The 115,343-nt window shown below is 57.7% G+C and carries 105 protein-coding genes and 8 tRNA genes (2 of these 113 only partly in view); 69 read left to right on the plus strand and 44 right to left on the minus strand.

What is annotated here, in order from left to right:
* The 3 genes from kdpD to EBL_RS12980 all read left to right on the plus strand — a co-directional run.
* Positions 1-1,783 carry the 3' portion of a two-component system sensor histidine kinase KdpD gene (gene kdpD, locus EBL_RS12970; protein ID WP_002439293.1) on the plus strand. The gene continues 902 nt to the left of window position 1, outside the view, so 1,783 of the gene's 2,685 nt are visible here — the last part of the coding sequence; its start codon lies beyond the left edge, outside the window; its stop codon occupies positions 1,781-1,783.
* Positions 1,780-2,454 (plus strand): two-component system response regulator KdpE, encoded by a 675-nt coding sequence (kdpE, locus tag EBL_RS12975; RefSeq protein ID WP_002439290.1) that lies wholly within the window; start codon positions 1,780-1,782, stop codon positions 2,452-2,454. Before kdpD ends, kdpE begins: the two co-directional genes overlap by 4 nt.
* Before the next feature lie 87 nt (positions 2,455-2,541).
* On the plus strand, positions 2,542-2,970 hold the full coding sequence (locus EBL_RS12980) for an EamA family transporter (protein ID WP_002439288.1): 429 nt from the start codon (positions 2,542-2,544) through the stop codon (positions 2,968-2,970).
* A 139-nt stretch (positions 2,971-3,109) separates the two neighbouring features.
* On the opposite strand, the gene pgm is transcribed toward EBL_RS12980, so the two are convergent.
* Positions 3,110-4,753 carry a phosphoglucomutase (alpha-D-glucose-1,6-bisphosphate-dependent) gene (gene pgm, locus EBL_RS12985; RefSeq protein WP_002439286.1) on the minus strand — a complete coding sequence of 548 codons (1,644 nt, stop codon included), beginning with the start codon at positions 4,751-4,753 and terminating at the stop codon, positions 3,110-3,112.
* A gap of 31 nt (positions 4,754-4,784) precedes the next feature.
* Positions 4,785-5,342, minus strand: a complete 558-nt coding sequence (gene seqA, locus EBL_RS12990; protein ID WP_002439284.1) for a replication initiation negative regulator SeqA — start codon at positions 5,340-5,342, stop codon at positions 4,785-4,787.
* A gap of 279 nt (positions 5,343-5,621) precedes the next feature.
* Here seqA and ybfF point away from each other — a divergent pair, with 279 nt between their 5' ends.
* The 4 genes from ybfF (at position 5,622) to fur (ending at position 8,266) form a co-directional block, all read left to right on the plus strand.
* Entirely contained in the window at positions 5,622-6,401 is a 780-nt protein-coding gene (ybfF, locus tag EBL_RS12995; protein WP_002439283.1) for an esterase, read from the plus strand.
* Positions 6,402-6,533: 132 nt separating this feature from the next.
* Positions 6,534-6,830: a LexA regulated protein gene (gene ybfE / locus EBL_RS13000; RefSeq protein ID WP_034920006.1), complete on the plus strand. Its 297-nt coding sequence runs from the start codon at positions 6,534-6,536 to the stop codon at positions 6,828-6,830.
* Between the two features lie 156 nt (positions 6,831-6,986).
* Positions 6,987-7,517, plus strand: coding sequence for a flavodoxin FldA (fldA, locus tag EBL_RS13005; protein WP_002439279.1), 531 nt, complete (start codon positions 6,987-6,989; stop codon positions 7,515-7,517).
* 299 nt (positions 7,518-7,816) lie between these two features.
* Complete coding sequence (fur, locus tag EBL_RS13010; RefSeq protein ID WP_002439278.1) at positions 7,817-8,266, plus strand: ferric iron uptake transcriptional regulator; 450 nt, start codon at positions 7,817-7,819, stop codon at positions 8,264-8,266.
* 84 nt (positions 8,267-8,350) lie between these two features.
* On the opposite strand, the gene EBL_RS13015 is transcribed toward fur, so the two are convergent.
* The 6 genes from EBL_RS13015 to nagE all read right to left on the minus strand — a co-directional run bounded on the left by EBL_RS13015 (position 8,351) and on the right by nagE (position 18,152).
* On the minus strand, positions 8,351-11,002 hold the full coding sequence (locus EBL_RS13015) for a beta-N-acetylhexosaminidase (RefSeq protein WP_002439276.1): 2,652 nt from the start codon (positions 11,000-11,002) through the stop codon (positions 8,351-8,353).
* A 17-nt stretch (positions 11,003-11,019) separates the two neighbouring features.
* On the minus strand, positions 11,020-11,355 hold the full coding sequence (locus EBL_RS13020) for a ChiQ/YbfN family lipoprotein (protein WP_002439274.1): 336 nt from the start codon (positions 11,353-11,355) through the stop codon (positions 11,020-11,022).
* Positions 11,356-11,401: 46 nt separating this feature from the next.
* On the minus strand, positions 11,402-12,802 hold the full coding sequence (gene chiP, locus EBL_RS13025; protein ID WP_002439273.1) for a chitoporin ChiP: 1,401 nt from the start codon (positions 12,800-12,802) through the stop codon (positions 11,402-11,404).
* Between the two features lie 461 nt (positions 12,803-13,263).
* Positions 13,264-14,931, minus strand: a complete 1,668-nt coding sequence (gene glnS, locus EBL_RS13030) for a glutamine--tRNA ligase (protein ID WP_002439271.1) — start codon at positions 14,929-14,931, stop codon at positions 13,264-13,266.
* A 172-nt stretch (positions 14,932-15,103) separates the two neighbouring features.
* Entirely contained in the window at positions 15,104-15,853 is a 750-nt protein-coding gene (gene phoC, locus EBL_RS13035; protein ID WP_002439269.1) for an acid phosphatase PhoC, read from the minus strand.
* A gap of 268 nt (positions 15,854-16,121) precedes the next feature.
* Positions 16,122-18,152, minus strand: coding sequence for an N-acetylglucosamine-specific PTS transporter subunit IIBC (gene nagE / locus EBL_RS13040; protein ID WP_002439264.1), 2,031 nt, complete (start codon positions 18,150-18,152; stop codon positions 16,122-16,124).
* 323 nt (positions 18,153-18,475) lie between these two features.
* Between nagE and nagB the strand changes: the two genes are divergently transcribed.
* From nagB to EBL_RS13105, 13 genes are all read left to right on the plus strand, one after another.
* The gene (gene nagB, locus EBL_RS13045) at positions 18,476-19,276 is read left to right on the plus strand and encodes a glucosamine-6-phosphate deaminase (protein ID WP_002439262.1); all 801 of its coding nucleotides are present in this window, start codon (positions 18,476-18,478) and stop codon (positions 19,274-19,276) included.
* Positions 19,277-19,300: 24 nt separating this feature from the next.
* On the plus strand, positions 19,301-20,449 hold the full coding sequence (gene nagA, locus EBL_RS13050; RefSeq protein ID WP_002439261.1) for an N-acetylglucosamine-6-phosphate deacetylase: 1,149 nt from the start codon (positions 19,301-19,303) through the stop codon (positions 20,447-20,449).
* A gap of 7 nt (positions 20,450-20,456) precedes the next feature.
* The gene (nagC, locus tag EBL_RS13055; protein ID WP_002439259.1) at positions 20,457-21,677 is read left to right on the plus strand and encodes a DNA-binding transcriptional regulator NagC; all 1,221 of its coding nucleotides are present in this window, start codon (positions 20,457-20,459) and stop codon (positions 21,675-21,677) included.
* A 61-nt stretch (positions 21,678-21,738) separates the two neighbouring features.
* A complete protein-coding gene (locus tag EBL_RS13060; protein WP_002439257.1) occupies positions 21,739-22,491 on the plus strand; it encodes an HAD-IIA family hydrolase in 753 nt (250 codons plus the stop codon).
* A gap of 274 nt (positions 22,492-22,765) precedes the next feature.
* A complete protein-coding gene (asnB, locus tag EBL_RS13065) occupies positions 22,766-24,436 on the plus strand; it encodes an asparagine synthase B (RefSeq protein ID WP_002439255.1) in 1,671 nt (556 codons plus the stop codon).
* Positions 24,437-24,665: 229 nt separating this feature from the next.
* Positions 24,666-24,742, plus strand: a tRNA-Met gene (locus EBL_RS13070).
* Between the two features lie 8 nt (positions 24,743-24,750).
* Positions 24,751-24,835: transfer RNA gene (locus tag EBL_RS13075), tRNA-Leu, on the plus strand.
* A 23-nt stretch (positions 24,836-24,858) separates the two neighbouring features.
* Positions 24,859-24,933: transfer RNA gene (locus EBL_RS13080), tRNA-Gln, on the plus strand.
* Positions 24,934-24,972: 39 nt separating this feature from the next.
* Positions 24,973-25,047 (plus strand) — tRNA-Gln (locus EBL_RS13085).
* Between the two features lie 29 nt (positions 25,048-25,076).
* Positions 25,077-25,153: transfer RNA gene (locus EBL_RS13090), tRNA-Met, on the plus strand.
* Positions 25,154-25,199: 46 nt separating this feature from the next.
* Positions 25,200-25,274, plus strand: a tRNA-Gln gene (locus EBL_RS13095).
* A gap of 58 nt (positions 25,275-25,332) precedes the next feature.
* Positions 25,333-25,407 (plus strand) — tRNA-Gln (locus EBL_RS13100).
* A gap of 36 nt (positions 25,408-25,443) precedes the next feature.
* A tRNA-Gln gene (locus EBL_RS13105) sits at positions 25,444-25,518 on the plus strand.
* A gap of 90 nt (positions 25,519-25,608) precedes the next feature.
* Here the strand turns inward: EBL_RS13105 and ubiF are convergent.
* A complete protein-coding gene (gene ubiF, locus EBL_RS13110; RefSeq protein ID WP_002439240.1) occupies positions 25,609-26,787 on the minus strand; it encodes a 3-demethoxyubiquinol 3-hydroxylase in 1,179 nt (392 codons plus the stop codon).
* Positions 26,788-26,933: 146 nt separating this feature from the next.
* On the opposite strand from ubiF, the gene miaB reads away from it, so the two are divergent.
* The 9 genes from miaB (at position 26,934) to EBL_RS13155 (ending at position 36,300) form a co-directional block, all read left to right on the plus strand.
* Positions 26,934-28,358 carry a tRNA (N6-isopentenyl adenosine(37)-C2)-methylthiotransferase MiaB gene (miaB, locus tag EBL_RS13115; RefSeq protein ID WP_002439237.1) on the plus strand — a complete coding sequence of 475 codons (1,425 nt, stop codon included), beginning with the start codon at positions 26,934-26,936 and terminating at the stop codon, positions 28,356-28,358.
* A gap of 224 nt (positions 28,359-28,582) precedes the next feature.
* Positions 28,583-29,641, plus strand: coding sequence for a PhoH family protein (locus EBL_RS13120; RefSeq protein ID WP_002439235.1), 1,059 nt, complete (start codon positions 28,583-28,585; stop codon positions 29,639-29,641).
* Positions 29,638-30,105 carry an rRNA maturation RNase YbeY gene (ybeY, locus tag EBL_RS13125; RefSeq protein WP_002439233.1) on the plus strand — a complete coding sequence of 156 codons (468 nt, stop codon included), beginning with the start codon at positions 29,638-29,640 and terminating at the stop codon, positions 30,103-30,105. The genes EBL_RS13120 and ybeY overlap by 4 nt, the downstream gene beginning before the upstream one ends.
* A 104-nt stretch (positions 30,106-30,209) precedes the next feature.
* The gene (gene corC / locus EBL_RS13130; protein WP_002439231.1) at positions 30,210-31,088 is read left to right on the plus strand and encodes a CNNM family magnesium/cobalt transport protein CorC; all 879 of its coding nucleotides are present in this window, start codon (positions 30,210-30,212) and stop codon (positions 31,086-31,088) included.
* Positions 31,089-31,094: 6 nt separating this feature from the next.
* Positions 31,095-32,630: an apolipoprotein N-acyltransferase gene (gene lnt, locus EBL_RS13135; protein ID WP_002439230.1), complete on the plus strand. Its 1,536-nt coding sequence runs from the start codon at positions 31,095-31,097 to the stop codon at positions 32,628-32,630.
* 436 nt (positions 32,631-33,066) lie between these two features.
* Entirely contained in the window at positions 33,067-33,972 is a 906-nt protein-coding gene (locus EBL_RS13140; protein WP_002439228.1) for an amino acid ABC transporter substrate-binding protein, read from the plus strand.
* 187 nt (positions 33,973-34,159) lie between these two features.
* The gene (locus EBL_RS13145; protein WP_002439226.1) at positions 34,160-34,900 is read left to right on the plus strand and encodes an amino acid ABC transporter permease; all 741 of its coding nucleotides are present in this window, start codon (positions 34,160-34,162) and stop codon (positions 34,898-34,900) included.
* Positions 34,901-35,578, plus strand: coding sequence for a glutamate/aspartate ABC transporter permease GltK (gene gltK / locus EBL_RS13150; RefSeq protein ID WP_002439224.1), 678 nt, complete (start codon positions 34,901-34,903; stop codon positions 35,576-35,578). It begins immediately after the preceding gene.
* The gene (locus EBL_RS13155) at positions 35,575-36,300 is read left to right on the plus strand and encodes an amino acid ABC transporter ATP-binding protein (protein WP_002439222.1); all 726 of its coding nucleotides are present in this window, start codon (positions 35,575-35,577) and stop codon (positions 36,298-36,300) included. Before gltK ends, EBL_RS13155 begins: the two co-directional genes overlap by 4 nt.
* A gap of 39 nt (positions 36,301-36,339) precedes the next feature.
* On the opposite strand, the gene EBL_RS13160 is transcribed toward EBL_RS13155, so the two are convergent.
* Positions 36,340-36,822 carry a zinc ribbon-containing protein gene (locus tag EBL_RS13160; RefSeq protein WP_002439220.1) on the minus strand — a complete coding sequence of 161 codons (483 nt, stop codon included), beginning with the start codon at positions 36,820-36,822 and terminating at the stop codon, positions 36,340-36,342.
* A 242-nt stretch (positions 36,823-37,064) separates the two neighbouring features.
* Here EBL_RS13160 and leuS point away from each other — a divergent pair, with 242 nt between their 5' ends.
* From leuS to nadD, 4 genes are read left to right on the plus strand one after another with little or no spacing between them, the layout of a single operon-like run.
* Positions 37,065-39,647 carry a leucine--tRNA ligase gene (leuS, locus tag EBL_RS13165; RefSeq protein WP_002439218.1) on the plus strand — a complete coding sequence of 861 codons (2,583 nt, stop codon included), beginning with the start codon at positions 37,065-37,067 and terminating at the stop codon, positions 39,645-39,647.
* A gap of 14 nt (positions 39,648-39,661) precedes the next feature.
* Positions 39,662-40,267 (plus strand): LPS assembly lipoprotein LptE, encoded by a 606-nt coding sequence (gene lptE / locus EBL_RS13170; RefSeq protein WP_002439216.1) that lies wholly within the window; start codon positions 39,662-39,664, stop codon positions 40,265-40,267.
* Positions 40,264-41,295: a DNA polymerase III subunit delta gene (holA, locus tag EBL_RS13175; RefSeq protein ID WP_002439215.1), complete on the plus strand. Its 1,032-nt coding sequence runs from the start codon at positions 40,264-40,266 to the stop codon at positions 41,293-41,295. Before lptE ends, holA begins: the two co-directional genes overlap by 4 nt.
* Positions 41,288-41,941 carry a nicotinate-nucleotide adenylyltransferase gene (gene nadD, locus EBL_RS13180; protein ID WP_002439213.1) on the plus strand — a complete coding sequence of 218 codons (654 nt, stop codon included), beginning with the start codon at positions 41,288-41,290 and terminating at the stop codon, positions 41,939-41,941. The genes holA and nadD overlap by 8 nt, the downstream gene beginning before the upstream one ends.
* On the opposite strand, the gene cobD is transcribed toward nadD, so the two are convergent.
* Entirely contained in the window at positions 41,916-43,010 is a 1,095-nt protein-coding gene (gene cobD, locus EBL_RS13185) for a threonine-phosphate decarboxylase CobD (RefSeq protein ID WP_002439211.1), read from the minus strand. The two genes, nadD and cobD, sit on opposite strands and share 26 nt — an antisense overlap.
* 69 nt (positions 43,011-43,079) lie before the next feature.
* On the opposite strand from cobD, the gene EBL_RS13190 reads away from it, so the two are divergent.
* The 10 genes from EBL_RS13190 (at position 43,080) to lipA (ending at position 52,673) form a co-directional block, all read left to right on the plus strand.
* Positions 43,080-43,700 (plus strand): adenosylcobalamin/alpha-ribazole phosphatase, encoded by a 621-nt coding sequence (locus EBL_RS13190; protein ID WP_002439210.1) that lies wholly within the window; start codon positions 43,080-43,082, stop codon positions 43,698-43,700.
* A gap of 257 nt (positions 43,701-43,957) precedes the next feature.
* A complete protein-coding gene (rsfS, locus tag EBL_RS13195) occupies positions 43,958-44,275 on the plus strand; it encodes a ribosome silencing factor (RefSeq protein ID WP_002439207.1) in 318 nt (105 codons plus the stop codon).
* Between the two features lie 3 nt (positions 44,276-44,278).
* Positions 44,279-44,749: a 23S rRNA (pseudouridine(1915)-N(3))-methyltransferase RlmH gene (gene rlmH, locus EBL_RS13200; protein WP_002439205.1), complete on the plus strand. Its 471-nt coding sequence runs from the start codon at positions 44,279-44,281 to the stop codon at positions 44,747-44,749.
* A 23-nt stretch (positions 44,750-44,772) separates the two neighbouring features.
* Positions 44,773-46,674 (plus strand): peptidoglycan DD-transpeptidase MrdA, encoded by a 1,902-nt coding sequence (gene mrdA, locus EBL_RS13205; protein WP_002439203.1) that lies wholly within the window; start codon positions 44,773-44,775, stop codon positions 46,672-46,674.
* Positions 46,675-46,676: 2 nt separating this feature from the next.
* The gene (gene mrdB, locus EBL_RS13210; protein WP_002439200.1) at positions 46,677-47,789 is read left to right on the plus strand and encodes a peptidoglycan glycosyltransferase MrdB; all 1,113 of its coding nucleotides are present in this window, start codon (positions 46,677-46,679) and stop codon (positions 47,787-47,789) included.
* A 10-nt stretch (positions 47,790-47,799) separates the two neighbouring features.
* Positions 47,800-48,915, plus strand: coding sequence for an endolytic peptidoglycan transglycosylase RlpA (rlpA, locus tag EBL_RS13215; protein WP_002439198.1), 1,116 nt, complete (start codon positions 47,800-47,802; stop codon positions 48,913-48,915).
* 143 nt (positions 48,916-49,058) lie between these two features.
* Positions 49,059-50,270 carry a D-alanyl-D-alanine carboxypeptidase DacA gene (gene dacA / locus EBL_RS13220; RefSeq protein WP_002439196.1) on the plus strand — a complete coding sequence of 404 codons (1,212 nt, stop codon included), beginning with the start codon at positions 49,059-49,061 and terminating at the stop codon, positions 50,268-50,270.
* 103 nt (positions 50,271-50,373) lie between these two features.
* Positions 50,374-50,637, plus strand: coding sequence for a DUF493 family protein YbeD (gene ybeD / locus EBL_RS13225; RefSeq protein ID WP_002439194.1), 264 nt, complete (start codon positions 50,374-50,376; stop codon positions 50,635-50,637).
* A gap of 81 nt (positions 50,638-50,718) precedes the next feature.
* Positions 50,719-51,372 carry a lipoyl(octanoyl) transferase LipB gene (lipB, locus tag EBL_RS13230; protein ID WP_002439193.1) on the plus strand — a complete coding sequence of 218 codons (654 nt, stop codon included), beginning with the start codon at positions 50,719-50,721 and terminating at the stop codon, positions 51,370-51,372.
* Between the two features lie 335 nt (positions 51,373-51,707).
* Positions 51,708-52,673: a lipoyl synthase gene (lipA, locus tag EBL_RS13235; protein ID WP_002439192.1), complete on the plus strand. Its 966-nt coding sequence runs from the start codon at positions 51,708-51,710 to the stop codon at positions 52,671-52,673.
* Between the two features lie 86 nt (positions 52,674-52,759).
* Here lipA and tatE read toward each other — a convergent pair whose 3' ends face one another.
* Both tatE and EBL_RS13245 read right to left on the minus strand, forming a co-directional pair.
* Positions 52,760-52,963, minus strand: a complete 204-nt coding sequence (gene tatE / locus EBL_RS13240) for a twin-arginine translocase subunit TatE (RefSeq protein WP_002439191.1) — start codon at positions 52,961-52,963, stop codon at positions 52,760-52,762.
* Positions 52,964-53,067: 104 nt separating this feature from the next.
* The gene (locus tag EBL_RS13245) at positions 53,068-53,874 is read right to left on the minus strand and encodes a deaminated glutathione amidase (protein ID WP_002439190.1); all 807 of its coding nucleotides are present in this window, start codon (positions 53,872-53,874) and stop codon (positions 53,068-53,070) included.
* A 101-nt stretch (positions 53,875-53,975) separates the two neighbouring features.
* On the opposite strand from EBL_RS13245, the gene crcB reads away from it, so the two are divergent.
* Positions 53,976-54,359, plus strand: coding sequence for a fluoride efflux transporter CrcB (crcB, locus tag EBL_RS13250; protein WP_002439188.1), 384 nt, complete (start codon positions 53,976-53,978; stop codon positions 54,357-54,359).
* 240 nt (positions 54,360-54,599) lie between these two features.
* Here crcB and cspE read toward each other — a convergent pair whose 3' ends face one another.
* Together cspE and pagP are read right to left on the minus strand one after the other, a co-directional pair.
* Positions 54,600-54,809, minus strand: a complete 210-nt coding sequence (gene cspE / locus EBL_RS13255) for a transcription antiterminator/RNA stability regulator CspE (RefSeq protein ID WP_002439184.1) — start codon at positions 54,807-54,809, stop codon at positions 54,600-54,602.
* A gap of 186 nt (positions 54,810-54,995) precedes the next feature.
* Complete coding sequence (gene pagP / locus EBL_RS13260) at positions 54,996-55,574, minus strand: lipid IV(A) palmitoyltransferase PagP (protein WP_002439145.1); 579 nt, start codon at positions 55,572-55,574, stop codon at positions 54,996-54,998.
* 547 nt (positions 55,575-56,121) lie between these two features.
* Between pagP and dcuC the strand changes: the two genes are divergently transcribed.
* The 3 genes from dcuC (at position 56,122) to EBL_RS13275 (ending at position 58,682) form a co-directional block, all read left to right on the plus strand.
* Positions 56,122-57,489 carry an anaerobic C4-dicarboxylate transporter DcuC gene (gene dcuC / locus EBL_RS13265; RefSeq protein ID WP_002439144.1) on the plus strand — a complete coding sequence of 456 codons (1,368 nt, stop codon included), beginning with the start codon at positions 56,122-56,124 and terminating at the stop codon, positions 57,487-57,489.
* A 132-nt stretch (positions 57,490-57,621) separates the two neighbouring features.
* Positions 57,622-58,407 carry a ribonuclease I gene (rna, locus tag EBL_RS13270; RefSeq protein WP_373278348.1) on the plus strand — a complete coding sequence of 262 codons (786 nt, stop codon included), beginning with the start codon at positions 57,622-57,624 and terminating at the stop codon, positions 58,405-58,407.
* An 86-nt stretch (positions 58,408-58,493) separates the two neighbouring features.
* Positions 58,494-58,682 carry a hypothetical protein gene (locus tag EBL_RS13275; RefSeq protein WP_002439139.1) on the plus strand — a complete coding sequence of 63 codons (189 nt, stop codon included), beginning with the start codon at positions 58,494-58,496 and terminating at the stop codon, positions 58,680-58,682.
* Between the two features lie 10 nt (positions 58,683-58,692).
* Here the strand turns inward: EBL_RS13275 and lldD are convergent, their stop codons facing one another.
* The 3 genes from lldD to lldP are packed head-to-tail and all read right to left on the minus strand — an operon-like array spanning position 58,693 to position 62,269.
* On the minus strand, positions 58,693-59,835 hold the full coding sequence (gene lldD / locus EBL_RS13280) for an FMN-dependent L-lactate dehydrogenase LldD (RefSeq protein WP_002439137.1): 1,143 nt from the start codon (positions 59,833-59,835) through the stop codon (positions 58,693-58,695).
* Positions 59,836-59,837: 2 nt separating this feature from the next.
* On the minus strand, positions 59,838-60,620 hold the full coding sequence (gene lldR / locus EBL_RS13285; RefSeq protein ID WP_002439136.1) for a transcriptional regulator LldR: 783 nt from the start codon (positions 60,618-60,620) through the stop codon (positions 59,838-59,840).
* On the minus strand, positions 60,617-62,269 hold the full coding sequence (lldP, locus tag EBL_RS13290; protein WP_002439135.1) for an L-lactate permease: 1,653 nt from the start codon (positions 62,267-62,269) through the stop codon (positions 60,617-60,619). The genes lldR and lldP overlap by 4 nt, the downstream gene beginning before the upstream one ends.
* A gap of 648 nt (positions 62,270-62,917) precedes the next feature.
* Here lldP and fdnG point away from each other — a divergent pair.
* The 5 genes from fdnG to EBL_RS13320 all read left to right on the plus strand — a co-directional run bounded on the left by fdnG (position 62,918) and on the right by EBL_RS13320 (position 69,776).
* A complete protein-coding gene (fdnG, locus tag EBL_RS13300) occupies positions 62,918-65,965 on the plus strand; it encodes a formate dehydrogenase-N subunit alpha (protein WP_002439133.1) in 3,048 nt (1,015 codons plus the stop codon).
* A gap of 12 nt (positions 65,966-65,977) precedes the next feature.
* Positions 65,978-66,865 (plus strand): formate dehydrogenase subunit beta, encoded by an 888-nt coding sequence (gene fdxH, locus EBL_RS13305; RefSeq protein WP_002439131.1) that lies wholly within the window; start codon positions 65,978-65,980, stop codon positions 66,863-66,865.
* Positions 66,858-67,502: a formate dehydrogenase-N subunit gamma gene (gene fdnI, locus EBL_RS13310; protein WP_002439129.1), complete on the plus strand. Its 645-nt coding sequence runs from the start codon at positions 66,858-66,860 to the stop codon at positions 67,500-67,502. The genes fdxH and fdnI overlap by 8 nt, the downstream gene beginning before the upstream one ends.
* Positions 67,503-67,651: 149 nt before the next feature.
* On the plus strand, positions 67,652-67,906 hold the full coding sequence (locus EBL_RS13315; protein ID WP_002439128.1) for a DUF1158 domain-containing protein: 255 nt from the start codon (positions 67,652-67,654) through the stop codon (positions 67,904-67,906).
* 784 nt (positions 67,907-68,690) lie between these two features.
* On the plus strand, positions 68,691-69,776 hold the full coding sequence (locus EBL_RS13320) for a porin (RefSeq protein ID WP_002439127.1): 1,086 nt from the start codon (positions 68,691-68,693) through the stop codon (positions 69,774-69,776).
* Positions 69,777-69,845: 69 nt separating this feature from the next.
* On the opposite strand, the gene tauD is transcribed toward EBL_RS13320, so the two are convergent.
* From tauD to tauA, 4 genes are read right to left on the minus strand one after another with little or no spacing between them, the layout of a single operon-like run.
* Positions 69,846-70,709, minus strand: coding sequence for a taurine dioxygenase (tauD, locus tag EBL_RS13325; RefSeq protein ID WP_002439125.1), 864 nt, complete (start codon positions 70,707-70,709; stop codon positions 69,846-69,848).
* On the minus strand, positions 70,706-71,539 hold the full coding sequence (tauC, locus tag EBL_RS13330; RefSeq protein WP_002439123.1) for a taurine ABC transporter permease TauC: 834 nt from the start codon (positions 71,537-71,539) through the stop codon (positions 70,706-70,708). The genes tauD and tauC overlap by 4 nt, the downstream gene beginning before the upstream one ends.
* Entirely contained in the window at positions 71,536-72,303 is a 768-nt protein-coding gene (gene tauB, locus EBL_RS13335) for a taurine ABC transporter ATP-binding subunit (RefSeq protein WP_002439122.1), read from the minus strand. Before tauB ends, tauC begins: the two co-directional genes overlap by 4 nt.
* A gap of 12 nt (positions 72,304-72,315) precedes the next feature.
* A complete protein-coding gene (gene tauA / locus EBL_RS13340; protein WP_002439121.1) occupies positions 72,316-73,296 on the minus strand; it encodes a taurine ABC transporter substrate-binding protein in 981 nt (326 codons plus the stop codon).
* Between the two features lie 54 nt (positions 73,297-73,350).
* On the opposite strand from tauA, the gene EBL_RS20625 reads away from it, so the two are divergent.
* Positions 73,351-73,644: a hypothetical protein gene (locus tag EBL_RS20625; RefSeq protein WP_126298269.1), complete on the plus strand. Its 294-nt coding sequence runs from the start codon at positions 73,351-73,353 to the stop codon at positions 73,642-73,644.
* Positions 73,645-73,651: 7 nt separating this feature from the next.
* On the plus strand, positions 73,652-75,019 hold the full coding sequence (locus EBL_RS13345) for an efflux transporter outer membrane subunit (RefSeq protein WP_002439120.1): 1,368 nt from the start codon (positions 73,652-73,654) through the stop codon (positions 75,017-75,019).
* Between the two features lie 12 nt (positions 75,020-75,031).
* Here the strand turns inward: EBL_RS13345 and EBL_RS13350 are convergent, their stop codons facing one another.
* Together EBL_RS13350 and EBL_RS13355 are read right to left on the minus strand one after the other, a co-directional pair.
* Positions 75,032-75,946, minus strand: coding sequence for a LysR family transcriptional regulator (locus EBL_RS13350; protein WP_002439119.1), 915 nt, complete (start codon positions 75,944-75,946; stop codon positions 75,032-75,034).
* Between the two features lie 122 nt (positions 75,947-76,068).
* Positions 76,069-77,025 (minus strand): AEC family transporter, encoded by a 957-nt coding sequence (locus EBL_RS13355; RefSeq protein WP_002439118.1) that lies wholly within the window; start codon positions 77,023-77,025, stop codon positions 76,069-76,071.
* A 363-nt stretch (positions 77,026-77,388) separates the two neighbouring features.
* Here EBL_RS13355 and EBL_RS13360 point away from each other — a divergent pair, with 363 nt between their 5' ends.
* The 4 genes from EBL_RS13360 to EBL_RS13375 all read left to right on the plus strand — a co-directional run bounded on the left by EBL_RS13360 (position 77,389) and on the right by EBL_RS13375 (position 81,013).
* On the plus strand, positions 77,389-78,297 hold the full coding sequence (locus EBL_RS13360; RefSeq protein WP_002439116.1) for an EamA family transporter: 909 nt from the start codon (positions 77,389-77,391) through the stop codon (positions 78,295-78,297).
* 97 nt (positions 78,298-78,394) lie between these two features.
* Complete coding sequence (locus EBL_RS13365; RefSeq protein ID WP_373278345.1) at positions 78,395-79,216, plus strand: oxygenase MpaB family protein; 822 nt, start codon at positions 78,395-78,397, stop codon at positions 79,214-79,216.
* 31 nt (positions 79,217-79,247) lie between these two features.
* Positions 79,248-80,321 carry an NAD(P)H-dependent flavin oxidoreductase gene (locus EBL_RS13370; RefSeq protein ID WP_002439112.1) on the plus strand — a complete coding sequence of 358 codons (1,074 nt, stop codon included), beginning with the start codon at positions 79,248-79,250 and terminating at the stop codon, positions 80,319-80,321.
* Positions 80,322-80,689: 368 nt separating this feature from the next.
* Complete coding sequence (locus tag EBL_RS13375) at positions 80,690-81,013, plus strand: hypothetical protein (RefSeq protein WP_002439111.1); 324 nt, start codon at positions 80,690-80,692, stop codon at positions 81,011-81,013.
* A gap of 70 nt (positions 81,014-81,083) precedes the next feature.
* Here the strand turns inward: EBL_RS13375 and EBL_RS13380 are convergent, their stop codons facing one another.
* Together EBL_RS13380 and EBL_RS13385 are read right to left on the minus strand one after the other, a co-directional pair.
* Positions 81,084-81,572: a hypothetical protein gene (locus EBL_RS13380; protein WP_002439109.1), complete on the minus strand. Its 489-nt coding sequence runs from the start codon at positions 81,570-81,572 to the stop codon at positions 81,084-81,086.
* Positions 81,569-82,204, minus strand: coding sequence for a winged helix-turn-helix domain-containing protein (locus EBL_RS13385; RefSeq protein WP_162138166.1), 636 nt, complete (start codon positions 82,202-82,204; stop codon positions 81,569-81,571). The genes EBL_RS13380 and EBL_RS13385 overlap by 4 nt, the downstream gene beginning before the upstream one ends.
* A 1,026-nt stretch (positions 82,205-83,230) precedes the next feature.
* Here EBL_RS13385 and EBL_RS13390 point away from each other — a divergent pair.
* From EBL_RS13390 to ppx, 5 genes are all read left to right on the plus strand, one after another.
* Positions 83,231-84,553, plus strand: a complete 1,323-nt coding sequence (locus EBL_RS13390) for an MFS transporter (RefSeq protein ID WP_002439106.1) — start codon at positions 83,231-83,233, stop codon at positions 84,551-84,553.
* Positions 84,543-85,505 (plus strand): 2-hydroxyacid dehydrogenase, encoded by a 963-nt coding sequence (locus EBL_RS13395; RefSeq protein ID WP_002439104.1) that lies wholly within the window; start codon positions 84,543-84,545, stop codon positions 85,503-85,505. The genes EBL_RS13390 and EBL_RS13395 overlap by 11 nt, the downstream gene beginning before the upstream one ends.
* Positions 85,506-85,679: 174 nt before the next feature.
* Complete coding sequence (gene rnk / locus EBL_RS13400; RefSeq protein WP_002439102.1) at positions 85,680-86,090, plus strand: nucleoside diphosphate kinase regulator; 411 nt, start codon at positions 85,680-85,682, stop codon at positions 86,088-86,090.
* A 159-nt stretch (positions 86,091-86,249) separates the two neighbouring features.
* Positions 86,250-88,310: a polyphosphate kinase 1 gene (gene ppk1, locus EBL_RS13405; protein ID WP_002439100.1), complete on the plus strand. Its 2,061-nt coding sequence runs from the start codon at positions 86,250-86,252 to the stop codon at positions 88,308-88,310.
* Between the two features lie 3 nt (positions 88,311-88,313).
* Positions 88,314-89,822, plus strand: a complete 1,509-nt coding sequence (ppx, locus tag EBL_RS13410; protein ID WP_002439098.1) for an exopolyphosphatase — start codon at positions 88,314-88,316, stop codon at positions 89,820-89,822.
* 30 nt (positions 89,823-89,852) lie between these two features.
* On the opposite strand, the gene EBL_RS13415 is transcribed toward ppx, so the two are convergent.
* Positions 89,853-90,593: an NADPH-dependent oxidoreductase gene (locus tag EBL_RS13415; protein WP_002439096.1), complete on the minus strand. Its 741-nt coding sequence runs from the start codon at positions 90,591-90,593 to the stop codon at positions 89,853-89,855.
* 327 nt (positions 90,594-90,920) lie between these two features.
* Here EBL_RS13415 and EBL_RS13420 point away from each other — a divergent pair, with 327 nt between their 5' ends.
* The 3 genes from EBL_RS13420 to EBL_RS13430 are packed head-to-tail and all read left to right on the plus strand — an operon-like array spanning position 90,921 to position 95,865.
* Entirely contained in the window at positions 90,921-91,988 is a 1,068-nt protein-coding gene (locus EBL_RS13420) for an HlyD family secretion protein (RefSeq protein ID WP_002439094.1), read from the plus strand.
* Positions 91,985-94,741 carry a ribosome-associated ATPase/putative transporter RbbA gene (rbbA, locus tag EBL_RS13425; RefSeq protein ID WP_002439092.1) on the plus strand — a complete coding sequence of 919 codons (2,757 nt, stop codon included), beginning with the start codon at positions 91,985-91,987 and terminating at the stop codon, positions 94,739-94,741. Before EBL_RS13420 ends, rbbA begins: the two co-directional genes overlap by 4 nt.
* Positions 94,741-95,865 (plus strand): ABC transporter permease, encoded by a 1,125-nt coding sequence (locus tag EBL_RS13430; RefSeq protein ID WP_002439091.1) that lies wholly within the window; start codon positions 94,741-94,743, stop codon positions 95,863-95,865. The genes rbbA and EBL_RS13430 overlap by 1 nt, the downstream gene beginning before the upstream one ends.
* 13 nt (positions 95,866-95,878) lie before the next feature.
* Here the strand turns inward: EBL_RS13430 and EBL_RS20630 are convergent, their stop codons facing one another.
* From EBL_RS20630 to EBL_RS13495, 13 genes are all read right to left on the minus strand, one after another.
* A complete protein-coding gene (locus EBL_RS20630) occupies positions 95,879-95,971 on the minus strand; it encodes a YoaK family small membrane protein (protein WP_034919991.1) in 93 nt (30 codons plus the stop codon).
* Between the two features lie 122 nt (positions 95,972-96,093).
* Complete coding sequence (locus EBL_RS13440) at positions 96,094-96,900, minus strand: DUF4198 domain-containing protein (RefSeq protein ID WP_002439089.1); 807 nt, start codon at positions 96,898-96,900, stop codon at positions 96,094-96,096.
* 146 nt (positions 96,901-97,046) lie between these two features.
* Complete coding sequence (locus EBL_RS13445) at positions 97,047-97,940, minus strand: alpha/beta hydrolase (RefSeq protein ID WP_002439087.1); 894 nt, start codon at positions 97,938-97,940, stop codon at positions 97,047-97,049.
* Positions 97,941-98,050: 110 nt separating this feature from the next.
* A complete protein-coding gene (locus tag EBL_RS13450) occupies positions 98,051-98,494 on the minus strand; it encodes a MarR family winged helix-turn-helix transcriptional regulator (protein WP_002439085.1) in 444 nt (147 codons plus the stop codon).
* 13 nt (positions 98,495-98,507) lie between these two features.
* Positions 98,508-99,263, minus strand: coding sequence for a maleate cis-trans isomerase family protein (locus EBL_RS13455; protein ID WP_002439084.1), 756 nt, complete (start codon positions 99,261-99,263; stop codon positions 98,508-98,510).
* Complete coding sequence (locus EBL_RS13460; protein WP_002439083.1) at positions 99,263-100,291, minus strand: carbon-nitrogen hydrolase family protein; 1,029 nt, start codon at positions 100,289-100,291, stop codon at positions 99,263-99,265. The genes EBL_RS13455 and EBL_RS13460 overlap by 1 nt, the downstream gene beginning before the upstream one ends.
* Before the next feature lie 10 nt (positions 100,292-100,301).
* Positions 100,302-101,213: a fumarylacetoacetate hydrolase family protein gene (locus EBL_RS13465; RefSeq protein ID WP_002439082.1), complete on the minus strand. Its 912-nt coding sequence runs from the start codon at positions 101,211-101,213 to the stop codon at positions 100,302-100,304.
* Positions 101,213-102,343 carry a cupin domain-containing protein gene (locus EBL_RS13470; RefSeq protein WP_002439081.1) on the minus strand — a complete coding sequence of 377 codons (1,131 nt, stop codon included), beginning with the start codon at positions 102,341-102,343 and terminating at the stop codon, positions 101,213-101,215. The genes EBL_RS13465 and EBL_RS13470 overlap by 1 nt, the downstream gene beginning before the upstream one ends.
* Complete coding sequence (locus EBL_RS13475; RefSeq protein ID WP_002439080.1) at positions 102,340-104,637, minus strand: bifunctional salicylyl-CoA 5-hydroxylase/oxidoreductase; 2,298 nt, start codon at positions 104,635-104,637, stop codon at positions 102,340-102,342. Before EBL_RS13475 ends, EBL_RS13470 begins: the two co-directional genes overlap by 4 nt.
* On the minus strand, positions 104,634-105,059 hold the full coding sequence (locus tag EBL_RS13480) for an acyl-CoA thioesterase (RefSeq protein WP_002439079.1): 426 nt from the start codon (positions 105,057-105,059) through the stop codon (positions 104,634-104,636). The genes EBL_RS13475 and EBL_RS13480 overlap by 4 nt, the downstream gene beginning before the upstream one ends.
* A 10-nt stretch (positions 105,060-105,069) precedes the next feature.
* On the minus strand, positions 105,070-106,560 hold the full coding sequence (locus EBL_RS13485) for an indolepyruvate oxidoreductase subunit beta family protein (RefSeq protein WP_002439077.1): 1,491 nt from the start codon (positions 106,558-106,560) through the stop codon (positions 105,070-105,072).
* 12 nt (positions 106,561-106,572) lie between these two features.
* Positions 106,573-108,780: a thiamine pyrophosphate-dependent enzyme gene (locus EBL_RS13490; protein WP_002439075.1), complete on the minus strand. Its 2,208-nt coding sequence runs from the start codon at positions 108,778-108,780 to the stop codon at positions 106,573-106,575.
* Between the two features lie 189 nt (positions 108,781-108,969).
* Entirely contained in the window at positions 108,970-110,256 is a 1,287-nt protein-coding gene (locus EBL_RS13495) for an MFS transporter (RefSeq protein WP_002439074.1), read from the minus strand.
* 339 nt (positions 110,257-110,595) lie between these two features.
* Between EBL_RS13495 and EBL_RS13500 the strand changes: the two genes are divergently transcribed.
* Positions 110,596-111,603, plus strand: a complete 1,008-nt coding sequence (locus tag EBL_RS13500; protein ID WP_002439072.1) for an AraC family transcriptional regulator — start codon at positions 110,596-110,598, stop codon at positions 111,601-111,603.
* A gap of 13 nt (positions 111,604-111,616) precedes the next feature.
* On the opposite strand, the gene EBL_RS13505 is transcribed toward EBL_RS13500, so the two are convergent.
* Entirely contained in the window at positions 111,617-112,402 is a 786-nt protein-coding gene (locus EBL_RS13505) for a cyclase family protein (RefSeq protein WP_002439070.1), read from the minus strand.
* Between the two features lie 123 nt (positions 112,403-112,525).
* Positions 112,526-113,002 (minus strand): MarR family winged helix-turn-helix transcriptional regulator, encoded by a 477-nt coding sequence (locus tag EBL_RS13510; RefSeq protein ID WP_002439069.1) that lies wholly within the window; start codon positions 113,000-113,002, stop codon positions 112,526-112,528.
* A 195-nt stretch (positions 113,003-113,197) separates the two neighbouring features.
* Here EBL_RS13510 and EBL_RS13515 point away from each other — a divergent pair, with 195 nt between their 5' ends.
* Together EBL_RS13515 and EBL_RS13520 are read left to right on the plus strand one after the other, a co-directional pair.
* Positions 113,198-114,349, plus strand: coding sequence for an LLM class flavin-dependent oxidoreductase (locus EBL_RS13515; RefSeq protein WP_002439067.1), 1,152 nt, complete (start codon positions 113,198-113,200; stop codon positions 114,347-114,349).
* The gene (locus EBL_RS13520) at positions 114,346-114,843 is read left to right on the plus strand and encodes a flavin reductase family protein (RefSeq protein ID WP_002439065.1); all 498 of its coding nucleotides are present in this window, start codon (positions 114,346-114,348) and stop codon (positions 114,841-114,843) included. Before EBL_RS13515 ends, EBL_RS13520 begins: the two co-directional genes overlap by 4 nt.
* A 32-nt stretch (positions 114,844-114,875) precedes the next feature.
* On the opposite strand, the gene EBL_RS13525 is transcribed toward EBL_RS13520, so the two are convergent.
* A complete protein-coding gene (locus tag EBL_RS13525) occupies positions 114,876-115,214 on the minus strand; it encodes a DUF1869 domain-containing protein (RefSeq protein ID WP_002439064.1) in 339 nt (112 codons plus the stop codon).
* Positions 115,215-115,227: 13 nt separating this feature from the next.
* Positions 115,228-115,343, minus strand: the 3' portion of a protein-coding gene (locus EBL_RS13530; protein ID WP_002439063.1) for a TehB family protein. 214 nt of this gene lie beyond the right edge of the window; only the last 116 of its 330 coding nucleotides appear in the window; its start codon lies off the right edge, out of view; it ends in the stop codon at positions 115,228-115,230.

The following is a 115,343-nucleotide window of genomic DNA, read 5'->3' on the forward strand; positions in this document are numbered from 1 at the left end:
CATTCTCAACGCCCTGAGACTGGCCCAGGAGCTGGGGGCCCAGACCGCAACCCTCTCAGATCCCAGCGAGGAAAAGGCGCTGGTGCGCTATGCCCGGGACCACAACCTCGGCAAAATGATTACTGGCCGCCGCACCCTGCACCGCTGGTGGCCGCGCCCCCCGTTTGCCGATCGCCTGGCCCGGCTGGCGCCGGATCTGGACATTATGGTGGTGGCCGTTGACGAAAAAGCCCCCGCAGACCCCCGTAAAACGCCGGATAACCGTCCGTTTGGCGAAAAATGGCGGGTACAGATCCAGGGGTGCCTGGTGGCTGTGGCCCTGTGCGCCCTGATTACGCTGTTCGCCCGCCAGTTTATGATGGGGTTTGACGCCGCCAACCTGGTGATGATCTACCTGCTGGGGGTGGTGGTAGTGGCCCTGTTTTACGGGCGCTGGCCTTCGGTGCTGGCAACCGTGATTAACGTGCTGAGTTTCGATCTGTTCTTTATTGCCCCCCACGGCACCCTCGCCGTGTCGGATGTCCAGTACCTGCTGACATTCAGCGTGATGCTGGTGGTGGGGCTGACCATCGGTAATCTGACTGCCGGGGTGCGCTACCAGGCGCGCATCGCCCGCTACCGGGAGCAGCGCACCCGCCACCTGTATGAAATGTCCCGGGCCCTGGCCACCACCCGCTCAGTGCGGGATATTGCCGCCACCAGCGAGCACTTTCTCGGTAACAGTTTCCGGGCCCGCTGCCAGGTGCTGACCCCGGACGAGCACGGCAAACTCACCGCCCTGACCGCCCCGGACAGCGACCCCTTCTGGGATGATGCCATTGCCCGCTGGAGCTTTGATAAAGGCCTGCCGGCCGGGGCCGGAACCGACACCCTGCCGGGGATGCCCTGGCGGGTTCTTCCCCTGAGCACCCCCAGCCAGACCCTGGGCCTGGTGGTGATTGAGCCGGAGAATCTGCGCCAGCTCATGGTGCCCGAACAGCAGCGCCTGCTGGAGACCTTCACCCTGCTGTGCGCCACCGCCCTGGAGCGCCAGCTGCTGGCCACCAGCGAAGAGCAGGCACGGATCGCCAGCGAGCGGGAGCAGATTCGTAATGCCCTGCTTTCGGCCCTCTCCCACGATCTGCGCACCCCGCTTACGGTGCTGTTCGGCCAGGCCGAGATCCTGACCCTGGACCTGGCCTGTGCCGGCTCACCCCACGCCCGGCAGGCCAGCGAAATTCGCGAATATATTCTCAACACCACCCGGCTGGTGAATAACCTGCTGGATATGGCGCGCATCCAGTCCGGGGGGTTTAACCTGCATAAAGAGTGGCTGACCCTTGAAGAGGTGGTCGGCAGCGCCCTGAAAACCCTGGAGCCGCTGGCGGCCGGGCACCCCGTCACCCTGGATATTCCCGACCCGCTCGCCCTGATCCAGGTCGACGGCCCGCTGTTTGAACGGGTGCTGATCAACCTGCTGGAGAACGCCATCAAATATGCCGGACCCGGCGCACACATTAGCCTTCACGCCCGCTGCCCGCAGGCTATGCTGGAAGTGGACATCCGCGATAACGGCCCCGGAATCCCCTCCGGGCAGGAGCAGACTATTTTTGATAAGTTCGCCCGCGGCAGTAAGGAGTCCGCCATCCCGGGCGTGGGGCTTGGCCTGGCCATTTGCCGGGCGATAATGGATGTGCACGGCGGTACAATTACCGCAGAGAACGCCCCCGAAGGCGGGGCGGTCTTTCATCTCCGGGTGCCCCAGCCCCCGGCCCCGGAACTGGATGAAAATGAGGTTATGTGACCAGCATACTGATTGTTGAAGATGAAAAAGCCATTGTCCGTTTCCTGCGTACCGCGCTGGAGAGCGACGGGCTGCGCGTCTATGACGCCGACACCCTGCAACGGGGGCTGACGGAAGCGGCCACCCGCCAGCCAGCCCTGACCATTCTTGACCTCGGCCTGCCGGACGGCGACGGTATCGATTTTATCCGCGAGGTGCGCCAGTGGTCCCCGATGCCGGTGATTGTGCTCTCTGCCCGCAGCGACGAGCAGGATAAAATTGCCGCCCTGGATGCCGGGGCAGACGACTACCTCAGTAAGCCGTTTGGGATTGGTGAGCTCCAGGCCCGGGTGCGTGTGGCCCTGCGCCGCCAGGCCACCGGCGTTGCCGGACCCACCTTCAGCTTTGGGGATATTCAGGTTGATCTCGCCGCCCACCGTATCACCCGGGGAGAGGCCGATATCCACCTGACCCCGATTGAGTTTCGCCTGCTGGCAGTGCTGCTTAATAACGCCGGAAAAGTGCTGACCCAGCGCCAGTTACTCAACCAGGTCTGGGGGCCAAACGCCGTTGAGCACAGCCACTATTTGCGTATTTATATGGGCCACCTGCGCCAGAAACTGGAGCAGGATCCGGCCCGCCCGCGCCACCTGCTGACAGAAACCGGCATCGGCTATCGTTTTATGCTCTGAGCCGCCGCCGGGTGCCCGGTAATTGGCTTTTCACCTCCGGGGAGTAGAATAACTCCCCTTCTTACTCTTAACGGATGGACAGACACAATGAGCGCCTGGCTACTCTATGCGCTGCTCTCTGCCGCCAGTGCGGCACTGGTGGCGATTTGCGGCAAAATCGGGCTTCAGCATCTGGATGCCAACACCGCCACGGCTGTGCGCGCGGTGGTGATGGCCCTGTTTCTGGTGGGTGTGGTGGTGGTCCAGGGGAAGGTCAGCCTGGTAAGCCAGGTCCTTGCGGATCGCAAGGCGCTGCTGTGGATTGTCTGTAGCGGGGTCGCCGGGGCGCTTTCCTGGCTGTTCTACTTTATGGCGATTAAAGCGGGGCCGGTCTCCCGGGTGGCCCCCATCGACAAGCTGAGCGTGGTGTTTTCCGTGGTGCTGGCGGTTATTTTGTTCGGGGAGAGGCTCTCCCTGGTGGCCGGGGCGGGTGTGGCGCTGATTGCCGCGGGTGCCCTGCTGGTCGCACTGGGCTGAGCCTCAAAGGCGTTGTTAACCGGCCACAGGCTATGCTCAGGGCAAGCGAACCCATGAGATAACGCGCCTCACCGCCACATATAAAGCAAAAAGGAACGCCGGGGCGTTCCTTTTTATTATCCGTCAGTCAGCGCTGCGCTTATCTGGCGTTTTTCAGCACTTCGCTGACAATCTCAACCGCTTCTTTTTCGATCTGCTTACGGTGCTCATCACCGAGGAAGCTCTCGCAGTAAATCTTGTACGCGTCTTCCGTGCCTGACGGACGGGCGGCAAACCAGCCGTTGTCGGTCATCACTTTCAGGCCGCCGATAGAGGCACCGTTACCCGGGGCCGCCGTCAGGCGTGCGGTGATCGGGTCACCGGCCAGGGTGCTGGCGCTGACCATCTCCGGGGAGAGCTTAGACAGCGCCGCTTTCTGTGCAGAGGTGGCAGATGCCTGTAAACGGTTGTAGCTCGGCGCACCGAAACGCGCGGCCAGCTCGTCGTAATGCTGCTGCGGGTTCTTACCGGTCACGGCAGTAATCTCCGCCGCCAGCAGGCACATGATGATGCCGTCTTTATCGGTAGACCACGGGGTGCCATTAAAGCGCAGGAAGGATGCCCCGGCGCTCTCTTCACCACCGAAACCGAAGCTGCCGTCGAACAGGCCGTCCACAAACCATTTAAAGCCCACCGGCACTTCAACCAGCTTACGGCCCAGGTCGTTAACTACCCGGTCAATCATCGCAGAAGAGACCAGGGTTTTGCCCACGGCAACATCACTGCCCCACTGAGGACGATGCCGGAACAGATAGTTGATCGCCACCGCCAGGTAGTGGTTCGGGTTCATCAGCCCCGCCGGGGTGACGATACCGTGACGGTCGTAGTCCGGGTCATTGGCGAAGGCCAGATCGAACTTGTCGCGCAGCGCCAGCAGGCCCGCCATGGCGCACTCGGAAGAGCAGTCCATGCGGATAGCCCCGTCTTTGTCCAGGTGCATAAAGCGGAAGGTCTGATCAACCTGATCGTTTACGATGGTCAGATCCAGCTTGTAGAACTCAGCAATGCGTTTCCAGTATTCAATACCGGAGCCGCCTAACGGATCGACACCCAGTTTCAGCCCGGCTTTCTGGATAGCTTTCATATCCACAATATCCGCCAGACCTTCGATATACGGCTGTACCAGATCCACTTCTTTTACGTGACCACTGGCCAGGGCCTGGGCCAGCGGCAGGCGTTTCACGCCCTTGAGACCATCGGCCAGCAGCGCATTCGCGCGCTCTTCGATAACTTTGGTAACGTTGGTATCCGCAGGCCCACCGTTTGGCGGGTTGTATTTGATACCGCCATCTTCCGGCGGGTTATGGGACGGGGTAATGACGATACCGTCCGCCTGCGGGCCCGCTTTCTGGTTGTGAACCAGAATCGCGTTTGATACGGCAGGGGTCGGCGTAAAGCCGTTATCCTGCTGGACTATCACATCCACACCGTTGGCCGCCAACACTTCCAGTACGGAAATGAAGGCCGGTTCAGAGAGTGCGTGAGTATCCTTTCCCACATAGCACGGGCCGGTAATGCCGTTCTTCGCGCGGTTCTCAGCAATTGCCTGGGCAATAGCCAGAATATGCGGCTCATTAAAGCTGTGGCGCGCTGCGCTGCCGCGGTGCCCGGAGGTGCCAAATTTTACCGCATGCTCCGGGTTAGCAATATCGGGGGCCAGTACATAATACTGAGCGGTCAGTTGAGCGACGTTAATCAGGTCGCTCTGCTGCGCCGGAAGACCGGCACGAGGATGGTTAGCCATTGTCAGTTCCTTTCCATGTTTGACGCGAAAATCAGATAGTGCCGCAGACTTTTTCGATAAGCTCCGCCGGGAACTGCATCGATTGCATGATGTGTTCTACCATCGCGCATTTGCGGCCAGTATTGGTGTTCGTAATTACCCAGTACGGGGTAGCCGGGACCTGTTTAGGTTTGGTCTGGTTACCACTTTTCAACAACGTTTGCGCGTCAGAGGCGAAGTATACGCGTGTCCGACCATGCAATGATTCCGTTGCGGCGCCAAAGGCGCTCTCATCCAGTGAGTAGAGGGTCGTCAGAATTAATAAGAAACGATTAACCGCTTTTTTCTGCTCTGCGTACTCATCAGAGAGTAGCAGTTCCCGCATCGCGCGCACGCGGCCCCGGGCGTTGTTCGCCGGTTTTTCTGCCACAGCAGGCGCAGCAGGTGCTGCTGCGGTGGCGGATTTTACAGGGGCCTGGCTGCCAGATGCGGTCTGTGCAGTAGCGATTTTCAGCATTCGCCGTAAAATGTCGGACGCGCTCTCGCCAATGTGCAGAGTGTGGCTGGCAATATAGCGATACAGCTCGTCATCAACTTCAATCGTTTTCATCTTTATCCGGTGCAATAATCTTTCTGAATACAAGTCGTCAGGGTTTACCCTTCATGCCCAGTTAACGGCCAGGACTCCAGACGCCTGAAATCAGTACCTGGAATTTACGGCATTGACGCCGTCCTGCAAGCCGAAAAATCTGAGAGTGAACGCGCCCCCGACTTCCCGCAATACGAAACCCGGCTGGTCATAATGTTAATTAATCGTTACTATGCCGCCGGACGCTAGAATGCGGAACATAATACCCTAACCTGACCTCAGCCAAAAAAGAACTTTGCCATGAAATTACACGCCCGGGTGCAAAGCGCACAACAAACACAGCAGAATTTACCCGTTGTCCTGATCCACGGCCTGTTTGGCAGCCTGGATAACTTAGGGGTGCTGGCGCGGGACCTGGTTAACGATCATACCGTGATGCAGGTGGATTTACGCAACCACGGCCTGTCGCCGCGCAGCCCGGATATGCACTGGGCCGCGCTGGCCGGGGATATTCTCGACACCATGGACAGTGCCGGGTTTGAGCGGGCCATTCTGATAGGCCACTCCATGGGGGGGAAAACCGCCATGGCCACCACTGCACTGGCGCCTGAGCGCATTGATAAGCTGGTCGCGATTGATATTTCACCGGTGGATTATCATCTGCGCCGTCACGACGATATTTTCGCCGCTATCCGGGCGGTGAGTGCCGCAGGCGTGACCACCCGCCACGATGCGGCGGCGATCATGCGTGAGCATATAAAAGAAGAAGGCGTTATCCAGTTTATTCTCAAGTCCTTTGTCCAGGGCGAGTGGCGCTTTAATGTGCCGGTGCTGTGGGACGCGTATGCCAGTATCGTCGGCTGGGACGATGTGCCCGCCTGGCCACACCCGGCCATGTTTATCTGCGGTGGCGACTCGCCCTATGTAAAACCCGAGTACCGCCCGGCTATTTTACGCCAGTTCCCCCAGGCTCAGGCCCACGTGATAGCCGGTACAGGCCACTGGGTTCATGCTGAAAAACCCGACGCGGTGCTGCGGGTGATCCGCCAGTTTCTCGCCGCCGGGCAGGAATCCGCCTAAAAACTCGCCGACTGATTTTCAGATTAGCCTTACGCGTTGGCGCGCCCTGCTCCCTGTTGTATGATGGCGCGCTGATTAATACGCCCGGGCTTAATGCTCCGTCGCCTGTTTCCCCTGGCAATATTCTTTATCATGGCAAAAGAACAAACGGACCGGACGACACTCGATCTGTTCGCAGACGAACGTCGCCCGGGTCGACCGAAAACCAATCCGTTATCCCGTGACGAACAGTTACGCATAAATAAACGGAACCAGCTCAAACGCGATAAAAGCCGCGGGCTTAAGCGTGTGGAGTTAAAACTCAATAGTGACGCCGTGGATGCACTGAACCAGCTGGCAGAGGCACGCAGTATCAGCCGCAGCGAACTGATCGAAACCATGCTGATGGACTTACTCAGCGACACGTTACGCAAGACGCCCTCCCGGTAACAGAGAACCCGTCGTTCCCCGTTATCCGCCCCATGTTGCAGTCTGTGCACAAGGCGGTGATAGCAGTTTCCGCTGCAGGAGCTGTTCTGCTATCATTGACCAATCCATGGCATCAAGCAGCCACCCTATTTTAAGATTCAAGAGGTTATCTTACTCATGGCGATCGCAGGCATTTTCTTCGGCAGCGACACTGGCAACACCGAAAATATCGCAAAAATGATTCAGAAGCAGCTCGGTAAAGATGTGGCTGAGGTGCATGACATTGCTAAAAGCAGCAAAGAAGATCTGGAAGCGTTCGATATTCTGCTGCTCGGTATCCCGACCTGGTACTACGGTGAAGCGCAGTGTGACTGGGATGATTTCTTCCCTACCCTGGAAGATGTTGATTTTACCGGCAAACTGGTAGCGCTGTTTGGTTGTGGCGACCAGGAAGATTACGCAGAATATTTCTGCGATGCGCTGGGCACCCTGCGCGATATTATCGAGCCACGCGGGGCGACTATCGTCGGCCACTGGTCAACAGAAGGCTACCACTTTGAAGCCTCTAAAGGTCTGGTGGATGATAACCACTTCGTGGGCCTGGCTATCGATGAAGACCGCCAGCCAGAGCTGACCCAGCAGCGCGTTGAAGCCTGGGTTAAGCAGGTTTCTGAAGAGATGCACCTGAGCGATATTATCAACGCCTGAGTGGTAGCGCGGCGCTGGCACCCACCCGCCAGTGCCGCCTGATTGTTTTGCCCGATAACAAGAATTGCTACAAGTTTTTAACTTTATATCAGAACGCGGTACAATGACGGTCGCTTTAATGAATGTTTTTTTCTTGTGAAGCAATACTGACATTCGTTTTCTGAAGGCTGTATTTGTGTGATGTTTCGCGGTTTTCATTTATAACCATCGGTTCTATAATGAAACCCATGCATCTTTTGTCGTACCCGCTTTTAACTCCCTCCGGGGGCTAAATCGTTAAGCAACAGGATAACTCCCGCATGACTGACAATAATAACGCGTTAAAGAAGGCTGGCCTTAAAGTCACACTTCCCCGGCTGAAAATCCTCGAAGTGTTACAGGAGCCTGCTAATCATCACGTCAGTGCGGAAGAGCTGTACAAACGACTGATCGATATGGGCGAAGAGATTGGCTTAGCCACCGTATACCGCGTGCTGAACCAGTTTGATGACGCGGGCATTGTTACCCGTCATAACTTCGAAGGTGGCAAATCGGTTTTTGAGCTGACCCAGCAGCATCACCATGACCATCTGATCTGTCTGGATTGCGGCAAAGTGATCGAATTCAGTGATGACTCCATTGAATCCCGCCAGCGTGAAATTGCGGCGCGTCATGGAATTCGCCTGACCAACCACAGTCTGTATCTGTATGGCCACTGCGCTGAGGGAGACTGCCGTGAGGATGAACACGCTCACGACGACTCTAAATAATCACGCTCAGTAAACATAACCGGGTGATACCCGGTTTTTTACCGACAAAAAAACGGTGGCCAGGCCACCGTTTTTCGTTGCGACTCAGCGTACCGTTGTCGCCCGGCTGGTACGTTTACCGTCCGGGCTGACAGTACGCACCATCACCTCACCGCTGACCTGCGGGCGGGCATTATCCTGATAGCGCTGCCACTGCTTTCCGCCATCTACCGAGTATTCAATACCAAGCCCCGGCAGGCTGACATTCGCCGCCAGCACCCCGGCTGCCACCTGCGCCCCTGGCACCGGCAGGCGGTATGCAAGCGTGGTTTTATCCACCTTCGCCAGCTCACGCTGCCCCAGCAGGTTTGCAAAACGCTCCCAGTCCTGGTGCAGCGCTTTGGTATCCACATGGTGCGTGACGCCCCCCTGATACTCTTTACCGGCCTGGAAAGGTTGCTCCCACCCGGCCTGGTGCCAGGCACGCTCCGCCATGGCAATCAGGCGCGGGAACAGGCGATATTCCAGCTCATCGTCTGTGCGCACCACCTCGCTCCAGAGCTGGGCGGAGATCCCGTGAGCGCCCGGCCAGGGTTTGTCTGACTTCGCCGCGAAGGTCATACCGTCGCGATCGACGGAGGTCTCCGCATTTTGCGGCAGGTTATTGGGGGCAAAGCTGAACAGCTTGCGCTCATCGGTAAAGCGTGTTCCCCAGTAATATCCCGGCTCTTGCGGATCCACTTCATAAGGGAAGTCGAGATAGACATAATCCGGGTTAGAGATGGTCACCTCATAGCCTTTGTTCGCCCAGTCATTGACCGAATCCGCCCCGCCCCAGTACAGGGTATCCCAGAAGTTCACCCCAACGCGTTTCGTGGCGAAGGCGCTGGCATCTTTGGCATCTTTGAGGCCGTCCTGCCAGGCCTGCATCTTCTCGATACCGTGCTTATTAACAATCTTGCTCACCTCCACGGCGAACCAGCTCGGCAGGTGCTCCAGATCGGCCACTTTGCCCTCTTTCAGCATGGTCTGGCACACCTGAGACTTCGCCCAGGGCTTGTCCTGTTTGCTGAGATCCAGCTGGCCTTTACCCGCTTCCGGTTTGTTCTTATCCGTATACCCCGGGCCGAGGTAGATATTTTTCGCCTCGTCGCCACCGAAATGCCAGGTCGTCAGCGCCAGCCCGGCCTCTTTGTGCATCTGCTGGATCTCGCCGATCACTTTATCAATAAAGTGGCGCGAGGATTCCAGGCACGGGTTCAGGTAGCCGGTGCGATCGTAAAACTGCACGCCCGTGGTGTTTGAGGTATCGGTCGGATCCAGCAGCCGGTAGGCCGCGGCCTCCTGCGCTTTGCCCTCTTTCATCAGACGATCATAACGGGCTTCCATGGAGATAACCGCCGCACGGGCGTGGGCCGGTACGTCTATCTCCGGGATCACCTCAATATGGCGCGCCTTCGCGTATTTGAGGATCTCGATATAGTCCGCTTTACTGAAATAGCCGCTGCCGTTGGTCGAGGTATCCGGCCCGGAACCCAGCTGTGGCAACAGGCAGGTTTTCTCACTCAGATCGTGGCAGCGCTTACTGCCGACTTCTGTCAGCTCCGGCAGCCCGGGGATTTCAATGCGCCAGCCTTCATCATCGGTCAGGTGGAAGTGGAATTTATTCAGCTTGTAGGCCGCCATCTGATCCAGCGCACGCAGGATAGACGCCTTGCTGTGGAAGTTGCGCCCCACATCAATAAACATCCCCCGGTACTGGAAGCGCGGCGCATCTTCCGCATCCAGGGTGGCTATCTTCATCGCCCCTTGTGTCGGGATCAGCGACAGCACAGACTGCAGACCATAAAAGACCCCGGCTTCGTCATAGCCGGTTATCCGCGCCTCTTTGGGGCCAATCTGTAAACGGTAAGCACCGGGTACTGCGTCATCGCCTTTAAATTCGCGGGCAGCAATCGCGGTTTTTACCGGGTAGCTACCGTCCGTTTTGACCCCCAGCAGCGCAAAGCGATCGCTAATCGCCCGGGCAGACGGGGCCGTCAGCGCAGAGAGATCCAGCTTAACCCCGTGGCTGAGATCCACATCCTCGCCGTGTACCGTTACCCGGGAGGGGCTTGGCAGGATCTGGCCGCGCAGGTTCCGGGCATTGAGCAGTTTTACATCGCTGTTTTTCTCAAAACGCGCTTCTGCCGTCATCAGAATGTTTTTATCTTCCGGCGTGCGCTTCCACTGATCTCCTCCCAGCGGCGAGACAAAACGGCTCAGATCTTCGCTATTGGTGCTGGCAATCACCTTCGGGGTTGCCTCGCCGGAGGTCACATACCAGCGCGGGATCACATCGGTCATAAACAGCTGCCAGTATTCGTTGACTATCGGGATCTCTACCGACTTCCCGGCCGGGAAGCCGGTGAATTTATCCGTTGGCGTCAGCTTGTGCAGATCACCCACAATATGGGTAACGGCAAACTGATCGTTGTCGATTTTGAGGATCTGGCGAATGCTCGGGAAGTAAATCGCCCAGTCTTTATCGGTGATGGCCGCACCGTGGTTGGTCAGCGTAATTGTCGCCTTATTGCAGGATGCCCAGTCGGCCCCCAGGGCGGCACAGTCCACGCCATTTGCGCCAGCGTGGTTATCGTTAATGGTGTAGTTCACCGCCAGCTGGCTTATCTGGTCGACCGTTTGCTGCCCGGCAAACGCCGCACCGCTGGCAAGTAATCCCGCAATCGCCGCTGCGGATATGCTCAGTTTAAACATGCTGCTTCCCTCATCCCTTATTGTGACTGATTACTGGCGTGAAGCTCTTGCCAGATACGGGTACAGATAACGCTGGCCTCTTCATCGTTGCCCATTTTCCGGGCATTAATGCAGTGCTGGTAATCCAGCACTTTCACCTGTTGCTGCTCGGCAAAGGCCTGGTGCTGCTTCTCTTTACGCAACTCACTGAGCACCGTCTGGCAGGCGTCCACTTTGTCCGGGTTGCCCTGGGCGCTGCGGATACAGGCGCTGTAGGCTTCTTTCAGGCGGCTCTCCTGACGGGGGGCATCAGCGGTGGCTGAACATCCGGCGATGGCCAGCGCAACCAGTGCCACAAACAGTTGTTTTTTCATTGGAATACTCCATAGTGGCGGGCAGCGCAGGGCCGCCCGGCTGGCCTCAGAACACGGTAAACGGGGCGATAACAATAAACTTCACGTCGCGCTCATCCTGGAAAATATTGCCATAGCCGCCGCCATAGCTCGGGATGTCGGAGTGGTTGTCATACTGGGTGAAGTGCAGTTTAAACAGCGTGCCTTTCGCCCGCCCTTCCTGAACGGTGTACATGGCATCCAGGCTGTAGGCGGACTCTTTCAGGCGGCGGTTAGATTTGTAATAGCCGTCATCCGTTGGCCGGGAGCTGGGTTTGGCATCCCAGCCATAGACATACGATGCCCCCACGGCCCAGCCCGGCAGATTCCAGTTGCTGAGATCATACATGGTGCCGAAATAGACCGCTTTTTCGCCGTTGGCGTTAAAGTCGGAGCGGTTATCCCACCAGATATCAAGGCGGCCATTCGAGGAGGCGTAAGTCGGGGTCATACGCTGCAGGAAGTAGCCCTGTGGACCGTCGGCTTTTACCCAGGTCCCTTCCAGGCGCAGCTCAACCTGGCCTATGGTGTAGCCGAAGGTCAGCGCCTGCAGCCAGGCGGTGCTGTCATAGACATCGGTAGCGCGGCCGCTGCTGATTTTATCTTTCGCGCCGTAGAACTGGTAACTGGTGCTTAACGGGCCGCCGGGAATATCGAATTTATAGCTGGCTTTGGCAAAATACTGGTCGATATACCCCTTCGACTGGCCAAATGCCGCCTCCAGAATTAAGTCGTTTTTAAAGTCGTAGCGGGCCCCCAGCGAGTGCAGATAATCCACTTTGGTGTGGCCATCAATCTGGTAGAAGCGATCCATCTCAATATGCCAGGGCGCTTTATACTGGTTGGTCCACATATAAGAGAAGCTCAGCAGGCCGTTTTGCTCAAAATCAAATTTCGCCCCGGCCTCGGCCCCCTGATAGGTCCCCGGCATAAAGCTCCAGTGTGGCGCTAACAGTGTCTGGCCGGTGGGCTGAATATAACCCGCCCGCGCCCAGACCGGGCCATACTGGAATTTTGCCGCCGCTTTATACAGGCTTACGCCGCTTTTATCGCCGGTCCAGCGCTCTTTATAGGCTTTATTACTGGAAGAGAAGGCAATTTCATTCGGGTGGCCGCTTTCTGAGCTTTCCGCCATTTCCACGGCGGTAAATACCGCCAGATCAAGGCCAAACATATCGGCCGCATAGCCGGACTGAAAATCGAGATTGGCGTTCCAGGTGGAGTGAGAAAGGTTGGTTTTATATTTTCCGTTATCGGTTACGTCTTTGCGATCGCGCTCACGTTGCCAGTAATAAATACCGCCGGTCATTGTCGAGTCATCAACAAACCCGGCCGCCCGGGCGGCGGGTGCTGCCACCCAGCCGGAAAGCGCCGTGACGCTGGCGATAGCTAAAGCTAACGCATTACGTTTCCCCCTAAAGGTACGCATATGGAAATTCCTCTTTGACGAATAAAAAATGCCTGTGCAAAACACAGCGCAAAAAAATAAAGCTAAAAAAAGCGGTAGCCAGCAGGCAAACCGCCCGACACCACAGGTGTTAGATTATTTTTCGCGGCGCGAATTATCAATGAGGATTTACGGGGGATTACCAGAATTATGACGCGGAACACACAATTAGTGATATTTTGTTACATACCAATAATCTGCGGATTAATGATAGCGTTATCCCCGGGAGTGGACTAAATTCAGTGGTTGCTGACGACTTATTGTGCTTAAACACGGAATGTGCGCCACGCTACGCGCGAGTATCCACACAGAACAGGGGGAGTCTCTCACGGCATTATTTTGCGTTGCGAATAATTATGCAGAAAGGCGGTTGCGAAAGTAAACCATTCCCTGAGGGCAAAAAAAAACGCCGCAGATGCGGCGTTTTTTACAGCATAAGCGAATTACTCGCCTGTTTTCGCCCAGGTATCGCGCAGGCCAACGGTACGGTTAAATACCGGTTTCTGCGCAGTGGCGTGTACGCTGTCGAGGCAGAAGTAGCCTTCGCGCTCAAACTGGAAGGCCTTGCCTGTTTCGGCGTCTTTCAGGCCCGGCTCGGCATACCCCTGGCGGATAACCAGCGATTGCGGGTTAATGGTGGCCAGGAAATCCTCTGCCGCGCCCGGGTTCGGCACGCTGAACAGACGATCATACAGGCGGATCTCAACCGGCAGCGCGTGGGCCGCACTTACCCAGTGAATCACCCCTTTCACTTTCCGCCCGTCGGCCGGATCCTTGCTCAGGGTGTCCGCATCGTAAGAACAGAAAATAGTGGTGATATTACCCGCGTCGTCTTTCTCAACCCGCTCTGCCTTAATTACGTAGGCATTACGCAGGCGCACTTCCTTGCCCAGTACCAGACGCTTGTACTGTTTGTTGGCTTCTTCGCGGAAGTCAGCGCGATCGATCCAGACTTCGCCACTGAACGGCACTTCACGGCTGCCCATTTCCGGCTTATTGGGGTGGTTCGGCATGGTGATGATTTCGCTGCCGCCCTGCGGGTAGTTCTCAATCACGACTTTAACCGGATCGATAACCGCCATCGCGCGCGGGGCGTTTTCGTTCAGATCTTCACGAATGCAGGCTTCCAGCGCGGCCATTTCCACGTTGTTATCCTGCTTGGTCACGCCGATGCGTTTGCAGAATTCGCGAATAGACGCCGCCGTATAACCGCGACGGCGCAGGCCAGAAATGGTCGGCATACGCGGGTCGTTCCAGCCTTCAACGATGTGGTCTGTCACCAGCAGGTTCAGCTTACGCTTGGACATCACGGTATATTCGAGATTCAGGCGTGAGAACTCGTACTGATGCGGGTGCGCATCAATGGTGATGTTCTCCAGCACCCAGTCGTACAGGCGGCGGTTATCCTGGAATTCCAGCGTACACAGTGAGTGGGTGATCCCTTCCAGGGCATCGGAAATGCAGTGGGTGAAATCGTACATCGGGTAGATGCACCACTTGTTACCGGTCTGGTGATGCTCGGCAAACTTGATCCGGTAGAGTACCGGGTCACGCATCACGATAAACGGTGATGCCATGTCGATTTTGGCACGCAGGCAGGCTTTACCCTCAGCAAAACCACCGGCGCGCATTTTTTCAAACAGCGCCAGGTTCTCTTCCACACTGCGATCGCGAAACGGGCTGTTTTTGCCCGGCTGGGTCAGGGTGCCGCGATATTCACGGATCTGCTCAGCAGACAGTTCGTCCACATACGCCAGCCCTTTGTTGATAAGCTCAATGGCGTACAGGTACAGTTGATCAAAGTAGTTAGACGAGTAGCGAATATCGCCACTCCAGTGGAAGCCCAGCCACTGCACATCATTTTTGATGGAGTCAACGAACTCGATATCTTCTTTGGCCGGGTTAGTATCATCAAAGCGCAGGTTGCACAGCCCCTGATAGTCCCGGGCAATACCAAAGTTCAGGCAGATGGATTTGGCGTGGCCAATATGCAGGTAACCGTTAGGTTCCGGCGGGAAACGGGTGCAGATTGTTGTGTGCTTACCACTGGCCAGATCTTCATCAATGATCTGACGAATAAAATTAGTTGGGCGGGCTTCAGCCTCACTCATCGCAAAGTCCTCAAAGCGGAAACATCGGTTAACGGCACATGATCTTATAAGCTGTGGCGTGACACAACCTTTTCGTTGCACAAAATCATATACCGTCATTATTACTGTGGGAATAGCGAATCGGGGCCAGTGGAAACCACTACCGCCCTGCAAGGCAAGGCGGTAGTCAGGATTATTTCTTCTGATGCTGGGCGAATTCGGCCTTCGCTTTCTGCAACTGCTGCTGGAACGCCGGGTTGGTATGCAGGGTCGCCACAACGGCAGATCCCACTACCCGCGCGGCATCCACATCACTCTGCCAGTGGTAGCCGCAAATCACCCGGCTCTGGCCCAGCTCATAACCGCGTTTCAGGATCTCGTTCTGGCGCTGAGGGTTGATCTCTGCCAGCACCAGCGCAGTAGCCCAGCCGATAGAGGTATGCCCGGACGGATAAGAGCCATTTTTGGACAGTTTGTCCTGCTCGGTGGTATTACAGGTAGAGACCCCATAAAACGCGAACGGACGAATGCGCATATAGTGATCTTTCGCGCTGCGGGTCGCCAGATCCCCGGCGTCCTCAATCATATTGGTCAGTAATTTATGCAGCGCCGGGGCGTCTTTTTCGGTGATCGGGCTACCAAACGCGCCGGAGAAAGCATTCGCCACCCCGCCACTGCTCAGGTTTGCATCTTCCGCCGCCAGCTTACCGCGTTCGGTGTTGCGCAGCAGGCGCCCCTGTTCATACATGGCCTGATCGTTGAGAAACGCAATGGAGCCCACCGCCGGTGGTGGCGGCAACAGCGCCAGGCTGTTAATGGCTTCACTGTTCTTGAGGTAGTAGAGATCCGGTTTCGTGGTAGTGTCGTTGCCGGTAGCGACCAGCGCCAGGGCCTGAGAAGAGAACAATGCGGCAAAACAAACTGCCAGAACACGTTTTTTCATGCGTATACCTTTACTGTGCGTGTTAATTCCGTGAGTGAAGAGTGTTGCTTAATATCAACAGGTTGCCAGTATGAGCGCCACAGGGTGCTTAAAAACCTGATATACGTCACAAAAATTACACAATAAAAGCGTTTGTTGCACAAACAGGGCCAGCAGATAACGCTCCTCACCGCAGGCCCCATAAAAAAAAGCGGCCCGGGGAACCCCCGCGCCGCTCAGGTATGACATCACACTCAGGAGCAATGCTGTTACCTGTAATAATGGATAGTTACTTATCCTTAATCTCGTAGAGTGCCGTCTCACCGGCCACCACATTGCCTTTCGCCTGCAGCACCAGACCGCTGAAGTCATCGATATTGCTGCACACTACCGGGCTTATCATGGAGCGGGCATTGGCGTTCAGGTAGTCCAGATCCATCTCCAGAACCGGCTGACCTGCGGTAACCTCGGTGCCTTCATCAACCAGGCGGGTGAAGCCCTGGCCGTTCAGCGCTACGGTATCCAGCCCCATATGCACCACGATCTCAGCGCCTTTTTCTGTCTCCAGGCAGAACGCGTGATTGGTGTTGAAGATTTTCACAATCGTCCCGGCAGCCGGAGAAACCACGGTTTTACTGGTCGGTTTAATGGCAATACCGTCACCCACCGCTTTGCTGGCGAAGGCTTCATCCGGCACTTTCTCCAGATCTACCACTTCACCGCTCACCGGGGCCACCAGCGCTGCAATCACCGGCTTACCGCTGACCGGTGCCGCCTGTGGTTTTGCTGCGGCTGCCGGTGCCGGTTGCGCTGCAGCAGGTGCTGCATCCACATGACCGGTGGTTTTCATGGCGTTTGCTATCTTCTCAGCCACAAAGCCGACGATTATCTGCACGCTGGTTTTATTCAGGCGAATCACCCCGGAGGCACCAAGGCGTTTAGCCAGAGCATCATTCACAATCGCGCTGTCTTTCACATTCAGACGCAGACGGGTAATACAGGCATCGATACCGGTCAGGTTATCAGAGCCGCCCACCGCCGCGATGTACTGTTTCGCCAGCGCCGCCATATCCTGCTCGCCGCCTGCTGCACCGCTTACATTCTCATCTTTACCGTCGGCTTCGCTGCCGCTGACGGCCAGCTCACGACCCGGGGTCATCATACCAAAGCGGGTGATGGCAAAACGGAACACCACATAGTAGATAACAAAGAACACCAAACCCTGAGGGATCAGCATCCACCAGTGGGTTGCCAGCGGGTTACGGGACTGCAGCGCCATATCCACCAGCCCGGCACTGAAGCCAAAGCCGGAGATCCACTGCATTGCCGCCGCGATATAAACAGAAATACCGGTCAGCACGGCGTGGATAAAGTAAAGCACCGGCGCCACGAACATGAAGGAGAATTCCAGCGGCTCGGTGATCCCGGTAAAGAAGGCGGCAAAAGCACCGGCCATCATAATACCGGCCACTTTGGCTTTATTTTCCGGACGGGCACACTGGTAGATAGCCAGCGCCGCACCCGGCAGACCAAACATCATGATCGGGAAGAAGCCCGCCTGATAACGCCCGGTGATCCCGACCACTGCTTTACCCGCTTCAATAGACTGGGCACCGCCAAGGAAGTTAGGAATATCGTTGATACCGGCCACATCGAACCAGAACACGGAGTTCAGCGCGTGATGCAGACCAACCGGAATCAGCAGACGGTTAAAGAACGCGTACAGACCAGCACCGGCAGAACCCAGTTTCTGGATATGCTCACCGAAGGTCACCAGGCCCGCAAACACCACCGGCCACAGGTACATCAGAATAAACGCCACCAGGATCATCACAAAGGAGGTGATAATCGGCACCAGGCGACGGCCACTGAAGAAGGAGAGCGCTTTGGGCAGCTCCACATTGCTGAACCGGTTGTACAGCTCCGCAGAGATAATCCCCACCATGATACCCACAAACTGGTTCTGAATTTTGGCAAACGCCGCAGGAACCTGATCAAGCGGGATCTTCTGAATCATTGACACCGACGCGGGCGCACAGAGCGTGGTCAGCACCAGGAAACCAACAAAACCTGCCAGGGCCGCGGCCCCGTCTTTATCTTTGGACATCCCGTATGCGATACCCACCGCAAACAGCACGCCCATGTTATCAATAATGGCGGAACCGGATTTTATAAAGAAAGCCGCCAGTGCGTTATCGCCACCCCAGCCAACCGGATCAATCCAGTACCCAACCCCCATCAGTATCGCTGCTGCGGGCAGTGTGGCGACCGGGACCATAAGGGCCCGCCCCACGCGTTGCAAATAACCAAGAATACTCACTTTATTCCCCCTATGAGACTCTGTGCGGCCGGCTGGCCATATTTTTATATGTGTCGCGTATTGAACATCAGTTGGCAAACTCACTCACAGTCGAAGTGTGTGAAAATTTAATTCGTATCGCAAATTAAACGCGCGTCTTTTGTGATTACAATCACCAAATACCCTCTCATAATGCTCCTGTCGCTGGTCAGTAAAGAAAACTTATTTTATTATTCAAAAAATCGAAACAGAGGAAGACTTACCACTCTGCGCTGGAATCCATTTACACTTAGCCAGGCACTCCTCTGACCCCACATTTAAACGCTAACCTATAGAGGTGAATGATGAGACTGATCCCCCTGGCGACGGCTGAGCAGGTAGGCAAATGGTCCGCCCGGCACATCGTGAATCGCATTAATGCTTTTAAACCCACCGCAGACCGCCCTTTCGTTCTGGGCCTGCCGACTGGCGGCACACCGCTGGCCACCTATAAAGCACTGATTGAGATGTACAAAGCCGGTGAAGTCAGCTTCAGAAATGTCGTCACCTTTAATATGGATGAATATGTCGGCCTGCCGGAGGATCACCCGGAAAGCTACCATACCTTTATGCATCGTAATTTCTTTGATCACATTGATATCCCGGCTGAAAATATCAATCTGCTCGATGGAAATGTAGCCGATGTCGACGCAGAGTGCCGTCGTTATGAAGAAAAAATCCGCGCTTACGGTAAAATTCACCTGTTTATGGGCGGCGTGGGTAACGATGGTCACATCGCGTTTAACGAGCCTGCCTCGTCGCTCTCTTCCCGTACCCGCATTAAAACGCTGACCCACGACACGCGCGTGGCGAACTCACGTTTCTTCGGCGGCGATGTAAATAAAGTGCCAAAATACGCCCTGACCGTGGGTGTCGGCACCCTGCTGGATGCCGAAGAAGTCATGATCCTGGTCCTCGGCCACGTTAAAGCCCAGGCGCTGCATGCAGCGGTGGAAGGTAACGTTAACCATATGTGGACCATCAGTTGCCTGCAGCTGCATCCGAAATCACTGATTGTGTGTGATGAGCCGTCAACGATGGAGCTGAAAGTGAAAACGCTGAAGTATTTCACTGAGCTGGAAGCTGAAAACATCAAAGATTTTTAAGTTTGTTTTATACCGGGGGTATATATGTATGCATTAACTCACGGCCGTATCTATACCGGCCATGAAGTCCTGGACGACCACGCAATTGTTATTGCTGATGGCCTGATTGAGCGAGTGTGTCCGGTTGCGGAGTTACCGGCTGGCATTGAACAACGCGATATGGGTGGAGCAATCATTGCCCCCGGTTTTATTGATGTCCAGCTCAATGGCTGCGGCGGCGTACAGTTTAACGACACCGCTGAGGCCATCTCGGTAAAAACGCTGGAAATCATGCAGCAGGCGAATGAAAAATCCGGCTGTACCAGCTACCTGCCAACCCTTATCACCACCAGCGATGCGCTGATGCAACAGGGCGTGCGCGTGATGCGCGAATATAAAAGCAAGCATCCGAACCAGGCCCTGGGCCTGCACCTGGAAGGGCCCTGGCTGAACATCATCAAAAAAGGCACCCACAATCCGGAGTTCGTGCGTAAGCCTGAAGCGCAACTGGTGGACTTCCTGTGCCAGAACGCTGACGTCATCACCAAAATCACCCTCGCCCCCGAAATGGTCGAGCCGGACGTTATCCGCAAACTGACGGCGGCAGGGATTGTGGTCTCCGCCGGGCACTCTAACGCCACCTGGAAAGAAGCCAAACGCGGTTTCCGCGCCGGGATCCGCTTTGCCACCCACCTGTTTAACGCGATGCCGTACATTACCGGGCGCGAGCCGGGGCTGGCCGGGGCGGTGTTTGATGAGCCGGATCTGTATTGCGGGATAATCTGCGACGGTCTGCACGTAGACTACGCCAACATCCGCATGGCTAAACGCATTAAGGGCGATAAGCTGTGCCTGGTGACCGATGCCACCGCACCGGCGGGCGCCAATATTGACCAGTTCATTTTTGCCGGGAAAACAATATACTACCGCAACGGGCTGTGCGTAGATGAAAATGGCACCCTGAGCGGCTCTTCACTCACCATGATTGAAGGGGTTCGCAACCTGGTTGAGCACGTTAATATCGCCCTGGACGAAGTCCTGCGTATGGCAACCCTCTACCCGGCCCGCGCCATGGGTGTGGATCAGCGCCTCGGCAGCCTGGAGGCAGGTAAAGTGGCCAATATTACGGTCTTTACCCGCGATTATCATATTCTCAGGACTATCGTTAATGGTAACGAGGTCGTAACCGGATAAATACTGCATGACCACTGGCGGACAAGCACAAATAGGTAACGTTGATCTGGTAAAGCAACTCAACAGCGCGGCAGTTTACCGCCTGATTGATCTGCACGGGCCCATATCGCGTATTCAGATAGCCGAACAAAGCCAGCTTGCCCCCGCCAGTGTCACCAAGATCACCCGCCAGCTTATTGAACGCGGCCTGATCAAAGAGGTGGATCAGCAGGCATCCACCGGTGGTCGCCGCGCCATTTCCATTGTGACCGAAACCCGTGGTTTTCAGGCCATTGGCGTGCGCCTTGGCCGTTACGACGCCACCATCACCCTGTTTGATCTGAGCGCCAGGCACCTGGCCGAAGAACACTACCCGCTGCCCGAACGCACCCAGGAGTCCCTGGAAGCGGCGCTGCTTAACGCCATCAGCCAGTTTATTGACAGCTGCCAGCGCAAGATCCGCGAGCTTATCGCCATTTCCGTTATTCTGCCCGGGCTGGTGGATCCGGACAGCGGCATAGTCAAATACATGCCCCATATCCAGATAACCAACTGGGGGCTGGTGGATGCCCTGGCCCGGCGCTTTGCCACCGCCTGCTTTGTAGGCCATGATATTCGCAGCCTGGCCCTGGCGGAGCACTACTTTGGTGCCACCCAGGATTGTGAAGACTCGATACTTATCCGCGTGCACCGGGGGACCGGGGCCGGGATCCTGTCTAACGGGCAGATTTTTATTGGCCGCAACGGCAACGTGGGCGAAATCGGCCATATCCAGATAGATCCACTGGGGGAGCGCTGCCACTGCGGTAATTTTGGCTGCCTGGAAACCGTAGCCGCGAATGCCGCCATCGAACACCGGGTACAGCACCTGATAGCCCAGGGCTACACCACCCGGCTCACCCCGGACGCCTGCCGGATAGAGCAGATTTGCAAAGCGGCAAATAAAGGCGACCCCCTCGCCTGCGAAGTGCTGGACTATGTAGGCCGCCAGCTGGGCAAAGCGATTGCCATCGCCATCAACTTATTTAACCCGCAGAAAATTGTGCTGGCCGGGGAGATAACCGAGTCGGCAAAAATTATCCTTCCGGCCATTGAGCGCTGCATTACGGCCCAGGCCCTGAACGCCTTTCGTCAGGATTTGCCGGTGGTCTGCTCCCGGCTGGATGACCGCTCCGCCATTGGCGCGTTTGCGCTGGTAAAACGCGCCATGCTCAACGGCGCCCTACTGCAGCGTTTACTGGAAAGTTAGCCGCTGCGCCGTGAATTCAGGCTATAGTAACGCCTTGCTTATTTCTGTCACCGAGTTGTCCATGACCATTAAAAATGTAATTTGCGATATCGACGGCGTGCTGATGCACGACAATGTGGCCGTACCCGGTGCTGCCGCATTTATCCACGGCATTCTGGCCAAAAAACTGCCGCTGGTGCTGTTAACCAACTACCCGTCCCAGACCGGGCAGGACCTGGCTAACCGCTTCGCCTCTGCCGGTATTGAAGTTCCCGATAGCGTGTTTTATACCTCCGCCATGGCGACGGCGGATTTCCTGCGCCGCCAGGAAGGGAAAAAAGCCTATGTGGTGGGTGAAGGCGCGCTGATCCACGAGCTGTATAAAGCCGGTTTTACCATTACCGACATTAACCCGGATTTTGTCATCGTGGGCGAGACCCGCTCCTATAACTGGGAGATGATGCACAAGGCAGCCTTCTTTGTGGCCAACGGGGCGCGGTTTATCGCCACCAACCCGGATACCCACGGGCGCGGCTTTTACCCGGCCTGTGGCGCCCTGTGTGCCGGTATTGAGAAAATCTCTGGCCGTAAGCCGTTCTATGTGGGCAAACCCAGCCCGTGGATTATCCGCTCGGCGCTGAACAAAATGCAGGCCCACTCTGAAGAGACGGTCATTGTCGGGGATAACCTGCGCACGGATATTCTGGCGGGCTTCCAGGCCGGTCTGGAGACCATTCTGGTGCTCTCCGGGGTCTCTACCCTGGAAGATATCGACGATATGCCATGCCGCCCCAGCTGGATCTACCCGTCTGTGGCCGAAATAGACGTTATCTGATGCCCCCCGTACCGGTTGCCGGTACGGGAATTTTCCCCGCCAGGGATTTTCCACCCGTCAACAAACCGCCCGTATAATTAGATATCCGCTAATTTTTTCGGCTTTTGTTTAGCCTTTTTTCACTAATCAGCAACCGGTTTTGTTTTTTTCACGCCTGACGGGCAAAAGGCTTGCGCCAGCGCTAACAAATGGGGCATTTTCTTATCCATGACGTGCAGCCAGCCACACTCACCTGCACCAACCCCGTATCACGCTCAGTCTCATGGAGAAGTTTATGTGCTCGATTTTTGGTGTTCTGGATATTAAAACTGACGCAGGCGAATTACGTAAAAAGGCGCTGGAGCTCTCGCGTCTGATGCGCCACCGTGGCCCGGACTGGTCCGGTATTTATGCCAGCGACAAGGCGATACTCGCCCATGAACGCCTGTCAATTGTTGACGTGAACGCCGGGGCCCAGCCGCTGTACAACACCGCCCGTACCCATGTACTGGCCGTAAACGGTGAAATCTACAACCACCAGGCCCTGCGGGCGGAATACGCCGATCGCTACCAGTTCCAGACCGGCTCTGACTGCGAAGTGATCCTCGCCCTCTACCAGGAAAAAGGCGCAGACTTCCTTGATGATCTGCAGGGCATGTTTGCCTTTATTCTCTATGACGCCGAAAAAGACGCCTGGCTGATTGGCCGTGACCATGTGGGCATTATTCCGCTGTATATGGGCTATGACGAGTTCGGCAACTTCTATGTGGCCTCAGAAATGAAAGCGCTGACACCGGTATGCCGCACCATCAAAGAGTTCCCGGCGGGCAGCTACCTGTGGAGCCAGGACGGTGAGATCCGCTCTTACTACCAGCGCGACTGGTTCAGCTATGAGGCGGTCAAAGACAACGTGACCGACCGCAACACCCTGCGCCAGGCGCTGGAAGAGTCAGTAAAAAGCCACCTGATGTCTGACGTTCCCTACGGTGTACTGCTCTCCGGCGGGCTGGACTCGTCGATTATATCTGCGATAACCAAGAAATTTGCCGCCCGCCGGGTCGAAGACCAGGAGCGCAGTGAAGCCTGGTGGCCGCAGCTGCACTCCTTTGCTGTGGGGCTGAAAGGCTCCCCGGATCTGAAAGCCGCCCAGGAAGTGGCTAACCACCTGGGCACCGTGCACCATGAAATTCACTTCACCGTGCAGGAAGGTCTGGACGCGATCCGCGATGTGATTTACCACATTGAAACCTACGATGTGACCACCATCCGCGCCTCAACCCCGATGTATCTGATGTCGCGCAAAATCAAAGCGATGGGGATCAAAATGGTGCTCTCCGGGGAGGGGTCCGATGAGGTGTTTGGCGGCTATCTCTATTTCCATAAAGCCCCGAACGCCAGAGAGCTGCACGAAGAGACCGTACGCAAATTACAGGCGCTGCATATGTATGACTGCGCCCGGGCCAACAAAGCCATGTCCGCCTGGGGGGTGGAAGCCCGCGTGCCCTTCCTGGATAAAAAATTCCTCGACGTGGCAATGCGCATCAACCCGCAGGACAAAATGTGCGGCAGCAACGGCAAAATGGAAAAACATATCCTGCGCGAATGTTTTGAATCCTACCTGCCGGCAAGCGTGGCCTGGCGCCAGAAAGAGCAGTTCTCTGACGGGGTAGGCTACAGCTGGATAGACTCACTCAAAGAGATAGCCAACCAGCAGGTGACCGATCAGCAACTGGAGACAGCGCACTTTCGCTTCCCGTACAACACCCCGACCTCAAAAGAGGCCTGGCTGTACCGGGAGATTTTTGAAGAGCTGTTCCCGGTGCCAAGCGCCGCAGAGTGTGTGCCGGGCGGCCCGTCAGTGGCCTGCTCCTCGGCCAAAGCCATCGAGTGGGATGAAGCCTTCAAAACCATGGACGATCCCTCCGGGCGTGCGGTGGGCGTGCACCAGTCTGCCTATCATAACTAATCCATCACCTCACGGGCCTGCGGGCCCGTTTTTTTGGTCTGATATTCCCCCACAACGGGCCAGATTCCGGTTAATTAACCAGAAGTTGTCGATAAATACAGCAAGCTGTTCGTAAGTCAGACAAACACACCCTTCGTGCTCACTTTTGGCAAAAAACTTGTTGACGCTGCAAGGCCCAGTACGCATAATGCGCCCCGCACCGCCGATAAGGTAACGCGAAAAAAAAGATGGCTACATAGCTCAGCTGGTTAGAGCACATCACTCATAATGATGGGGTCACAGGTTCGAATCCCGTTGTAGCCACCATCTTTTTTGCGGGAGTGGCGAAATTGGTAGACGCACCAGATTTAGGTTCTGGCGCCGCAAGGTGTACGAGTTCAAGTCTCGTCTCCCGCACCATTTCACTTTAGCGAGTGCGCGGATGGGGTATCGCCAAGCGGTAAGGCACCGGTTTTTGATACCGGCATTCCCTGGTTCGAATCCAGGTACCCCAGCCACTTATTTTGCGACATGAGTTGACATCATGGCTCAGGTCTTGGGGTATCGCCAAGCGGTAAGGCACCGGTTTTTGATACCGGCATTCCCTGGTTCGAATCCAGGTACCCCAGCCAGTCGTTAAAGACTGACAAGCAGTACATCTGGCTACATAGCTCAGCTGGTTAGAGCACATCACTCATAATGATGGGGTCACAGGTTCGAATCCCGTTGTAGCCACCATATTTAAGATGAATTGCCAGCAGGCAGTTCACCACAAAAAGTTGATTGGGGTATCGCCAAGCGGTAAGGCACCGGATTCTGATTCCGGCATTCCGAGGTTCGAATCCTCGTACCCCAGCCACTTATATCTGAGCATGTTCCCGCGGTGTAACATCTGCTCTGATACACAAACAGCCTGTTGGGGTATCGCCAAGCGGTAAGGCACCGGATTCTGATTCCGGCATTCCGAGGTTCGAATCCTCGTACCCCAGCCAACTTCTGTACACTGTAGGTTATAACCAACAGTCAATTGGGGTATCGCCAAGCGGTAAGGCACTGGATTCTGATTCCAGCATTCCGAGGTTCGAATCCTCGTACCCCAGCCAATACAAAGGCTCGCTTCGGCGAGCCTTTTGTTTTTGTATCTTCCGGATCCCCTGAGGCAGGCACCCGACAACCGGTGCCTGCGGCGACAGCTATAACCCGAGCGCGTAACGCAGCGCCTGGCGTTTTAAGACACCGGCACGCTGTGCCGCCATCAACCCCAGATTACGCAACACCTTCACCGGGGCCAGCGAATTACTGAACCCGGCATAAAACAGATCCATGGCGCTTTGCATCACCAGGTTGTCCGGCTGGCGCTGGCGCTGATAGCGCTTCAGCACCGGCTCCCGATACCAGCATTCACCATAGTTGCGGGCGCGGGCCAGCACATCAATCAGCGCCTGAGCATCCCGGTAGCCAAGGTTAACCCCCTGCCCCGCCAGCGGATGAATGGTGTGTGCCGCATCCCCCACCAGGGCGATGCCGTCCTGCACATAACTCAACGCGTGGCGGCGCACCAGCGGGAAGGATCCGCAGTTCACCGGGGTCACCTCCCCCAGGCGCTGCGGGAAGGCGCGGTTAATTTCATGCTGCAACTGCGCCATGGGCATATTGCTTAACTGGCGGATCCGCGCCGGGGCGTCATACCAGGCCAGCGAGCCCCAGTTATCAAACAGCGGCAGAAACGCCCGTGGCCCCTGGGGGGTGAACTCCTGCCAGGTAGCGTCTCCCGGGGCCTGAGCGCACTGAACGCTGACCAGCATGCAGGACTGGCTGTACTCCCAGGCGTGGATACCAATACCGGCCCACTGGCGGACCCGGGAGTCTGCGCCATCGGCACCGACCACCAGAGCAGCACTGAGCCGCTGACCATCGGTAAACTGCAACTGGTGCTGGCCGTTCTCTTCCCGGATCATCCCGCTGAGTGTGGCCGGGCACAGGCAGCGCACCTGCGGGTGAGCCTCCAGCGCCTGCCACAGCGCCCGTTGCAGTACGGCGTTTTCGACCATATAGCCCAGCTCCGGCAGCTGTAATTCACCGGCGTCGAACACCACGTGGGCCTGCTGCCACTCCCAGGTTTCCAGCCGGGTATAAGGATGGCTGCGCATCGCCTGCACCCGGCGCCAGGCCTCCAGGCTGCGTAAAAAGCCCACTGACGCACTGCTGATGGCAGAAATGCGCACATCCGGCGGTTCGCTGGCATCAAATGCGGCGGGCAGGTGCTGCTCAATCACCGCGACCTGAAATCCCTCCCGGGCCAGCCCCAGCGCCACGGCTGCGCCAACCATGCCACCGCCAACAACCGCCACTTCCGTTTGCTGATGTTTCATCATGTTATCCCGTGAATTCACCTGCCCTGAGTGTACCGGATTTTTGGATTTAATGGCGGGTGTGTGCACTCTACTGGTCACGAACCCGGCAAAGCATTACAATACGCGCCCTGCATTCCTGGCGTTAACTGAGAAATGGCAAGTCAATGACAAAAAAACTCCATATCAAAACCTGGGGCTGTCAGATGAACGAATACGATTCATCCAAGATGGCCGATCTGCTGGAAACCACGCACGGTTTTACCCTGACCGACGTGGCCGAAGAGGCAGATGTTCTGCTGCTGAATACCTGTTCGATCCGTGAAAAAGCGCAGGAGAAGGTTTTCCATCAGTTAGGCCGCTGGAAAACACTGAAGGATAAAAACCCCGAGCTGATTATCGGTGTTGGCGGTTGTGTTGCCTCCCAGGAAGGGGAGCATATTCGCCAGCGCGCCCACTATGTGGACATTATCTTCGGGCCACAAACCCTGCACCGCCTGCCGGAAATGATCAACCACGTCAGCGGCAATCGCAGCCCGGTGGTGGATATCAGCTTCCCGGAGATAGAAAAATTCGATCGCCTGCCCGAGCCCCGCGCCGAAGGCCCGACCGCGTTTGTCTCTATCATGGAAGGCTGCAACAAATACTGCACCTACTGCGTGGTGCCCTACACCCGTGGTGAAGAGGTCAGCCGCCCTGGCGACGACATCATTCTGGAGATAGCCCAGCTGGCGGCCCAGGGAGTGCGTGAAGTAAACCTGCTGGGCCAGAACGTTAACGCCTGGCGCGGTGAAAACTTCGACGGCACACCGGGCACCTTTGCCGACCTGCTGCGCCTGGTGGCGGCCATTGACGGTATCGACCGCATCCGCTTTACCACCAGCCACCCTATCGAGTTTACCGACGATATTATCGAGGTATACCGCGATACGCCGGAGCTGGTGAGCTTCCTGCACCTGCCGGTACAAAGCGGTGCCGACCGGGTACTGAACCTGATGGGCCGCACCCACACGGCGCTGGAATATAAGGCGATTATCCGTAAGCTGCGCGCTGCGCGCCCGGATATCCAGATAAGCTCTGATTTTATCGTCGGCTTCCCGGGAGAGACCGGGGAAGACTTCGAACAGACCATGAAGCTGATCGCCGATGTTAACTTCGATATGAGCTACAGCTTTATCTTCTCTGCCCGCCCGGGGACCCCGGCGGCCGACATGGTGGACGACGTTCCCGAAGAAGAGAAAAAACAGCGGCTGTATATTCTGCAGGAGCGCATTAACCAGCAGGCAATGGCCTGGAGCCGCCGGATGCTGGGCACAGTACAGCGCATCCTGGTGGAAGGCACCTCGCGCAAGAGCATTATGGAGCTGTCCGGGCGCACCGAAAATAACCGGGTGGTGAACTTCGAAGGCACGCCGGAGATGATCGGTAAGTTTGTGGATGTGGAGATAACCGAGGTGTTCCCGAACTCCCTGCGCGGCACCGTGGTGCGCACGGAAGAGGAGATGGGCCTGCGGGTGACCGAAAGCCCGGAATCCGTGATTGCCCGCACCCGTAAAGAAGACGAGCTGGGTGTCGGAATCTGGCAGCCCTGATAGCCAGAATCACCGGGGCGGCAGGCGGGATCCCGCCCGCCGCTTTTTTATTTACCCCCTTGCATTCTGAAGCCCGCACCCAAATATCACAGCCGGGCCTTGCGCCTTCTCTCTGCGCCATGAATAATTTTCTTAACGGCCGGGACCATCTCCGTAATCTTTACCCTGATTGTCCATGTAAGAGGCCCCTGTAAGAGATCTCTGTAAGAGGTAAGAGGAATAGTTTGAATACCGAAACCCGTGAATTAACGCTGGAACCCGCAGATAATGCCCGTTTACTCAGCCTGTGCGGCCCGTTTGATGACAATATCAAACAGCTTGAGCGCCGCCTGGGCATCGAAATCAACCGCCGCGACAACCACTTTACGCTGACCGGCCGCGCGCTGACGGTGAACGCCGCCGCCGATATTCTGCGCCACCTGTATGTGGATACCGCCCCCATGCGCGGTAAAACGCAGGATATCGAACCGGAACAAATTCATCTGGCGATTAAAGAGTTCCGCGTTCTTGAGCAGGTTGCCGAGAGCGTGCCGGAGTACGGCAAAGCGGTCAATATCAAGACCAAACGCGGGGTCATTAAGCCACGCACCCCGAACCAGGCCCAGTACATTGCCAATATCCTCGACCACGACATCACCTTTGGTGTTGGCCCGGCGGGCACCGGTAAGACCTACCTGGCGGTTGCCGCCGCCGTAGACGCCCTGGAGCGCCAGGATATTCGCCGCATCCTGCTCACCCGCCCGGCGGTGGAAGCCGGTGAAAAGCTCGGCTTCCTGCCCGGGGATCTGAGCCAGAAAGTCGATCCGTATCTGCGCCCCCTGTATGATGCGCTGTTCGAAATGCTGGGCTTTGAAAAGGTTGAGAAACTGATTGAGCGTAACGTGATTGAGGTGGCCCCGCTGGCCTATATGCGCGGGCGTACCCTGAACGATGCGTTTATCATTCTTGATGAGAGCCAGAACACCACCATCGAGCAGATGAAAATGTTCCTGACCCGCATCGGCTTTAACTCTAAGGCGGTAATCACCGGGGATATCACCCAGATAGACTTACCGCGTAATGCCAAATCCGGCCTGCGCCACGCTATTGAGGTGCTGGCTGAGGTCGACGAAATCAGCTTTAACTTTTTCCACAGCGAAGACGTGGTGCGCCACCCGGTAGTGGCCCGCATTGTAAACGCCTATGAAGCCTGGGAAACCGCAGAGCAAAAACGTAAAGAGCAACTGGCGGCCGAGCGTAAACGCGAAGCGCAGGCGTCAGAAGCAAGCCAGGAGAATAAATGAGCCAGGTGATTCTTGATCTGCAACTGGCCTGTGAAGACACCACAGGCCTGCCAGATGAAGCCCGGATCCAGACATGGCTGGACGCGGTTATCCCGCAATTTCAGGCAGAGTCTGAAGTGACTGTGCGCATTGTGGATGAGCCAGAAAGCCACGAGCTGAACCTGACCTACCGCGGGAAAGACAAATCCACCAATGTGCTCTCCTTCCCCTTTGAAGCCCCACCGGGCATGGAGATGCCCCTGCTGGGCGATTTGGTTATCTGTCGCCAGGTGGTTGAGCGGGAAGCACAGGAGCAGGACGTCTCGCCAGATGCCCACTGGGCGCACATGGTGGTACACGGCAGCCTGCACCTGTTGGGGTATGATCACATTGAAGATGACGAAGCCGAAGAGATGGAGTCTCTGGAAACGGAGATAATGCTTGCCCTCGGCTACGACGATCCGTACATTGCCGAGAAAGAGTAGCCTGTGCGGCCAGTCTCTGGCCCCGCAGTATAATGTAACGCCCGGGGAGCCGTGGGCTCCCCCTGGCAGACAATTGACTAACATGAGAACCCAATCAAAACGCCATGAGCGACGACAATTCACACAGTAGCGACACTCTCCACAGTAAGAAGGGGTTTTTCTCCCTGATCCTGAGCCAGCTGTTTCACGGTGAGCCCAAAAACCGTGACGAGCTGCTGGCACTCATTCGTGATTCAGAACAAAACGAGCTTATCGACCAGGACACCCGCGACATGCTCGAAGGGGTAATGGATATCGCCGACCAGCGGGTGCGCGATATTATGATCCCCCGCTCCCAGATGATTACCCTGAAACGCAACCAGAGCCTTGATGAATGCCTTGATGTGATTATCGAGTCTGCCCATTCGCGCTTCCCGGTTATCAGCGAAGACAAAGATCACATTGAAGGGATCCTGATGGCAAAAGATCTGCTGCCGTTTATGCGCAGCGATGCAGAGCCATTCAGTATGGAGAAAGTGCTGCGCAGCGCAGTGGTTGTGCCGGAAAGTAAACGCGTGGACCGGATGCTCAAAGAGTTCCGCTCCCAGCGCTACCATATGGCCATCGTGATTGACGAGTTTGGCGGGGTCTCCGGTCTGGTGACCATCGAAGATATTCTGGAGCTTATCGTCGGCGAAATTGAAGACGAATACGACGAAGAAGAAGACACCAACTTCCGCCAGCTGAGCCGCCACACCTGGACGGTGCGCGCCCTGGCCTCGATTGAAGATTTTAATGAAGCGTTCGCCACCCACTACAGCGACGACGAAGTGGACACCATTGGCGGCCTTGTTATGCAGGCCTTCGGCCATCTGCCGACCCGAGGGGAAAGCATTGATATTGACGGCTACCAGTTTAAGGTCGCCATGGCCGACAGCCGGCGTATTATTCAGGTTCATGTCCGCATACCGGATGACTCCCCGCAGCCACACCTGGAAGATTAACTAAACATGGATTTACGCGCTCTGCTCCGGCGCCAGCGGGTACGGCTCGTACTGGCGCTACTTTTCGGTGCCAGCGGCACCCTGGCGTTTTCGCCGTATGATATCTGGCCCGCCGCCCTGATCTCACTGATGGGGCTACTGGGTCTGACCCTGAACCGCAAACCGCTGCAGAGCGCCGGGATTGGCTTCTTCTGGGGGCTTGGGCTGTTTGGCAGCGGGATCAACTGGGTATACGTCAGTATCGCCACCTTTGGCGGCATGCCGGGCCCGGTGAATATCCTGCTGGTGGTCCTGCTGGCGGCGTATTTATCCCTGTATACCGGCCTGTTTGGCGGCCTGCTGGCCCGGCTGGCTCCGGCTGCCCGCTGGTGGCGCTTTGTGTTTATTGCCCCGGCCCTGTGGCAGATTACCGAGTTCCTGCGCGGCTGGGTGCTGACCGGCTTCCCCTGGCTGCAGTTTGGTTACAGCCAGATAGACGGCCCCTTAAAAGGGGTCGCGCCGCTGCTGGGGGTGGAGGGGATCAACTTCCTGCTGGTGATTATCGCCGGGCTACTGGTGCTGGCTGTCAGCCAGCGGCGCTGGCAGCCGGTTGTCATCAGCGCAGCCCTGCTGTTGCTGCCCTGGCCTCTGCGCTATATCAGCTGGTCCCAGCCGCTGACAGAGCGCACCACTCAGGTCTCTCTGGTCCAGGGGGATATTCCCCAGTCCATGAAGTGGGACGAAAAAGAGCTGCTCAACACCCTGCGGACTTATCTGGATCTCACCCAGCCACAGACGGGCAAATCGCAGCTGATCATCTGGCCTGAATCGGCGATTCCGGATCTGGAAATGAACCAGCAGCCGTTCCTGACCATGATGGACGACCTGCTGCGCGCCAGACACAGTACGCTGATTACCGGCATTGTTGATGCCCGGCTGAACCCGCAAAATCGCTACAACACTTACAACTCGATTATTGTGCTGGGGGAAAACACCCCGTACAACTACCCGTCATCCGATCGCTACAACAAGAACCACCTGGTGCCGTTCGGGGAGTTTGTACCGCTGGAATCGATCCTGCGCCCGCTGGCCCCGTTCTTTGACTTGCCTATGTCCTCATTCAGCCGCGGAGATTACCGCCAGGCCCCGCTACAGGCCCACGGCTATTTGCTCACCGCCGCTATCTGCTATGAGATAATCCTCGGCCAGCAGGTACGGGACAATTTCCGCCCGGACAGCGATTTTCTGCTGACCATCTCCAACGACGCCTGGTTTGGTAAGTCCATCGGCCCGTGGCAGCACTTCCAGATGGCGCGTATGCGCGCGCTGGAGCTCTCGCGCCCGCTGTTGCGCAGCACCAATAACGGTATCACCGCTGTGGTTGCACCAGACGGCAACGTCACGGCGCAAATTCCGCAGTTTACCCGCGAAGTGCTGACCACCAGCGTCACGCCGACCCGGGGGCTCACCCCGTATGCCCGCACCGGTAACTGGAGCGTGTGGATAATCACCCTGCTGGCGGGCGCGGCCGGTCTTCTGCTGGCTGCCCGTCGCCGTTCCTGATCCCTCCCCTTCTGCGCACCGGGCAACCGGTGCGCCCCTGATGTGACTGTCACCCTGTGCAACGCTGGCACAGCGCTTGCTTAATTACTCTGGTGCCGGGCGATTTTCCCCGGCCCGTTGCAGCGTAACCGCCCCGATGCACCACAAAATGGCAACATCAGCACTAAAAAGGTGCAACACATCAGATTTGCCTTTTCCTGGTGCGGCGAACATCGCAAAAAGCAACTAAATTCGGACAGGGGATTTACAATCCGGCAGATGAAATGCTAACAAATAAGAAATAATTTAGTTTATTTATATTTACAAACAAATAACACAGCATACCCTGCATCACAGGTGCAGCAGCACGCGGCACCCGGTATGGCGGGTATAACAACGACAACACATTCACAACACGGGTATCTGCACCTCAGGTGCCGGAAGAAAGGAGTTGGATATGCATTTACGTAAACTGGCTGCGGCCGTACTGCTCGCGGGTCTTGGTGCCTCCGCCCTGGCCCAGGCAGAAGACGGCAAGCCTGCGATGACCCTGGATAAGATCAACAAGAATGGGGTTATCGTGGTCGGCCACCGGGAATCGTCAGTTCCCTTCTCTTACTACGACAACCAGCAAAAAGTGGTGGGCTACTCCCAGGACTACTCCAACGCCATTGTCGAGGCCATCAAAAAGCAGCTGAACAAGCCGGATCTGCAGGTTAAGCTGATCCCGATTACCTCCCAGAACCGTATTCCGCTGCTGCAAAACGGCACCTTTGATTTTGAGTGCGGTTCCACCACCAATAACGCCGAGCGCCAGAAACAGGCAGCCTTCTCAAACACCATTTTTGTTGTCGGCACGCGCCTGCTGGTGAAAAAAGGCGGCCCGATCCACGGCTTTGACGATCTGAAAGGCAAAGCGGTGGTGGTCACCTCCGGCACCACGTCTGAAATTCTGCTCCATAAACTCAATGACGAGCAGAAAATGGATATGCGCATCATCAGCGCCAAAGATCACGGGGACTCTTTCCGCACCCTGGAAAGCGGCCGCGCCGTGGCCTTTATGATGGATGACGCCCTGCTGGCCGGTGAGCGCGCCAAAGCGAAGAAACCCGATCAGTGGGAGATTGTCGGCAAGCCGCAGTCTGAAGAGGCCTACGGCTGTATGCTGCGCAAAGACGATCCGGCCTTTAAAAAGCTGGTGGACGACACCATCGCCCAGGTTCAGACCTCCGGCACAGCGGAGAAGTGGTTTGATAAGTGGTTTAACCACCCGATCCCGCCAAAAAATCTCAATATGAACTTTGCCCTGTCGGACGAAATGAAAGCGCTGTTCAAATCGCCCAACGACAAAGCCTTTAACTAATCACTGAACCTTATTGCGCTATTTAAACAATGAATAAGGGACGGGTTACCCTGTCCCCCCGATTGATCAGTACCAGCCCGGACAGACTATACGCCAGCCGGTCGTTCCCCGGCGGGCGTGAAACCAGAAAGCGGTAGATCAATCTTCGGGGGTAGCGCTGCTACCCTCTTTTTTTTCGGAGTATGTTATGTCTATAGACTGGAACTGGGGAATCTTTCTGCAGCCCGCCCCATTCGGTAACACCACCTATCTGGGCTGGTTATGGAGTGGCTTTCAGGTCACGGTGGCGCTGTCCGTTACATCCTGGATTATCGCCTTTTTTGTCGGCTCCCTGTTCGGCATTTTACGCACCGTTCCCAATCGCTTTCTTGCTGCCATCGGCACCGGCTATGTGGAGCTTTTTCGCAACGTCCCGCTGATTGTGCAGTTCTTTACCTGGTATCTGGTGATTCCGGAACTATTGCCGGAGAAGATAGGCACCTGGTTTAAAGCCGAACTGGATCCCAATATTCAGTTCTTCCTCTCATCCATGATGTGCCTTGGCCTGTTTACCGCCGCCCGCGTTTGCGAGCAGGTGCGCGCCGCGATCCAGTCGCTGCCCCGGGGCCAGAAAAACGCCGGTCTGGCGATGGGGTTAACCCTGCCCCAGACCTACCGCCATGTGCTGCTGCCCAACGCATACCGGGTGGTGGTGCCGCCCATGACCTCAGAGATGATGAATCTGGTCAAAAACTCGGCTATCGCCTCAACCATTGGTCTGGTGGATATGGCCGCCCAGGCGGGCAAACTGCTCGATTACTCTGCTCACGCCTGGGAATCCTTTACGGCTATCACCCTCGCCTATGTCCTTATTAACGCGGTGATCATGCTGGTTATGAACCTGGTAGAACGCAAAATCCGCCTGCCTGGCAATCTGGGGGGCAAATAAATGTACGATTTTGACTGGAGCTCCATCGTCCCGTCCATGCCGTATCTGATTCAGGGGCTGGGAATAACCTTCAGGATAACGATTATCGCCATTCTGGTGGGGATCATCTGGGGGACCATTCTGGCGATGCTGCGCCTTTCGCCGGTTAAGGCCCTGAGCTGGTTTGCCACGCTCTACGTTAACGTTTTCCGCTCCGTGCCGCTGGTTATGGTGCTGCTGTGGTTTTACCTGATCGTCCCCGGCCTGCTACAGCAGGTGCTGGGGCTCTCGCCGAAAACCGACATCCGCCTGATCTCCGCCATTGTGGCCTTCTCACTGTTTGAGGCGGCCTACTACTCGGAAATCATCCGCGCCGGGATCCAGAGTATCTCCCGGGGCCAGTCCAGCGCGGCACTGGCACTGGGCATGACCCACTGGCAGTCCATGAAGCTGATTATTCTGCCCCAGGCCTTCCGGGCCATGGTTCCCCTGCTGCTGACCCAGGGTATCGTTCTGTTTCAGGATACCTCGCTGGTCTATGTACTGAGCCTGGCGGACTTCTTCCGCACAGCGTCCACCATTGGTGAGCGCGACGGTACACAGGTCGAAATGATCCTGTTTGCCGGTAGTGTCTATTTTATTATTAGCCTTGGCGCCTCACTGCTGGTCAGCTGGCTGAAAAAAAGGACTGCATCATGATTTCCCTAAAAAATGTTTCCAAATGGTATGGCCAGTTTCAGGTTCTGACTGACTGCTCTACTGAAGTAAAAAAAGGTGAGGTGGTCGTGGTGTGCGGCCCGTCCGGCTCCGGTAAATCCACGCTTATCAAAACCGTTAACGGTCTGGAGCCCATCCAGCAGGGGGAAATACTGGTCGACGGCACTAAAGTTAACGACAAAAAAACCAATCTGGCCCGCCTGCGCTCCCGTGTCGGCATGGTGTTCCAGCATTTTGAGCTGTTCCCGCACCTGTCGATTATCGACAACCTGACCCTTGCCCAGGAGAAAGTGCTGAACCGCGATAAAGCCGCTTCCCGGGCCAAAGGGCTGAAACTGCTGGAGCGGGTGGGACTGTCGGCTCACGCAGATAAATACCCGGCCCAGTTATCCGGCGGCCAGCAGCAGCGCGTGGCCATTGCCCGCGCCCTGTGTATGGATCCCATCGCCATCTTGTTTGATGAGCCCACCTCGGCCCTGGATCCGGAGATGATCAACGAAGTGCTCGATGTGATGGTGGAGCTGGCAAACGAAGGCATGACCATGATGGTGGTAACCCACGAAATGGGCTTCGCCCGTAAGGTGGCCAACCGGGTTATCTTTATGGATGAGGGGAAAATTATCGAAGACGTGGACAAAGAAGCCTTCTTCGCGAATCCGCAGTCTGACCGCGCAAAAGACTTCCTCGCCAAGATCCTGCACTAACCGCGCCGGTGCCGCTGCCTGCCAGCGGCACCGGTTGTATCAGGGCTCAAACGGGCGGCGCTGGAACTGGGTATGGCCGCACTTCGGGCAGTGGGGCAGCACTTCCGGGGTATAAAACGCCAGATGGTGGTTGCAGTTCTCGCAGACTAAATTGCCAAGCCCCACCACTTCCCCACTGTGATACACCCCGTGATGGTGCAGATCCTGAAATACTTCGCGCCACTCCAGCTGGGTTTTATCGGTAATGTCGGCCAGCTCCTGCCACAGGCTTTCTTTTATCACCCGCATAAATACGCTGTCTTCCAGCGATTCCTGATTTTCGCTGTAGCTCAGGGCAAACTCTTCCAGATCCCGGCGCACCGCCCGGCTGACCTCGTCAATCTCCCGGCGGGTTAAGGCGCTGGTCTGTTCCATTTTAGCCCGGGCGCTGTCCACCAGGGCATCAATATCCCGCTCGCCATTACGTAAACGCTCGCTCAGTGACGTCATCAGCTCGCGGTAAAACTGCGCTACCTTGTTCATGCCCTTCCTCCTGAATCCAGCTAAGCTCTTCTTATGATAGCCGTTAATTTGTGATTACAGTGTTATCCTCACCCCAACGCGGCAAAATAAGCGCAAAGTGTGAAAGTGCAGTTTTGTCCCTGGCGGCAAGGGAAAGACTGTTTTGCCGCAGGTTAATCGGCTATGCTATGCCGATCGAAAAATCTATACCGTAATACAGTTACAAGTTGTAGCTGTTTTCATTAACAGGACCACTGGCTGCCATGCAAGAGCAATATCGCCCGGAAGAGATAGAATCCCACGTACAACAGCAATGGGAAGAAAAGCGCACTTTTGAAGTGAAAGAAGACGAAAGCAAAGAGAAGTATTACTGCCTGTCAATGCTTCCCTATCCTTCTGGCCGACTACACATGGGCCACGTGCGCAACTACACCATCGGTGATGTGGTTGCCCGCTACCAGCGGATGCTGGGTAAAAACGTTCTGCAGCCCATCGGCTGGGATGCTTTCGGCCTGCCGGCGGAAGGCGCCGCGGTCAAAAACAATACCGCGCCCGCCCCCTGGACTTACGCCAATATCGAATACATGAAGAACCAGCTGAAAATGCTGGGCTTCGGCTATGACTGGAGCCGCGAAATCGCGACCTGCAAGCCAGAATACTACCGCTGGGAGCAGAAGTTCTTCACCGAGCTCTATAAAAAAGGCCTGGTCTACAAGAAAACCTCTGCGGTGAACTGGTGCCCGAACGATAAAACCGTTCTGGCGAACGAGCAGGTTATCGATGGCTGCTGCTGGCGCTGCGACACCAAAGTCGAGCGTAAAGAGATCCCCCAGTGGTTTATTAAAATCACCGACTACGCAGAAGAGCTGCTCAACGACCTGGATAAGCTGGATCACTGGCCGGATCAGGTTAAGACCATGCAGCGTAACTGGATTGGCCGTTCTGAAGGGGTAGAAATTACCTTTGACGTAAAAGACAGCGACCAGAAACTCACCGTCTACACCACCCGCCCGGACACCTTTATGGGGGCCACTTATCTGGCCGTGGCCGCCGGTCACCCGCTGGCGCAACAGGCTGCCGCCGGTAACCCGCAGCTGGCCGCCTTCGTTGAAGAGTGCCGCAATACCAAAGTGGCCGAAGCCGACATGGCAACCATGGAGAAAAAAGGGATTGCCACCGGCTATTACGCCATCCACCCGCTGACTGGTGAAGCCATCCCGGTGTGGGCGGCAAACTTCGTGCTGATGGAGTACGGCACCGGTGCCGTTATGGCCGTACCTGGTCACGACCAGCGCGACTACGAATTTGCCACCAAATATCATCTGCCGGTTAAAGCTGTCATTCTGGCGGCAGACGGCACCGCGCCGGATCTCTCCAGCCAGGCCATGACCGAGAAAGGCGTGCTGTTCAACTCAGGTGAGTTTGACGGTCTGGACTTTACCGCTGGTTTTAACGCCATTGCCGATAAGCTGGCATCAATGGGTGTGGGCGAGCGCAAAGTTAACTACCGCCTGCGCGACTGGGGGGTTTCCCGCCAGCGCTACTGGGGCGCACCAATTCCGATGGTCACCCTGGAAGACGGCACCGTCATCCCGACGCCGGACGACCAGCTGCCGGTTATCCTGCCGGAAGATGTGGTCATGGACGGCATCACCAGCCCGATTAAAGCTGACCCGGAGTGGGCAAAAACCACCGTTAACGGTATGCCTGCCCTGCGCGAAACCGACACCTTCGACACCTTTATGGAGTCGTCCTGGTACTATGCGCGCTACACCTGCCCGCAGTATGACAAAGGCATGCTGGACTCCGACGCCGCCAACTACTGGCTGCCGGTAGATATCTACATCGGCGGGATTGAACACGCCATTATGCACCTGCTCTACTTCCGCTTCTTCCACAAGCTGATGCGCGACGCGGGCATGGTGAACTCTGACGAGCCGGCAAAACAGCTGCTCTGCCAGGGGATGGTACTGGCGGATGCCTTCTACTACACCGGCGTGAACGGCGAGCGTAACTGGGTCTCCCCGGTTGACGCCATCACAGATCGCGACGAGAAGGGCCGTATTACCGCCGCCCGTGATGCAGCAGGCCATGAGCTGGTCTATGCTGGCATGAGCAAGATGTCAAAATCGAAAAACAACGGTATTGACCCGCAGGTGATGGTTGAACGTTACGGCGCGGACACCGTGCGTCTGTTTATGATGTTCGCCTCACCGGCCGACATGACCCTGGAGTGGCAGGAGTCCGGCGTTGAAGGGGCTAACCGCTTCCTGAAGCGTGTCTGGAAACTGGTCTATGAGCACACGGCAAAAGGTGCCGCTGCGGCACTGGATGTGGCGGCTCTGAGCGAAGATCAGAAAGCCCTGCGTCGCGATGTGCATAAAACCATTGCCAAAGTGACCGATGATATTGGCCGTCGTCAGACCTTTAACACCGCCATTGCGGCCATTATGGAGCTGATGAACAAACTGGCCCGCGCGCCTCAGGACAGCGAGCAGGATCGTGCCCTGATGAACGAAGCGCTGCTGGCCGTGGTGCGCATGCTCTATCCGTTCACCCCGCATGTCTGCTTCACCATGTGGCAGGCGCTGGCCGGTAACGGTGACATTGACAATGCGCCGTGGCCGCAGGCAGATGACTCCGCCATGGTGGAAGACTCTGTACTGGTCGTGGTTCAGGTTAACGGGAAAGTACGCGGTAAAATTACCGTCGCGGCAGATGCCACTGAAGAGCAGGTTCGTGAACTGGCTGGTCAGGAGCACCTGGTTGCTAAACATCTGGAAGGCAAAACCATCCGTAAAGTGATTTACGTTGCGGGCAAACTGCTGAACCTGGTTGTAGGCTAAGCACAGGAGGAAGTGTGCGCTATTTGTTCACCTTGTTTGTAAGCCTGGCGGTACTGGTTACCGCCGGATGTGGTTTCCATTTGCGCGGCTCCTCTATGGTGCCGTCGGAGATGCATACCCTGATACTGGACTCTGGCGACCCGAACGGACCGCTGGCCCGTGCCGTGCGTAACCAGTTGCGCCAGGACGGGGTGACCATTGTGGAAAGCAGCCTCAAAAACAAAAAAGTGCCGTCATTACGCCTGGGCGCAATGAGCATTGGCCAGGATACGGCATCCGTATTCCAGGACGGTTACACCGCCGAATACCAGATGGTAATGGTGGTTAACGCCCAGGTACTGATCCCCGGCCATGATATCTACCCCATCCAGGCCAAGGTGTATCGTTCCTACTTCGATAACCCGCAGCGCGCACTGGCGAAAAACGCCGAGCAGGACATGATTGTCAACGAAATGTACACTCAGGCCGCTCAGCAGCTGGTACGTAAGCTGGCCGCCGTACATGTGGCGGACGTAAAAGATACCGAAGCGCGGGAAAGTAACACCCACGATCCGGCATCCGTGTCTCAGCCACAGGGGCGGATCTCCACATCCTTCCCGACCAGCTCCGCCAGCCAATGATAAAGCTGTACCCGGAGCAACTACGCGCGCAGCTCAGTGACGGGCTGCGCGCCGCTTATCTGCTACTGGGTAATGACCCGTTACTGCTCCAGGAAAGCCAGGATGCCATCCGCCATGCTGGTGCAGAACAGGAATTTACCGGGTATCACACAGTGGCGATTGACGCCACCACCGACTGGAACGCGCTCTTTGCCCTGTGCCAGGAGCTGAACCTGTTTGCCAGCCGCCAGACACTGCTGCTGCAGCTACCGGAAAATGGCCCCAACGCCGCCATTGCCAGCCAGCTTGAGACGCTGGTCAGCCTGCTGCATGAGGATCTGCTGGTGATTTTCCGCGGCAATAAGCTGACAAAAGCCCAGGAAAATCAGGCCTGGTATCGCGCCCTTAACGATAGTGGCGTTCAGGTGGCCTGCATGACCCCGGAGCAGGCTCAGTTGCCGCGCTGGGTGCAGAACCGGGCCAGCCAGATGTCATTATCGCTGGATAACGCGGCGGTACAGTTACTGTGCTACTGCTATGAAGGAAACCTGCTGGCCCTCTCCCAGGCGCTGGAGCGTCTGGCCCTGCTGTGGCCAGACGGTAAACTCACCCTGCCCCGGGTGGAGCAGGCCGTTAACAGCGCCGCGCACTTTTCCAGCTGGCACTGGGTAGATGCGGTGCTTGCCGGGAAAACCAAACGCGCCCTGCACATCCTGCGCCAGCTTAAGCTGGAGGCCAGCGAGCCGGTACTGCTGCTGCGCGCCCTGCAGCGCGAATTACTGCAACTGGTTCACCTGAAGCGCCAGTCGGCCACCACCCCGCTAAAAGCGCTGTTTGATCAGCAGCGGGTATGGCAGAACCGGCGGGTGCTGATAACCGAAGCGCTCAACCGCCTCAGCCGCGAGCAGCTTGATCAGGCTGTGCGCCTGCTCAGCCACGCGGAGCTTACCCTCAAGCAGGACTACGGCCAGAATATACAGGACACGCTGGAAAGCCTGACGTTGCTGCTGTGCAACGCCGGGTTGCCGGAAATATTCACCTATGAATGACGCCCCGTCTTCATTACTGGCGCTGTTTGGCGGCACCTTTGATCCTATCCACTACGGGCACTTAAAGCCCGTAGAGGCGCTGGCGCGCCAGATTGCCCTGCGCCATGTGGTTATCATGCCCAACAACGTTCCCCCTCACCGGCCCCAGCCCCAGGCCAGCAGTGAGCAGCGTAAAATCATGGTCAGCCTGGCCATTGCCCGTAATCCGCTGTTTCAGCTGGACTGCCGTGAACTACAGCGCACCAGCCCTTCGTTTACGGCCGACACCCTCGAAGAGATCCGCCAGGAGACCGGCCCCCGGCGCCCGCTGGCGTTTATCATTGGCCAGGACTCCCTGCTCACCCTGCCCCGGTGGCACCGTTACCAGCGCATCAGCGAGCTGTGCCACCTGCTGGTCTGTCGCCGCCCGGGCTACCCGGTAAAGATGGACAGCGCCGCGCACCAGCACTGGCTGGACAGCCGCCTCACCCGCAACATTGCCGATCTGCATCAGCAACCGGGCGGGAAAATTTTCCTGGCGGACACGCCGCTGTTCGATATTTCCGCCACCACCATCCGCAAACGCCTTGAACAGGCGCAGTCCTGCGCCGATCTGCTGCCGCCTGCGGTCATGCAGTATATTATTGACCAGGGGCTGTATCGCTGAGCACCTGCCGCAGCGCCGCCAGCAACTGCTGGTTATCCGCCGCTGATTTCACCGCCACCCGGTAATAGCGGCTGTCCAGCCCCGGGTAGTTAGCGCAGTGGCGAATCAGTATCCCCCGGCGTAACAGCGCCTCCTGGAGATTCAGCCCTGCAACCTCGCAGCGGAAAAACACATAATTTGCCACCCCGGGCCAGGCCCGGAGCCCCGGTAAGGCCGCCAGCCCCTGATACAGCGCCGGGCGGGCGCTATTCAGCCAGTTAAATGTCGCCTGGTGATAGGCCCGGTCCCGGAGGATAACCTCCCCGGCAAGGGCGGCGAAGGCATTAATGGTCCAGGGCTGCTGGCGCTGGCGCATAGTGGCGACAGCCGCGAGATCCCCGCCAATAAGGTAGCCCAGGCGCAGGCCGGGAATGGCAAAAAACTTCGTCAGGGAGCGCAGCACCCAGACATGGGGCATCGACATCAGATGCGGGATCATGCCCGGTGCTGTGGGCACAAAATCCAGAAACGCCTCATCCACCACCAGGGCAATATGTAGTTCGGCACAGCGCCGGGCTATCTCCATCATCAGCCCGGGGTCGGGCAGCAGGCCGGTGGGGTTATTGGGCGTACACAAAAACAGGCAGTCCAGCCCGCTGTGCAGCTCATCAAGAATGCGCCCGGTAAGCTGCCAGCCTTCCTCTTCGCGCAGCACATGCTCGCTCACCTGGCAGCCGCTACGCCCGAGCGCCCGGCGGTACTCCGCAAAACCGGGGATCACCACCAGCGCCTGTTGCGGCGCCAGAAACTCCGCCAGAGAGAAAATCAGCTCGGTTTCGCCGTTACCGGCCATCACCTGGCGCACATCCACCCGGTGATGCGCCGCCAGCGCCTGGTGCAGCGCCTGGTACTCCACATCCGGGTAGCGCTCCGCCAGTGCCAGGTTCCCGATCATCGCCGCCCGCAGCGAATCGGGCATTCCCAGGGGGTTAATATTGGCGCTGAAGTCCAGGATCTCGCCCGGCTCCAGGCCACTCCAGCGGGCCGCCTCGCGAATATTTCCGCCATGCAGGCTGGTCAGTAATGCCATTGTTGATACCTCCCGGGAAGCGCAGTAAAAGTCGTGATAAACTGCGCCTTTACCCGTTCAGGACAGTTTATGAATCTCTGGTTTATCCGCCACGGTGAAACCGAAGCCAACCTCGCCGGTTTATATAGCGGCATCAGCGAAACGCCGCTGACCGCCAGAGGGGAGCGCCAGGCCTGCGCCTTACAGCAGATGCTGGCCGCCGTGCCCTTTGACCGGGTGCTCTCCAGCGAGCTGACCCGCGCCGGGCACACAGCCCGGCTGGCGCTGGCGGGGCGGGATCTTACCATGCAGACCGACAACCGGCTGAATGAAATGAACTTTGGTGCCTGGGAGATGCGCCACCACCGGGAATTACACGCGGAAGGCAGCGCTGAGTACCGGGCCTGGTGCCAGGACTGGCAAACCGCCGTACCCCCGGGGGGCGAAGGGTTTGCGGCGTTCAGCCAGCGCATCCGCGCCCTGGCAGACAGCCTGCAAGCCGACAGCCAGCAGGCCCGATACCAGAACGTGTTACTGATTAGCCACAAAGGGGTGCTGAGCCTGCTGCTGACCCATTTGCTGGCGCTCCCCCCGGAGCAGATGTGGCGGTTTGATATTGCCCAGGGGTGCTGGTCCCGGGTAGAGCTGCTGGGGGATTATGCGGTTTTACGCTCATTAAACAATCAGAGTGTCTGGGTCCCGGCCCCCTGATGCGCACAGGCTGGCGGGACATTCTCACTTCGCGGCCTTAATCCATTGACACCACTTCTCAGGCTGCTATTCTCCGCTGCCATAATGTGGTCCTTGTGCGTGTTTGAAACTGTTTTACAAAAATGGCGATGCAAACCCGCGCCCGGGGTGGGATGATACTGCACCTCAGCATCAGCCAGCGTATGGCTGGGCCAGACTCTGAACGGTCAATCTGCTGAACCACACCACACCAACTTTTCACACCCGAGGGGGAACACTTGCAGGGTAAAACACTCCAGGATTTTGTAATCGACAAAATTGATGATCTTAAAGGGCAGGACATTATCGCGATTGATGTCCGGGGAAAATCCAGTATCACCGACTGCATGGTTATCTGTACTGGTACTTCAAGCCGCCACGTTCTGTCTATTGCCGATCATGTGGTTCAGGAGTGCCGGGCTGCCGGGTTATTACCGCTGGGTGTGGAAGGTGAAAACGGGGCTGACTGGGTGGTGGTTGACCTGGGCGACGTGATGGTTCACGTCATGCAGGAAGAGAGCCGCCAGCTGTATGAGCTGGAAAAACTCTGGAGCTAAGCGGTGAAACTGCAACTGGTCGCCACCGGCACGAAAATGCCAGGCTGGGTACAAACCGGGTTTTCCGACTATCTGCACCGTTTTCCCAAAGATATGCCGCTGGAGCTGGTAGAGATCCCTGCCGGTAAGCGGGGCAAAAATGCCGACATCAAACGCATTCTCGACAAAGAAGGCGAGCAGATGCTGGCGGCCGTGGGCAAAGGTAATCTGATTGTCACCCTGGATATTCCCGGCAAACCCTGGGATACCCCCCAGCTCGCCGGGCAGCTGGAGCGCTGGAAGCAGGACGGCCGGGATGTCAGCCTGCTGATTGGCGGCCCGGAGGGGCTCTCCCCCGCCTGTAAAGCGGCGGCGGAGCAAAGCTGGTCCCTCTCTCCGTTAACCCTGCCCCACCCGCTGGTGCGGATCCTGGTCGCGGAGAGCTTATACCGGGCCTGGAGTATTACAACTAACCACCCTTACCACCGTGAGTAACGCATCAGGTACTTAAGCAGCGGATGAAATTACAGAATTCTTTTCGCGACTATTCGGCCGAGTCGGCACTGTTTGTACGCCGTGCTCTGGTCGCTTTTGTAGGCATTTTGCTGCTTACCGGCGTGCTTTTGGTTAATTTGTACACCGTGCAGATTATCCGCCACGACGACTACCAGACCCGTTCGAACGAAAACCGCATCAAACTGGTGCCAATCCCGCCAAGCCGGGGGATTATCTACGACCGTAACGGCACCCCGCTGGCCCTGAACCGCACCATCTACCAGCTGGAGATGATGCCGGAAAAAGTCGACAACGTGCAGGCAACCCTGGAAGCCCTGCGCAGTGTGGTCGATATTACCGATGACGATCTGGCGAACTTTAAAAAAGAGCGCGCCCGCTCTCACCGCTTTACCTCTATTCCGGTTAAAACCAATCTGAATGAGATTCAGGTTGCCCGTTTTGCCGTGAACCAGTACCGCTTCCCGGGGGTTGAGGTCAAAGGCTACAAACAGCGCTACTACCCCTATGGCTCCGCCCTGACCCACGTTATCGGCTACGTGTCGAAAATCAACGACCGGGATGTGGAGCGCCTCGATAAAGAAGGCAAGCTGGCAAACTACGCCTCAACCCATGATATTGGTAAGCTCGGGATCGAGCGCTATTACGAAGATGTGCTCCACGGCCAGACCGGCTATGAAGAGGTAGAGGTCAATAACCGTGGCCGGGTGATCCGCCAGCTCAAAGAGGTGCCGCCCCAGGCCGGGCATGATGTCTACCTGTCGCTGGATCTGCCGCTCCAGGCCTATATTGAAACCCTGCTCCAGGGCAGCCGCGCGGCGGTGGTGGTCACCGATCCGCGCACCGGCGCTATCCTCGCGATGGTCTCCACCCCGAGCTACGATCCCAACCTGTTTGTTAACGGTATCTCCAGCAAGCAGTATTCCGCCCTGCTCAAAGACCCCAATACCCCGCTGGTCAACCGCACCACCCAGGGGGTATACCCACCGGCATCTACCGTGAAGCCGTATGTGGCGGTCTCCGCCCTGAGCGCCGGGGTTATTACCCGCAACACCTCGCTGTTTGACCCGGGCTGGTGGCAACTGCCCGGCTCTGAGAAGCGCTACCGGGACTGGAAAAAATGGGGGCATGGCCGGCTGAATGTCACCAAAGCGCTGGAAGAATCCGCAGATACCTACTTCTACCAGGTCGCTTACGATATGGGGATCGACCGCCTCTCTACCTGGATGCGCAAGTTCGGTTATGGCCGCTCAACCGGTGTGGATCTGTCCGAAGAATACCCGGGCAACATGCCCACCCGCGAATGGAAGCTCAAACGCTTTAAAAAACCCTGGTATCAGGGGGACACCATTCCGGTAGGTATCGGCCAGGGTTACTGGACCGCCACCCCGATTCAGATGAACAAAGCGCTGATGATCCTGATTAATGACGGGGTCATCAAAGTGCCGCACCTGCTGCAAAGCACCATGATTGACGGCAAAAAAGTGCCCTGGATACAAAAAGACGAACCCCCGGTGGGCGATATTCACTCCGGCTACTGGGAGATTGCCAAAGACGGCATGTACGGCGTGGCGAACCGCGGCAACGGGACCGCCCATAAATACTTTGCCAGCGCGCCTTATAAAATTGCGGCCAAATCGGGTACGGCTCAGGTGTTTGGCCTGAAAGCGAATGAAACCTACAACGCCCACCGGATATCCGAACGGTTACGCGACCATAAACTGATGACCGCCTTCGCCCCCTACGACAATCCGCGGGTGGCGGTAGCTATTATTCTGGAAAACGGCGGCGCGGGCGCCGCTGTGGGGACCATCATGAGGCAAATCCTCGATCACATTATGCTGGGTGACAATAACACCCAACTGCCGCAGGAAACCCCGGCGCAGACTGCCGGAGAGGATCAGTAACCATGACCGACAATCCGAATAAACGTTCGCTCTGGGAGAAGATCCACATCGACCCGCTGTTTATGCTGACCATTTTGCTGCTGTTGTTGTACAGCGCCCTGGTCGTCTGGAGCGCCAGCGGTCAGGACCCGGGGATGATGGAGCGTAAAATTGGCCAGATCATGGGCGGGCTGGTGGTGATGATTGCCCTCGCCCAGGTGCCGCCGCGTATTTATGAGGGCTGGGCCCCCTGGCTGTATATTATCTGCGTTATTTTACTGGTGGCGGTGGATGCCTTCGGGGCCATCTCAAAAGGTGCCCAGCGCTGGCTGGATCTCGGCGTGGTGCGTTTTCAGCCGTCTGAAATCGCCAAAATCGCCGTGCCGCTGATGGTGGCGCGCTTTATTAACCGCGATGTCTGCCCCCCGAGCCTGAAAAATACCGCCATTGCGCTGGTGCTGATTTTTGTTCCCACCCTGCTGGTGGCCGCCCAGCCGGACCTCGGGACCTCGATTCTGATTGCCGCCTCCGGGCTGTTTGTCCTGTTCCTCTCCGGGATGAGCTGGAAACTTATCGCCGTGGCGGTGCTGCTGGTGGCGGCGTTTATCCCGGTGTTGTGGTTCTTCCTGATGCACGACTACCAGCGCGCCCGCGTAATGATGCTGCTGGATCCTGAATCCGATCCGCTGGGTGCCGGTTATCATATTATTCAGTCGAAGATTGCCATCGGCTCCGGCGGGCTGCGCGGTAAAGGCTGGCTGCACGGCACCCAGTCACAGCTGGAGTTCCTGCCAGAGCGCCATACGGACTTTATCTTCGCGGTGCTGGCCGAAGAGCTGGGGCTGGTCGGGGTACTGGTGCTGCTGGCGTTATACCTGCTGCTGATCATGCGCGGCCTGTGGATTGCCGCCCGGGCACAGACCACCTTTGGCCGCGTTATGGCCGGTGGCCTGATGCTGATACTCTTCGTTTATGTATTTGTTAATATTGGTATGGTTAGTGGTATCTTGCCGGTGGTGGGTGTACCTTTGCCCCTGGTCAGTTATGGTGGCTCGGCACTGATCGTGCTGATGGCCGGGTTCGGGATTGTGATGTCTATCCACACTCACCGGAAAATGTTATCCAAAAGCGTGTAAGGGGTGCGCAATGCGTAAGCAGTGGCTTGGAGTTTGCGTGGCGGCAGGATTACTGGCGGCATGTAGTACAAATGATGACGGGCAGCAACAGGTTGCCCCGCAGCCGGAGCCCGTGGTCTGTAACGGCCCGTCCGTCGAAATCAGTGGTGCCGATCCGCGCTATGAGCCGCTGAGCCCTTCTGCGAACCAGGATTACCAGCGCAACGGTAAAAACTATAAAATTGTTCAGAATCCGGGCCAGTTTACCCAAAGTGGCCTGGCTGCCATCTATGATGCGGAGCCGGGCAGTAATCTGGCCGCCTCCGGTGAGCCGTTTGACCCGGGCCAGCTGACAGCCGCACACCCGACCTTACCCATCCCCAGCTATGCCAGGATAACCAACCTGGCCAATGGCCGGATGATTGTCGTGCGGATTAACGATCGCGGCCCCTACGGCAATGACCGGGTTATCTCGCTTTCCCGCGCCTCTGCTGACCGGCTGAACACCTCAAACAACACCAAAGTGAAGATAGACCCGATAATCGTAAGCCAGGACGGTGCCCTCTCCGGCCCGGGTATGGCCTGCGTAACGGTGGCAAAACAGACCTATGCCCTGCCCTCCCGCCCGGATCTGAGCGGCGGTATGGGAAGTGCCTCCTCCGCCCCCCAGCTAACGCCTCCCCAGGGGGAAGTACGGGCCATCAGCAACGATACCCTGAGCGCCAGCGACACGACCGGAGCACCGGTCAGCAGTAGCGGCTTTCTGGGTGCCCCCTCAGCCCTGCACGACGGCGTAGTGGAAAACAGCCAGCCTGCCACCACCGCCCCTCAGGGCCAGCCGGTAACAGCACCGGTCACTGCACCAGGCTCCGTACAGGGCTCAGTAACCGCTCCGGCCACAGCCAGTGCCGGTAACGGTGAGTTTCTGGTGCAGGTGGGTGCCGTGAGCGATGCGGGCCGGGCCAGCCAGTGGCAGCAGAAACTGTCACAGCAGTTTGGCGTACCGGGGCGCGTTACCCACAACGGTGTGGTTTACCGGGTGCAGATGGGGCCCTTTGCCAGCAAAAGTGAGGCTATCGCCCTGCAACAACGTCTTTTGAATGAGGCCCAGCAGCAGTCCTTTGTGACCGCCGCTACGCCGCAATAATCCGGGCTTTCCGGCACCCGACTATGTAAAGTAATGTAAGACACATTAACAATATCATGAGCAAAGTCGGGTGCCAGTAAAAATAGCATTTGCTATAGTAAAGCTCTTTTTTTTCACACCATCACGGATGTCGCCGTTCGACCATGAAAAACGTTCTCCCTGTTCGTATCGCCAAAGGCGTCACGCTCTCACTGACAATCGGCCTGATGGCTATGTCTGCTGCCCGCGCTGACGATCTGAATATAAAAACCATGATTCCGGGTGTTCCGCAGATCGATGCCGAGGCTTATATCCTCATCGACTATAACTCCGGTAAAATCCTGGCCGAACAGAATGCTGATGCGCGCCGTGATCCGGCAAGCCTGACCAAAATGATGACCAGTTACGTCATCGGCCAGGCCATGAAAGCAGGCAAATTTAAAGAATCAGACGTCGTCACCATCGGCCCTGACGCCTGGGCTACCGGTAACCCGGTATTTAAGGGCTCATCGCTGATGTTCCTCAAACCGGGGATGGAAGTGCCGGTTTCTCAGCTGATCCGCGGTATCAACCTGCAGTCCGGTAACGATGCCTGCGTGGCCATGGCGGATTATGTCGCCGGGAGCCAGGACGCCTTCGTCGGCCTGATGAACAGCTATGTTAACGCACTGGGCCTGAAGAACACCCACTTCCAGACCGTTCACGGCCTGGATGCACAGGGCCAGTACAGCTCTGCCCGCGATATGGCGCTGATTGGTCAGGCACTGATCCGCGACGTACCGAACGAGTACGCTATCTACAAAGAGAAAGAGTTCACCTTTAACGGGATCCGCCAGCCGAACCGTAACGGCCTGCTGTGGGATAACAGCCTGAAGGTTGACGGGATCAAAACCGGTCACACCAGCAGCGCCGGGTTTAACCTGGTGGCCTCTGCCACCGAAGGCCAGATGCGTCTGATCTCCGCCGTTATGGGGGGCCACACCTCCAAAGGCCGCGAAGCCGAAAGCAAAAAACTGCTCACCTGGGGCTTCCGCTTCTTTGAAAGCGTGAACCCGCTGAAAGCCGGTAAAGAGTTCGCCTCCGAACCTGCCTGGTTTGGCGACAGCGATCGCGCCTCATTAGGGGTGGATAAAGACGCCTGGCTCACCATTCCCCGTGGCCGGATGAAAGATCTGAAAGCCAGCTATGTGCTGAACAATACCGAGCTGCACGCCCCTCTGCAGAAAAACCAGGTGGTCGGTACGATCAACTTCCAGCTGGATGGCAAAATCATCGATCAGCGCCCGCTGGTGGTCTTACAGCCCATTGAAGAAGGCAACTTCTTTGGCCGGATCATTGATTACATCAAGCTGATGTTCCACCACTGGTTCGGTTAATGGCCGGGCACTTGAAAGTGCCGCAAATAGCCCCATATACTTTGTATCAAAGCACACTCCCGCCCCCGGCGGGAGTTATTATTTATGTCCTGCTGGAGCACCCATGAAAACCAATCTGAAAGAGTTACTTGAATTCCCCTGCCCCTTTACTTACAAAGTAATGGGCCTGGCGAAACCAGAGCTGGTCGATATGGTGGTTGAGGTGGTACAGCGCCACGCCCCTGGCGACTATACCCCTGAGGTGAAACCGAGCAGCAAAGGCACCTACCATTCTGTCTCTATCACCATCAATGCCACACATATTGAGCAGGTGGAAACCCTCTACGAAGAGCTGGGCAATATTGAAATTGTCCGTATGGTTCTGTAACCGATAACCCGGCGTAAAGCCGGGTTAATTTTTTGTGCGTCATGTTATAATCGCGTCACCATTTTTTCAGGAGACGCGGTTTTGTCTCAAGATACCCTTATTATCCGCCAGCTTGGCCGGCAGCCTTATGGTCCTGTATCCCGGGCCATGCACGACTTTACCGATACCCGCAACGACACCACCCCGGACGAGATCTGGCTGGTAGAGCACGAGCCGGTCTTTACCCAGGGCCAGGCCGGGAAGGCAGAACACCTCCTGGCACCGGGCGATATTCCGGTTATCCAGAGCGATCGCGGCGGCCAGGTAACCTACCACGGGCCTGGTCAGCAGGTGATGTACGTTCTGCTCAATCTCAAGCGCCGCAAGCTGGGCGTGCGTGAACTGGTCACCATGCTGGAACAGACGGTGGTCAACACCCTGGCAACACTGGGGATTGACGCCCATGCCCGGGCAGATGCGCCTGGCGTCTATGTGGGGGAGCGGAAGATCTGCTCACTGGGGCTGCGTATCCGCCGGGGGTGCTCGTTCCACGGTCTGGCGCTGAATATCGATATGGATCTGACCCCGTTCCTGCGCATTAACCCCTGCGGTTATGCGGGCATGGAAATGACCCAGGTCAGCCGTCTTGCCCCCGGGGCGACAGTTGCCTCTGTTCAGCCGGTGCTGACAGAGAGCTTCTTTGCCCTGCTGGGTAACCCGCCCCGGGAGTGGATCAGCCAGCCCTGGCAGCAGTAACATTCTGCGCCCGGTTCTCGCCACGAAGATACCGCCTGCTAACATTTCGGTTAACACCCGGGGCGGTATCGGTAATGCCTGACAGGGCTATGCGGCGGCCCGCCCCGCTCCGGCACCCGGTATGATAATGGTTACTGTTATCAGGCAGCAGGAGACAAAAGGCACATAACAACAACTGTTTTACAATTTTTTCCCTTTTTCATGCCACGTCAGGCTGATTTACCAGGCGGATAAATGGTATACTGCCGGGCAGCGGATTCAACAAAAGTTGATAACTACAATGTTTTATTGAACTTCTGCACCCCTTCATTATCAGCAACTGGAACACGCACGCTATGAGCAAACCCATTCTGATGGAACGCGGAGTCAAATACCGCGACGCCGATAAAATGGCCCTTATCCCGGTGAAAACCGTTGTCACGGAGCGCCAGGAGCTGTTAAGGAAGCCGGAGTGGATGAAAATCAAACTCCCGGCAGATTCCTCAAGAATTCAGGGCATCAAAGCCGCGATGCGCAAAAACGGCCTGCACTCCGTTTGTGAAGAAGCCTCCTGCCCGAACCTGGCAGAGTGCTTTAACCACGGCACCGCCACTTTTATGATCCTCGGCGCTATCTGTACCCGCCGCTGCCCGTTCTGTGATGTTGCCCACGGCCGCCCGCTGGCCCCGGAAGCCGGTGAGCCGCAAAAGCTGGCCCAGACCATTGCCGATATGGCCCTGCGTTACGTGGTTATCACCTCTGTTGACCGTGACGATCTGCGTGATGGCGGTGCTCAGCACTTTGCTGACTGCATCAGCGCTATTCGCGAAAAGAGCCCGACTATCCGTATTGAAACCCTGGTGCCGGATTTCCGTGGCCGTATGGATCGCGCGCTGGAGATCCTGACCGCAACCCCGCCGGATGTGTTTAACCACAACCTGGAAAACGTGCCGCGCCTGTACCGCAAGGTGCGCCCGGGTGCGGACTACGCCTGGTCGCTGAAACTGCTGGAGCGCTTCAAAGAAGCCCACCCGGAGATCCCGACCAAATCCGGGTTAATGGTTGGCCTGGGGGAGACCAATGCTGAGATAGTTGAGGTCATGCGCGATCTGCGCCGCCACGGTGTCACCATGCTGACCCTGGGCCAGTATCTGCAGCCCAGCCGTCACCACCTGCCGGTGCAGCGCTATGTCAGCCCGGAAGAGTTTGACGAAATGAAAGCCGAAGCCATGGCGATGGGCTTTACCCACGCGGCATGTGGTCCTTTTGTACGCTCGTCCTATCATGCGGATCTGCAGGCAAAAGGGATTGAGGTGAAGTAACCGGCAATATCTGGTTACATTTTCATCAGCAAACAGATGTGAAAAACCGGCCTTCAGGCCGGTTTTTTAATGGATGCTGCCGCGACTCAGTCTTTGTGCGACAAACGCTCTGCGGTGGTGTCGTTCGCTGTGGTGGATTTGGCGCTGGCTTCATCATCGTTCATTGCTTTTTTGAAGCCTTTGATGGCCGCACCGAGATCGCCACCTAAGGTGCGCAACTTTTTGGTGCCAAACAATAAAACAATCAGTGCGCCGATGACTAAAAGTTTGGTAATGCTGATCTCGCCCATACGTAACCTTCTTAATCTGAATTGCCGGAGTACGGCATAAAAACCCTGACGCTATTAACGGTCATTTTCTGCGGGCACACAATAGCAATCTGTAACAAGGTGAATCAAGTTTTCTGCACAACTGATTGCAGGATCCCTGCGCTAAATCGCCTATTTGCCAGTACCGGTAACTGGCGGCGCACATTTGTGATCCGCGCCGCATCAATATCCGCCCAGATAATCTGCGGCTGTTCCGCGGCCGCCGCCAGCACTACCCCCATAGGGTCGACAATACGGCTCTGGCCAATATTGCGGCTGCCGCACTCACCGGCTGCCGCCAGGTAACAGGTCGTATCCAGCGCCCGGGCCGAAAGCAGCGTGGCCCAGTGCTGCTCTTTTAACGGGCCGCGCAGCCAGGCCGCAGGCACAACCAGCAATTCAGCCCCCTGTAATGCCAGGTTCAGCGCCAGCTCCGGAAAGCGCAAATCATAGCAGGTCATCACGCCGGTTTTTATGCCGGCCACATCAATCAGCCCGGGCAGCGCTTCGCCTGCGTCCACCAGGGTGGATTCGCGCACATTAAACGCATCATACAGGTGGAGCTTCTGGTAACTCAGCAATACCTGACCATTGCGCACGGCAAACAGCGTATTGGCCGCCCTTCCCGGGGTGGTGCGCATGTGCAGGGTCAGGATAGTGGTCAGGTGGCAGCCTTTACTGTGCGCCACTATCCCCTGTAAAAATGGTCCGTCCGGGGTCTGGGCCTGTTTTACTGACAGGTGCGGGTCGTCATCTGACCGGGCCAGTAGCGCCTCTGGCAGTACCAGTAAATCCGCCGCCCCCGCCCGGGCCTGATCCATCAGTGCCAGGCAGGTTGCCAGGTTTTGCTGCCAGTGCGGGCCTACCACAAACTGCCCTACCGCTGTTCTCATACTCCCCCCCTTTCCTGTGCGCGTTCACAGCAATTATTATTACTGCCGTTTATTGTTTTACACTTAACCCGATAATAATCAAATAACAACGGAGAGAGGCTATGGGCCAATTGCTGCTGGCGGTGTTTCTGGGCGGAGGTTTAGGGAGCGTGAGCCGCTGGTTAATTAGCCTGCGATTTAACCCGGTGCACCCGGCTATCCCGCTGGGGACATTAACCGCGAATCTTATCGGGGCGTTTATTATCGGTATTGGCCTTGCGTGGTTTAACCGCATCACCACCATTGATCCCCAGTGGAAACTACTGGTGACCACCGGCTTTTGCGGCGGGCTGACCACCTTTTCGACCTTCTCTGCCGAGGTGGTGTATCTGCTTATGGATGGCAAAGTGAGCTGGGCGCTGGCCAATATTGTACTTAACCTGGCAGGCTCCCTGATGATGACGGCCCTGGCCTTCTGGCTGACCCAGCAGCTGCTCGGGCGCTGAACATTTTGTGGCGTTAAGGTTTATTTAATTTATCGCTGCCATGCTCGGGGTTATCAACCAGGAATCAAGAGGATGCAGCGTTGATGATAAAACAACGACTCACTGAATCCGGCACTCTGCTACTGTGCGTACTGATCGTGGCCGCGTTTATCAAAATGTATCTGTTTTCTTAACCGGATTAGCCGGACGCCAGACGAAAAAAACCCGCAATTAAGCGGGTTTTTGAATTCTGGCTGTAACTTACAGAGCGATTACGTTAGCAGCAGAAGGGCCTTTGGCACCGTTAGTGATTTCGAACTCTACACGCTGACCTTCAGCCAGAGTTTTGAAACCATTGCTCTGGATTGCAGAGAAGTGTACGAACACGTCTTTGCTGCCATCTTCCGGAGTAATGAAACCGAATCCTTTGGACTCATTAAACCACTTAACGTTACCTTTAATCTTAGACATCAAAATTACCTTTACATGAAAAATCGACACTAATGTTGTGTCGGCGACCAGTACAACAATTGTGGCTGCTTTTGTCCAGTCTAACTTTGCTAAAAAGTGATAAAAGTCTCGAAGTTTTTTAGCCATCAGACTTTACCTCTTGTTTTAACAGCTAAACCGCACCCAATGTTAAACCCGGTGCACGGCTCAGAACTGCAAACGAAACCAGGCAAAGTAAACGTTACCGTTGTTATAGGTTCCCGGTATATAGGTCATCTGAAATGTTGCCGGGCCATAGCCCACAGACGCCAGGGGCAATACCAGCGGGATCGGGATATAACGGTAGTTATCCCGGGCGGTTACCGCGGCGGTATACCCCAGCCCGAGGTGGAAATTGTCGTCCGCCAGCGGGCGCCAGATGGCCTCCCAGCCGTAGCCGCCAATCGGCTCCCACTTGTTAAATGAATCTTTAAACGCCATCAGGTAGAGGGCGTGCCAGTTGCCTTTGTCATCCAGCCGGGAGACCCCAAGCCCTGCCCCCCAGGGGCGCTCGTTATAGCGGTCGGTTTTGTCTTTATCGTAGGCGAAACGCGCATGCCAGGTGATCGCCGGAATATAAAGATCCGTATAGCGGGGAGATTCCCAGGTTTCCACCACCTGATGACGAAATGATGAAAACCAGCCGGTGCTTTCATCCCGGGAATCAGCCCGGGAAATGGCGGGCGTTAATAACAGAAAGGAAAGAATAAGCGTGAAAGTGCTTGTCAGCCGTTTTATCTTGCACATATCTGAATCTGTTTTTATTTCAACTACGCGATACTAATATACCAGCCCTCAATTAATCTTAAACACTTCAGAATCTGTTATTTATTAAAATACTCTATTATATGGCGGTGATTTATAGCCCGAAGGCATAAATACCGCAAACCTGGCACCTTTAACCTTGCAGATAATGCACAGACGGCAGAATAAATCGCGCTGCCACATTCGCCGTGGAAGCTGATGAAAAAATCACCGGGCGCGCCGCCGGGCGGGCTTCCGGCTCGCTTAGCCGCCGGGCCTGCCTGTCGCCCATATAGATAGCACTGAAATAGTAACTATGATTACAAAAATTCCCCAAAAGCATGCTCACGGAAATAACGAGAAATGGCTACCAGTTTGAGGAAATATTTTATGTCTCATACAAAGTTAATGACATAATAGTGTTACCGATGTGTGAGTTAACATTAAATCATCGGAATAAACATAAGCGTAACATTAATGTCGCGTCAGCGGCTATTCCATATATTATTATTGTCGCATTGCCCCACCGGCCAGTGCGGCTGGGGGATTTATGCTAACTGCTTTTGAGTTATTGATCGGTGTACTGGTCATTGTCGGGGTCGCCCGCTATATCATAAAAGGATATTCCGCCACGGGTGTTTTATTTATCGGCGGGCTGGTACTGATGCTGATAAGTGTCCTGATGGGGCACGACATATTACCCGCAGGCACCCAGAGCACCGGCCTGCGCGCCATGGATATTCTGGAATATATCAAGATCCTGCTGATGAGCCGCGGCGGCGATCTTGGCATGATGATCATGATGTTATGTGGGTTTGCCGCCTACATGTCCTATATCGGCGCGAACGATATGGTCGTCAAACTGGCCTCTAAGCCGCTCAATTATATTAACTCACCCTACCTGTTGATGGTCGCGGCCTATTTCCTGGCCTGCCTGATGTCCCTGGCGGTCTCTTCCGCAACCGGCCTTGGTGTATTACTGATGGCAACCCTGTTCCCGGTCATGGTAAATGTGGGGATCAGCCGTGGCGCCGCAGCCGCTATATGTGCCTCTCCGGCAGCGATTATATTATCGCCAACCTCCGGGGATGTGGTTCTGGCTGCCAAAGCCGCCGAAATGCCGCTGGTGGATTTTGCCTTTAAAACCACCCTGCCGATTTCCATCGCCGCCATCATCAGTATGGCTATCGCCCATTTCTTCTGGCAGAAATACCTCGACAAGAAAGAGAATGTCAGCCACGAAATGCTCGAAGCCAGCGAAATTGAAACTAATGCCCCCTCTTTCTACGCTATTTTGCCGTTTACACCGATTATCGGGGTGCTGATTTTCGACGGTAAATGGGCCCCGCAATTGCATATCATTACCATCCTCGTCAGCTGTATTTTGCTGGCCGCTATTATTGAATTTTTGCGCAATTTCAGTACCCGGGAGGTATTTACCGGGCTGGAATCGGTTTATCGCGGCATGGCCGATGCCTTCGCCAACGTGGTTATCCTGCTGGTGGCCGCCGGGCTGTTTGCCCAGGGGCTGAGCACCATCGGCTTTATTCAGAGCCTGATCTCCATTGCCACCTCGTTTGGCTCCGCCAGTATTATTCTGATGCTGGTACTGGTTATCCTGACCATGCTTGCCGCCATGACGACCGGCTCCGGTAACGCCCCCTTCTATGCCTTTGTGGAGCTTATCCCCAAACTGGCGCACCACTCCGGCATTAACCCGGGGTATCTGGTTATCCCGATGCTGCAGGCCTCTAACCTTGGACGCACCATCTCGCCGGTATCCGGGGTGGTGGTTGCCGTGGCCGGGATGGCAAAAATATCCCCCTTTGAGGTGGTCAAGCGCACCTCCGTACCGGTACTGGTGGGGCTGGTAGTGGTGATCATCGCCACGGAATTTATGTTGCCTGCCGGGGCATAACTCTTATATCCCTGCATCCCGCTTCAGGTAAAATGGTGGCATTCGTGCCGCCATTTTTTTTACCCGCCGCCAGGCGTGAAAAATGGCCGCCCCCACACCTGTTCAGAAAGTGAGCATACCATGATAAAACAGATGGTGACCGCCGCCTGCGGGCTGATGTTTTGTGCATCCGCCAGCGCCCAGTCCCTGACTCCCGGCCAGTATGGCGATTTTGATAACTATGTCCTGGCGCTCTCCTGGCAGTCCGGTTTTTGCCAGAGCATGCATGAGCGCAATCGCAAAGAGCCCACAGAGTGTCGCAACCAGAATGTGGGGGAAGATAAAACCGCCCTGCTCACCGTGCACGGGCTGTGGCCGTCGCTCCCCCGCAGTATTGCCGCCCGGGGGGTGGATAACCAGCGCTGGATGCGCTTTGGCTGCGCAACGCGCCCGGAGCCCAATTATCCGCAGGTAAAAGCCAGCCGCAAATGCAGTGCCCCGGATACCGGGCTTTCCGGCGATATGGCAGAGAAACTCTCCGGGGTGATGCCCGGTGCCGGTGGCAACAGCTGCCTTGAGCGCTACGAATACGCCAAACACGGTGCCTGTTTCGGGTTCGATCCCGCGGCGTACTTTGGCACCATGGTGCGCCTGAGCCAGGAAGTGCGCCAGAGCCCGGTGGGGCAGTTCCTCGCCAGCCACTACGGCAAAACCGTGCAGCGCAGCGAGCTGGAGCAGGCTATCGCCAGCGCCTGGGGTAAAGAGAAGGTGAAATCGGTGAAATTAACCTGCCACAGCCACCCGGCGTACCTCACCGAGATCCAGCTAACGCTCAACGCGGCAGCCATTAACCAGCCCCTGAGCGGTAATTCGCTGGCTACCCAGCCACACCCGGGTAACTGCCCCGGCACCTTTATTATTGACGCGACAGGGTATTAACCCGGCCCCCCGGCCGCTACTATAGCGGCTGGCTAAGCGGTTTCTCCGCATTCTGAGTCATTCACAAACAGGGAGAATAAGCCTGCATGGCGCAGCTAAAAAAATGGGGTCTTTTGCTGGTGGTGTTAATGGCAACCGGCCTGAGCGGCTGTGTTTATGATAGTGACCACAGCGGCCACCACCATAAACACAAGCATAAACACAAAAAACAGGAGAGCAGCTACAGCGAGCACTACCAGCGTAACAACAGCAGTAATACCACGCTTCGCCGCTAGCGGTGCGGGCTTACCCCAGGGCGTTTACCAGCGAATCGCGGGTGATCTCGCTGATACTTTTCGCCCCGGTTAATGTCATCGCCACGCGCATCTCTTTTTCGATAAGGTTAAGCAGGTTGGCGACCCCCGCCTCCCCGTGGGTAGCCAGCGCGTACAGATAAGCGCGCCCCAGCAGCACTGAATCGGCCCCCAGCGCAATCATGCGCACCACGTCCAGACCGTTACGGATACCGCTGTCCGCAAGGATAGTAATATCGCCTTTTACCGCATCGGCTATCGCCGGCAGCGCACGGGCAGAAGAGAGCACCCCGTCCAGCTGGCGCCCGCCGTGGTTCGATACCACAATCCCGTCAGCCCCGAAGCGCACGGCATCTCTGGCATCTTCCGGGTCAAGGATCCCTTTAATCACCATCGGGCCATCCCAGAATTCGCGGATCCACTCCAGATCCTTCCAGGAGATGGAGGGATCAAAGTTATTCGCCAGCCAGCCAATATAGTCCTCAAGCCCGGTCGGTTTCCCCCGGTAGGCGGAGATATTGCCCAGATCGTGGGGGCGGCCGTTAAGCCCCACATCCCATGACCATGTGGGATGGGTTACCGCCTGCCAGTAGCGGCGCAGGGCGGCGTTCGGGCCGCTCATGCCGGAGTGGGCATCACGGTAGCGGGCGCCGGGTGTGGGCATATCTACGGTAAAGACCAGGGTCGAGCAGCCTGCCGCTTTGGCCCGCTCCAGGGCATTACGCATAAAACCGCGATCTTTTAACACATACAGCTGGAACCACATCGGCCGGTCAATGGCCCGGGTCACCTCTTCAATCGGGCATACGGACACGGTAGAGAGCGTGAACGGGATCCCCTTCGCTGTTGCGGCTCTGGCCGCCTGAACTTCGCCGCGCCGGGCGTACATACCGCACAACCCCACGGGGGCCAGGGCCACCGGCATAGAGAGGGTTTCGCCGAACAGCCGGGTTTCAAGGCTCAGATCCGACATATTCTTCAGCACGCGCTGGCGCAGGGCCACCCGGGAGAGATCCTCCACATTATGCTTAAGGGTATATTCCGCATACGCCCCCCCATCAATGTAATGGAACAAAAACGGCGGCAGTTTGCGTTGAGCGGCAGCGCGATAATCGCTGGCGGCAGAGATAATCATGGTCACATATCCTTGGGAGTTTCACTTTCATCACCCGGCAGGCGCACACTGCGCGCGCGCCGGGCTTCATCTTCATGGAAGGTCTTCATGGTGCTGTGGACAAAACCCAGATGGGCCGTTGCCGCTTTACGGGCGCGCTCCGGCTCACCGTCCAGAATCGCCCGGAGTAATTCGTGGTGCTGCTCCGTCAGCCGGGAAAAGATAGTCGGCATGGTGTAGAGCAATTTACGGCTTTGCATAATCGACGACTGCAGCAGATCGAAAAAGCCGCGCATGGTCTGCAACAGCACCAGATTGTGGGACGCCTCAGCAATGGCGAGGTGGAAACGCACATCGGCCTGGGCGGCCAAATCGGGATCATCACTCTCTTTGACCCGCAGGGTCGCGTTAAAGCAGGACTGCAGCTTTTCTTTATCTTCGGCGGTTGCCCGCATCGCCGCATACCAGGCGGTGCTGGCTTCAATGGCGTGGCGCGCTTCCAGCACGTCATAACGGTAGCCGGGATCTTCAGCCAGCAGCTCTTTTAGCGGCCGTACTATCCGGTTTTCCGACCAGGGCTCGTCAAAACGCACGTAAGTACCCCCGCCGCGCCGGGACTCCAGCAGCCCTTCACTGATGAGGGTCGCAATCCCCTCCCGCAGTGAAGAGCGGGAGACATTCAGCGTTGCCGCCAGCTGCCTTTCGGCGGGTAATCGCATACCCGCCTCCAGGTGACGCTCTTTAATCAGCGCTCTGAGCTGCAAGGCCAGATGGTCAGCCAGACGCGTTCCTGCGGGTGCTGTCATGGAATCATCCAGGGAAGCACATAAGCCTGCAGCGTAATAATCACCCCGACAATACAGGTGAAGATCAGGCTGTGTTTTACCGTAAAGCGGAACAGTTCAGACTCCCGTCCCACCAGCCCTACGGCCGCACAGGCAATGGCAATCGACTGTGGCGAAATCATCTTGCCGGTCACCCCGCCGCTGGTATTGGCCGCCACCAGCAGAATATCCGACACCCCGATTTGCTGAGCTGCCGTGGCCTGCAGCGCGGCAAACAGCGCGTTAGACGAGGTATCCGAACCGGTTAAGAAGACCCCCAGCCAGCCAAGGAACGGCGAGAAGAAGGTAAAGGCGTGCCCGGTTTGTGAAAAGGCCAGCGCCAGGGTGGCGGAAAGGCCGGAGTAGTTAGAAATAAACGCAAACGCCAGCACCATACCGATAGAGTAAATAGGCAGCGCCAGCTCTTTTAAGGTCTCCCCAAACGTGACAATGGCGGCTTTCGGCTTCATGCGCAGCCAGACAATAGACAGCAGCGCCGCAAACAGAATGGCCGTACCGGTTGCGGAGAACCAGTCAAACTTATAGACCGCCGGGTATGGCGTGCTCGCGGCCACCACCGGTGGCATACGGGCCACGGTTTTATCCAGCCAGGGCACGGAGATATTCATCACCATGTCATACAGCGGGCCACCGGCGGCGAACATCGCCTTGAATCCCGGCAGGCTCCACAGGGTCACGGTCACGGTCAGGAACAGGAACGGCGACCAGGCCTTAACCACCTGCCCGGCCGTATAGTTCTGGCGCTCAAGGGTCATGTCGGTCACCCCGGCGCCCAGATCACCAAACCGGAAAATCCGCTTCGGCTGCCAGTAACGCAGGAAGGTGGTCAGGCACAGCAGGGAAACCAGCGACGAGATAATGTCCGGCAGCTCCGGGCCAATAAAGTTAGAGCTCAGGTACTGGGCGATGGCAAATGAACCCGCCGCCACCGTCACCGCCGGCCACGTCTCTTTGATCCCGCGCCAGCCATCCATGATCCCCATAATCCAGAACAGCACAATAATGGTCATAAACGGCAGCTGGCGACCCACCATCTGGCCAATCACAAAGCTGTCGATCCCGGTCACCTGACCGGCAACAATAATCGGGATCCCCATGGCCCCGAAGGCAACCGGCGCGGTATTTACAATCAGGCACAGCCCCGCCGCATACAGCGGGTTAAAGCCCAGGCCAACCAGCAGCGCGGCGGTGATTGCCACCGGCGCACCAAAACCGGCCGCCCCTTCAAGGAACGCCCCGAAACAGAAGCCGACAATCAGCATCTGCAGGCGCTGGTCCGGCGTGATGGACAAAATCGACGCGCGGATAATCGCAAACTGCCCGGTTTTTACCGAAATCTTATACACAAAGACCGCGGCGATAATAATCCAGGCGATAGGCCAGAGACCGTAGAAGAAGCCATACACGACCGACATCAGCGCCCGATCGACCGGCATCCGGTAAAACAGCAGCGCCACGGCCAGCGCCAGCCCCACCGTAATGGTGGCGGCAAGGTAGCCTTTCATGCGCAGCTTGATAAGTGCGAAGAAGAAAAACAGTATCGGCAGGACCGCAACCAGGCTCGACAGCCAGATATTGCCCGCAGGATCATAGAGTTGTTGCCAGAGCATAAGATGTTCTCCAGAGGACAGCCCCGTCGCGGAAGAAACAGACCTGTAGGGTGTCGGTCTTTCCGGTGGCGGGATTGGTCCTACCAATTGGTATTATTGTGGTGTAAGCGGAGTGAATGTTAATTTATGGTTAGCTTTTGGCAACCTTTTTGTAGCTTTTTGTTTTCATCTGCACATTTCAGCTCACAATTTACTGAAAATTGGTCGGGCCAATTTCAGCACAATCCCCCTGCCCGCCGGGTGCCGCGGCTGGCGCCACCCCCGCAAGGCCGGGCGGGGAGTACAACGACCGGTTATATTTCGGCGCTGAAGCGTTTTTTTCTCTTTTCTTCCGCAGCCAGTCAGCAGCAAAAAGCGCGCCCGGGGCCGTTTCCGGCGGGCATATTTCGTTCCGGGGGAATGTGTTAATGATATCGCTTTGAAAATAAACAGAAAAAAATCAGCAGGCGGGTCTGGCGCTATATAACAAAATACATAATCAGAAAAACGATAAATTTATTATGCAAGAGAGTTAATAATTTTTCGGGAAATATACTTACTAGAGGGTAGATCACTATCTAATACCGTCTGATTTGATTTCACGCAAGGTGTTCTGGCGGCTGACTGTTATTTTCGCTGCGCTCAGTTTAAATAAAAATGAGGTAAGCAATGGACGTCAGTCGCAGACAGTTTTTTAAAATCTGCGCCGGCGGAATGGCAGGTACAACAGTGGCGGCCCTCGGTTTCGCACCGAAGACAGCACTGGCCGAGGTGAGAGAATACAAATTACTGCGGTCCAGAGAGACCCGTAACACCTGTACCTATTGTTCCGTGGGCTGTGGACTACTGATTTACAGCATGGGAGACGGCGCTAAAAATGCCCGCTCCGCTATCACCCACATTGAAGGGGATCCCGACCATCCGGTAAGCCGCGGCGCCCTGTGCCCGAAAGGGGCCGGGCTGCTGGATTATGTTCACAGCGAAAACCGCCTGCGCTACCCGGAATACCGCGCCCCGGGCTCCGATAAATGGCAGCGCATCAGCTGGGAAGAAGCCAGCACCCGCATCGCCCGCCTGATGAAACAGGATCGCGACAGCAACTTTATTGAAAAAGACAGCCAGGGCACCACGGTGAACCGCTGGCTCTCAACCGGTATGCTGTGCGCCTCAGCAGCCAGCAATGAAACCGGCCTGCTGACCCACAAATTTGCCCGCTCACTGGGCATGCTGGCGGTAGATAACCAGGCACGCGTCTGACACGGCCCAACGGTAGCAAGTCTTGCTCCAACATTTGGCCGCGGCGCCATGACCAACCACTGGGTTGATATCAAAAACGCCAATGTCGTCGTTGTGATGGGCGGTAACGCCGCCGAAGCGCACCCGGTCGGGTTCCGCTGGGCGATGGAAGCCAAAAACAATAACGATGCCACGCTTATCGTGGTAGACCCGCGCTTTACCCGTACCGCATCGGTGGCCGACATTTATGCCCCGATCCGCTCCGGTACTGATATTACCTTCCTCTCCGGGGTGATTCTGTATCTGATCAACAATCAGAAAATCAACGCGGAATACGTTAAGAACTACACCAACGCCAGCCTGCTGGTGCGCGACGACTTCAGCTTTGAAGATGGCCTGTTCAGCGGCTATGACGCAGAGAACCGGCGCTACGACAAAACCAGCTGGAACTATCAGTTCGGCAGCGACGGCTACGCCCTGCGCGACGATACCCTGCAACACCCGCGCTGCGTATGGAACCTGCTGAAACAGCACGTTTCCCGCTACACGCCGGACATTGTCGAAAAGATCTGCGGTACTCCGCAAAAAGACTTCCTTAAAATCTGTGAGGTGCTGGCCTCCACCAGCGCGGCAAATCGCACCACCAGCTTCCTGTATGCTCTGGGCTGGACCCAGCACAGTGTCGGCTCGCAGAATATCCGCACCATGGCGATGATCCAGCTGCTGCTGGGGAATATGGGCATGGCAGGCGGCGGCGTAAACGCCCTGCGCGGCCACTCCAACATTCAGGGGCTGACCGATCTGGGGCTGCTTTCTACCAGCCTGCCGGGCTATTTAACCCTGCCTTCCGATCAGCAGACCACGCTGGAGAGCTACCTGGCCGCCAATACCCCGAAAGCGACCCTGCCAGGCCAGGTCAACTACTGGGGCAATTACCCGAAATTCTTCGTCAGCCTGATGAAAGCCTTCTACGGTGACAAAGCCACCCGGGAAAACCAGTGGGGCTTCGACTGGCTGCCGAAGTGGGATCAGTCTTACGATACCCTGCGCTACTTTGACATGATGGGTAAAGGCCAGGTGAACGGCTATATCTGCCAGGGCTTTAACCCGGTGGCCTCCTTCCCGGACAAAAACAAAGTGGTCGCCACCCTGAGTAAGCTCAAATACCTGGTGGTTATCGACCCGCTGGTTACCGAGACCAGTAACTTCTGGCAGAACCACGGCGAGATGAACGATGTGGACCCGGCAGCCATTCAGACCGAGGTCTTCCGCCTGCCGTCCACCTGTTTTGCTGAAGAAGACGGCTCGATAGTCAACTCCGGGCGCTGGCTACAGTGGCACTGGAAAGCGGCCAACGCACCGGGCGAAGCCCTGAACGACGGCGCTATCCTTGCCAGCATCTACCACAAGATGCGCGATCTGTACCGCACCGAAGGCGGCACAGGGGCAGAGCCATTACTGAGCATGCGCTGGGACTACCACCTGCCGGACAGCCCGGAATCTGAAGAAGTGGCCCGGGAAAGTAACGGCTACGCGCTGGAAGATATCGTTGATGCCAGCGGCGCGCTGGTGGTGAAAAAAGGCCAGCAGCTTGACTCATTCGCCCAGCTGCGCGACGACGGTACTACCGCCTCTGCCTGCTGGATCTGGGCCGGAAGCTGGACCGAAAAAGGCAACCAGATGGCCAACCGCGACAACAGCGATCCCTCTGGCCTTGGCAATACCCTGGGCTGGGCCTGGGCATGGCCGATGAACCGCCGCGTTCTGTATAACCGCGCCTCCGCAGACGTTGCCGGTAACCCCTGGGATCCTGAGCGTATGCTTATCCGCTGGAACGGCAGCAAATGGGTGGGTAACGATATTCCGGACTACAGCACCGCCGCGCCGGGCACCGGTGTTAACCCGTTCATCATGCAGCCGGAAGGGATGGGCCGCCTGTTTGCCATCAATAAAATGGCGGAAGGCCCGTTCCCGGAACATTATGAGCCGTTCGAAACCCCGGTCGGCACGAACCTGCTGCACCCGAACGTTATCTCTAACCCGGCGGCGCGCCTGTTTGCTGAAGACGCAAAACGCCTGGGTAAAGCCGATGAGTTCCCCTATGTGGGCACCACCTACCGCCTGACGGAGCACTTCCATACCTGGACCAAAAACGCGCTGCTTAACGCCATCGCCCAGCCGGAACAGTTTGTGGAGATCAGCGAAGCGCTGGCGAAAATCAAAGGCATTGCCAGTGGTGATAAGGTGCGGGTCAGCAGCAAACGCGGCTTTATCCGCGCCGTTGCGGTGGTTACCCGCCGCCTGCAACCCCTGAACGTGAACGGCAAAACGGTGGAAACCATCGGCCTGCCGCTGCACTGGGGCTTTGAAGGGGTAGCGCAAAAAGGCTATCTGGTGAACACCCTCACCCCGGGCGTCGGCGACGCCAACTCGCAAACGCCAGAGTACAAGGCGTTCCTCGTTAATCTGGAAAAGGCGTAAGGAGCATAATATATGTCCATGCAATCTCAAGACATTATCAAGCGTTCCGCCACCAACCGGTTTACGCCTCCGGCCCAGGCACGGGACCATCAGCAAGAGGTCTCCAAGCTGATTGATGTCTCCAGCTGTATTGGCTGCAAAGCCTGCCAGGTGGCCTGCTCCGAGTGGAACGACATCCGGGACGAGGTGGGCCACTGTGCGGGGGTGTACGATAACCCCGCCGATCTCAGCGCCAAAACCTGGACCCTGATGCGCTTTTCGGAAACCACCGAAAACGGCAAGCTGGAATGGCTTATCCGCAAAGACGGCTGCATGCACTGTGAAGATCCGGGCTGCCTGAAGGCATGCCCGTCTGCCGGGGCGATTGTGCAGTACGTGAACGGTATTGTGGATTTCAAATCAGAGCACTGTATTGGCTGCGGGTACTGCATTGCCGGTTGCCCGTTCAATATTCCGCGCCTGAACCCGCACGACAACCGGGTCTATAAATGCACCCTGTGCGTTGACCGGGTGGCCGTGGGCCAGGAGCCTGCCTGTGTGAAAACCTGCCCGACCGGTGCCATTCATTTCGGCACCCGGACAGAGATGATTGAACTGGCAGAGCAGCGAGTGGAGAAACTGCGCCAGCGCGGCTATCCCAATGCGGGCCTCTACAACCCGCAGGGGGTGGGCGGCACCCACGTGATGTATGTCCTGCACCATGCGGATCAACCGCAGCTCTACCACAATCTGCCCAAAGATCCGCAAATAGATGTACCGGTCAATCTGTGGAAAGGCATTCTCAAACCTCTGTCTGCCGCGGGCTTTATTGCCACCTTCGCCGGTTTGATCTTCCACTACATCGGAGTGGGGCCAAACAAAGAAGTCGATGATGACAATGAGGAGGAGCACCATGACTAAGCAGAGCAAAATGATTGTCCGCACGCGGTTTATCGACCGGGCCTGCCACTGGACGGTGGTTATCTGCTTCTTCCTGGTGTCGCTGTCCGGGATTGCGTTATTTTTCCCGACCCTGCAGTGGCTGACGGAAACCTTCGGTACACCGCAAATGGGCCGCATTCTGCACCCGTTCTTCGGGGTGCTGATCTTCATTGCCCTGATGTTTATGTTTTTCCGCTTCGTAAAACACAACATCCCGGACAAAGAAGATTTGCCGTGGCTTAAGGGCATTGTGGAAGTGCTCAAGGGCAACGAGCACAAGGTGGCCCGGGTCGGGAAGTACAACGCCGGACAAAAAATGATGTTCTGGAGCATCATGAGCATGATCTTCGTGCTGCTGGTGACCGGCATTATTATCTGGCGCCCGTACTTCGCCCCGATGTTCCCCATCAAACTGGTGCGCTGGTGCCTGCTGCTGCACGCCACTGCGGCTATCGTGCTTATCCACGCCATACTTATCCATATGTATATGGCGTTCTGGGTTAAAGGGTCGATTACCGGCATGATTGAAGGCAAAGTCAGCCGTCGCTGGGCGAAGAAACACCACCCGCGCTGGTATGAAGAGGTCGAAGCCAGAGAACGTCAGCAACAAAAATAACCGGGCCTGGTGCCCTTCCCTCCAGGCAGCCTGAACAGGCTGCCTGTTTTTTATCCACGCAGGCAGCCCTTCCCCCGCGACCACACTTTCCGGATTTGCACATTGCCCCGTCATTCCGGACAATAGAATTTTAACCAGAGATTAACACTATGGTCCGCCACCCGCTTGAAACCCTGGTCAGCGCAGGGGGTATATTATTACTGGCGCTGCTCTCCTGCCTGCTGCTTCCCGCCCCGGCCTTCAGCCTGCAGATGGCCCACTGGCTGATGGCAACGTTCCACCTCCAGGATCTGAACCAGCTCTATACCCTGGTCTTCTGCCTGTGGTTTCTGCTGCTTGGCGCTGTGGAATATGTTGTGATCCGTTTTATCTGGCGGCGCTGGTTCAGCACCGCACAGCCCTGAAAGAATTCCGCTGAATATCGTGTCGCGCATCGCGACACGGACAGTGATATTTTCACGCCTGATACTCCCGCCCGGAATATTCCCTGGCGACAGAATAAATAAAATACAAACAAAAAATAACAAATAAATAAAATCAAAAAATCACTTATTGACTCTACCATGAGTTTTAATCACGTAAGAAACCATCGCGGAATCGTTAATATTTACTGCCATTACAGGCGACACAACAACCTGAACCCTGGCTACTTACATACTCCATATAATAAAAACAAGTAAATATATCTCCTATATCCACCGGTATGTTTTTGATTTGTTTTTCGGTGGTTAACGAAAACAACACGCCAGAATCCGCCGCACACCACCGCCGCCACCTACCACATAACGCAATGATTTATAATCATAAAATAATGATTATTAAGTTAAAAACCAAAGAAAGCCCGCCATGCAATAGATTCCATAAACAATCACACTCATATTAAAGTGCGTTACTATTTCCACGATAATTTTAAATCACCCGATACCTATACAGATTTAAAATTATTTCTTTACATAATATTAACCATTAAATCTGATTAATTTTATTCTGTTGCTTTATGTGAGTTATGTCACGGCGGAAAGGGAACTTTATATTGATCCCGAAAAGGTTATTGGTAGTATTCAGGCATCGGATAAAAACCAGCACCGATATCATCGACAATGGCGACAATAAATAACAGCCAGTCTTAAATATCAATAACTATAAGCAGAGTGTTATTCCTGCTCTGGATTAATTACGGGTAATCGAATGAAATATAATAAATTGGCAGTGGTTGTTTCATCCCTCCTGTTAGTCTCTGCGGGCATTCATGCGGCAGAAATTTATAATAAAGACGGCAACAAACTGGACCTGTACGGTAAGGTTGATGCGCGCCATCAGTTCTCTGATGACAAGGGCGCAGACGGCGACCAGACCTACGTGCGTCTGGGTTTCCGCGGTGAAACCCAGATCAACGACCTGCTGACCGGCTATGGGCAGTGGGAATACAACATGCAGGCGAACAACACCGAAGACAGCGGCAACCAGGCCTGGACCCGTCTGGCATTCGCCGGTCTGCGCGCTGGCGACTACGGCTCTGCCGACTTTGGCCGTAACTACGGCGTTAACTACGACATCGAAGCCTGGACCGATTTACTGCCGGTCTTCGGCGGTGACTCCTACACCCGCACCGACAACTTTATGCTGGGCCGTGGCAACAGCATGGCCACCTACCGCAACAACGGTTTCTTTGGACTGGTTGACGGCCTGAACATCGCCCTGCAGTACCAGGCGAAAAACGAAGAGCGCAGTCTCAACAAAGAAAACGGCGACGGCTTTGGTGTTTCCACCACCTATGAATTCGACGGCTTCGCCATCGGTGGTTCTTATGCGAACTCCAACCGCAGCACCTTGCAGAAAAAAACCGAGAATTATGACGTGGGCGACCGTGCGGAAGCCTGGAACGTGGGTATGAAATACGACGCCAACAATATCTACCTGGCGGCCACCTACGCGGAAACCCGCAATATGACCGCCTACAGCAACGGCAACACCACCGGTACTGGCCCGACAACCAGCATCGCCAATAAAACCCAGAACATCGAAATGGTGGCTCAGTACCAGTTTGACTTCGGCCTGCGCCCGTCTGTGGCTTACCTGCAGTCCAAAGGCAAGCACCTGAACACCGCCAGGAGCAGCGAAGACCTGGTGAAATACATTGAGGTGGGCAGCAGCTACTACTTCAACAAAAACCTCGCCACCTATGTTGATTACAAAATCAACCTGCTGGACAAAAACGACCTCGGCATCAAAACTGACAACGTTGTCGGTGCCGGTATCGTTTACCAGTTCTGATGCACCCGCGTAACGGTTAACCCGGGTTCATATAGCCCCCGCTCCGGCCTTCCGGACGGGGGTTTTGCTTTAACTGCCGGTACGTACTCCCCGGTAGACGGGTTTATCACCCAGCACGGTTGCCCGGTGCATCACCCGCCGCCCCGGCAGATAGCCCGCATTAGCATAATGCTGGGTGACCCGGTTGTCCCAGATAGCCACATCCCCCGGCTGCCAGCGCCAGCGCACCTGAAACTCCGGGCGGGTAATATGGGCAAACAGAAACCCCAGCAGCGCCTCGCTCTCTTTCGGGTTTCCCCCCACAAGCCGGGTGGTAAAGCCCTCATTCACAAACAGCGCCTCCCGGCCGCTTATCGGGTGGGTACGCACCGCCGGATGCCGCACCGGAGGGTGATCGCTGACCGCCTGGCGCCAGCGCTGGTGCGCCTGCTCAGTGTGGCTAAATTTATACTCCGGGAAGGATTTTCTGACGTCATGCTCCCCCTGTAACCCGCGCAGCAGGGTTTTCAGCCCCTCAGACAGTGCCTCCCAGGCGGCAATGCCGCTGCTCCACAGGGTGTCTCCGCCGCTGTCGGGGAGCTGCCTGGCCGCCAGCAGCGCCACTGCGGGCGGCGTCTCAATAAAGGTGACATCCGTATGCCAGTTGTCGTTATCCGGCAGATTATCCTCATGGGTATCAAGGACGATAATCTCCTCCACCCCCGGGGCATGCGGGTAGAGCGGGTGAATATGCAAATCCCCGAAGCGCCGCGCCAGCGCCCGCTGTTGTTCCGGCGTAATAGCCTGGCCGCGGAAAAAAATAACCTGATGGCGCAGTAGCGCGTGATACAGCTGCTCAAACTGGTTGTCACTCAGGGCGCGGCGTAAATCCAGCCCGCTAATCAGGGCACCAATGGCCGGGCTCAGCGCCTCGATACTGATTCGTTCATTCATTGCATCTCTCCTCGCCAGGGTGTCAGACGGCGCTGTAACGCCCGCAACCCCAGCTCCAGCACAAAAGCGATTACCGCAATCACCATAATCCCGGCCAGCACCACGTCGGTGGCCAGAAACTCACCGGCAGACTGCACCATAAACCCCAGCCCGCGGGTGGCGGCGATCAGCTCAGCCGCCACCAGAGTTGACCAGCCCACCCCCAGGCCGATACGCAGCCCGGTCAGGATCTCCGGCAGCGCCCCCGGCAGAATAACCAGCCACAGGATCTGCCAGCGGCTGGCCCCCAGCGCCTGGGCCGCACGCACCCGCACCCGGTGTGCATTTTTCACACCGGACAATGTCGCCAGCGCCACCGGCGCAAAAATAGACAGGTAAATCAGTAATATTTTTGAGGTTTCACCAATACCAAACCAGATAACCATCAACGGCAGATAGGCCAGCGGCGGAACGGGCCGGTAAAGCTCAATCAGCGGATCCAGCACCCCGCGCACCGCCGGGCTAAGCCCCATCGCCAGCCCCACAGGAATACCGATAACCGCTGCCGCCAGCAGGGCTATCGCAATACGGGCAAGGCTTGCCGCCAGATGCTGCCATAAGGTGGCATCCATAAACCCCCGGGGACCGGCAATCTCCACAAATTTCACCACAACCTGCCCGGGCGGCGGCAAAAACAGCGGGCTAATAACACCGGCGGCGGTCACCAGCCACCACAGCGCTACCACCATCACCAGGGTTGCGGCGCTCAGCCACCCGCGCCCCGGCCTGCGCCAGCGGCGCACCACTGCCGCCCGCTGCGCGTGGCCTCTTTCCGGTAATACCACACTCATGCGAACGCCTCCCGCTGCTCAAAGACCCGCGCCAGCACATATTCGCGCATCGCGATAAACGCCGGATCAGACTTAATTGCCCGGCAGGGCTCACCGGCCACATAGCGCCGGCCAAAATCCAGGGTCAGCCGCTCCCGGATACTTCCCGGCCCGGCAGAGAGCAGCACCAGATCCGTTGCCATAAACAGCGCCTCTTCAATATCGTGGGTGATCAGCAGCATCTGCTGACCACTGGTATGCCACAGCCGCAGCAGCAGGGTCTGGATCTGCTCCCGGGTAAAGGCATCCAGCGCGCCGAGGGGCTCATCCAGCAGCAGCAATTGCGGATCTGCCGCCAGCGCCCGGGCAATACCGACCCGCTGGCGCTGGCCGCCGGACAATTGCCAGATAAACCGCTGCTGCGCACCGGCCAGCCCCACCTGACGGAGCATGGCGCAGGCTCTCTCCCGGCGGGTGCGCTTCTCTACCCCGGCCAGTTGCAGCCCCAGCGCCACATTGTCCTGCACGGTGCGCCAGGGCAGCAGACCGTCATGCTGAAAGACCACCCCGCGCTCTGCCCCCGGGCCGGTGACCGGCTTACCGTTCAGGGAGATAACGCCAGACTCGCAGGGAATAAACCCGGCAATCAGGTTCAGTAAGGTGGTTTTACCGCTACCGGAGGGGCCAAGCACCACCAGCAGCTCCCCACGATCCAGGGTCAGATTGATGTCTTTGAGCACCGGCTTACCGTCATACCAGGCCGAAAGCTGTGAAATCTCCAGCATCATCGCCTCCGTTTACCGGGCCGTATCCGGGATAAACCGGTCGGTAACAAACGGGCTGTAGTCTGCGGCCACATTCGCAACTTTTCCCTGGGCTTTGAGGAATGCGGCGGTGTCCGCAATCGCCTTGCTGACCGGCCCGGCAAGTTGCGCCCGCTGCTGGCTGGCATCCAGATAGGTATTGCCTTTCACCAGTTGCGCAATGTCCGCCTCCGGTACCCCGCTCAGGCGCGCCAGCTTGCGCAGATTATCCGCCCCGGAAAGCCAGCTCTCCGGGTTAGCCAGATACGCCTGCTGGGCCTCCAGGGCGCTTTGGACAAACGCCTTCACAATTTGCGGATGCTGGCGGGCGAAATCTTTACGGACCACCCAGACATCCAGGGTCGGTGCCCCCCACGCCCCCACCTGGCCGGAATCCGTCAGGACGGTGCCGCTTTTTTCCAGCTCACTGACCGCAGGTGCCCACACATAAGCACCATCAATATCGCCCCGTTGCCAGGCGGCAATGATCGCGGCGGGCTGAAGATTCACAATCTGCACCTGGTCCGGGGCGATCCCCCAGTGTTTCAGGGCCGCCAGCAGGCTGTAATGGGTGGTGGAGATAAACGGCACGGCGATGCGCTTACCGACCAGATCCTGCGGCGTGGTGATATTTTTCTTCACCACCAGCGCTTCTGAGCGGCCCAGTTGAGAGGCCAGCAAAAAAACCTCGATCGGCACCTGCTGGCTGGCGGCCACCGCCAGCGGGCTGGAGCCGATATTGCCTATCTGCACGTCGCCGGAGGCCAGCGCCCGGACAACACCTGCCCCGCTGTCAAACTTGCGCCAGTCAACCCGGGCACCGCTCAGGCGGGCAAAGGTGTTATCTGCCTGGGCAACTTTGGCCGGTTCAGCAGACGTCTGGTAGGCCACGGTAACCGTCTCGGCCCGGGCCTGGGACATGACCAGCCCCAGCAGGGCCAGCAGCGTGGTGGTGATTGCGGTGATTCTTGCCATTCGTCTTCCCCTTCTGGTTGTTATGGGGGAAGTATTCCGTGGAACCGGGGCGCCATGAAGGAATCAATCATTATGACTCATAGCCATTTGTACTTAGATAAATTACGCAAAAACAGCGCACTTTTATCGATTAGGCAGATGTTGTATCACCAGCGGCAGCCAGCTTTAGCCGCACATTATGAAATTTTAGCCCGCCCGGTTTGGGATATGATCCCCGCCTCGCCGGGTATCCCACAGCCTGCAATACCTGAGCACTGCCGCGCGCTACATCGCCGTGCGCCATATCCATTTTTTCGTTTCTGTGCCGGTGAACGGGCTATTCACCGTGAGATTCATCGCCAGGGGTAAGCCAAATATGTTGCGAATGAGCCTGTTATTTCTCTCTTTACTGACTGCCGGGTGCGTATCGCTGGATCCCGACTATCACCAGCCAGCCGCGCCGGTTCCGTCTGTCTGGCCCGGGGCACAAAATGATGCCGCCGGTAAGGCGGTACTGCGCGACTGGCAGGAAGTGGTCAACGATACGCGCCTGAAAAGCGTGGTACACACCGCCCTGACCAATAACCGGGATATTCAGAAAGCCATTGCCGATATCGACGCGGCCAGAGCCCTGTACGGCGAACAGCGCGCGGATCTCTTCCCGAGCCTGGATGCGGGACTGAGCACCACCCGCAGCCGCAGCCTGACAGCCGGGTATGCCACCAGCAGCAGCGCGGTGGGCACGGCCAGCTTTGAACTGGATCTGTTTGGCCGCAACCAGAGCCTCTCCCGGGCGGCCAAAGAGAACTGGCTTGCCAGTGAATTTACCGCCCGCAACACCCGCCTGACCCTGGTCGCGGAGATAACCACCGCCTGGATAACCATGGCTGCGGACAACAGCAATCTGGCGCTGGCAAAAGATATAATGAACAGCGCCCGGGACTCGCTGAATATCGTTAAGCGCCAGCAGTCAGTGGGGGTGGCCTCAGTGACGGATGTCAGCGAAGCCATGAGCGTTTACCAGCAGGCCCGCTCCGCCGTTGCCGGTTACCAGACCATCGTGATGCAGGATAAAAACGCCCTCGATCTGCTGGCGGGCCAGCCCCTGGCGGCCAGCGTCCTGCCCGGCACCCTCGAAAGCCTGAACGACAACACCATTGTGCTGGTCCCGGCGGGGGTCTCTTCTTCCGTGCTGCTGCGCCGCCCGGATATTCAGGAAGCGGAACACCAGCTCAAAAGCGCCAATGCCAGCATTGGCGCGGCGCGGGCAAACTTCTTCCCCAGTATCTCCCTGACCGGCACCGCCGGTTACGCCAGTGGCCCGCTGGGCCAGCTCTGGGGCCACGGAATGAATATCTGGTCGTTTACGCCGTCCATATCCCTGCCCATCTTTAATGCCGGGCGCAATGAAGCCCAGCTGCAATATGCCGAGGCAGAAAAACAGGCGCTGGTCGCCACCTATGAGAAATCCATTCAGAGCGCTTTCCGGGATGTGTCGGACGCGCTGGCCCGCCGTGCCACCCTGGATGAGCAACTGGACGCCCAGCAGCAATATGTGCAGGCAGAGCAGCAAACTCTGGATGTCGCCCAGCGCCGCTATCAGGAAGGTGTGGGGGATTATCTGACCGTGCTGACCGCCCGCCGCACCCTGTGGAGCGCCCGGCGACAGCTGATTGCCCTGCAGCAAACCAACTTTAATAACCGGGTCACCCTCTGGCAGTCTCTGGGGGGCGGCGTCGACTGACGGGCAATCCAGTTAGCGGCTTTTATACCCTGCCTGGCTGACCTGCGCACACAGGGCACGGATCCACTGGTGCGCCGGGTCACGGTGCACCCGCTCGTGCCAGGCCATACTTTTGGTAAAGCCCGGGATATCCAGCGGGGGAGCCATCACCGCCATCTGCTCCTGGCGGCAGGCCAGGCGGCGCGGCACAACCGCTATCATATCCGTGGCGCGCAGCATTTCGCTCAGTACCAGAAAGCTGTTGACCACCAGCCCCACCCGGCGGCTGCGGCCCAGGGCCGCCAGCGCTTCATCCGTGGGGCCACGAAAGCTGCCGCGCCCGGAGACCAGGATATGCTCCAGACTGCAAAACGTCTCCATGCTCAGCGGGCCGTCACCGGCGTGGGGGTGGCTGGCGCGCATCATACAAACATACTGCTCCTGATACAGGGGCTGGCTGTGTAAATCTTCCGGCGTAGTCTGGGGGGTCACCAGCGCCATATCGACCTCTCCCTGCTCCAGCTGACGCCCGAGGCGCCCGTGATCCACCGCCACCACCGCCACACGGATCCCCGGCGCCTGCTGTTTTAGCGCCGCCATCAGCGGCACCACCACAGCTTTAAGCGCATAGTCCGTTGCCGCAATGGTATAGGTTATCCGGGATTCAGACGGCTCAAAGGCCACCGGGGCCAGCAATACGGAAATATCACTCAGCACCTGTTTAACCGGCCCGGCCAGCGCCAGGGCGCGGGCGGTTGGCACCATGCCCCGCTGGGCGCGGATAAACAAAGGATCATCGAAAAAGTCCCGCAGGCGCGTCAGCATCGCGCTGACGGCAGGCTGGGTGAGCGACAGGCGCTGTGCGGCCCGGGTAACGCTGCCTTCATCCAGCAGCGCGTCGAGGGTTTTAAGCAAATTAAGATCGAGGGCTCTGATATCAGAACTCATGATAGTAACCAAAATATGAAATAAAAATGTTATATAGAATGCTAACTATCCCGGTATAGCGTGTCTATCCTTTAGCGCACAAGATGTAACATACCGGTGAATTCTGGCCCCGGTGCCCGGTATTACCCCAGCTGATAACTGCGTAAAATATACAGCCCGAACGACGTGGTAATGATGGAGCCCACCGTCGTCAGGCCAATAATATTGGCCGCCAGCACCCCGTTGCCCCCCATCGCTCTGGTCATCGCGTAACTGGCCGCCGCCGCCGGGGTACAGGAAAATAAAAACATCACCCCCAGCTCCGCCCCGCGAAACCCGCACAGCCAGCCGCCCACCGTCAGCAACAGCGGGATAATCAGCACCCGCGCCAGCGAGGAATAGAGCGCCGTGAGCGAGGCACTGAACGCGGCAGATAAATCCAGCGAGGCCCCGGCACACAGCATCGCCAGCGGCAGCGCCAGGCCAGAAATCAGATCCCCCGTCCGGGCAATGGCGTGGGGGATCTGCCAGCCGGTACTGCTCCACAACAGCGCCACCACCAGGCTGATAATCAGCGGGTTTTTCACCACCCCACGCACCACCGTAAACCCGCCCTTTACCCCGGCCCCTCCCGGGCTCAGCGAGCGGGTCAGCGAAATAACCGACAGCAGGTTAAACAGAATAACCGTGACCGCCATATATAGTGAGCCGGTGGCAATGCCCTCTTTGCCGTAAGCCATGGACGCATAGGCCAGGCCAACGATGGCCGTATTCGCCCGGAATCCCCCCTGCACAAAAATCCCCCGCTCGCGGCGGTTTTTGACCAGCAATGGCGCCACCAGCTCCAGCAATAACCAGGAGATCAGCGTGCCTGCCCCGCCATATAACGCCAGCGGCAGATTACTCGCCAGCGGCAGCGGGTGGCTGGAGATACTGAAAAAGAGCAGGCAGGGTAACGCCAGTAAAAAAACTAACCGCGAGGCCCCTTCACAAAAAGTGTCGTTTAACAGGCCGCAGCGGCGCAGCACAACCCCCAGCACCAGCAGCAATAAGTTCGGCAGTGTCACGCCCAGTACAAATATCCATGTTTCCCATACCATAACTCTGTGACCTTTATTGTTATTTACAATTCGTCTACTGCCAGCACATCCGTTTGACCAGCTTTGAGTAACATTAAACCTTAATGACAAAATCTTACCATCAGTATGATTTTATAGACCTATTACCCTGATGTAAGCGTAATTGCCTTTGCCGCCAGCCTTCTCGCTGCGCGGCATTTTTTTTGCCCGCTGTTCAGGGGGCCGGGAGCTGGCCATCTCCCGGGCCTGGCGGGGCGCATCCCTGTTTATCATCCGGCACGCGTCAGTGGCCCGCAGCGCGCTGTTGCCTGTTTACCGGTAAATATTCTATAACGGTGTATCCACCTGTTAACACTCAACGTCTTAATCCGGATACCACACATCATGAATCCATCCAGAAAAGGGATGCTCTGCGTATTACTGGCTGCCGTTTTGTGGGGCAGCTCCGGCGTATGTGCCCAGTACATTATGGATAACAATCAGGTCTCCCCGGCCTGGCTGACCATGCTACGGCTGGTGTTTTCCGGCGTAATTATCCTGACGCTGGCCTTCTTTCAGGGGGAAAGCCTGTGGCGCATCTTCGCCCGACGCCAGGATGCCTGGCGGCTGTTCGCCTTCTCCCTGTTTGGCGCACTCACCGTGCAGCTGACATTTCTGGCGGCCATTGCCCATGCCAACGCGGCCACAGCAACGGTACTGCAGTTTCTCTCGCCGACGATCATCGTGCTGTGGTTCGCCCTGGTGCGTAAACAGTTCCCCGGCGGGCGGGTGATCAGCGCCATTATCGCCTCGCTGGCGGGCACCTTTTTACTGGTTACCCACGGGGCGCTGGATTCGCTGTCCATCTCCCTGGCGGCCCTGATCTGGGGGGTTACCTCCGCCATTGCCGCCGCCTTCTACACCACCTACCCCTCCGGGCTGATTGCCCGTTACGGCACCCTGCCGGTGGTGGGCTGGAGCATGCTGATTGCCGGGCTCGCCCTGGCGCCGTTTGCCCTGTCCGGCACCCAGCACATCGCCCCTGGCGGGGGCAATCTGTTCGCTTTTTTCTATCTTATTGTCATCGGCACCGCGCTGAACTTTACCCTCTACCTGAAAGGGGCCCAGCTGATTGGCGGCCAGAAGGCCAGCATTCTGAGCTGTGCCGAGCCCCTGAGCAGCGCGCTGTTGTCCGTATTATTGTTAGGGGTCAGCTTCACGCTGCCGGACTGGCTGGGCACCTTATGTATTGTCGGCTCCGTGGTGCTGATAGCCCTCGGGAACCGGGGAAAACTGCACCGCACCCAACAATAACGTGTTACATTAATGCCACATTTAAGTAACAACAACGGAGCCCTCTCTGGAGATCCTGCGTCGCGCGATTGAACGTCAGGTGCTGAGCCTCACCGGAATGGCACTTAACCAGGTTAACTTTGAGCAGCCGCCGGGCGATCCGGGCCGCTACGGCCCGGACTCTGCTATCTGGCAAGTACACGGCGACTTCAGCTCCATGCTGTGTGGCGGGATAAGCGCCCTGCTGCTGCAAATGCTCCACCCCCTGGCCCTGGCCGGTGTCTGGGATCATTCCCGCTTCCGGGAGGATATATACGGCCGCCTGCGGCGCACCAGCCTGTTTATCTCCGCCACCACATTTGCCCCGGCCCCGGTGGCTGAGCAGCTCATCGAGCGGGTCAGGGCTATTCACTTGCAGATCAACGGCACAGACAGCGCCAGCACACCTTATGCCGCCAGCGATCCGGATCTGCTGACCTGGGTACATGTTGCCGAATGCCGTAGTTTTATGGCCGCCCACCTGCGTTACCGGCGGCGGATTGTCACCACAGAGCAGCAGGATCAGTATTACCGCGAAGCGGCACACATCGCACTGGCCCTTGGTGCCCGCCATGTTCCGGCCAGTTGCGCGGACATTGCCGACTACCTGGCGCAAATGCGCCCCCGGTTACGCTGTGATGAGCGCACCCGGGATGTCGCCCGGGTGCTGTTTCAGGCCCCGGCCCCTTCCCTGCTCGCCCGCCCGGCAGTGGCAATTATGCTGCACGGTGGTGTGGATCTCCTGCCGGACTGGGCAAGCCAGATGCTCGGGCTCACCCAGTCCGGGCTTCGCCGCCGGATGGTACGCGCCGGGGTGCACAGCCTGGCAACCGTGATCCGCGGTTGTGTCCGTAACGGCGCGTACCACTGCGCCATGCGCCGCATGGGGCGCCCCCTCTGATATCACCTACATTTACCTGAAAGGAGCCATAATGACCGTCTCTCACTCACTGACCGACACGCTGGGGATCCTGCCGCTTATCCAGGCGCCGATGGCCGGTGTCTCCACACCCGCTCTGGCTGCCGCCGTGAGTGAAGCCGGCGCACTGGGCTCCCTGGGCATTGGCGCCAGCACCCTCAGCCAGGCCCGGGAGATGATCCTGGCGACCAGAGCGCTGACCAGTAAACCTTTTAATGTCAACGTGTTCTGCCACCAGCCCGCCCGCCGCGACGCGCAGCTTGAGCAGCAGTGGCTAAACCATCTGGCACCGCTGTTTGACGAGTTTTCCGCCTCCACGCCAACACAGTTAACGGAAATTTACCCCAGTTTTCTCAGCGATCCGGCGCAGTTATCCCTGCTGCTGGAAACCCGCCCGGCGGTGGTCAGTTTTCATTTTGGCCTGCCACCGGCAGAGCAGGTGCAGGCCCTCCGGGACGCGGGAATCTACACCCTTGCTTCGGTGACCTCACTGCCGGAAGCCCTGGCCGCCGGGGAGGCAGGCGTAGACGCCCTGGTCGCCCAGGGGATTGAGGCCGGTGGTCACCGGGGAATATTTGATCCCCACGGGCCTGACGAGCAGCTCACCACCCTGGCGCTGGTCCGGCTGCTGCACCAGCACCAGTCGCGGCCGGTCATTGCCGCCGGTGGCATTATGCACGGTGACGATATTCAGCAGATGCTTAACGCCGGTGCCTGTGCGGTGCAGCTGGGCAGTGCGTTTTTACGCTGCCCGGAATCGGCCACCACCGCCAGCTGGCGGGAAAACCTCAAAAGCCCGGACACGGCACACACCCGCCTGACCCGCGTCATCTCCGGGCGCCCGGCCCGGGGAATCGTCAATCGCCTGATAACCTGGGGTGAAACCGCAGATGCCCCGCCCCCGGCGGATTACCCGCTGGCTTATGACGTGGCAAAACAGCTGAACGGGCTGGCGGGCCGCCATGGCAGCCACGCCTTTGCCGCCCAGTGGGCCGGTCAGCGGGCCTTTCTGGCCCGTGAAGCCCCGGCGGCTGATATCGTCAGCCAGCTACTGGCAGAACTGCACCAGGCCAGGGCCGCATCCTGATTCCGGAACCGGAGGGTCGGCCCTCCGGTTATTTCGCTGAATATATTGCGGTGAATCCCCCTATTTCCCGCCCCGTTTACTCTCCCCCCTAAAATAAAAAATGTTATTTTTTATTTTCCATAACGTGACCAGTTACGGCAGGCATTATCACTCACGAAAATAAATACCGGTCAGACAGCCAGCTGATGGGCTATTTTTTGTGATCTATATTCCAGTAATAGCTATAACTTGCATAAAAAAAGTAGTTTCAGTGTAATGTTTTGTCAATCAGGCTGATTACATAGACTACTGAATAGTGAGTGTTGCATTAAGGCAACCGCGCCGGTGTAACTTCAGGGATGGCGAGAATAGATAAGAAATAATAAACAATGAAATATGCACTACTGTGTTTGTGTTTTTTTCTGACTTGTTGTGATGATACCGATATTGAAGTCCAGACCATCAAATGCGGGCTGGCTATCTCTGAAGTGGGCAATGAGCAGGCAAAAAATAACTTTCTTACCCACGGTAATATACCCCATATTATGGCCGATATCTTCCTGCTGGAAGAAAAAGCAAAAGATGAACTGGGCATGTACAGCGATAACCAGCAACAGCAGCGCCAGCTGATTATTGAAGAGTATAACTCCTGGTTTTGCCGCAATATTCACGCCCAGGCGAAAATAGCACTTCCCACGCGCTCTGCTTCATAACGGTATCACGCCGCTTACCTGCAAAACTCGCGCTGGCAGCCAGCTATTGTGGCTGCCAGGCGTACTATTATCAGCGCTTATCAATATTGCGCCGCGGAACACAATAAAACACCGGCAAATCGCCATAGGTCAGCAGCCGGTTATCATATTTATCCCGATCCATTGCCAGGGTAAGAAAGCGCCCCGAGGTTGAAAAAAACGACGGTAATAATCTTCCCACCACATGTTTTTGCTGGTCAGTACCCTGTAACTGCTCAATTTGCGTGCTCTCAAGCGTCAGGCTTTCCCCGCTGTACTTATAATTAAAATGCACCTGGCGGCTAATGGCCCCCTGCTGAACGCCATCACTCACCACCCCGTTCACACTGAACATGCCCGAGCCGTGGTTAAATAAAATGGTATACCTGGCGTTAATGGATAAATTACCCTCAACAAAACGGCTTTCGCTGCTGCAATACACCGGGAAGGAGACCTGCTGCATATAAAAATAGCGCCAGACAGCCACCCCAAGCGCAAACGCGACCACACCACCTGCGATCATCAGAAGTCGTCGTTTCATACCGCAGGCCTCCGGCTAACCAGCAGAACCTGACATTGCTGCTGGCGGGACGAATAGTGCTGACAAATTAAAAATGAGGTCCGCATAACGCGCGGGTTTTGCATAACAAATATCGCGCTGTTTTCCGTGCAGCTGATCTGGTTACGCTTCATCTCCTGGAGGATAAGGTCCGGGTTATCGCTGCCTTTATAACGCACCTGGCAAAACTGCCCGGGCAGCGTTTTCCAGCTGGAAAACACATCATTCTGGCGGGTTATCAATAAACCGGTCAGCAGCGGCAACAGGAAAAGGATCATACACCAGCCAGCAAACCACACGGGCTTTAGCCGGGCAGGCTGAGGCTTTCGCGCCGCTGGTTGCCGGGGCGCCTCCTCCACTGTTATGGCCGGGGTGGCGGTCACTTCCGCAGGCTGGAGCGCCACGCTGTACTCTGCGCTGATCGTCAGGCCAATGCGTGGAATGGTGGTAATCATATTACCGACCCCCGCCGCATCCAGCACTTTTCTCAGGTGCGAAATGGTCTGGTAGAACGTGTTATTGGTAACATATGTAATTGCGCCTTCCCCCCAGGCAAACTTAATTAAGCTCTCCCGGGTTACAACATCCCCCTGATTACGTAATAAATAAACCAAACATAAACATGCAGGAGTCTGGATGCTGTGTTTTTCATCCGACGTTAATGTCTGCAGTACCCGCTGTAGCGGGTTAAATATAATACTGTTATTAATCACATAAACTTCATTATTAAATTCAATCATAATTTATCACACAGCGCTCCTGTCTGAATGAAAATCGAAAAATATCTAATATGCAGATTACCCGCCCCGCCAGCGCGACAGTATTACGACAGACATTAAAGAAAATCCATAACGCGATGCCTGCATCTCACCGCCATGCCTTTGTTCAGCGAACGGGAGAATGACTACGCTGCCACACATGCCAGAAATGATATTTCGTCAGATAATTTATTTTTGTGAAGTGCGCCGAGGAGCCAGAGTTATATACTGATGATACCACTCAGATCTTCAGCAACATCTCCATAAGTTGTGATTAATATGATCCTTAAAATGTTGGCTAATTATTAAAATAAGAGAATATCAGCCTTCATTAAACAAAAGATATACAAATAACAGAATACCTGAGACCACGCCGCTGGCACGCAATGCAAAAGATAAATTAAGGTACTACTCGTTCTTTTTTATTCTGATTCAAGAACTCCTCACTTGTCTGCATGGCAAGAGTATGCTAACCGCGCGGAAAGCTCTGTTGCGTAATTATTAAGCTCACTAAAATAAAGACACCTTTCCGGCAGGCTGATTCAGCATACTTCAGCGCCACACACCTGGAGTAAAGTAAATAATAATTTTTCTATTTTATGAACCAGGTTACTGATACACGATATCAGTGGGCCATATATAAACCACACCACAACACCCCTACGGATTTACCGGTATAATCCTGCACAACACGATCAACCCCGCAAAACAGACGGTTACTTTTGCATCATAATCAATCTTGTATTACAAGAATATTTACCATGTGGTATCAGAAGTTTGCCGGTGTTTATTCTGTCATAAGCGCCAACGTCATAACGCAGGCTCTGAGGGTAACCTGTTATTACTTATTGTTATTTAACGTCATATCTCGGGGGCCCGTCCATGACAACACCGATTGCCGTCTCGACCATGAAGGTGATTAATCAAAGAATCATCCCGTTTTTAATTATTTGCTATTTCATGGCGAATCTGGATAAAACTAATATTTCGATTGCTGCACTGCAGATGAACGCCGATCTCGGATTAACTGCCAGTATGTATGGCTTCGGGGTGGGTATTTTTTACCTCTCCTATATCATTTTTGAGATCCCCAGTAACATATTTATGGTCCGGGTGGGGCCCCGAATCTGGCTGATGCGCATTATGCTCACCTGGGGGATCATCAGCGCCGGGATGTCCCTGGTTCAGACCCCAACCCAGCTGTATATCATGCGCTTTTTACTCGGCATGGCAGAGGCTGGCTTCACCCCCTGTGTCATCTGGTATTTGTCGGTCTGGTTCCCCAAAAGCCACCGGGCCCGGGCCATGTCGCTGTTTTTTATGGGATCGGTGCTGGCCTCGGTGGTCGGGCTTCCCGCCTCGGGCGCGATTCTCAATATGCACGGTATTGCGGGCGTTCCCGGCTGGCGCTGGCTGTTTGCCATTGAAGGGATCCCGGCCATTTTGCTGGGGCTGGCCGCCTTACGCTATATCGCCAATAAGCCCGACCAGGTGACCTGGCTGAGCGGGGAGCAAAAACAGTGGCTCAGCACCACGCTCGCCAAAGATAACGCCAGCGTGGAGCTGGACGACAAGCAGCGCTGGTATACAGCCCTGACCAACAAAATCGTGATTATCCTGAGCCTGGTCTGGTTTCTTCAGGCCTTTGGCACCATCGGCATTACCCTGTTTCTGCCGCTGATCCTCCAGGGGATGAATGTGGCGCAAAGCAGCTTTACTATCGGGCTGCTCTCTTCGCTGCCTTTCGCCCTCGCCTGCCTGTTTATGTATCTCAATGGCCGCCACTCCGATATGCGCAAAGAGCGGCAATACCACCTGGGGCTGCCGCTTATCATTGCCGGGGTGTGCTTAACTGCCGCCATTTACAGTGCTAACCCCTGGGTCTCTTACGGGCTGCTGGTGTGCGCCGTGGGCTGTAATTTTGCCCTTGCGCCGGTGTTCTGGGCCGTCACGACCGAGAAGATTTCCGGGCTGGCCGCTGCCGCATCCATCGCATTTATTAACACCATTGCTAACTTTGCCGGGCTGGGCCTGCCACCGGTCTTTGGCCGCATTAAGGATATGACCGGTGATTATAACTACGGGCTGCTGATGGTGGCATTTGCCCTGCTGCTGGGCGGGATACTCGGTATCCTGGTCGCCCGCCCTGGCCCTTCCGCCGCCTCAACCACAACGCCATCCGGAGAGCAACAACATGACCAGTAAACTTCTGCAACACGGTGATCTGCCAGCAATGCTGATTCAGCAACTGGAAGACAACTGGGGACTGAGCAATACCGACACCGTCCCCCCGGAGGCCTGGGGGCCCTTTACCTGCCTGATAACCAACGGCGAAACGCGGATCGACGCCGCCCTGATGGACAAGCTCCCCGCCCTGGAGCATATCGCGGTTTTTGGCGTGGGCTATGACCAGGTTGATATTTCTGCCGCCTGCGCCCGGGATATTGCCGTCTCACACACCCCGGGCGTACTCACCGATGATGTTGCCGATATGGCCATCGGCATGATGATAGCCTGCGGCAGGCAGATTGTCGGGGCCCAGAAGTTTATTGAAGCCGGCCAGTGGCCGAACACCCGCTACCCGCTCACCCGCGGGTTCAGCGGTGCCCGGCTTGGCATCCTCGGGATGGGGCGCATAGGTGAAGCCATAGCGCTACGCGCCAGCGTTATGAATATGACCATCGGCTTTTTCGACCCGATGGCCCGGGGCACCTACGCCTGGCAGCCCTATGACACGCTGGCGGAGCTTGCCAGCCACAGCGATTTTCTGATGGTCTGCGTACCCGGCGGGGCCAGCACCCGCGGCATGGTTGACAGCGCCATCCTCGCCGCCCTGGGGCCGGAAGGTATTCTGATTAATATCTCCCGGGGGAGCGTGGTGGACGAGCCCGCCCTGATCAACGCCCTGGAGCAGGGGGTTATCGCCGGTGCCGGGCTGGATGTCTTTGCCTGTGAGCCCCACGTGCCCGCAGCACTACAGGGGTGCAATAACATTGTTCTTACCCCGCACATGGCCAGCTCCACCTGGCAAACCCGCGAAGCCATGTCCGGCCTGGTTATCGATAATGTCCGCGCCGGTCTGCTGGGCGCGCCGCTTATCACCCCGGTGCCGGAAAGCCGCCGCACACTTGTGCAGAAAGTGTCCCCGGCGGGCTGACAAGCTGCGAAGCGTGAGCTGGGTCACTTCCCTGTAACCCGTTCAGCCAGTATCATCCTGTTACCAGACCCTCATCATTTATGGTGGGGGTTTTTCTTTATTGGCGGTCGGCGCGTGGCAACTCCGGCCCCGCACCCTGACCATGCCTGATTTTGTTTTTTCATGGAGAGCGCAATGTCCAGACCAGCCATCATCATTAACGAACTCGATGCCGAGCGACTCGACCAGCTACTGGAACAGCCGCAGTACGCCAAATTACCGGTGGCGGATGCGCTGAATGCCGAACTGGATCGTGCCCAGATGTGCCAGCCGGAAGCGATGCCGGCAGATGTCGTCACCATGAACAGCCAGGTGAAATTCCGCGATCTGACCTCCGGAGAGGTGCGCACCCGTACCCTGGTGTACCCGGCCAGCCTGACAGACAGCGAACAACAGCTTTCCGTTATGGCACCGGTTGGCGCCGCACTGCTGGGCCTGCGGGTGGGTAACACCATTCACTGGACCCTGCCAAACGGAAACCAGACCAACCTGGAAGTGCTTGAGCTTATCTACCAGCCGGAATCCGCCGGTGAATATCACCGCTGATCCCTGTATTTCGCACCGGCCCCGGCCGGTGCTTCCCCTGCCCCCTGCCCGATTAACGGCGATAATTAGCCAGAACCGCAAACAGCGTGCAAAATACATCTGGTACACGATGCCAGAGCGGCCCTGCCCGGCATCCACAAAGATGGAGTTGCAGTGGTAATGAGCCAGGACAAACTGTATATCGAAAAAGAACTCAGCTGGTTATCCTTTAATGAGCGCGTTCTGCAGGAAGCGGCAGACAAGCGCAACCCGCTGATTGAGCGCATGCGCTTTCTGGGGATTTACTCCAGCAACCTTGATGAGTTTTTTAAAGTCCGTTTTGCCGATCTTAAGCGGCGCATACTGATTAACGAACTGCAAAGCGGCAGCGCCCAGAGCCGCCACCTGTTAAGTAAGATCCAGAGCCGGGTCGTGAAAGCCGGGCAGGAGTTTGACGCCCTGTACAATGAGCTGCTGCTGGAGCTGGCCCGTAATCAGATTTTCCTTATCAATGAGCGCCAGCTCTCCCCCGACCAGCAAACCTGGCTGACCCACTATTTCAGGCATGAACTGCGCCAGCACATTACGCCAATCCTCCTGACCCCGGAAACCGATCTGGTGCAGTTTCTGAAAGATGACTACACCTACCTGGCGGTGGAAATTATTCGCGGCACGACCATTCACTATGCGCTGCTGGAGATCCCGGCAGACAAACTGCCCCGCTTTGTTAACCTGCCGCCGGAGTCATCCCAGCGCAGTAAATCCATGATCCTGCTGGATAACATTCTGCGCTTTTGTCTGAACGATATTTTCAGCGGCTTCTTCGATTACGACACGCTCAACGCCTACTCCATGAAGATGACCCGCGACGCGGAGTACGACCTGGTCCACGAAATGGAGTCCAGCATGCTGGAGCTGATGTCCTCCAGCCTGAAGCAGCGCCTGACCGCCGAGCCGGTGCGCTTTGTCTACCAGCGCGATATGCCACAGGAGCTGGTCGACACCCTGTGCCGCAAGCTCAGCATCTCTAACTTTGACTCGATCATTCCCGGTGGCCGCTACCACAACTTTAAAGACTTCATCAGCTTTCCCAATGTGGGCAAGGCCAACCTGGTTAACCGGCCGCTCCCGCGCCTGCGCCATGCGGGATTCGACCATTTCCGCAACGTTTTCGACGCCATCCGCGAGCAGGATATCCTGCTGTACTACCCCTACTACACCTTTGAGCATGTGCTGGAAATGCTGCGCCAGGCCTCGTTTGACCCGGGCGTCGTGGCGATAAAAATCAACATCTACCGGGTGGCGAAAGACTCGCGGATTATCGACTCCATGATCCATGCAGCCCACAACGGTAAAAAAGTCACCGTGGTGGTTGAGCTCCAGGCCCGGTTTGATGAAGAGGCCAATATCCACTGGTCCCGCCGCCTTACCCAGGCGGGGGTGCATGTGATCTTTTCGGTGCCGGGGCTGAAAATCCACGCCAAATTGTTTCTTATCTCCCGGCGTGAAGAGGACAAAATCGTCCGTTATGCCCATATCGGCACCGGCAACTTTAATGAGAAAACGGCCCGGGTCTATACCGACTACTCCCTGCTCACCGCCGATGCCCGGATAACTAATGAAGTGCGCCAGGTATTTAATTTTATTGAAAACCCCTACCGCCCGGTGAGCTTTAACCACCTGATAGTCTCGCCACAAAACTCGCGCAACATCCTCTACCAGCTTATTGATAACGAAATTGCCGCCAGCCAGCGGGGTGCCCCCTGCGGCATTACCCTGAAGCTGAATAATCTGGTGGATCGCGGGCTGATAGAGCGGCTGTACGCCGCATCAGGCGCGGGGGTTCCGGTTAACCTGCTGGTGCGCGGCATGTGCGCACTGGTGCCGCAACTGGAGGGGGTGAGTGACAATATCCGGGTGACCAGCATTGTTGACCGCTTCCTGGAGCATGACCGGGTCTATATTTTTGAAGATAACGGGGCCAGAAAGGTGATCCTCTCCTCCGCCGACTGGATGACGCGCAACATCGATTTTCGCATCGAGGTGGGTGTCGTTCTGCTGGATCCGCGCCTCAAACAGCGGGTGCTGGATATTATCGGCATTCTGCTCAGCGACACCACCAAGGCCCGCATCATCGACAAAGAACTCAGTAACCACTATGTCCCGCGCGGCAACCGCCGTAAGGTGCGGGCACAGCAGGCGATTTACGATTACATTCAATCACTGGAGCAGCCAGAATAAACCATGCCAATCACCACTACCCCCCGGCCCCGGGAATTCGCGGCTATCGATCTGGGCTCGAACAGCTTCCATATGGTGATAGCCCGCCAGGTTGACGGTGCCCTGCAAATTATCGGCCGCCTTAAGCAGCGTGTTCACCTTGCCGATGGCCTGGACCAGGAGAACCTGCTGAGCGAAGAGGCCATCGAACGCGGACTGGCGTGCCTGGCGCTGTTTGCTGAACGGCTACAGGGGTTTGACCCGGCCAGCGTCAGCATTATCGGCACCCACACCCTGCGCCAGGCCCGCAACGCGGCCTGGTTTGTCGCCCGCGCGCAAAAGGTTATCCCCTATCCGATTGAGGTGGTCTCCGGTAACGAAGAGGCGCGGCTGATTTTTATGGGGGTGGCCCACACCCAGCCGGAAAAAGGCCGCAAACTGGTGATTGATATCGGCGGGGGATCCACGGAGCTGGTTATCGGCGAAGGTTTCACCCCGCAACTGACAGAGAGCCGCCGCATGGGCTGTGTCAGTTTTGCCCGGCGCTATTTCGCAAACGGCGAGATCTCCGCGCAACACTTTCGCCAGGCGCGGCTGGCGGCGGCCCAGAAGCTGGAAAGCCTGGCCTGGGAATACCGGCTACACGGCTGGAACGTGGCCCTTGGCGCCTCCGGCACAATCAAAGCCATCAACAGCGTGCTGCGGGAAAGCGGCGCGGCCGACGGGGTCATCACCCCGGAGCGGCTCGACGATCTGGTCATGCGGGTGCTGCGCTACCGCCGGGTCAGCGCGCTGGATCTCCCCGGGCTATCTGAAGAGCGCAGGCAGGTTTTTGCCCCGGGGCTGGCGATTATGTGCGGCATTTTCGACGCGCTGAATATCAAGACCCTGCGCCTGTCCGACGGAGCCCTCCGGGAAGGGGTGCTGTATGAAATGGAAGGCCGCTTTCGCCACCAGGACATCCGCAGCCGCACCGCAGAGAGCCTGGCCTGCCAGTACCATATCGACGACGATCAGGCCCGGCGGGTGCTGGACACCACGCTGCGGCTGTATGACCAGTGGCAGGCGCAACACCCGAAGCAGGCCAACCCGCAGATGGAGGCCCTGCTGAAGTGGTCCGCCATGCTCCATGAAGTGGGCCTGAATATTAACCACAGCGGCATGCACCACCACTCGGCCTATATTCTGGAAAACAGCAATCTGCCGGGCTTCACCCAGCAGCAGCAAAACCTGATGGCGCAGCTGGTCAGTTGCAGCCGGAAGTCGATAAAAAAAGAGGATCTGGCGGAAAAACCAGAGGCATTCCCCGCCATGGTCAGGGCCCTGCGCCTCGGGTTGTTATTAAATAATCAGCGCCAGGCCAGCAGCCGCCCCCACACTCTGGAACTGAAAGCCGGGAAACACCACTGGACACTGCGTTTCCCGCCCCGCTGGCTGGAGGAAAATGCCCTGGTGCAGCTGGATCTGGAGCAGGAACAGCAATACTGGCAGGCGCTGGACGGCTGGCGCCTCACTGTAACGCCGGAGGAATAGCCCCGGCGTTTAACACCGCCGGGGTGGCCGTTATTTATCCAGCCGGAACCCCTGGCGCAGGATCGCCGCCAGCACATCCGGGAAGTAAATATGGCTGTAGTAGCTGGCGGTGTTATTGCCCCAGTCTTCGCCATCTGCCCGCTGCTGCTGGCGCCAGTGCTCGCTCAGCGTCTGGTTGTACTGCTCAATGGCAGGCGCAATGCGCTCTTCGTGGTAAAACTCCTCATGGCAGAAGCTGCTTAACGGCAGGCGCGGCTTCTGGGGGGCCGGTTTATCCACATACCCCAGGGTTAGCCCTACCACCGGGAAGGTCAGCGCCGGGAGTTTCAGCAGGTCGGTAACCGCCTGCGGGTTCGCGCGGATCCCGCCGATGGGCACAATACCCAGCCCCTGGGCCCGGGCCGCCGCCATCATCGCTTCCAGCGCTATTCCCGCATCGGTCGCGCCAGAGACAATACTTTCCACACTCAGATGGGCCACCTGCTCCTTGCCCGCTTCGCGAATGGCCATAGCGGATTTATGCATATCCAGCACCACGGCAATAAATACCGGGGCCTGAGCAATCCACGGCTGGCCGCCCGCCAGCTCCGCAAGTTGTGCCCGGCGCTGCGGGTCGCGGACCACCACCAGCGACACCTGCTGGGAGTTTACTGACGTAGGCGCCCGCCATGCTGCCTCAACAATATTCTGCAGCACATCATCAGGCACCGGGGTTGAGAGGTAGCTTCTGTCGCTGCGGTGCGAACGCAGCACATCGAGAGTATCAGACATCGTCAAAACCTTTATTTGTGATGAAACGCACACTACAACACGCCGCCAGCCCCCCTGTAAATACGGCACGAAAGAGGGGCCTGGTCGAAGGCACGTATTATCAATACCGCCTCGCCCGTGGCAAAACCGGCGATATCGGTTAATCCCCTGTGATCAACATGGACATATGTTCTTATGATGTTAGTATTTATTCGATAACCATTGACATATGCGTGTTTTACAGACAGCCAGGATAGCTGATGACCTCCGCCAGAACGGATTCTCCCCCCCATCACGCTCTTCCCGGCACCACGCACCGTCCGCCAACAGGAAGCAGGCAGAGCGATTATGGAAAAACGAAAAGCACGGGCCGTGTGGCTTATTCTCGGGCTGGTGGCGGTTATCGCCGCCGGTGCATGGTGGATAATGCGCCCGGCAGGCTTACCCGAAGGGTTTGCCAGCAGTAACGGGCGCATAGAAGCAACCGAAGTGGATATCGCCACGAAGATAGCCGGGCGTATTGCCGACATTACGGTAAAAGAGGGCCAGTTTGTACGCAAGGGCGACATTCTCGCCCATATGGATACCCGGGTACTGAACGAGCAGCGCCTGGAGGCCGCCGCCCAGATCAAAGAGGCCCAGAGCGCCGTGGCCGCCGCCCATGCCCTGCTGGCACAGCGCCAGAGCGAAATGCTGGCAAATGAGGCCACCGTTCGCCAGCGCCAGGCCGAGCTTAATGCCTCGGCCAAGCGCCACACCCGTTCAACGGCCCTGATCAACCGGGGCGCGGTTTCCGCCCAGCAGCTGGATGACGACCGGGCCGGGGCGGAAAGCGCCCGGGCATCCCTGGAGTCCGCCCGGGCGGATGTCTCCGCCGCCAGAGCCGCCATTGAGGCCGCACGCACCAGCATTATTCAGGCCGAAACCCGGGTAGAAGCCGCCCAGGCCACGGAGCGGCGGATCATTGCCGATATCGATGACAGCGCGCTGAAAGCCCCGCGGGATGGCCGGATCCAGTACCGGATAGCCGAGCCCGGCGAGGTGTTGTCTGCCGGGGGCCGGGTGCTGAGCATGGTGGATTTGTCCGACGTGTATATGACCTTCTTCCTGCCGACCAGCCAGGCGGGTGTACTGGCGCTGGGTAGCGAGGCGCGCCTGATCCTTGACGCCGCCCCCGGCCTGCCCATTCCCGCAACGATAAGTTTCGTGGCAAGTGTGGCGCAGTTTACCCCCAAAACCGTCGAAACCAGCGACGAGCGGTTAAAGCTGATGTTCCGGATCAAAGCGCGTATTCCGCCGGAGCTGCTGGCAGAGCACCTGGAATATGTGAAAACCGGGCTCCCGGGTATGGCTTACGTGCGGCTGGATAACCAGCAACCCTGGCCGGAGAATCTGACCGTGAGGCCCTGGCAATGAACCCGGTGCAGGGCCATGAGCCCCACCCGCCGATAGCCATACTCGACGGGGTCAGCCAGCACTTTGGTGCCACCACCGCGCTGAATAATATTTCGGTGCGGATCCCGTCGCGCTGTATGGTCGGGCTTATCGGCCCGGACGGGGTCGGCAAATCCAGCCTGCTGTCGCTGATTGCCGGTGCCCGCGCAATCGAAAGCGGCAACGTGCTGGTGCTGGGCGGCGACATGCGCGATGCGGCCCACCGGCGCGCCGTCTGCCCGAAAATCGCCTGGATGCCGCAGGGGCTGGGAAAGAACCTCTACCATACCCTCTCGGTTTACGAAAACGTCGATTTCTTCGCGCGCCTGTTTGGTCACGACAAAGCCGAGCGGGAAACCCGCATCAATGAGCTGCTGCACAGTACCGGGCTGGCCCCGTTTCGCGACCGCCCGGCGGGCAAGCTCTCCGGCGGTATGAAGCAAAAACTCGGCCTGTGCTGTGCGCTGATTCACGACCCGGAATTGCTGATCCTCGACGAGCCCACCACCGGGGTGGATCCCCTCTCCCGGGCCCAGTTCTGGGATCTGATAGACAGCATCCGCGCCCGGCAAAGCAATATGAGCGTGCTGGTAGCGACCGCCTATATGGAAGAGGCCGAGCGCTTTGACTGGCTGGTTGCCATGAACGCCAGCGAAATTCTCGCCACCGGCAGCGCCGAAGCGCTGCGCACCCGCACCCACAGCCAGACCCTGGAGCAGGCGTTTATCGCCCTGCTGCCGCAGGCCCAGCGGGAGGCCCACCACCCGGTGGTGATCCCGCCGCGCGATACGGGCACAGAGGAGATAGCCATTGAAGCCCGGGGGCTGACCATGCGCTTCGGGGATTTTGTGGCCGTAGACCACGTTAATTTCCGCATTCCGCGCGGTGAGATTTTTGGCTTTCTCGGCTCGAACGGTTGCGGCAAGTCCACCACCATGAAAATGCTCACCGGCCTGCTGCCCGCCAGCGAAGGGGAAGCCTGGCTGTTCGGCCAGCCGGTCAACTCAGACGATATCGCCACCCGCCGCCGGGTGGGCTATATGTCCCAGGCCTTCTCCCTGTACAGCGAGCTGACCGTGCGCCAGAACCTTGAGCTGCACGCCCGGCTGTTCCACATTCCCGAAAGTGACATCCCGGAACGGGTAGCCCGGATGAGCGAGCGCTTTATGCTCACCAGCGTTGAGGATAGCCTGCCGGAGTCGCTCCCCCTCGGGATCCGCCAGCGTCTTTCCCTGGCGGTTGCCGTGATCCACAGCCCGGAAATGCTGATCCTCGATGAGCCCACCTCCGGGGTGGATCCGGTCGCCAGGGATATGTTCTGGCAACTGATGGTGGACTTATCGCGCAAAGATCGGGTGACTATTTTTATCTCGACCCATTTTATGAACGAGGCCCAGCGCTGCGACCGCATCTCGCTGATGCACGCAGGCAAGGTGCTGGCCAGCGATACCCCGGACAACCTGGTTAAACAGCGCGGCACCGACACCCTCGAAGAGGCGTTTATCGCCTGGCTACAGGAGGCGGCAGAGACCCCGGCCCGGCCCCCTGAAGAGGAAGAGGTGGCCATCCCCGCTCACACCCGTGAAACCACCTCCGCCCCCCACCACGCTTTCAGCCTGCGGCGGCTGTTCAGCTACAGCCGCCGGGAAACCCTGGAGCTGCGCCGGGATCCGGTGCGCTCTACCCTGGCGCTGCTGGGCACCGTGATCCTGATGTTTATCATGGGTTACGGGATCAGCATGGATGTGGAAGATCTGCGCTTCGCGGTGCTGGATCGCGATCAGTCCATCAGCAGCCAGCGCTGGGCTGAAAACCTCTCCGGATCGCGCTATTTTATCGAACAGCCTGTCCTCACCAGCTATGACGAGCTCGACCACCGGATGCGCACCGGTGAGCTGGCGGTGGCCATTGAGATCCCCCCGGGCTTTGGCCGGGATGTGGCCCGGGGCCGCCCGGTGAGTATCGGGGTGTGGGTCGACGGCGCCATGCCCAGCCGGGCCGAAACGGTGCGCGGCTATGTGCAGGCCATGCATCAGGGCTGGTTACAGGAGGTGGTGGCCCGTAAAGCCGCCAGCGCCACCGGCGGGCCGCTGATGAGCATTGAAACCCGCTACCGCTACAACCCGGACGTGAAAAGCCTGCCCGCCATTGTACCGGCGGTGATCCCGCTGCTGCTGATGATGATCCCCTCCATGCTCAGCGCCCTGAGTGTGGTGCGTGAAAAAGAGCTTGGCTCCATTATCAATCTCTACGTGACCCCCACCACCCGCAGCGAATTTATGCTCGGCAAACAGCTGCCCTATATTGCGCTGGGGATGTTTAACTTCCTGTTGCTGTGTGGCCTGTCGGTGTTTGTCTTCGGGGTGAGCCACAAGGGGAGCTTCCTGACCCTGAGCCTCGCCGCGCTGCTGTATGTGACTGTCGCCACCGGTATGGGGCTGCTTATCTCCACCTTTATGAAGAGCCAGATTGCCGCCGTGTTTGGTACGGCGATTATCACCCTGATCCCGGCCACCCAGTTCTCCGGCATGATTGACCCGGTGGCCTCCCTTGAAGGGCCGGCGCGTATTATCGGCCAGATCTACCCCACCAGCCATTTTCTGACCATCGCCCGGGGCACCTTCTCCAAGGCGCTGAATCTGGCGGATCTGTGGCCGGTGTTTATTCCGCTGCTGATAGCCATTCCGGTAGTGCTGGGGCTGAGTATCCTGCTGCTGAAAAAACAGGAGGGGTAATGGGCACATTAGCCAATATTTATAACCTCGGGATCAAAGAGCTGCGCAGCCTGCTGTGCGACAAGGCCATGCTGGCGCTGATAGCCTTCAGCTTTACGCTCTCGGTTTACTCTTCAGCCACCGCCATGCCGGGCACCCTGCATCTGGCGCCGATTGCGGTGGCCGATCTGGATCAGTCTCAGTTGTCATCCCGCATTATTAATGCGTTTTTCCGGCCCTGGTTTCTGCCCCCGGACATGATCACCGCCGACGAGATGGACACCGGGCTGGACACGGGCGAGTATACCTTTGCGGTAAATATTCCCCCCAATTTCCAGCGCGATGTGCTGGCCGGTCGCCAGCCGGAAATTCAGGTAAATGTGGACGCCACCCGCATGAGCCAGGCGTTTACCGGCAACGGTTATATTCAGAATATTATTAACAGCGAGGTAAATACGTTTATTCAGCGCTATCAGAGCAGCGGCGGCTCGCCGGTGGATCTGGCGGTGCGCATGCGCTTTAACCCGAACCTTGAACAGAAATGGTTTGGCGGCGTGATGGCGATAATCAACAACATCACCATGCTGGCGATTGTGCTGACCGGCTCGGCGCTGATCCGCGAACGGGAACACGGCACCATAGAGCACCTGCTGGTGATGCCCGTCACCCCGTTTGAAATCATGCTGGCGAAGATCTGGTCTATGGGGCTGGTGGTGCTGGTGGTGTCGGGACTGTCGCTGGTGGTGATGGTGCAGGGGGTGCTACAGGTGCCCATTGAGGGCTCCGTATTGCTGTTTATGCTGGGGGTCGCCCTGAGCCTGTTCGCCACCACGTCCATCGGGATTTTTATGGGGACCCTGGCCCGCTCTATGCCGCAGCTGGGGCTGCTGATGATCCTGGTGCTGCTGCCGCTGCAGATGTTATCCGGCGGCTCTACCCCACGGGAGAGTATGCCGCCGCTGGTGCAGGACATTATGCTGTCGATGCCCACCACCCATTTTGTCAGCCTGGCCCAGGCCATTCTCTACCGGGGTGCCGGTTTTGCCGTGGTCTGGCCCCAGTTTCTGACGCTGCTTGTCATTGGCGCGGTGTTTTTTGGTATTGCCCTTTTGCGTTTTCGCAAAACCATCGGCACGATGGCATAAACCGGCAGCCCAATCAGGAGGTGGCGTAACCACCGGCAATAAACCAGGTGACAAAACCGACGGCTACCACAAAAATCGCTACCGGAAACAGTATACCAATACGCATATCATCACCCTGTAAATATCAATACGCCCCGGGAGGAACTATCCCGTCCGGGGCGTATACTAACCTGCGTACCGCTATTTACCAGCAAAAATTAAGCTGAACCGTTCCGGCGCAAACCGGCCTCAGCGGCGGTTAAAAGTCAGCGTTGCCGCCAGCGACTGGGTATCGCACCGGGCGCTTTCCGGGTAGGGGGATTTATGCCCCACATGGGCCAGCCAGAACCCGGCACCAACATCGCTGAAGACCACCACGCCGGACGCATCCGTCTTGCCACTGAACTGTGCGGCTATCTTCGGGTGGGGGTTGTCTTTATCCTGCGCCCGGGCCTGGGCTATCTGCTGCTGCACATACTCGGCGGAATTCACCGTCACCTGCGCCCCGGCCAGCGGTTTGCCGTCCAGCTGAACGGCGAATGCCAGCTCCTGGTCGCGGCTCAGTAGCCCCTCCCGGGGAATAATCTCCAGCTGTTGCCCCTGAGCGCTGCCGGTTATCTGCGCCGACGGCTGCGCCGCGGTATTCAGCACCGCTTTGGTGAACTTTTTCACAAACAGACACTGTTTAATGTCGCTGCGCCCGGTTTTGTCGGTTTTTTCCCAGCCGCTGGCGGTCTCTGACCAGTAAGCCGGTGCGGTGGCGCTGGTCATCAGGTATGTTGCGTCGGCCAGCGCCCCCTGATGGCGGTAAACATAAGGCTGGTCAGTAGCCTGAAGGGTGATGGTGGTTTTACCGTCGCTCAGTACCGGTGCGCTGAACATCCCCGGCGCCACCGGCTCTGAGCCCCGGGCGGGGAAATCGTGCCCGTAGCCGATTTCGGCAATCACGCCACTGTCGTCGCTGGTGGGCACCAGCCACAAATCATGTGCGCTGGCGCTCCCCGCCAGTAACGCACCAAACCAGGCTAGCGCCCGTAACCGTGTTGTTTTGTGCATGTTTTATCCTTACCTGCTTGTGTTGGGTGACATAACGTCTTGTGGCCGGTAACAGGCCATAAATTGTTATAACATAACACAATAAATTCAGGATAAACGGCCAGCCCTGCGGCGGGAAGCGGGCCGCGACCGGCCCTCAGCCTGGTTTACTGGCGGGCAGATAACGGCGCCACACCGGCAATATCCAGCAGCGCGTCAACCTCAGAGGCCGGGAACATCGCCCCGTGAGACAGGCCCGGGTACGCCACCGCCTGCACAGGCACCCCTGCCGCCCGGAGCTGGCTGATAACCTGGCGATGGCTGCGCCCTTCCCCCCGGGGAGCCAGCCCGCGAGCGTCCTCTGCGTCGCCTTCCATCAGCCATAGCCGGGCTGCCGGGTTTGCGGCGGGCTGGTGGCTCAGCTGATCAACCAGGCGATACCCGGTCAGCCAGAAGGAGGGGCTGGCGCTGTAGTAACGGGAAAAGCCACGGGAAAAGTTACCGGCATTAAGCCAGGCATCCAGCACCAGCAGCCCGCCGTAAGAGTGGCCCCAGAGCCCGCGCCGCGCCGGGTTAACATCGATCCCCTGCTCTGCCACGGGCATAATGCGGCTCGTCAGCAGGGTTAAAAACGAACGGCTCCCCCCATAGACAATACCGTCCCCGCGCCGGGCCGGGTTGCTGCTGCCGGGCGGGGTGTAATCAAGGCTGCGACCCTGGCGGTTAAAGGGCAGATTCCCCCGATACCCCAGCGCCACAATCACCGGCGGTGTCCCCTGGCTCAGCCGCCCGAGCAGTGCGTCATCCAGCCGGTTCATCACCGCGTTACCGTCGAGCATATACAGCACCGGATACCCCCCGGGCACATGTTTACGCGGCGTGCCGGTCCAGACCAGGTAATGGCGCTGACCATCTGCGGAGGTGAATTCACGGGTGGTGAAGTGATACCAGGCGGAACCGGTATCGGCGATATTTTTGCCCAGCGGGGCCATATCCGGCCGGGCGCTGGCAGGGGAGATCCACAACGCGGTAAGAACAAGTAAACAGACGAGATAGGGCATGAAGAGCTGGCTTCCTGTGATTAGCGCATCAAATGAGACGCATTTTCATATTCAGCCAGCAATCATAATATACCGATACGCCCCGGCATACCGGTTTTTAGCCCGCGGCCTCAGCCGGGCCCGTAGCGCTCAATGAGCGTGCACAGTGTTGCTTTCAGCATCTGGCTGCGCTCTTCCCCGAGCTGGGCAAGCACCGAGGTTTCAAAACGCGCCGCTTCTGCGTTCAGCTCCTGCACCAGTTTCTTGCCGGTAACGGTAACCCGCACCCGGCTCAGGCGCCGATCGCCGCCATTATCCGGGCAGCGTTCGACCTGTTTCTGGTGCTCCAGGCGGTGCAGCAGCCGGGTAATGGTCGGCTGCTTGCTGACCGTTTTCAGCGCCAGTTCGCTGACGCTGGTGGGGCCATTCCCCTCCAGCACCGATAACACACGCCACTCCAGCACCGAGAGCCCGCGGGATTCCACCACCGAGTGAAACTCTGATGACACCACCAGCCAGGCCTGTCCCAGTAATGCGGGCAAATACCCGTTGATAAACGAAGGTGATCCCGTCATGGGCGGCTCCTGATTAATAGCGGCCGGAAAGTAACGAGCCAAAGCCCGGTACGTGAGTATCCAGCCGCAGGCGGTTGAGCATCATCCAGGTGGTGGCCACAGAAGATGAAATCACCGGCAGCCCGACCCGGTCCTCAATCAGTTGAATGGATCCCAGCGACGGCATCTGCACACAGGCGGAGGCCACGATCACATCCACATTGGTATTGAGCTTTTTGGTGATCTCCACCGGGGCCAGCGGATCCCGGCGCCCGACGGCCAGGTTGTCCGGGATCTCCAGGGAGATGCTGTCCACCACTTCAATCCTTTCGTTCTCAATATAGTCAATGACCAGCTGGGTCAGGGGCTTCATATAAGGGGTCAGAATCGATACCCGCTTCGCCCCCAGCGCCTGTAGCCCCTCCACCAGGGCACCGGCACTGGTGATCACCGGCGCCGGGTGGCCGTTTTCGACCGTGCGGGCGTGCAGGCGCTCTTCAGACACCCGGTGGTAGCCCTTGCCCATGCTCATAATGGCCACCAGGCAGGCATAGCCCAGCACATCAACGGCCGCGTCGGAAAGCTCCAGCGCACAGCGATCGCTGTCCGCATCCATGGCGGCAAGCTCGTCTTTGGTCACATGTTTCATGCGCATACGGCTGGAGTGAAAGCTAAAACGCTCCGGCGCGATAGCTTCTCTGGCGCGCAGGATAGCCGGGATCTCCGTCTCCATGGTGGTGTTGGAGGACGGCACAATCTGGCCGATACGCAAAGTACGTGGCGTCTGCATTAGAGTGGCTCCTGGAACGGCTCCGCCGTCTCATTCAGATGTGTAAAATCCGGCCCGTTGTCCGGGGTGTCAATAAAGGTCGCCGGGTTCATGGGGCGGCGGTTGACCTGCAAATCGAAAATATCAAAGCGGTTATAGTGGCCGGTGATGTCGTGCATCTGGCGCGGCTGGATACAGCGCCCCAGATCAATCTCACCGTAGACGATACCTTCCTGGTCGATAAGCGGCTCACCCACGACCCGGCCATCCGGGCCGATAATGCCGGAGAACGCGCTGTTCGGGCGCGCCAGCAGCTCCCGGGCCTGGGGGTGGCTGGCGGCCATGGCCTCGATAATCTCCTCGCTGATGGTGGAGCAGGCGATCACGGTAAACACTTTGCCTTCAAAGCAGTGGGCCGAGGCGCGCAGGCGGATGGCTTCCGCCATGTCGTAATCTTTCGGGGCCACCGGCAGTGAGATATAGCTGGCCACGTGGACCAGCTCCCCCTGAGCCAGCAGGGAAAAGCGCGCCAGGGTGTTGGTGTTTTCACCGCAGGCCAGTGCCCCCAGCGGGCCGATGCTGGTTTTGTGCACCCGCAGGGAAGAGGCATCCCCGTTGGCCCAGGTGAGTTTTTCCGCCCAGGTCGGCACCAGTTTGCGGTGGCGGCCGATGATTTTGCCCTCGTCGTTGATGGTCACCAGGGTGTTATACAGGGTGGCGATACTTTGCGGGTGGCGCTCATTAACCCCGATCACCACGTTAATGCGGTGGCGGGCCGCCGCCTGGGCGATTTTGCGGATCTCCGGCCCCGGCACTTCAATGGCGCTGCGGCACAGCTTGTCAAACCACGGGCTCCCCTCTACCGGGTTCATCACCCAGCTCCAGTACGGGTAACCGGCGATAAACACCTCCGGGAAGGCGACCAGTTTCGCCTCGTTGGCCGCCGCCTCGCCAATCAGGCGGCAGGCTTTGTCCACGGTGGCGTCCGTGTCGAGGAATACCGGGGCGGCCTGCACGGCCGCTGCGGTAAATACAGGCAATTCCAGCATGTTTGTCTCCTTATACCGCAACAACCGGGTGGCGCAGGCTGCCGATGTACTCCACATCCGCGTCGATAACATCCCCGGGCCATACCCACTCCTGAGGAGAGCGCCCTGCCCCCACCCCTTCCGGGGTGCCGGTGGCGATAATGTCGCCGGGCTCCAGGGTGATGCCCTTGCTGATATCAGCAATCAGGGTCGGGATCTTAAACAGCATATGGCGGGTGTTAGAGCTCTGTTTGGTTACGCCATTTACCCGCAGGCTCAGGTTCAGGTTGTGGGGATCGGGGATCTCGTCGGCGGTGACGATGCACGGCCCGAACGGCGCGTAGGTGTCCTGGCCTTTGGAGTAGATCCACTGCCCGGCGCGGCGACAGTCCCTGGCGCTCATATCGATCATCAGGCTGTAGCCGAACACATAGTTCAGCGCCTGGGCTTCGCTGACGCGCTTCGCGCGGCTGCCCATAATCACCGCCAGCTCCACTTCCCAGTCCAGCTGCTGGGTAATGGCACCGTTATGCTCGATGGCCTCATCCGGCCCGATAACCGATGTCGGCGGCTTGGAGAAGATAACCGGCTCCGTGGGCAACTCTTTTGAGGTGTCCAGCGTGCGGCTGGACTCAGCCACATGTTCAACGTAGTTCAGGCCGATACCGAAGATGTTCTTACGCGGGCGCGGGATCGGCGCCAGCACTTTCACGTTCACCAGGGGCTGGGCGCAGCCCACCGGCCAGTTGCCTTCGTATTCCTGCATCAGGGCGGTGGCAGCGGTAACCGCCACCGGGCCGAGGTCGATAAAGTCCAGCATATTGTCCGGTAATTCAGACCCGCAATGGCGGGCCAGTTTCGCCAGATCCACCACATAATCCCCGGCAATCGCCCCCAGACGACCAGCCCCGGCAACTTCACTACGATAAGTAATCAGACGCATTATGCTTTCCCCTCGGATAAAATGGTTTGGTGGCCGCCGTTGTCCAGCAGCGCTTCTTCGTAATACAGGCTCAGTGACTGCATCACCGGCAGATCGTTAAAACAGAACAGGCAGGCGTCTTCGCTTTGCGAGAGATTGACATGCTCATGGAGTGCCCATGAAGGGACACAGAAAATATCCCGCTCCCGCCAGTCAAAACGCTGCCCGTCGATAATCGAATACCCTTCCCCTTTCGCCACCTGGTAGATAAAACTCCCGGTATGGCGGTGCGCTGTTCCCACAAACCCCGGGCGCAAGCGCTGCATACTGGCACCGATGGTGGGCATCACATGGCCGCCGGTCACCGGATTGGTGTAGTGCATCAGCACATCGTCATAGGGGGTGCCGTCGCTGGCTTGCGCCGCCCGGCACAGGGCGTCATAGGTGGGGCCCCACTGGTATTTAAACAGCGGCGAGTAGGGTTTATCCCAGCCCAGGTTATGGGGGCGCAGCGCCGCCGCCCCCCACAGGGCGACACTGTCATCCACCGGGGCGGTGATCTGCTGGCGCAGATCCGGGTGGACTTTGTAAAACCCGGCTTCCATGGCATTGACCAGCGGGATATCCAGCCCGTCCTGCCAGATGCAGGGCGCGCCGTCCGCTTCGACCCCGTGCTCATGCCAGGTGCCGTTCGGGGTCAGGACAAAGTCGTTAGCCTCCAGGGGCATTTTGTGGCCGTCCACAATGGTGTATGCCCCGCGGCCTTCCATAATAAAGCGCAGCGCCGACGCGGAATGGGCATGGGCGGAGGCAGCCTCCCCCGGGTGCATCACCTGCAGGCCCGAGTACAGCCAGCCCACGGCCGCCGCCACATCCTGGCGCCCCGGGTTGTTCAGGTAGATAACCCGGCGCCCGGCTTTTTCCGGGGTGACCAGCTCCACCGAGCGCAGCACATGCTCGCGCAGATCCCGGTAGCGCCACAGCACCGGCACGGAGGACGACTTCGGCTGCCAGGGCTCAATTTTATTGGCAACCGTCCACAGGGCGCCGGTTTTCAGCTCCGCGAGCTGCTGGTAGTAGGCCACCAGCTCCGGGGTATCTGCCACATCCGCCCGGCCCGCAATATTTTCCCGGTATTGATCGTGTTTCATGGGTTTCTCCCCTGTGGTCCTGTGGCCCGTTGTAATACGTCCCGCCCGTAGAGGTAGGCCGGGTGCCAGGCCACCTGTTCCCAGCCGTAGCGTGCGCATTCGCGCTGCAACCAGTTGGCATCTGCCAGCATCGGGCGGCCAATGGCGCACAAATCCGCCCGGCCAGAGGCGATAATCCCGTTGACCTGGTCTGCATCGCTGATGGCCCCGACCGCCATGGTGGCAATGCCCCCTTCGTTACGCAGCCGGTCTGCCATCGGGGTCTGGAACATGCGGCCATATACCGGTTTCTGATCAACGGACACTTCCCCGGAAGAGCAGGTGATCATGTCGGCCCCGGCTTCCCGGAACAGGCGGGCTATCTCCACTGACTCATCCACCGTGGTGCCACCCGCGACCCAGTCAGTGGTCGACAGGCGCACGGAAATCGGCAGCCGGGCAGGCCAGGCCGCGCGTACCGCCCGGAAGACCTCCAGCGGGAAGCGCACCCGGTTTTCCAGGCTGCCGCCGTACTCATCCCGGCGCTGGTTGGTGAGCGGGGAGATAAAGGCCGACAGCAGGAAACCGTGGCCTGCCTGCAACTCCAGCCAGTCAAAACCTGCATCAACCGCCCGGCGGGCCGCGGCGACAAATTCCTCGCAGATTGCCGCCAGTTGCGCCTGGCTGGCCTCTGCCGGAATTTGCGATACCCCGGCCAGATAAGGCAGCGGCGAGGCCGACACCAGCGGCCAGTTGTCCTGCACCAGTGGCGTATCCGGCTTATCCTGGCCGCACTGGGTGGAGCCCCGGCGACCGGCGTGACCAAGCTGCACGCCAATGCGGGCGTTGCTGTTCTGGTGGACAAAATCGGTTATCTGGCGCCAGGCCCGGGCCTGCTCATCGTTCCACAGCCCCGGACAGCCCGGAGTCACCCGCCCGCCAGGCGAAACGGCGGTCATCTCGGTCAGGACCAGACCGGCCCCGCCCAGCGCCCGGCTCCCCAGGTGAACCTGGTGGAACGCACCCGGCACCCCGTCACGGGCCTGGTAGAGTAAGGTGGGCGACACCACCACCCGGTTGGCGAGGGTCACTTCCCGCAGCCGGTAAGGGGTCAGCACCGGCGGCACGCCGGGCTCCCCGGCCAGCCACTGTTCGTAGCCTGCCAGCCACTGGGGATCCCGCAGGCGCAGGTTTTCATGGGAAATACGCTGGGAGCGGGTCAGCAGCGAGTAGGCAAACTGCTCCGGGGCCAGGTTTTCATAACGGGCGACATTTTCGAACCACTCGGTGGAGTTACGCGCCGCATTCTGGATTTTGAGCACTTCCACACTGCGCACCGCCTCGTAATGCTCAAGGCCCGGGCGCAAATTGCCCTGGTGCTGGCGCAGGCTGTTGGCCAGCTCAATGGCATCTTCAAGGGCGAGCTTAGTGCCGGAGCCAATCGAGAAGTGGGCGGAGTGGGCCGCGTCCCCCATCAGAACAACGGGGATCTCTTTTTTATCCCGGGTGGTCCAGTGGACCCAGTGGTTACAGATAACCCGCGGGAAGCGGATCCAGATGGCCGCCCCGCGCAGGTGGGCGGCGTTCGACATCAGCGGTTCACCGTCCAGCCAGGGGGCGAACAGCTTCTCACAATAGGCGATGCCCTCTTCCTGGCTCATGGTGTCCAGACCGGCGGCCTGCCAGGTCTGCTCGGTGGTTTCGACAATAAAGGTCGATAAGCCCGGCTCGAACTGGTAGGCGTGCACCTGGAACCAGCCGTGGGGCGATTCGGCAAACAGGAAGGTGAACGAATCAAACACCTTGCGGGTGCCCAGCCAGACAAAGCGGCACTGGCGCTGGTCGATATCCGGCTGGAAAATTTCCTGGTAACGGGTGCGGATACGGCTGTGGATCCCGTCAGAGGCGATAACCAGATCCGCCTGGTAGCGGGCCGCCAGCGCCTGATCGTCTTCCACCAGGGTGTCAAACACCAGCTCGACCCCCAGCGCCTGGCAGCGCTCCTGGAGGATATTGAGCAGTTTTTTGCGCCCGATCCCGATAAACCCGTGGCCGCCGCTGCGGTTAACGCTGCCTTTAAAGTGGATGTCGATATCATCCCAGCGGCTGAACTGGCTGGTTATCTGTTCGGCGCTGACCGGGTCCGCCTGGCGCAGGTTTTCCAGGGTCGCATCGGAAAACACCACCCCCCAGCCGAAGGTATCAAACGGGCGGTTACGCTCCACCACCACAATGTTGTTAGCCGGGTTCTGTAACTTCATTAACAGGGCGAAGTAGAGCCCCGCCGGGCCGCCGCCGATACAAACAATGTTCATGGAGCTTCTCCTGATGCGTTCAGGGCAGCGGACAAGGCTGCCGGGATATCAATGGCGCGGTGGGTATCAAGGGAGGTGGTGACCAGGGTCTGGACCACCTGCATGCGTAACTCCCCCTCAAGGCTGGTGCAGCTCAGGGCCAGCTTCAGTGACCGGGTGCCCTGATGGATAACTTCCAGTTGCAGCACCACATCGTCCCCCATACGGCTGACGGCTTTAAAATCCGCTTCCAGGTGTACCGTGGGCAGGCCAAAACGCTGCTCGCCGATATAACCGGCGAAGCCGCCGGGCACTAACTCATCAACCCACTGTTCCAGCAGATTGTTAAACATCACAAAATACTGGGGGTAAAACACGATCCCGGCAGGATCGCACTCCGAGAAGCGGATGCGATGCGGGCGGGTAAACGTGGTGGCACTCATAAAACGCTCCTCAGTTCAGGGCCAGACGGCGCTGGCATTCGCGCAACTTGTCACCGTGCTCATCGGCCAGGGCCGCATCACGCAGCTCACGCAGGGTGGCCGGTGCCAGGTGACGGTCGTGGCGCTCGACAATATCAATCAGGATCTGGTAGTTGCGCAGACCCCGGGCATGGGTATCCCCGTAGCCCTTGACCAGCCGCTGGCACTGGACAATTTCCAGCGCCAGAGCCGGGTTAAATGCACCCGCCCGTACGACATACTGCAACCACTGGGTAATGCGGGCCGTTTCCAGCTGATAACGCAGCGTCAGCCGCCGCCCGCGCCGCCAGCGGGAAAGCCCCCACAGCAGCAGATACCCCCCGAGGGAGCTGGTGGTCACTACCCGGCCTTTACGGGTAGTGGCACTCAGCAGGCGGTTCGCGGTGCCGGGTTTCAGCAGCCAGCGGCCAAGCCCGGCGGGCAGGGTTTCGCAGATCTCTTCCAGCCGCGGGTGCATATATTCATTAATGCTGAGCAGTTGCCGCTCCTGAAGGCGCACCTCGTCACGCACCCGCGCAAAACGGCTGGCGCGGATTTTCAGATCCGCCACCCGGATGGTGTCCTCCCAGGACATCCACAACGCCAGGTGGCGCGCCGCTTCGCGCAGTAACACCGGGCTGTCGCAGCCCGGCTGGCGGGAGAGATCCCGCAGCCGGTCAAGGTATAAACTGGCGTAGGCCACATCCTGGTAGTCCAGCATCCGGCGTACCCCTTCAATGGCGGTGGCGCTGGCCTCTTCCGGCAGCTCCCGGGGAATACGCTCCAGCAACGCCGCCACCCGCGCATCTGTCGGGGCCGGTGCCGGGGGGATCGCCACCATCGGGGCGGCCTCTTCCAGCCGGGCGTTTTGTGCCCCGAGGGCAAACGCCGCCAGGCTCGGTTTCACCCCTACACCGCCCCGTTTAATGGTCTCGGTAAACTGCTCTTCGCTAAACGGCAGCACCCCGGAGCCATACAGCGCCCCGAACAGCACGGCGCTTATCACGCTGCCGGTCTCTTCCGCGGCCCGGGCCATATCGAAGCGGATAAACTGCTTAGCCGCGTTACTGGCGTGGCTGATTAAGGTGTCGTTATTCACCCGGCCATCCCCCATGGCGGTTTTCTCGCCAATGGCGTACACCCGGTGGGTAGAGGTAATAAGGGTGGTGCGCTCCGGGGTGACCAGCCCACGCTGTACTGCGCGCCCGGCCTCCATCAGCTCGGAGGCCAGCACCACATCCACATCACCCGGCATCGGCATCAGGGCCAGTACCGGGGGCTGCGCCCCGGGCTTGCCGAGCCCCGGGAACAGCTCCACATAATAGATAGTGGCGCCGGTGCGCTGGGCCACGCCGGGAACCGAGGTGGTCTGGGCAAAATAGCCGTTATCTTCCCCGAGGCTGACTATCCAGTCAGCCAGTACGCCGCCCCCTTCTCCCCCCATGGCGAGAATGGCAATTTTGATTGGTTGTAATACCGGCATAACAGAGACTCCTCAGAAGCTATAGCGGGCAATGCGACGGGCATCCCGGCGCTGTAACCAGTTAATTAACGGCCGGCGCAGCGCTTCCAGCAGCCGCTCTTTGCGCCCCGGATGGGTCACAATGCGCGCCCGATAGAACGACGGGCACAACACCGCCGCGTGGGAGACTTCCCCGCACAGGCCACACCCGACACAGCTGTTGATAACCGTTGCGACCGGGTCGGTGCGCAGCGGATCCGGGTTAGGCTTAATCGATAACGACGGGCAGCCGGACAGGCGGATGCAGGAGTGATCCCCGGTACAGGTGTCCGGGTCCACCCCGAAGCGCTCGCGCACCACCCGCTCGCCTTTTTCCAGCGCTTTGCGGGTTTGCTGCTTCTCGCGCCGCTGGCGGTTTAACATGCACTCGCTCTGGGCTATCAGCACTTTCGGCCCCGGGGTTTTGGTGGTCAGCGCCTCGCGCAGGGTGGCGGTCATCGCTTTCAGGTCATAGGTGCGGCGAACGGTTTTCACCCACTTCACCCCCACCCCTTTCACGGCGTTTTCAATGTCATGGCCGGTACTGCGGGTAGCATTAAGGGCGGTGGAGGATAAAATATCCTGGCCGCCGGTGGCGGAGGTGTAGCTGTTGTCCACCACAATGGTCAGGTTATTGCTCTGGTTAAAGACACTGTTGGCGATGCCGCTGGTCAGGCCGTTGTGCCAGAAGCCCCCGTCCCCCATCACCGCAATGGCGCGTTTGCCCTCTTTGCTGTTCAGGGCCGAGGTGCTCGCCCCGCCTAATCCGTACCCCATGGTGGTGTTGCCGAGGTTAAACGGCGGCAGGATAGAAAACAGGTGGCAGCCGATATCGGCGCTGACGTGGTGCGGCCCCAGCTCCCGCTCAATCAGCTTCATGGCGGTAAAAATGGGCCGCTCCGGGCAGCCGGTACAAAATCCCGGCGGGCGGGCGTGGATGGCATCCGTTAACGGTGGGGCACTGGCAGTGGCCTGGGCCACGTTCACCACCGGGGCGGCATTGACCACATCCGGCACCACGCTTGCCATCGGGATCCGCACCTGACGGGCCGCCACTGTGGATTCCGGCTCCAGAACTTCATAACGCTCAAGGAAGGCGCGCAGCCCGGCCAGTACCGTGGCGGTGTTGTAATCCCCGGCCAGCGGCAGCAGATCTTTACCGTGCAGGCGCGTGCCCAGATCCAGCTGGCGCAGAATACTGGCGATGTTCTGCTCAACAAAGTTCGGCTGGCCCTCTTCAAGCACCAGTACCGCCCGCTTGTCGCGGCAGAAGCGGTCCAGCTCTTCATCCACCAGCGGGTAGGCCACATTCATCACATACAGCGGGATTTGGCTGTTGCCGTAGACATCCGCCAGCCCCAGCTGATTGAGGGCGCGGATCAGGGTGTTGTAGTTCCCGCCCTGTAGCGCGATGCCCACATCCCGGGTGCCTTCGGCAAAAAACTCGTTCAGCCCCCGTTCGCGGATAAACCGGATAGCGGCAGGCCAGCGCTGGTGAATTTTCTCTTTTTCATGCAGAAAGCTGGCCGGTGGCAGCACGATACGGTCAATATCGCGCTGCGGGTTTTCCAGCGCGTCCTGGACGGTAAAGGCCGGTGCCCGGTTCTCCCCACTCACAAACTGGCCGTGAACATGGCAGGAGCGGATGCGCATTTGCAGCATTACCGGGGTGTTGCTGGCTTCGGAAAGGTCAAAACCGTCTTTCACCGCCTGGACGATACAGGGCAGGTTCGGGCGCGGGTCCAGCAGCCACATCTGGGATTTCATGGCAAAAGCGTGGCTGCGCTCCTGCATAATCGATGACCCTTCACCGTAATCCTCCCCGACGATAATAAGCGCGCCGCCCATCACCCCGCCGGAGGCAAGGTTTGCCAGCGCATCGGATGCCACGTTAGTGCCGACAGTCGCTTTGAAGGTGACCGCGCCGCGCAACGGATAGTTTACCGAGGCAGCAAGCGTGGCGGCGGCAGTGGCTTCACTGGCGCTGTTTTCAAAACGGATACCGTACTGATCAAGAATGGGCTGCGCGTCTGCCAGCACATCCATCAGATGGGAGATAGGCGCCCCCTGGTAGCCCGCCACATAGGCCACGCCGGACTCCAGCAGTGCCTTGGTCACCGCCAGAATCCCCTCACCGCTGAAAACTTCCCCTGCCGGTAAGTTGAGTTTTTTTACCTCTTGTGCAAACGAACGTTCAGCCATCGCAACCCCACTGTCATTAACGTTTTTAACCGATATGCATAACTTGTATGCAACAGCACGACGCCAGGCAATCCATGATTAGTCATGGAATTGCCTTTTATGCGAAAGATGGATAAGCACTGCACAGGAAGGATAAATCGCCGGGAAAAGCGCCCCGGGCTCAGGGGGGGAGCCCCCCTGATACCTGAATTAACGGCGCGGCAGCAGTAGTACCGCCAACGCCGCCACCAGAGAGACCAGCGCAAACGCGGCAAAATTCCACGACAGCGCCAGGCCGCTTCCGGCAATCCAGGCCCCGAACAGCGGCCCGCTCATGGCCCCGATACGGGCGAAGCTCAGCGCCCAGCCGGTGGCCGCAGCCCGGCTGGCACCGGGATACCAGGTGGCCAGATAACCGGTGAGGATAAGCGAGGCGGAAATACTCCCGAGCCCGGCAATCCCGGTCAGCAGAATATTGACCCCGAGGCTGTGTTTGAACATCAGCGCACAGATCCCCGCCGCCCCCAGCAGATAAGAGAGCGCCACCGCCCGCCGGGCCCCCAGCCGGTCGGCAATGCGCCCGAGACACAGCCCGCCAATGGCCGATGTCAGGCTGAACACCACCAGAAACAGCAGGCTCGGGCCCAGGGCATAGCCGCTTTTACGCATAATGGTGGGCAGCCAGGTATTGAGACCGTAGACCAGCAACATGCCGCAAAACAGCGCCACCCAGAAACAGAGCGTGGCCCGCAGCCAGGCAGGTGAAAACAGCAGCCCCAGAGTGTGGCGCCACCCCGGCTGCTGTGCGCCCGGGTGCGGGGCTCCGGTCTGGGGCAGCGGCACCCCCAGTTGCTGAGCCAGTTGCCGGGCTTCATCCATTCTGCCGCGGCTGACCAGATACTCCAGGGATTCAGGCAGCAGCCGGGCAATGGGCACCAGCGCCAGCAGCGGTAACGCCCCTACTCCAATCACACTGCGCCAGCCAAAGTGGGGAATAAGCCACATAGCCACCAGCGCCGCACACAGGATCCCCAGCGAATAGCCCGAGTACATGATCCCGTAGTTGTAGCTGCGCCGGGCCGGGGGCGAATACTCCACGGTAAGGGCCGCCGCCATGGGAATAACCCCACCCAGCCCCAGCCCGCCGATAAGCCGGGCCACCCCGAACCAGAACGGCGTGGGCGCCCAGGCCGTCGCCAGCATCGCGAGGGAAAACAGCCCCACGCACAACAGCAGCATGCGCCGCCTGCCGATGCGCTCACTCAGCGTACCGGCAACACACGCCCCGAAAAACATCCCCACCAGGGCATAGCTGCTCAGCGCCCCCAGTTGCATCGGGGTCAGCCCCCAGCGGGAATCTTCCGCCATGCTGGAGAGCACCGCCCCCATAACGCCAACGTCGTACCCTTCGAAGAGAATACTCAGCCAGCAGGCCAGTAATACGCGCCGGGTTGCCGCATAGGGGCGCACCTCACTTTGGGTTATTTCAATTGTCATGACTGGCTCCGGTTAATTGACACGTTATCAGCCATAGAAAAAACCACTAACAGGGTCAATAAACCGCGCGTTATCCGCAGATATATCGGCATAAACCGGATAACGACAGCACAGGATGGCGTAACCACGGGGGGATCCGTTGTGCGCACAGAATGATCAATGTCTCGTTATCGGATTCTCGTCTGACAAAAATCCGCGAACCTGGTTAACGTGTATATCGTTGCATGATTGATCATGCATTGTTAAAAACGTGTTGATTCAGGCAACGCCTCCGGCGTATGACGGCCACCAATCAGCAGACAGGACGTGCCCCGGTAAGCCATCTGTGAGGAGTCTGTTATGTTGATCAATGAAATCGCGTCGCCACGGTTATCTGCGGCCCTGAGCCACCTGAATTCATCCGCCAGTTTGCTGTTTACTTCCGCCACCCTGGAGCAGGCCGGGGCCGTGGTGGGGCGGATCTTTAAGCCCTGTCAGGTTGATCTGGTCGACAGCGGTGCCCGGGCCGATGTGCGGATGCACCATATCCCTATGGGGGATATCTCCCTCAACCGCCTGCGTTACAATTCGCGGGTGGATATCGCCCCCTGCCAGCTCCGGGATTTCTTCCTGGTCCAGATGCCGCTGCACGGCAGCGCCAGCGTCACCTGTAACGGGCAGACCACCCACTCCACCCCGCAACTGGCTACGGTGATTAACCCGGATGATGTCACCCACATGCGCTGGGAGCCCGGCAATGATCAGTTCCTGCTGCGGGTGTCGCGCCCGCTGCTGGAAAATACCCTGATGGGCCAGCTAGGCCAGACCCTGAGTGAGCCCCTGCGCTTTGACACCGGGTTTCGCTGGCAGGAGAGCCCCGCCTGGTGCGCCCTGATAGGCTACCTGCTGGAGTGTGTCAGCCAGGGGCTGGATCTGGATAAGCACCGGCTGATCCGCCAGCAAATGGAGCAGCTGGTAGCCACCACCCTGCTGCACAGCCAGCCACATAATTACCTGCAACCCGCCGGGCAGAAGCGCAGCGCCATCCGCCCGGCCCATGTGCGCCGGGTGCAGGAGTATATTGACGCCCACGCCCACGAGCCCCTGAGCGCGGAGACACTGGCAGAGATTGGCGGGGTCAGCCTGCGCGGCCTGTATGCCGGGTTTAAAAACTTTCTGGGGATCAGCCCCATGCAGTACCTGCGCGATATCCGTATGGAGCGGGTGCGCGCGGAGCTGTTGTCCGGTGAGATTGATAACGTGACCGGGGTGGCTCTGCGCTGGGGGTTCGCCCATATGGGCCGCTTCAGCGCTGAGTACAAATCCCGTTTTGGTGAGTCGCCCAGCCAGAGCATGCGTAAGCGCTGACCGGGCGTAACTGCTATTCGCTGACCAGCGCCATCACGCGCAGCGGGCTGCCGGAACCCTGCTCAATTTTGAGCGGGGCGGCAATAATCAGCGCCCCCCGGGCGGGTAATTTATCCAGATTGGTCAGACACTGCAGGCCGTATTTATTGGCCCCGTGCATCAGCGTGTGGCACGGGTAGGCAACCGGCCAGCTGTAAGACTGCCCCGCATCCGTATTGATGGTCTCCACCCCGAAGCCGCGCACATTGCGCTGGTGAATCAGCCACTCTACCGTCTCCTGCGAGGGGCCCGGCGTGTGGGCGCCGTCGTCGCGGATATTGAGGAATGCCGCTGCGTCATCGGCCTTTTTCGACCAGTCGGTGCGAAACAGTACCCAGGCACCGGCCGGGATCTGACCGTGCTGCTGCTCCCAGCTTTCCAGGTAGTCCACACTCAGGACCCAGTCCGGGTTCTGAGCCACTTCCCGGCTGGCGTCTACCACCACTGCCGGGCCGATAAATGCCGCGGGGTCGATGGTATCGACGGTATTTTCGCTGTATTCACGCCCGCTGACCCAGTGGGCCGGGGCGTCGAAGTGGGTGCCGGTATGTTCACTGCAGCTGAAGTTGTTCCAGTACCAGCCGGGGCCTTTTTCGTCATAGCAGGAAATAGCCTCTTTGCGAAAACCCCAGGCCTGACCAAACTGCGGCGGAAGCTGCAGCGTGGGGAAACGTTCGCTCAGGGTTTGGGTTAAATCGATAATGCGGATCGTGCCGCTGGCGATCCCTTCAGACAATGCGGCCAGTATTGTGGTATTCATCAGTGCTCACCTGTTGTCCGGGTAAAAGTAACGAACAAAATTAACAAACAAGCCGCATTGTAAACGCCTGGTACTGGCTGGCTATCCATTTCCTGAAGCCGCTATCCGGAAAGCGAAAAATTGTTATGCCACCGTATCCCGGGTAAAGCGGTATTTAAACTGACCGAGCAGCTGATACAGTTTCGCTTTTTCCTCACCGGGCAGGTGGGCCAGCAGCTCATTAAGCCAGCCCTGGTGGGCCCGGGCCATCTGATCAAATTGCTGCTTCCCGGCGGCGGTGAGCTTCACCCGGCAGGAGCGGCGATCCTGGGGATCATAAACCCGCACCGCCATGCCCTCTTTTTCCAGGCTGTCTGCCAGGCCGGTAATATTCCCCCCGGTCACCAGCATCAGACGGGATAATTCACCCATTTTGATGCCGTCCGGAAAGCGATCGAGCTGGGCGAGCATATCAAAGCGCGGTAATGTGCTGCCAAACTGCTCGCGCATACGCTGGCGCAACTCGGTTTCAATAAGGCTGACGCAGGAAAGCAGCCGTAGCCAGAGCTTAACATCCATCACTTCTGCGTCTGAATCAGTTACATTTACCTTTGATTTCATTAAATATTTTCCTCTTCAGGTGGGCAGCACATTACGGGAAATTCTCACCATCCGCGATGTGACACTTCTCACAGCTGTGCAATTATCCACCAGGTGTGGCTGGACAAATTTATTTTAAACATAAAATATTCATATGTGAAATATACGCCCTTTTGCCCGATTATCTTGATAATCTTTCCCTGACAGGAGCCTATCATGGCGGAATTAAAAGCAAACCGGATGTTTAACAACAACAAGTTCAAGCTGGGTTTCTTTGCAGCTAACTGCTCTGGCGGTATGGCGGTAACCAAACTGGAAGAGCGCTGGGATAACTCCTGGGAGAATAACCTCAAAATGGCCCAGCTGGCGGATGCGGCCGGTCTGGAGTTTCTGCTGCCTATCGCCCGCTGGATAGGCTACGGCGGCGAGACCAACTTCCACGGTAATGTGCTGGAAACCACCACCTGGGCTGCGGCCCTGCTGGCGGCGACCCGCCATATCAGTGTCTTCTCCACGGTGCATACCTCGTTTAACCACCCGGTGGTGGTTGCCAAACAGCTGGCGACCATGGACCAGATTGGCCAGGGCCGTGCCGGGCTGAACGTCGTCTGCGGCTGGAACCGCCCGGAATATGAAGCGCTGGGCGGTGACCTGCCCTATGACCACGTCAGCCGTTATGCCTACGGGCAGGAGTGGTTCGACGTTATCCGCAAACTGTGGCAGGAAGAGCAGCCCTTTGACTGGAAAGGCAACTATTTCAACCTGAAAGATACCTATAGCCTGCCCCACCCGCTGCGTAAAGATGTGCCGATTTTTAACGCGGCCGGCTCCGGTGAAGGGCGCGCTTTTGCGGTGCGCAATGCGGATTTCCTGTTCACCTCGGCCATTAGCCTTGCCCGTTCAGAGCAGGAGATTATTCAGCTTAAGCAGCAGGCGGCTGCCGTTTCGCGCCGTAATCCGCTGAATATTCTGACCTTCTCTTATGTAGTGTGCCGCCCGACCCGGGCCGAAGCCGAAGAGTACCACCACTACTATTCTCAGCAGCACGCAGACTGGAAAGCGGTGGATAATATTATTCGCCTGATGTTTGAAAATGCCGAGTCCTTCCCGAAAGATCAGCTGCAGCTTATCCGCGACCGGTTCTCTGCCGGGCACGGCGGCTTCCCGCTGGTGGGCACCCCGGACGATGTGGCCGACGGTATTGAGCAGTTATACCGGGCGGGCTTCTCCGGCTCGACGCTCGCTTTTGTCAACTATGCGGAGGATTTCCCCTACTTCCGCGACGAAGTGCTGCCGCGCCTGGAAGCCAGAGGGCTGCGTGAACCCTTTACGCCGGATCAGGCGCAAATCTCAGGAGCCGCTGCATGAACCAGTATCCTCTGTCCGCAGATGACTTCAGGCAGGCCATGCGCCTGCTCACCCTGCCGGTCGCGGTGATTACCGTTGACTCCGGCGGGCAACGCAACGGGCTGACCGCGTCGTCATTTTGTTCCGTGAGTGTCGATCCGCCACGGATCCTGGTCTGTATTGGTAAGCACGCCAGTGCCCACAGCCAGCTGGTGGCCGGGGAAGGAATTGGTATCAATGTGCTGGCCCCGCACCAGATGGATCAGGCCATGCTGTTTGCCAGTAAAACCCGGCACGGCGAGCAGCGCTTCAGCAATGAGGGGTGGCACACCCTGAAAAGCGGTGCGCCGATTCTTAAAGATACGGCGGTGAGTTTTGACTGTATTGTCGATCAGATTATTGATGACACCACCCACAGTATTGTTACCGCAACCGTGGTCGCGGTAGAAAAGGGAGCCGGTGAGTGCCTGCTCTACCGTAATGGCGCCCCGGTGGCAGTACCTGCCGAAGCCTGACACCACCAGAGGCTGCCTCCGGGCGGCCTCTGTTACCAGCCGCAGACGTTGGCGTCTTCTTCTGATTCGTAACCGCGCACAATATTAATCAGATCTTTTACACCGTCGGCCGCGGTGACCGGATCGCGCAGCAGGCTGAGGCGGGAAAATTCTTTATCCACCGATACGCCGTTATTTTTATTGGTGACGGTCATCATCATCTCATCCTCATCACGGCTGGCCGGGGCGAGTGTTTCCAGCAGTGCCGCTACGGCATTTACTGCCTGCTCAGGAATTAATAACGCCATCGGTTTAAGAAATATATTCTCGCTGAGCTGGCCGGTACGGTTATTGGTAATGGCTAAGGCATACCCCTGGTTTTCACTGTTCATACTGTCTCTCCGGTTATTCCATCAGAATCTTAGGGTCAACAAAAAAATCCACGTTAAATACGGTGTCCCCGGTCAGCGCCTCAATGCGGTGCCATTTTTCCGGCGGGAAAACGCCAAATTCACCGGCAT

This window comes from Shimwellia blattae DSM 4481 = NBRC 105725 (assembly GCF_000262305.1).
In the GTDB taxonomy this organism is placed as follows: domain Bacteria; phylum Pseudomonadota; class Gammaproteobacteria; order Enterobacterales; family Enterobacteriaceae; genus Shimwellia; species Shimwellia blattae.

Excerpts from the sequence above, each read along its gene's own strand:
- tauD (WP_002439125.1), bottom strand. The coding sequence starts at position 70,709 with ATGAATGAACGAATCAGTATCGAGGCGCTGAGCCCGGCCATTGGTGCC.
- EBL_RS13360 (WP_002439116.1), top strand. The coding sequence starts at position 77,389 with ATGAATCCATCCAGAAAAGGGATGCTCTGCGTATTACTGGCTGCCGTT.
- lldP (WP_002439135.1), bottom strand. The coding sequence starts at position 62,269 with ATGCTCTGGCAACAACTCTATGATCCTGCGGGCAATATCTGGCTGTCG.
- EBL_RS13350 (WP_002439119.1), bottom strand. The coding sequence starts at position 75,946 with ATGAGTTCTGATATCAGAGCCCTCGATCTTAATTTGCTTAAAACCCTC.
- ppk1 (WP_002439100.1), top strand. The coding sequence starts at position 86,250 with ATGAGCCAGGACAAACTGTATATCGAAAAAGAACTCAGCTGGTTATCC.
- EBL_RS13500 (WP_002439072.1), top strand. The coding sequence starts at position 110,596 with ATGTTGATCAATGAAATCGCGTCGCCACGGTTATCTGCGGCCCTGAGC.
- lldD (WP_002439137.1), bottom strand. The coding sequence starts at position 59,835 with ATGATTATCTCTGCCGCCAGCGATTATCGCGCTGCCGCTCAACGCAAA.
- EBL_RS13525 (WP_002439064.1), bottom strand. The coding sequence starts at position 115,214 with ATGAACAGTGAAAACCAGGGGTATGCCTTAGCCATTACCAATAACCGT.
- pgm (WP_002439286.1), bottom strand. The coding sequence starts at position 4,753 with ATGGCTAACCATCCTCGTGCCGGTCTTCCGGCGCAGCAGAGCGACCTG.
- cobD (WP_002439211.1), bottom strand. The coding sequence starts at position 43,010 with ATGGCATTACTGACCAGCCTGCATGGCGGAAATATTCGCGAGGCGGCC.
- rlpA (WP_002439198.1), top strand. The coding sequence starts at position 47,800 with ATGCGTAAGCAGTGGCTTGGAGTTTGCGTGGCGGCAGGATTACTGGCG.
- lipA (WP_002439192.1), top strand. The coding sequence starts at position 51,708 with ATGAGCAAACCCATTCTGATGGAACGCGGAGTCAAATACCGCGACGCC.
- phoC (WP_002439269.1), bottom strand. The coding sequence starts at position 15,853 with ATGAAAAAACGTGTTCTGGCAGTTTGTTTTGCCGCATTGTTCTCTTCT.
- EBL_RS13485 (WP_002439077.1), bottom strand. The coding sequence starts at position 106,560 with ATGCCGGTATTACAACCAATCAAAATTGCCATTCTCGCCATGGGGGGA.
- ybfF (WP_002439283.1), top strand. The coding sequence starts at position 5,622 with ATGAAATTACACGCCCGGGTGCAAAGCGCACAACAAACACAGCAGAAT.
- EBL_RS13375 (WP_002439111.1), top strand. The coding sequence starts at position 80,690 with ATGAAATATGCACTACTGTGTTTGTGTTTTTTTCTGACTTGTTGTGAT.
- rnk (WP_002439102.1), top strand. The coding sequence starts at position 85,680 with ATGTCCAGACCAGCCATCATCATTAACGAACTCGATGCCGAGCGACTC.
- EBL_RS13480 (WP_002439079.1), bottom strand. The coding sequence starts at position 105,059 with ATGAGTGCCACCACGTTTACCCGCCCGCATCGCATCCGCTTCTCGGAG.
- EBL_RS13515 (WP_002439067.1), top strand. The coding sequence starts at position 113,198 with ATGGCGGAATTAAAAGCAAACCGGATGTTTAACAACAACAAGTTCAAG.
- EBL_RS13490 (WP_002439075.1), bottom strand. The coding sequence starts at position 108,780 with ATGGCTGAACGTTCGTTTGCACAAGAGGTAAAAAAACTCAACTTACCG.
- glnS (WP_002439271.1), bottom strand. The coding sequence starts at position 14,931 with ATGAGTGAGGCTGAAGCCCGCCCAACTAATTTTATTCGTCAGATCATT.
- EBL_RS13315 (WP_002439128.1), top strand. The coding sequence starts at position 67,652 with ATGGTCCGCCACCCGCTTGAAACCCTGGTCAGCGCAGGGGGTATATTA.
- rbbA (WP_002439092.1), top strand. The coding sequence starts at position 91,985 with ATGAACCCGGTGCAGGGCCATGAGCCCCACCCGCCGATAGCCATACTC.
- EBL_RS13520 (WP_002439065.1), top strand. The coding sequence starts at position 114,346 with ATGAACCAGTATCCTCTGTCCGCAGATGACTTCAGGCAGGCCATGCGC.
- EBL_RS13345 (WP_002439120.1), top strand. The coding sequence starts at position 73,652 with ATGTTGCGAATGAGCCTGTTATTTCTCTCTTTACTGACTGCCGGGTGC.
- holA (WP_002439215.1), top strand. The coding sequence starts at position 40,264 with ATGATAAAGCTGTACCCGGAGCAACTACGCGCGCAGCTCAGTGACGGG.
- ybeD (WP_002439194.1), top strand. The coding sequence starts at position 50,374 with ATGAAAACCAATCTGAAAGAGTTACTTGAATTCCCCTGCCCCTTTACT.
- EBL_RS13020 (WP_002439274.1), bottom strand. The coding sequence starts at position 11,355 with ATGAAAAAACAACTGTTTGTGGCACTGGTTGCGCTGGCCATCGCCGGA.
- EBL_RS13245 (WP_002439190.1), bottom strand. The coding sequence starts at position 53,874 with ATGAGAACAGCGGTAGGGCAGTTTGTGGTAGGCCCGCACTGGCAGCAA.
- EBL_RS13470 (WP_002439081.1), bottom strand. The coding sequence starts at position 102,343 with ATGAAACACGATCAATACCGGGAAAATATTGCGGGCCGGGCGGATGTG.
- rna (WP_373278348.1), top strand. The coding sequence starts at position 57,622 with ATGGTGACCGCCGCCTGCGGGCTGATGTTTTGTGCATCCGCCAGCGCC.
- EBL_RS13145 (WP_002439226.1), top strand. The coding sequence starts at position 34,160 with ATGTCTATAGACTGGAACTGGGGAATCTTTCTGCAGCCCGCCCCATTC.
- ybeY (WP_002439233.1), top strand. The coding sequence starts at position 29,638 with ATGAGCCAGGTGATTCTTGATCTGCAACTGGCCTGTGAAGACACCACA.
- EBL_RS13140 (WP_002439228.1), top strand. The coding sequence starts at position 33,067 with ATGCATTTACGTAAACTGGCTGCGGCCGTACTGCTCGCGGGTCTTGGT.
- pagP (WP_002439145.1), bottom strand. The coding sequence starts at position 55,574 with ATGTGCAAGATAAAACGGCTGACAAGCACTTTCACGCTTATTCTTTCC.
- mrdB (WP_002439200.1), top strand. The coding sequence starts at position 46,677 with ATGACCGACAATCCGAATAAACGTTCGCTCTGGGAGAAGATCCACATC.
- chiP (WP_002439273.1), bottom strand. The coding sequence starts at position 12,802 with ATGCGTACCTTTAGGGGGAAACGTAATGCGTTAGCTTTAGCTATCGCC.
- EBL_RS13415 (WP_002439096.1), bottom strand. The coding sequence starts at position 90,593 with ATGTCTGATACTCTCGATGTGCTGCGTTCGCACCGCAGCGACAGAAGC.
- tauC (WP_002439123.1), bottom strand. The coding sequence starts at position 71,539 with ATGAGTGTGGTATTACCGGAAAGAGGCCACGCGCAGCGGGCGGCAGTG.
- EBL_RS13460 (WP_002439083.1), bottom strand. The coding sequence starts at position 100,291 with ATGCTGGAATTGCCTGTATTTACCGCAGCGGCCGTGCAGGCCGCCCCG.
- tatE (WP_002439191.1), bottom strand. The coding sequence starts at position 52,963 with ATGGGCGAGATCAGCATTACCAAACTTTTAGTCATCGGCGCACTGATT.
- EBL_RS12980 (WP_002439288.1), top strand. The coding sequence starts at position 2,542 with ATGAGCGCCTGGCTACTCTATGCGCTGCTCTCTGCCGCCAGTGCGGCA.
- tauB (WP_002439122.1), bottom strand. The coding sequence starts at position 72,303 with ATGCTGGAGATTTCACAGCTTTCGGCCTGGTATGACGGTAAGCCGGTG.
- EBL_RS13395 (WP_002439104.1), top strand. The coding sequence starts at position 84,543 with ATGACCAGTAAACTTCTGCAACACGGTGATCTGCCAGCAATGCTGATT.
- nagA (WP_002439261.1), top strand. The coding sequence starts at position 19,301 with ATGTATGCATTAACTCACGGCCGTATCTATACCGGCCATGAAGTCCTG.
- miaB (WP_002439237.1), top strand. The coding sequence starts at position 26,934 with ATGACAAAAAAACTCCATATCAAAACCTGGGGCTGTCAGATGAACGAA.
- dcuC (WP_002439144.1), top strand. The coding sequence starts at position 56,122 with ATGCTAACTGCTTTTGAGTTATTGATCGGTGTACTGGTCATTGTCGGG.
- EBL_RS13430 (WP_002439091.1), top strand. The coding sequence starts at position 94,741 with ATGGGCACATTAGCCAATATTTATAACCTCGGGATCAAAGAGCTGCGC.
- EBL_RS13190 (WP_002439210.1), top strand. The coding sequence starts at position 43,080 with ATGAATCTCTGGTTTATCCGCCACGGTGAAACCGAAGCCAACCTCGCC.
- gltK (WP_002439224.1), top strand. The coding sequence starts at position 34,901 with ATGTACGATTTTGACTGGAGCTCCATCGTCCCGTCCATGCCGTATCTG.
- fur (WP_002439278.1), top strand. The coding sequence starts at position 7,817 with ATGACTGACAATAATAACGCGTTAAAGAAGGCTGGCCTTAAAGTCACA.
- EBL_RS13320 (WP_002439127.1), top strand. The coding sequence starts at position 68,691 with ATGAAATATAATAAATTGGCAGTGGTTGTTTCATCCCTCCTGTTAGTC.
- ppx (WP_002439098.1), top strand. The coding sequence starts at position 88,314 with ATGCCAATCACCACTACCCCCCGGCCCCGGGAATTCGCGGCTATCGAT.
- EBL_RS13465 (WP_002439082.1), bottom strand. The coding sequence starts at position 101,213 with ATGCGTCTGATTACTTATCGTAGTGAAGTTGCCGGGGCTGGTCGTCTG.
- EBL_RS13495 (WP_002439074.1), bottom strand. The coding sequence starts at position 110,256 with ATGACAATTGAAATAACCCAAAGTGAGGTGCGCCCCTATGCGGCAACC.
- ubiF (WP_002439240.1), bottom strand. The coding sequence starts at position 26,787 with ATGAAACATCAGCAAACGGAAGTGGCGGTTGTTGGCGGTGGCATGGTT.
- lnt (WP_002439230.1), top strand. The coding sequence starts at position 31,095 with ATGGATTTACGCGCTCTGCTCCGGCGCCAGCGGGTACGGCTCGTACTG.
- EBL_RS13370 (WP_002439112.1), top strand. The coding sequence starts at position 79,248 with ATGACCGTCTCTCACTCACTGACCGACACGCTGGGGATCCTGCCGCTT.
- fldA (WP_002439279.1), top strand. The coding sequence starts at position 6,987 with ATGGCGATCGCAGGCATTTTCTTCGGCAGCGACACTGGCAACACCGAA.
- ybfE (WP_034920006.1), top strand. The coding sequence starts at position 6,534 with ATGGCAAAAGAACAAACGGACCGGACGACACTCGATCTGTTCGCAGAC.
- leuS (WP_002439218.1), top strand. The coding sequence starts at position 37,065 with ATGCAAGAGCAATATCGCCCGGAAGAGATAGAATCCCACGTACAACAG.
- EBL_RS20625 (WP_126298269.1), top strand. The coding sequence starts at position 73,351 with ATGAAGGAATCAATCATTATGACTCATAGCCATTTGTACTTAGATAAA.
- EBL_RS13060 (WP_002439257.1), top strand. The coding sequence starts at position 21,739 with ATGACCATTAAAAATGTAATTTGCGATATCGACGGCGTGCTGATGCAC.
- corC (WP_002439231.1), top strand. The coding sequence starts at position 30,210 with ATGAGCGACGACAATTCACACAGTAGCGACACTCTCCACAGTAAGAAG.
- nagC (WP_002439259.1), top strand. The coding sequence starts at position 20,457 with ATGACCACTGGCGGACAAGCACAAATAGGTAACGTTGATCTGGTAAAG.
- EBL_RS13365 (WP_373278345.1), top strand. The coding sequence starts at position 78,395 with ATGGCACTTAACCAGGTTAACTTTGAGCAGCCGCCGGGCGATCCGGGC.
- EBL_RS13160 (WP_002439220.1), bottom strand. The coding sequence starts at position 36,822 with ATGAACAAGGTAGCGCAGTTTTACCGCGAGCTGATGACGTCACTGAGC.
- tauA (WP_002439121.1), bottom strand. The coding sequence starts at position 73,296 with ATGGCAAGAATCACCGCAATCACCACCACGCTGCTGGCCCTGCTGGGG.
- cspE (WP_002439184.1), bottom strand. The coding sequence starts at position 54,809 with ATGTCTAAGATTAAAGGTAACGTTAAGTGGTTTAATGAGTCCAAAGGA.
- EBL_RS13445 (WP_002439087.1), bottom strand. The coding sequence starts at position 97,940 with ATGCCCTATCTCGTCTGTTTACTTGTTCTTACCGCGTTGTGGATCTCC.
- asnB (WP_002439255.1), top strand. The coding sequence starts at position 22,766 with ATGTGCTCGATTTTTGGTGTTCTGGATATTAAAACTGACGCAGGCGAA.
- EBL_RS13420 (WP_002439094.1), top strand. The coding sequence starts at position 90,921 with ATGGAAAAACGAAAAGCACGGGCCGTGTGGCTTATTCTCGGGCTGGTG.
- EBL_RS13355 (WP_002439118.1), bottom strand. The coding sequence starts at position 77,025 with ATGGTATGGGAAACATGGATATTTGTACTGGGCGTGACACTGCCGAAC.
- mrdA (WP_002439203.1), top strand. The coding sequence starts at position 44,773 with ATGAAATTACAGAATTCTTTTCGCGACTATTCGGCCGAGTCGGCACTG.
- EBL_RS13510 (WP_002439069.1), bottom strand. The coding sequence starts at position 113,002 with ATGAAATCAAAGGTAAATGTAACTGATTCAGACGCAGAAGTGATGGAT.
- EBL_RS13455 (WP_002439084.1), bottom strand. The coding sequence starts at position 99,263 with ATGCAGACGCCACGTACTTTGCGTATCGGCCAGATTGTGCCGTCCTCC.
- EBL_RS13390 (WP_002439106.1), top strand. The coding sequence starts at position 83,231 with ATGACAACACCGATTGCCGTCTCGACCATGAAGGTGATTAATCAAAGA.
- EBL_RS13015 (WP_002439276.1), bottom strand. The coding sequence starts at position 11,002 with ATGTTTAAACTGAGCATATCCGCAGCGGCGATTGCGGGATTACTTGCC.
- EBL_RS13380 (WP_002439109.1), bottom strand. The coding sequence starts at position 81,572 with ATGAAACGACGACTTCTGATGATCGCAGGTGGTGTGGTCGCGTTTGCG.
- EBL_RS13450 (WP_002439085.1), bottom strand. The coding sequence starts at position 98,494 with ATGACGGGATCACCTTCGTTTATCAACGGGTATTTGCCCGCATTACTG.
- crcB (WP_002439188.1), top strand. The coding sequence starts at position 53,976 with ATGGGCCAATTGCTGCTGGCGGTGTTTCTGGGCGGAGGTTTAGGGAGC.
- EBL_RS13505 (WP_002439070.1), bottom strand. The coding sequence starts at position 112,402 with ATGAATACCACAATACTGGCCGCATTGTCTGAAGGGATCGCCAGCGGC.
- fdxH (WP_002439131.1), top strand. The coding sequence starts at position 65,978 with ATGTCCATGCAATCTCAAGACATTATCAAGCGTTCCGCCACCAACCGG.
- EBL_RS13475 (WP_002439080.1), bottom strand. The coding sequence starts at position 104,637 with ATGAACATTGTTTGTATCGGCGGCGGCCCGGCGGGGCTCTACTTCGCC.
- EBL_RS13440 (WP_002439089.1), bottom strand. The coding sequence starts at position 96,900 with ATGCACAAAACAACACGGTTACGGGCGCTAGCCTGGTTTGGTGCGTTA.
- nagB (WP_002439262.1), top strand. The coding sequence starts at position 18,476 with ATGAGACTGATCCCCCTGGCGACGGCTGAGCAGGTAGGCAAATGGTCC.
- nadD (WP_002439213.1), top strand. The coding sequence starts at position 41,288 with ATGAATGACGCCCCGTCTTCATTACTGGCGCTGTTTGGCGGCACCTTT.
- dacA (WP_002439196.1), top strand. The coding sequence starts at position 49,059 with ATGAAAAACGTTCTCCCTGTTCGTATCGCCAAAGGCGTCACGCTCTCA.
- lldR (WP_002439136.1), bottom strand. The coding sequence starts at position 60,620 with ATGACAGCACCCGCAGGAACGCGTCTGGCTGACCATCTGGCCTTGCAG.
- seqA (WP_002439284.1), bottom strand. The coding sequence starts at position 5,342 with ATGAAAACGATTGAAGTTGATGACGAGCTGTATCGCTATATTGCCAGC.
- EBL_RS20630 (WP_034919991.1), bottom strand. The coding sequence starts at position 95,971 with ATGCGTATTGGTATACTGTTTCCGGTAGCGATTTTTGTGGTAGCCGTC.
- EBL_RS13275 (WP_002439139.1), top strand. The coding sequence starts at position 58,494 with ATGGCGCAGCTAAAAAAATGGGGTCTTTTGCTGGTGGTGTTAATGGCA.
- fdnI (WP_002439129.1), top strand. The coding sequence starts at position 66,858 with ATGACTAAGCAGAGCAAAATGATTGTCCGCACGCGGTTTATCGACCGG.
- EBL_RS13155 (WP_002439222.1), top strand. The coding sequence starts at position 35,575 with ATGATTTCCCTAAAAAATGTTTCCAAATGGTATGGCCAGTTTCAGGTT.